The organism is Nostoc sp. C057 (assembly GCF_013393925.1).
In the GTDB taxonomy this organism is placed as follows: Bacteria; Cyanobacteriota; Cyanobacteriia; order Cyanobacteriales; family Nostocaceae; genus Nostoc; species Nostoc muscorum_A.
Genome location: NZ_CP040281.1, coordinates 2,093,365 through 2,208,707 on the forward strand (window position 1 = coordinate 2,093,365; position 115,343 = coordinate 2,208,707).

A 115,343-nucleotide genomic window follows, 5' to 3' on the forward strand; every position below is an offset into this window, starting at 1 on the left:
GTATTAGTACTATCCCAGGTTAAAAATTTAAAGTGTTCTATCAGAAGGCATATCATGAATGCGCCAATAGATAGTTTTTGGTATTGATCGCTCCGTAAGTATCAGACAAATTAGTATTATATATAAGCTAAAAACTAAAGTATTATGCCTTATTTAAAACCACAGATTTTACTAATTATTCTACCTATGATATTACTAGGCATTGCCTTTTGGACTGGTAGTGATTTGTTAACAAAAAAATTATTAGGATTCTCCTATAGGACGCTGGATAAGTTGCAAGCTGATACACTACCACAGGTGGAGCTAACACTTAATTTTACAGTGGTTGATATGAAAGTAGAGAAAGAGCAAAAATTTACTCAAGTGAAGATTAAAACAGCAAATTCTTTACTAAAAAGGTTAGAAATTGAAATTCCTAACTCCAATTTTCCAGAAGTAGCGATCGCACAAAAGTTTGGACTATATCCTCAACAACAAGAATTGAAGCTTAATAAACAAATACAAGTAAAAATTCCTGTGATTTTAAAAGTAATCAAAGCTGAAATTGAAAAAAAGCAAGGACTTAGCTTTATTGAGGTTAGAACCGCTAACAATACTCTACGGAAGTTGGATTTTGTGCTACCAGTCACTGAGATTAATATGGTAGAAGCAATGACTGCTAAGTTACTAAATTTGTCTCCTGAAGAAGTCAGAAAGCTAATACGGTATCAAGTTCAAAATCAATATTGGTTAAAACCTAAAATAAAGAAAGCCGCTAAAACTGAAATAATTTAAAATACCAATAACGAATAAATTAGTAGAGACATATTAGTCAATACAGTTCAGATAAGACAAAAACGCTTGTAGAGACGGCGATTTATCGCGTCTCTTTGAACCGTATTGACATATAGTATTAGGGGCGCAAAGTGCAATTTCGCATTTCTACTAAGTAGATAGACATAATTAAATATAAAATAAACTCTTAGTTTGTAGTAAGCGATTTATCGCTCAGAGCAAGGATTATCAGGACTAAAGTCCTTACTACAAACTTTAAATTTATTTATGCCTAGATACTTAAAGTTGATTCCGGGCTTTGAGTTGCAGATATCGCTCAACTACCTGATCGGCAATTTGATTTGCTGGTGCATCTAGTACTAATACACCTTTTTGTTTCAATTGAGCAAATGCGACTTGTCTTTGCATTAATAAATCGAGTGCGACTGCACGGGCATAAGCTTCTGTAACATTATCTGTAAAAGTGTGTGCCAAATGGTCAACTTGTGGATCTCGCAAAGTAACGCAAAATGGCAGATAGCGAGGCGCTAATTTGGAGAGTGCAGCCAGGAGTTCTGTAGAGGCTGTGACATCAACTAAATCCGTAATTACGACTACAAGCGCCCTCCGGGTTTGTCGCTGTAAAACGTTTGTTACCGCCCCCAAATAATCAGATTCAAATAAGACTGGTTGAATTGGAGTGAGGCGATCGATTAGCTGATTCAAATGATGTTGACCGCGTTCTGGGGGAATCCATGTGTGCATCTGGCGGTCAAATACACCAACACCCACGCGATCGCCTCGATGTAATCCTGCCAATGCTAAGGATAAGGTTGCATTCAAACCCCAGTCAAATCGCTGCAAATTCTGCACCTTTGCGGTCATTAACCGTCCGCGATCGAGCAAGATTATTAAAGTTTGTTCTTGTTCTGGTTCTAGAACTCTCACCAATGGCGTTGCATTGCCATAAGCACCAACTCGACGGGCGGTAGCTTTCCAATCAATAAAGCGCAAATCGTCACCAGTGCGATAATTCCGTAGTTCGGCAAATTCTGTACCAATACCAGTTTTACGAGATTGGCGCATTGATCCTGATGATTGCAATGTTAAACGAATTGTGAGCGATCGCAATCCCACTAAATCAGGATAAACTTTCACTGGCAGACTGTGGGAAATTTGCCAATCATCCCAAGCTAATCCCCAAATTCCCAATTGTCGAACTTGAATATTTCCCCAAGGAAACTCGCCGCGCTGTTTTGGGTTGACGGTATATGTCAATTCCTGAGTGGTATTACTGGGAATAATAGCTCGGTGTGTGGGCGCTGATACACCAAATCCTGTTGGGTAGTAATCGCAGATTTCAATCAAGGCGTTGGTATTTGGCGATGTTACTTTTAGGATTACCGGATTATCCCGCCCAATGGATAATCGTGAGGGTAATTCGCGGGTAATTTGCACGCGAGAACGCCGCACCTGCAAGCCATCTGCAACCATCAATCCAAGAATTATGGCATCAAATAGCACAATGATGGCGATCGCTGCTTTAATGTTGAAAAAAAGGCATAGGATCGGGGCGATCGCTATACCTAAAACTAACAACATATAAACTCGTTTGGAAGGAAGCATTGTAAAAATTAGGAGAATGACGATTAGTTTAACCTACGTCATCATGTGCAAAGCGATTAAAGAGGAAATCTAAGGCATAATTGCGTAGTTGGTAGTATTGTGGATCTTCCATGATGCGGGCGCGATCGCGGGGACGAGAAAAAGGAATTTCCATAACTTCGCCAATTTTCGCGTGTGGGCCATTGGTCATCATTACCAATTTATCTGCTAAAAATAGTGCTTCGTCGATGTCGTGGGTAATCATCAGCACTGTACAACGGTTATCGCCCCAAATTTTCAGCAATTCTTCTTGTAATTCTTCTTTGGTAATTGCATCCAGCGCCCCAAAAGGTTCATCTAAAATTAAAACTTTCGGACGAATCGCCAAAGCACGGGCGATAGAAACCCGTTGTCTCATCCCACCGGACATTTGCATTGGTTTCTTTTCCATTGCATCAGCCAGTCCCACCATTGCTAAGTGATCGCGCACGATCGCTCTTTTTTCGGCTTGTGGTTTGTTGGGATAAACGGCGTTAACAGCTAAATAGATGTTTTCAAAAGCAGTTCGCCAAGGTAACAGGGCATAGTTTTGGAAGACAACCATCCTGTCTGGGCCTGGTTTGGTAATGGGTTCTCCTTCGAGTAAGACTTGCCCGGAGGTGGGAAAGTTAAAACCGGATACCATATTTAACAGTGTCGATTTGCCACAGCCAGAGTGACCGATGACGCAAATAAACTCGCCCTGTTCAACGTTGAGATTAACGCCGTCTAGTACGGTGAAGGGGCCTGTCTTTGTGGGATAGACTTTGGTAACGTCTTTAATTTCTAGGAAAGGTCTGCGGCTGGTGGTTGCAGCTGCGAATGGTTTTCCTAGTGTGCTTGTAGCTGTAAAGTTACGATTTTGCATGGTATTTGGTATTTGGGGATTAAAAAGCTAAATGTAGGCGATGCGAAAATGAATATTCTGACCTAGAAGGGGAGAGGCTTTGAATATCCCCCTTCCCTTGTAGGGAAGGGGGTAGGGGGTTAGGTCTTTTGCTGATTTTTTCAGATGATATAAAAAGTCAGATCATTAACGGAGATAAAAGGTGGATTCATCCAGTTCAGATACTCATTAACGGAGATAAAAGGTGGATTCATCCAGTTCAAATACTCGTTAACGGAGATAAAAGGTGGATTCATCCAGTTCAAATACTCGTTAACGGAGATAAAAGGTGGATTCATCCAGCTCAGATACTCGTTAACGGAGATAAAAGGTGGATTCATCCAGTTCAAATACTCGTTAACGGAGATAAAAGGTGGATTCATCCAGTTCAAATACTCGTTAACGGAGATAAAAGGTGGATTCATCCAGTTCAAATACTCGTTAACGGAGATAAAAGGTGGATTCATCCAGTTCAAATACTCGTTAACGGAGATAAAAGGTTCGCGTGTGATGTGCTACTTCTCCCACTCCCTCTTTCTCTCACGACTTTTTTATGACGCGAGTCTCCTTCTCGGTGCATCAAGAACAACTTCCGCGACTGAAAAATCACGTTTAATTTTCAAGTTGTTGAGATAAGCGATCGGATCATCGGCGTTAAAGGGAGTACCATCGAACAGTTGAATCGGTTGGCGAATATAGCTAATATCCAAACCTAATTCTCGTGCGGCGGTGCTGAAAACACGCACTCGACACACCCGTTCAACAACTTCTACCCAATTTCTGGGGAAAGGAGTATCACCCCAACGCGCCAATTGACTCATAATCCAAATTTGTTCGGTGCGACTAGGACGGTTGATGGCAGAATCGGAATAGAACTGGAGATGGGCATAGTCTCGCAATGGATGGTCTAAGTCACAGGTGAGACTATCTGGATCTTCGAGTTGAATGTATTCTAAATCAGTGCTGACATAATCTCGCCCTGCTAAAATTTGCCGAATTTCTTGGGTATTTTCGGGATTTGCACAATAATGGCAAGCTTCTAACAATGCTTTAGTCAAGGCGATATGCGTATTTGGATAATTTTCTGCCCAATCTTCCCGCACACCAAGAACTTTACCGGGGTGTCCCAGCCAAACTTCTAAATCGGTAGCGATGGTAAAGCCAACATTTTCCACAGCAGCGCGGTAGTTCCAAGGTTCGCCTACGCAGTAACCATCAATGCTTCCAGCTTTGAGGTCGGCTACCATCTGCGCTGGGGGAATGGTCTTCATATCCACATCGCTATCGGGGTCAATTCCACCAGCCGCTAGCCAGTAACGCAGCAACAAGTTGTGCATCGATGCGGCGTGTACTACTCCCATTGTGTGCCGTTGGTCACGGGTGCGAAGCAGGTATCTTTTGAAGTCTGATAAGGTTTGTACACCTTGGTCGAGAAAGCGTTTTGCCAAGGTGATGGCGTTACCGTTGCGAGTCATGGTAAGGGCGGTGACAACGGGCAGAGGTTGGTTATTATGTCCTCCCAAAGTTAACCACATCGGCATCCCTGAAGGCATTTGAGCCGCATCTAAGTAACCACCACTTATGCCATCTTCTATACCCCGCCAGCTACTTTCCCGCACGAGGTTAACTTCATCTAAACCATGTTTGAGAAAGAAGCCTTTTTCTTTAGCAACTGCTAAAGGGGCGCAAGCTGTCAGAGGTAAAAAGCCAATTTCTAGGTTAACTTTTTCTAATCCATGACGGGCAACGTCGGCAGTTTTCCGCGCCCGAATTTTTTTGATCCGTTTCTGCTGATTGAGGAAGTAAATCATCTCACTCCGCAAGCTGTAGTAGCTGGGATGTTCTACTACTTCCATCCGCTTGCGGGGTCTGGGAATATCCACTTCTAAAATGTCACCAATTTTAGATTCGGGGCCGTTGGTTAACATCACAATTCTGTCAGATAACAGCACGGCTTCATCGACATCATGTGTCACCATCACGGCGGTAACTTCATTTTCTTCGCAAATTTGCATCAGTTGTTCTTGCAAATTGCCGCGTGTGAGTGCATCCAACGCACCAAAGGGTTCATCAAGTAGCAATAATTTGGGACGAATCGCTAAGGCGCGGGCGATCGCAACTCGCTGTTTTTGTCCACCTGATAACATTCCCGGCTGTTTATCAGCATGGGGACGCAAACCCACCATATTTATATGTTTTTCGATAATGGCGTTGCGTTCGGCTGCGGGTGAACCTTTCATTACTGAGTCCACAGCGAGGGCAATATTTTCTCTTACCGTCCGCCAAGGTAATAGCGAATAATTTTGGAATACCACCATCCTGTCTGGGCCGGGTTTGGTGATTCTTTGTCCTTCGAGAGTGACAAGACCTTCAGTAGGCAAATCCAAACCCGCAATCATATTTAATAGAGTGGATTTGCCGCAACCGGAGTGACCAATCAAAGAAACGAATTCTCCTTTTTTAATTTGGAGGTCGATTCCTTTGAGGGCGATATATTTGCCACCACCAGTTAATTCAAAAACTTTTTCAATTTGATCGACAGCTACGAACATCTCATTTGTCCTTTGTTATTTGTCGTTTGTCCTTGGTAAGTGGTCATTAGGTTGTGTTTTCAAACTTCTCTTTAAGCACCTTAGTCTTTGAAGATCCCCCCAACCCCCCTTAAAAAGGGGGGCTTTTAGAATTTATTTCCCCCCCTTTTTAAGGGGGGTTAGGCAGGGTGGATTAATTGTGCGGAGAGAAAATTTGTAATCCCCGTAACCTCGTCAGCCTGCTAACAGGGGAACTGGATTTATGAACGCAAGAATGAGGGTTTTAATTTTTCTCTCTAGACAATTAATCCACCCTGCTTTTTAAGGGGGGTTAGGGGGGATCTCCGAGTTTGAAAACAGTCCCTAGTCCTTAGTTTTTTACAAATGACCAATGACTATTTTTGCTCTGCTGGTAAAATCTTGTTTTGCAGCCAACCCATCGCTTTATCTAGAAGCAATCCAACAACACCGATGTAAACTAGAGCTAAAATTACTTCGCTGACGTTGTTATTTTGATAGGCGTCCCAGATAAAGAAGCCGATGCCGACAATACCGGACATGACGATTTCGGCGGCGATAATCGCTAACCAAGCTAAACCGATCGCAATTCTCAATCCGGTAAAGATGTAGGGTAATGCCGCAGGAATCAAAATGTTAGTGAAATATTCTTTGCGGCTAAGTTGGAGAACTTTGGCGACGTTGTTGTAATCTTGGGGAATTTGGGCAACGCCGACAGCAGTGTTAATTAAGATGGGCCAAATGGCGGTAATGAAAATTACGAATAATGCTGCTGGTTCGTTTTGTCGTAAAGCTGCTAAAGAAATTGGAACCCAAGCTAGAGGTGGTACAGTCCGCAGTAGTTGAAAGATGGGGTCTAAAGCTTTGGACATGGTTTTATTAACCCCAATCAAAACGCCCAAGCCAATACCAACGATCGCAGCTAGGGTATAACTGATCGCAACCCGTTGCAAACTGGCGAGAATCTGCCAAAATAAACCTTTATCAAGTCCACCCCGGTCATAAAATGGCCAGAAAATGAGAATCCAAGTATCTTGAACAACTTGTATTGGCCCTGGTAATGTAGCGCCCGGAGTCCAAGAGAAGAGTTGCCAAATAGTCAGGAAAATTGCGATCGCGATCGCAGGTGGTATCAGGTCAGGAAATTGCTTTTTCAAGCTGGATATAAAGCCATTACTCAATCTAGGGCTTGCAGGGCGTTTTTGGGCTATTGTCATGATGTTGTATTCTCCGCAAATTTTATTTGTTATTTGTTCTAGACGCGATTCATCGCGTCTCTACAAGTGATGAATTGTGCCTCTAAATACTGACTTTTTTGATTTTCAAATTCTTCAAATATTCTTCTGGCTTTTCGGGGTCAAATTTGATGCCATCAAAAAACTCTTCTACACCACGGGATGTATTTGTGGGAATATCAGCAGCAGCAATCCCAGCTTCTTTGGCAGCTTCTTTCCAAATATCTTCGCGGTTGACTTTGTTGATAAGTTCTCTAGCCTTAGCAGCATTATTGTCTACGTAATCTTTTGGCAAGAATCCCCAACGCACGTTTTCAACTATGAACCATAAATCATGACTCTTGTATGGATAAGAAACATTTCCTTTTCCATCTTTCCAGTAATAAGCAGCCATTGATTTATCATCAATTTTGCGACCATCACCCATGTCATACTTCCCTTGGTATGGATCTGCCAGTATTTCTGGTGAAGGAAGATTGAAATAATTTCGTCCAGCCAAAATCTGAGCCGCTTCTTTGCGGTTATCAAAATTATCTAGCCATTGTTGGGCTTCCATAATTCCTTTTAAAATTGCTTTGGTAGCCTTGGGATTTTTATCAACCCAATCGCCTCTCATGGCAAGATATTCTTCAGGATGATTCTTCCAAATTTCTGCGGTTAATGCTGCTAAATAGCCGATTTTGTCTTGGACAAGGCGATAAGGCCAGGGATCGCCTGTACTAAAGGCATCCATTGTTCCTGTTTTCATGTTGGCAACAGTTTGCGCCGCAGGTACTGTGAGCAACTTGACATCTGCATCTGGATCTAAGCCGCCTGCTGCTAACCAGTAGCGAATCCACAAATCTTGGTTGACGTGGGGAAAGGTGAATGCAGCCGTGAAGGGTGTTGAAGATTTTGATTCCTTAAGCAAAGACTTAGCGCCAGCGAGTTGTAAACTAATACCTTTGCCTTGGTGCTTGTTTGCGATCGCAATTCCATTCCCATGTGTAATTAATTGACATAAGACATACATGGGAATTTTTTTATTTCCCTTGGTAATTAAACCTTCTGTAATTAAATGTGGCATTGGCATCTGCCATTGACCGCCATCTATACCACCACCAGCAGAACCAATTTCTACGTTGTCTCTGGCTGCACCCCAAGAAGCTTGTTTGGAAAGACCAACATCAGTCATGCCATACTTTGCAAAAAATCCTTTTTCTTTAGCAATAATTAAAGGGGCTGCTTCTACAATGGGTATATATCCTAGCTTGACTGTAGTAGTCTCTGGTGCTTGCTCGGAACTAATATTAGCAACCGACTGAGCAGTCGGTTGTGCTTTAGTGCTTCCACCAGTTAAGTTTTCGGGGGGATTACCCAAACAGCCTTTAAGGAATACAGCACTCGCAGATGCTCCGGCTGCGAAAATGAATTTGCGGCGAGAAATTTGATTAAAAAATTCTGTCATAATATCTCCTTTGAAGGTAAATTTTATTTTTTATAGCTATGACAATTTAGGCAAGAAACACGATATCTTTCTTGCACTGTCTAATGATTAATCAAGCTATATTGACAATGTAAACGCAGCCATTTCATCAATGACACGGCTACTTATATAAAAACTCGGCTAATTTATTGGCTCTGGTCTAGTGTGACGCAGAGACATCATTCACCTTGTTGAAATCAGTTTACAGCCTTTGAAGCCAAATTAGTTCACTCCGTATCTCGAATTATTAAACAAATATTAGATTGGATGTATAAGGAAAAATTTATCTATTTTCCTTAACTATAGTAATAATTTCTAATATATAAACTCTTGTTTATGGAGACTATTATATTTACACTATGATTTACTCTTTTTGCTTATTTTATAACTTCCTTTTAGCCGTAATTGGTCATATATAAACTCTTATTTATGGAGACTATTATGTTATCCCTATCATTTAGGGGCACACTGCGGTGATAGTGAGATGGTAAAGCTGGGAAAGCTGTAGACCGAAGTAAACATCCAAAATAGGTGTATTTCTTATCCAGCGATCGCAACTATCTGCCCTCTGCCTTTCTAGATAAACCTCGTCTTTTTAAGCAGCAGCCGTAGTTCTGCGTCACGAAGTTTCGTGTCCTTATTGTTATTTGCCCACATATCAGAAAAGAAATCTTGCATCAGCGCAATGATGCCACGGTACTTGACGATGCTGGTAACATAGAACTTATCCAACTTCATGATTCCATCAGTATGTATCTGCTCGATGTTGTCGAGTAATATAGACCGCAGTTCATAAGGTTTTAAGCCTTCTTTTATGTCATATTTTTCCATAATCCTGCGTTTATCGTTCTCCGAACACAAATCATACGGCGATCGAATCAGATGACCAAGATTTCGCAGGACTTCTCTGGTGATAAGCCTCTCAAGGTGCTTGGTAAATTGCCTCATGGTGTGATCGCTGTTCAAGAAGCATCCGGTAAAAAGTACGAAGTTAAAGAAGCTATTCACGGCAAACTGCACCCGATGTCTAGGGAGCGATTAGAGAAGTATGTTTCCAAGAGAATTGGGACTAGTGAAGCACACAGAGGTTGTGACAGCATAGCCAAACTCGCAGCCGCTCCTAACACCTGCTCATCGCTCACTTCCAAATATCTCTGCAACTGCTCCAAATTCCGATGCCCCGAAATTTCCTGAATTACTCTCAACGGTATGCCAGCGTTACTCATCTGGGTTAGCCCCGTCCTTCTAAAGCTGTGGGTAGACACGCCAATTATCCCAGCTTGTTTACAAGCTCCTCTTAAAATCCTAGAAGCTGAGTCTTCGCTGATGTGTCCATCACTGCGACCGGGGAACAGGTAAACATCCCCAGCCAGGGGGTAATATTCAACCAGTAACCGCCGTAAGTATTCAATCACTGGGATTGACCTAGTAGCTAGTTTCCCCTTGGCGGTTGATTTTCTGATAATCAACCGGGGGTCTGATATTGCCCTTGGGTGTGTAGATATCTTAAATCAACAAGGTATAGCATTCACGGATTCTACAGGCGCTAAACAGGCATACACCAAACAAAGCGCGATCGCGTTTCGATACCTATTAGAAAATATTTTGTATAATTTATCACCGACTCTTACCTTTCTATACATTTGAATTAAGATTGCGTTTATGTACATAAAGACTCAGGTTTATACTAAGCTAACGTACACCTAATTTAGATGTTTGGCTATGTAAGTAGCTGGCACCTCGCTAAAGTGTTTCCAGACCGTATTGTTGCTTACCGTACCCTGCTGAAATCATTAACATCATCATGACGCACATCTTACTGGTTGAAGATGAAGTCAAACTGGCGCGATTTGTCGAATTAGAATTAAATTATGAAGGCTATCAAGTCAGTATTGCCTACGATGGATTAACTGCACTCACCGCAGCGCGTGAGTTACATCTAGATTTAGTAATTGTAGACTGGGTGTTGCCTGGCTTATCGGGGTTAGAGATTTGCCACCACCTGCGAAATATTAGTGATAAATTGCCAATAATATTATTAACCGTCAAAGATGAAGTAAGCGATCGCATTGTAGGCTTAGACGCTGGTGCTGATGATTACCTCGTTAAGCCCTTCAGTGTTGATGAATTATTGGCCAGAGTTGGCACTCACCTGCGAAGAAATTGGCAAGTAGACACCGCAGATGTTTTAGAATTTGAAGACTTGAGTTTAAATCGTCGCACGCGCCAAGTGTACCGAGATCAAAGGTTAATTGAGTTAACTGCTAAGGAATTTGATCTACTGGAATATTTACTGGCCCATCCACGACAGCTAATTACCTGCGATCGCATTTTACAAGAAGTCTGGGCTTACGACTTCATGAGCGATGCCAACATCATCGAACTTCATATACGCTACCTGCGTCTGAAACTTGAAGCCAATAACGAAAAGTGTCTCATTCAAACTGTGAATGGTGTCGGCTACACATTGCATGATTGAATTTGAGATGGGAAAGAGGACTTGGGGACAAGGAGAATTGGGGACAAGGGGAAAGACTTGTTGTAAGTTCTAAACTTTTGTCACCTTGTCCCCTTGTCCCCTTGTCCTCCTGCTCCCTGCTCCCTCATCCCCTATCCAGTGTGAAATAACGATAAAACCTCAAAGTTTTCTGTTCTAGGAAGATTTGAGGTTTTTGGCAATCTGAGCAATAACTCATCCAACTCAGGGTTAATTATATTAGGATGCACAAAGCTGTCATCATCTAAAAATCTAAAACTGCATGACTTATCTAGAAACAGCAGCGCAATTTTACCGCGAAGTTGCCGAAACCCCGCAAGTTGGACTTTGTTGTGTGCAAAGTACACCCCTGCAACTACCAGGGTTGAAAATTCCTTTGGCTATGCAGGAAATGAACTATGGTTGTGGCACTACCGTTCACTCCACCGAACTAGGAAATCAGCCTACTGTGCTTTATGTCGGCGTTGGTGGCGGCTTAGAAGCGTTGCAATTCGCTTATTTTTCCCGCTATGCAGGTGCTGTAATTGCCGTTGAACCGGTTGGGGCTATGCGGGAAGCAGCCGTACGCAATCTGGAAATTGCTGCTCAAGAAAATCCGTGGTTTGACACGAGTTTCGTAGAAATCCGCGAAGGTGATGCTTTTAACTTACCCGTTGCTGATGCTAGCGTCGATATTGTGGCGCAGAATTGCCTTTTCAACATCTTTGAACCAGAAGATTTAAACCGTGCTTTAAAAGAAGCCTATCGGGTATTAAAACCAGGCGGACGTTTGCAGATGAGCGATCCAATTGCCACTAGCCAAATTCCAGCACATCTTCAACAAGATGAACGACTCAGAGCCATGTGTTTATCAGGCGCACTTACATATCAAGAGTATACTGAACGGATTACAAATGCTGGCTTTGGTCAAGTTGAAATTCGTGCCCGTCGTCCTTATCGTCTACTAGATTCCCAGACTTATAATTTAGACGAACACCTAGTTTTAGAAAGCCTGGATTCTGTCTCCTTTAAAGTTGAGATTCCAGAAGATGGTGCTTGTATTTTCACGGGGAAAACAGCAATTTATGCTGGCTCGGAACCCTTCTTCGATGACTCAGCAGGACACTTACTCCAGCGAGGTATTCCCGCAGCAGTGTGTGATAAAACTGCCGCTAAACTTGCGGCTATCAAGCCAGCAGAAATAATTGTTACCAACTCAACCTGGCACTATAGCGGTGGTGGTTGCTGTTAATTTCTTAAGACAGAATTCAGAATTATTCTGTACGACTGGGGTATGAATGTATAATTAGAATATTTTAAAAATTGCATTCTTAATTCTGGATTCTGGATTCTGACTTCTTATTTATAAACCCCAAAATGTTGTTAATTAGTTTATTTATCGCTACGCTTTTTTTAGCATATTCGAATGGTGCCAATGACAACTTTAAAGGGGTAGCAACGTTGTTTGGTAGCCGCACTAGTAGCTATCAAACAGCAATTTTATGGGCAACTTTTACAACTTTAGGTGGTGCAGCAACTGCAACTTTTTTGGCAAGTACATTAATTAAAAACTTCTCTGGTAAAGGATTAGTGCCTGATGCGATCGCTAATTCACCAGAGTTTCATCTCGCAGTTGCGATCGCAACTGGTCTAACTGTACTGATAGCCACCCTTATGGGGTTTCCCATTTCCACAACTCACAGTTTAATCGGTGCGCTGGTTGGCGCTGGATTAGTTGCGATCGGACTCAAAGTCAATTTTGCCGTTTTGGGAACTTCCTTTGTTTTGCCTTTATTTCTCAGTCCGATCATTGCCATTCCTTTCGGAGCAGCAATTTACAGCTTATCTGGCTATATAAATTCCAAATGGAACCTACCAGTCAATCAAAAAATGATTGATACTTGCCATTTTCTCAGCGCCGGAGTTGTGAGTTTTGCTAGAGGATTAAATGATACTCCCAAAATTTCCTCACTCATTCTAGTTATTGAGTATTTTTCGGTGCAGGGAGGAATGATCACGATTGCGATCGCAATGGCACTTGGCGGTTTACTCAACTCCCAAAAAGTTGCTGTCACCATGAGTGAAAAGATTACCTCATTGAATCCTCCTCAAGGCTTATCAGCAAATATAGTAACTGGAATTCTAGTGATTGCAGCTAGTCTGTTTGGACTTCCTGTTTCCACCACTCATGTTTCAGTTGGATCTATTTTTGGAGTCGGTTTGATTGGCAAAAAAGCCAATATGCGTGTATTTTATCAGATACTATTATCGTGGATTTTAACTTTACCTATTGCTGCAATTATTAGTGGAATAATTTACAGATTATTACAAGGTTAGAAAAATTGAATAATTTTTTTTCATATTTAAGGAATAGTACCTAATGCAAACTCAATCCAAAATTACATCATTTAAAAATAAACTAAATTCACCTTTGACAAAAAAGGGGATCTCTGTTTTACAAATTAATCTAGGTAAGCGTTGTAACCTTGCCTGTACACACTGTCATGTCGAAGCTGGGCCAAAACGTACAGAAGAACTTTCTCCTGAAATTTGCAAACAATTGATTTCGCTAATCCATAAATTTCCCGAAATTAAAATTGTGGATTTGACTGGTGGCGCACCAGAAATGAATTATGGATTTAAGCCATTAGTAGAAGCAGCAAGAGCAACCAGCAAGCAGGTGATTGTCCGGTCTAATTTGACTATTTATTTTGAAGATGGATTTTCTGATTTACCAGAATATTTTGCTCAACACCAAATAAGAGTTGTGGCTTCCCTACCATGCTATTTAGTAGATAATGTTGATAAAATGCGTGGTTCTGGCGTTTTTGATAGTTCTGTCAAAGCTTTGCAGTGGCTTAACCAACTCGGCTATGGTAAAGATGAAAATTTAATTTTGGACTTGGTATTTAATCCCCAGTTACCCACTACTGAAAAATTTTCCTTAGCTCCCGAACAGACTAACCTAGAACAAGATTACAAAATGTTCTTACAAGAACATTTTAATATTGTATTTAACAACCTCTTCACCATTACCAACCTACCAGTTGGTAGAACCAAAATACATTTAGAACGGAGAAAACTACACAGTAGCTATTTGCAGTTTTTAGAGTCAAATTTTAATCCTGGCACAGTTGAACATTTGATGTGCCGCGATCAACTTTCAATTGACTATCTAGGAAATGTATATGATTGTGACTTTAACCAGATGATGAATTTGCCTGCAAAAACTGGTAATTCTGAACCACTAACAGTTAGCCAATTGCTAGAAGCTGGCAGTCTAAACCTGATTAGTGAGATCCAAACTGCTGCTTATTGCTATGGTTGTACTGCTGGGTGTGGTTCTAGTTGTGGTGGTGCTTTGCTCTAAGGCTGCTAAAAAAAGTCTGTTACCAAAATTGTTACCAGTGCGTTGTTGTTGGGCTGTTACTTTATGATGAGATTTAGTTAAGCTCCTTACACCACACTAAAAACCGTGAAACATTATGTTTCGCGGTTTTTTTTCCTTTTCTGTACAGTGACAAATTAAATGGCAATACACTTCAGATAAGACCAAAACACTTGTAGATACGGCGATTTATCGCGTCTCAAAAACCCAAAATTTTTGCCAGTAGCCCCTTAACCCAAGCGTATTGAATTAAATGGCGTTGAAACAAATTTGTGTCATCAAATAAATTCTTATTCACTTTAGACTGACAAAAATTAGTGTTAATACAGCTTGTAACTTCCCTGTGCCGTTTCTAAGCTTAATACTAGAGAGTTCAAGCTTCACACCACACCCTCGATGACATTAATTTGTCACTGTACATTATCCTTTAAGGCTTTGGTATAGCCAAGCCAAACTCCGATCCAAAAATTTGGATTTTATTAAATCAACTTTCCTTACCACTCCCATCGACCGATGTCAGGTGCCGAACCAGAGTAAGGAAGTCCTACATTAGTTCCTCTATCCACCATAAGACTGCGTGACGAAGCCGCCTTGTAGTAAGAGTTCCAACGGTCGCCTGTACCTGTAAATCTGGGATCGCCCTGAATGTTTGTCGCATTAACCGCGAATTGGCTCTGCCAAGTTGGTTTTGCTGGGTTCGTATTCCTGCGGAGATTATTAGTGAAAGCAATGTTTTTACCTCCTTGCACATCGTCTCCTTGAGAGTTCAAGAACACATTATTTTTGATCGATATCTTGTCTGCTGAGTCTAGCTGTAGGCTATTCCCCAAGGTATCGAACACGTTGTTGTGAATCTTGATGTTGGTAGCTAAATCGGGAATGAAGACGGCAGTACTGTTCCCGAAACCAAATTGAACTTTACGAGCGACATTTGCGAAAATATTATTGTGGATGTTGATGTTGTGATTTTCTATACTTCCGCCCCATGCTTTCCCTCCCCAGATCGCAATACCGAAGCCCTTATCCTGAAAGTAGGAGTCGGATATCTCAACTCCACTCAAGGCAACCTCGATTGACTCCTTAACACTCTGTCCGTCAATATCTTTTATTCTTACGTTTCGCATCTTGAGATTGCTTGGGTGCGTAGCTGTCGGCTGATAATCATTCATTACTGCATGATTAACCATCGATAACCACGTATTACAGGTAACGTTGTAGATTTCGTTTCCATAACTCAAATTCCAAAGTTCAATGGAAGCATCCTCGCTCCACTGGGAATCAACTTCCGGAACCTGGATATCGCAATCGTGAATCTTCACGTTACGCAGATGACCTACATGCATGAACTTGATACCGTATCCTTTATTTTCTCGGATAGTAATGTTGTAGATGTCAGCGCCATCAAGTCCCCCAAGTCTCAAGTTACCGGTAGATCCTCCCGATACTCCATCTGCTGCGGAGTTAATAAACGTGCAATCATATATCGTTGTGTTCTTCATCCACTTTCTCTCTGGAAGCGGGACGAACCACCACATATTGCCACGGGTAAAAACTGCACCGCTGTGCTGGAAATCTTTGAAGGTGACATTATGCATAGTCACGTTATTACGATTTTCCACCCAGACACCGGCTTTGATGGTCTTGTCGTTCCCGTCTATGGTGAAGCCGCTTAAGGTCTGATTGCCGTCTGTCGCCTCAACCATCTCAGAAGGAGGCCCGTACCTAGGGCTTGAGCCGGAGTAGCTAGGCGAGACAAGCTGAATAATGCTTCCATAATGCAAAAGGCTCCAGTCGCTGCTACCTGTGTTTATTCCTGGAGCAGGAATCGCACCGTTGCTAGTGATAGTCACGCTTGATTCACCTGCTCCCTCGATATTTACTCCTGGCGGAAGTACCGTCGCTTCCGTTTCCCTATAGACACCTGCATTCAGGTAAATCGTGTAGTTTTGATTCGGTTGAACTCGTTTTGCTGCATACGCCAACGTCCTCAATGGCTTGCCTAGCGATCCATCGCCTCCGGTGTCGCTTCCCGTGGGAGACACGTAGACGTACAAGCTCGTGGTAGATTGGGTAGCCGCGACTTTTGCGCCTCCCCCGTACCTCGTACCGTAAAGCTTACGATCGCTGTTTTGTACAGATTCTGCCTCTAAAGTGGAACCATCGGACTTATTACTGCTATTAAACGAATGAATAACGGTAGGTGTAATGTTAGCGATCGCAGGAGTTTTTTGGGTAGTTACTAACTGGGTTGTGACTACAGCTACCAAAACAATAGTAGTTAAAGCTGCGTAGAAAAGAAGGGAGCGTAGAGTCTTTATCATTACTCAAAGGAGGGAAAGGCGATGGACGCAAGGGAGCGGAGAAATGAGGAAAGAATGACAGGAAAAAGAATAGAAGGCTTTCTAGCGTGAGAAGTACTGCGGCGGCGAACTCTTCCTCGTAAGGAAGAAGTAAGACTACTTGGAAATTTTTATCCAGTACCTATCGATAGATAAACTGTAAAAAACCTACCATTCTATGTTTCACCTGAGTATTAAGATTTATTCGTGTGAATTTACGTCCTCTACCCTAAAGTCCACACTCTTATGGCTATACAGCAAAATAGTTCCGTTAGCGGTAGCGGGGCGTTTAGCTCGTGCTGAGTGAAGAGTTAGGAGTTACGAATTCTCCCCCTGCTCCCCTGCCTTCCTTAACAGATAAATTAAATTTGCTTAACTGAACCATATTGGGCTATACAGCAGTTTTCCTTCAGACATAACTTTGTGTCTACCCTCTTGCGCTAAAGTTGCATAAGAATGTGCATCTAAAGCCAGGAGGAAAGAATAGTGAAAGCAGTCTTGATGACAGCAGCTGGCAGTCCTGAAGTTCTACAAGTACAGGAAGTGCCAAACCCTGCGGTTCCCGTAGGGAATACTGAACTTTTAGTGCGTTTGGTGGCGGCTGGCATTAACCCCATTGACACTAAACTTCGTAGCCGAGGCACTTTCTACCCCGATCGCACGCCGACAATTTTAGGATGTGATGGTGCCGGTGTAGTTGAAGCTGTGGGTGCTGGGGTTCAGCGTTTTTGCCCAGGCGATGAAGTATACTTTTGCTACGGCGGTTTGGGCGCACACCAAGGTAATTATGCTGAATATACCGTTGTGGATGAGCGATTTGTGGCACGTAAACCTGCCTCTATCTCCTTTGCCGAAGCAGCCGCAGCGCCTTTAGTATTAATCACCGCCTGGGAAGCTTTATACGAACGGGGACGATTGTCACCTGGGGAACGGGTTTTCATTCATGCGGGTGCTGGTGGTGTCGGTCATGTAGCAATTCAATTGGCGAAACTCAAAGGTGCTACTGTTTCTACCACAGTGGGTTCTGAGGAAAAGGCTAATTTCGTCAAAGAACTTGGTGCAGACCATGTAATTTTTTACAAACAAACCGACTTTGTGCAAGCGGTATTAGATTGGACTGGCGGCGAAGGCGTAGACTTGGCTTTTGATACCGTAGGCGGCGAAACCTTTCACAAAACCTTTCCCGCAGTGCGAGTATATGGTGATATTGTGACGATTCTCGAACCAGATGCCAATACTGTTTGGAAAACTGCGAGATTACGCAATCTCCGCATTGGTTTAGAATTAATGCTGACACCAGCGTTGCTAGGATTGGAAGACAGCCTCCAGCACCATGCAGAAATTCTCGAACAATGTGCCACCTGGATCGATGAAGGCAAGTTAAAAATTCATGTTACTCACAAGTTTCCTTTAAAAGAAGCAGCTAAGGCGCACCAACTAATTGAAAGCGGTTCTGTGACGGGTAAAATTGTTCTACTAATTAGCGACGAATGATCGAACAATTTGCATAATTTATTTTTTAAACATAGATGCACCCAGAGGTTAAACGCAAAGATAACCAGAAAGCTCTATCTGCGTACCTCTGCGCTTTCCTTTGCGTTCCTTTGCGTTTTACTTCTCCTCCTCCCCCTACCTACTTCAGCAGCACAAACGCAACCAGAACGCACACCCTTAACTCTAGAATTATTACAAGAACGTCTCCGCACACCCACACTCCGCGAAGGCAATTTGACCGTAGATTTGCAGAAGATGGTGATTGATTTGCGTCCCGAAAACGCTAGCTTTCGTGATGCTTTTTACCAACTATTGCGAAAAGAGCTAGGTACAAAACCTCTGGGTTTAGACCTCAGCTATGCCCTGATTTTAGGAGATTTTGTGGGTAGCGATTTGGGTTTAAGAACCTCCTTGTACGCCCAAGCTATTGCTCCGATTTTCACAGCTACTGAAAAAGAAGAACTAGCACGTTTGCGCTTTATTTGTCTAGAATCGCTAGCGAACTCCAAAGATTGTCGATCGCTTTTGGGAACAGAGCCAACCCCATCCAGTGAAATTGCCGTCTTTCGTGGTGTCTTGAAACTCGTGCAAACTCGCTTCAATGGCGAAATGAAGTTCTCTCATACATTCTTTCTTCAGTCTGTGGATGCCCAAGGTGCAACTTTTCTCCAATCCACGAATTGGGCTGAAACCCGGTTTGGTCGTCCCGTCAGCTTTAGTGGTACTAAATTTAAGCAACCAAGCAATTTTCAGGGCAGTATTTTTTTTGAAAAAGCTAATTTTAAACAAACTCAATTTCAAGAATTCGCTGATTTTCAGGGGAGTATATTTGAAAAGATTGCTAACTTCAACCAGGCAAGTTTTAAGCAATTGGCTAAATTCAGTAGTGTGAAATGGCAAGAAAATGCTGATTTTTCTGATGTCCGCTTTGCCAATCAAGCCCAGTTTACTAAAGCAAATTTTAATCAGTTTCTCTTTTTAACAGATGCGACTTTTGAGCAAGCTCTCATATTTCGAGAAGTGGAGTTTAATCAATCAGTTAATTTACAAGGTGCAAGTATTCTCAATCAAGCAGATTTTAGCGATGCCAGGTTTTCTCCAGAAGCTTGTCTAAGCGTACCTGGTTTAACTTTTAACTCTAACCAAGCAAAAATTTTAGGTAATCCTGGTCAAATTGGGAAGATGTTCTGCATTCCTACATTGCAAGGTAATCAAAATATCTTGCGGAATTTGGGGCAAAATTTCCGTCAGCAACAACAAGTTGCCGATGCTAATGAACTGGAATACACAAAACAACAGCTGCGATTAGTAGAAATGAGTCGCCGTTTGACAGCTACAAATATTAATAGTGCAAGTGTTGCCAGTTTGATTAAACTGGGTTTTTCCGCAACTCAAGCCGCAGCGATCGCCCAGCGTCGTCTGATCAAATCTTTTCGCAATAGTACTGAGTTATTGACTTTAGCAGACATCGGTTTAGAAAAATATACACAACTGAGCGATCGCTTAATTGTTGGCGAATCCCTGTCTATTGGTGGGTGGTTACTGCAAGCTTGGAGTTGGTTGGGATTGAGTGTACTGCTGTTGTTGAGTGGCTATGGGACAAATTTTTGGTTAGTGTTTGGCGTGGGAGGAGTTGCGATCGCATATTTTGGCTTACTATTTTGGCTAGTGGATCGCTATCGCCGCCTGCATCCCGTACCAATTATTCCCACATCTTACGAAACCATTGCGATATTAGTCAGTTTTAGCGTTTTAGAATTCTTGAGCTTACTAGCCATCTTTCGCAATGCTCAACAACCTTGGCTGACATTGGGGTGTCTTTTCATAATTATTGTCCCCGTACCGCTAGCATTATTGATCCGACTTTACCAACAAGGTCGTTATCACGATTTAATGAACGTTTCTTACTTCACCGAAGATGGCACATTTCGCCAGTTACGATTGTTGATTGGGCGTTTACCAGTGATACCAAGGAATCAGACATTTCGTGAACGATATATGCCTCTACTGAGCGATCGCCGTTGGAACTGGCTCAACTACTATGATTTTAGTCTCAACAACTTAGTGAAATTAGGATTTAACGACATTCGCCTGCGAGACGAACACTTACCAGGCATCATCTCTGCACTAGCTTGGTATGAATGGAGTTTAGGTGTAATTTACATTACTCTTGTTTTGTGGACTCTTTCTCGTACAATTCCGGGATTGAATTTGCTAATTTATCTGAAGTAGCTTACCACGCGATTAGCGGTAATGAATTTATTAAGCGGGACACTTCTTAACTCATCAAAAATATGGGTCTGAAACCCCGTACTTCACGCAATGTTTTAAAGTAATGAGTAAGGAGTAATGAGTAATGAGTGGATAAAAACTGGGTATTTACTCATTACTCATTACTTATTACTTATTGGAGAGCGATTTTTTTCGGGGGAGATGGCACAGGGAATACGATAAGATGACCCAATGAGGGATTCTGAGCAACTTGTCATCTACCAGCTTCATATTTTTATCCTGGGCATTAGTCCAATGATTTGGCGTAGGATAAAAATCCGCAGTGACAGTACAATCGCCGATTTGCACTACATCATCCAGATAGTAATGGGATGGACAGATTCCCACTTACATCGTTTCATAATCCACGGTAAGCATTACGGAATTGCTCAAATTGGGGGAATATGGTTTTCTGACGACCCTAAAGTTGTCAAATTATCAGATTTTGACTGGCGAAGTAGAGAGCGTTTTTTATACGAATATGACTTCGGTGATAACTGGCAGCATCAAATTCGGGTTGAAGCAATTCTCGCTCCAGAATCAAATTGCTTTTATCCAGTCTGCATTAGTGGTAAACGTGCTTGTCCTCCAGAAGACTGTGGTGGCCCGTGGGAGTTTATGGCACAAAAACAGGAATACTCAGTAATACACATAGCAAATCGCTTCAGTGAAATTGTGGAAGAAGGTGATATACCTGGCAATATTGAAGAAATATACGAACTACGTCAATGGTTAATGGTTAACCATTTTGACCACCAAAAAGTCAACCAACGGTTACAGCAATATGCGGCTGGTGATAAAGAAATGTTATTTGAGCAGAGGATAGTGTGAAAGTCAAAATCCAAATAGTTGTGGAGTCAGATAATGGAGAAACCCAAGTTGTCCAAGAAATTATGCAGATTTCGCGTGGTGCTTTACAACCAGAAAACTTGGGACTAAAACTAGCAGAAGCCAAAACATTACTACAAAGTCTCCAACGCAGCCTAGCCGAACAACAGATAGCAGAGTACTCTCTTCAACAGGAATCATGTTTGCACTGTAGTAAGAAACTATTGCATAAAGACAAGCGCACAATTGTATACCGCACGTTGTTTGGCAAGTTGCATCTCCAATGCCCTCGACTATTTCACTGTCCCTGCCAGGAGCAACCAACCCGCAGCTTTAACCCAGTAGCCAAATTACTACCAGAACGTACTTCCAGAGAACTATTGTATCTGGAGTCTAAGTATGGGTCTTTGATGTCTTACGGACTGTCTGTGAAACTATTACAGGAAGTATTACCAATAGAAGGTGAAATAAACACTACAGCGATACGGAATAACTTACACAGAATTGGTCAACGCTTAGAAGACGAGTTGGGGGAAGAAAAAAGAGGATACATTGAAGGCTGTCCCAGAGATTGGGAGGAATTGCCCCGACCTGATTTACCGTTGGTACTGGGAATGGATGGTGGATATGTTCGTTCCTACGACAAAAAATCGCTTTCCAAAGGTAATTTTGAAGTTATCGTTGGTAAGAGTATAAAAGCAGACGGTACATCCAAGCGATTTGGGGGAGTTTATTCTTACGATACCAAACCCCAACGTCGCATCTTTGAGGTATTGATGTCTCAAGGAATGCAGATGAATCAACAAGTAACTTTCCTCTCAGACGGTGATGAGAAGATACGCGAACTACAGCTTTATCTCAATCCCAACGCAGAATATCTCCTGGATTGGTTTCATATCACCATGAGGCTGACAGTAATGAGTCAGACTGCAAAAGGACTTAGCAAAAAAGATACCGAACTAGATACAGACATACCAAAAGAGTTGGAACGAATTAAGTGGTATCTGTGGCATGGAAACCTGTTCAAAGCATTGCAATTGATAAAAGACCTTGTGGATGACCTAGAAATCGTCATTTTTGATGGTAATAGCCGAATAGAGCTAAAAAAACTGTTTAAAATGGTGTGGGAGTTTGAGAGCTATATTTCAAACAATGGGGCTTATATCCCAAACTATGGAGAACGTTGGCGAAATGGCGAAGCCATAGCCACTGGATTTGTGGAATCAACAGTTAATCAAGTCATTAGCAAGCGGTTTGTCAAGAAACAGCAGATGCGCTGGACTCCTAAAGGTGTTCATCTTCTGCTCCAGGTGAGAATGTTGGTTCTCAATGAAGAGTTAGAGAGCAAATTCCAGCAATGGTATCCTGGTTTTAGAGTAGATAGCCAGCCGACTCAAGAAGTATCTCAAGTCGCTTAAATTATCAGTATAAAGAGTCATTTAAATTACCTTGAAGTGACGATTTACCGTAAAATACTGGTCTGTTTTTTATGTCTATGTGCTTACCAACTTTGGAGCGTAAGTTGGTAAAATTAGCTCATACACCCCAAGGTTTTCAGGGGGTTGAGTTATGACAGCACAAACCGTCCAATCATCGAAAGTTGGTAAAACTGAAAAACCAGAGCGTCAATCGCCTAACTTTTGCAAATACTCCGAGGTCAGGACTAGGGAACATTTGTTACCAGAAGAAGTTGAGTTGATGCGGTCAGCTATCAAAAAATCCAAAGGTCGCCACGCTCACCGAGACTCAACCCTAATTTTGCTTTGCTACCGTCACGGATTGCGAGTGGCAGAGGTGGCATCTTTGCGGTGGGAGCAGATAGATTGGAATGGTGGCACAATTTACGTGAAGCGAGTCAAAAAAGGAACACCCTCGGTTCAACCACTTTCAGGTTTGGAGATTCGCTCTCTCCGTCATCTGCAACGAGATTATCCTGCTAGTCCCTATATTTTCCAGTCTTCTCGACTTAGCCCGTTGGCACATGATACGATCGCAGGCATTGTTGAACGAGCTGGTGAATTAGCTGGTTTACCTTTCCCTATTCATGCTCATATGCTACGGCATGGAACTGGTTATTATTTGGCGAATCGAGGCATTGATACCCGAACCATTCAAAGTTATTTGGGGCATAAAAATATTCAGCACACTGTTCGTTACACCGAACTTGCATCTACCAAGTTTCATGGACTTTGGGATGATTAATGTTTAAACCCCTTGCTTAATTCTTGCCCATCTCCCCCGAAAAAAATCGCTCTCCTTATTACTCATTACTCCAAAATCACCGTGCGTTCACGCCGGGGAGTATGTCAACACTGATGCTAGTCTTGGCAAGCGGAACCAAAATCTAGAACCACCTTCAAGACGAGGTAAATAACCAATCATACCTCCCCAGCGTTCAAGTGTGATTCTACAAAAATAAAGACCTAAACCAACTCTCCCTGATTTACCTTTGCCTTGAGAGAACTTTTGAAATAAATTCTTTTCCATTTCTGGCGGTACACCCAAACCACAATCATCTATAGTAACTAAAACATATTGCCCATCCAGTTGTAGACCAATAGTCACAATAGAATCTGGTTTACTATATCTATAAGCATTTTCTACTAGATTAGAAATCACTCTATCTAAACGAGATTTATCTGCCATAACTTTCCAGTCTGCTGTCATATCAATATTGGTAGCAAGCTGTAATTGTATATTATTAAGGGCAAAGTTCAGTTTTGAAAATTCAATTACCTCTTGTATAGAACTTAAGATATTAGGTGCTTCTTCAATATCGATATGAGAATTTTCTGTTAATGCTGCTTCAGTAGAAAAAGCGTCTAAAATATCTTTAATCAGCATCTCTTGTTTGAGACATTGCTTTATACCAGTTTCTAAATATTCTTTTCCTTTAGGCGTTAGGTTTTCAAATTCTAGTAGTGCAAAACAGCAGTTTATAGCGCTCAATTCCACTGCTATATCATGGACAAGACAATGAACTAGAACATCTTTTTTTTGATTATCTTTAAGTAATTGCTGATAAATCAATTTATATTCTCTAGCTTTTTGGAGAATATACTGCTGTTCTTGATAAGAGTCTTCCAACGCCTCAATCAATAAAAATTTCTTATTATCCACCCAAATGGCATAAGCTTTAAATTGATATTCTTGTCCAGTTGCATCTATTTCAGTCCATAAACCTGAACTGAGTTTTTTAGTATTATTGTTAGTCCAAAATTTTTCGGCATCAACTAAAAAATTATTTAAAAAAGAAAACTCTTCATGTGGTATTGATATATTCATTCCTGATGCTAAATTTTTACAAGAAAATTGATTTAACCAATCAGGTATATTACCAATAATTTTAAATAAACCTGCATCAATTTTCTCTAACACCAGAATGTTCAAAGCCGTGAGTATATCATTCGCGATCGATGTATTCATGAGTTCAACCTGATACAATCAATTAATTTTGACTTTAGGTTAGTAATTTAACTTTTTATTTAATTTTTCGTATAATAATCTGAAATCATTTGCTTTTTGCTGAATAGGAAAGAGGTAATCTCTATCACAGCTACTATCTAACAGCAATACCCAATCTGCTTCCTTTGTCGGTAATATATGAACATCTACACAACTGCCATACTCTGTTTGGATGAATGGTAGAAATATGGAAGTATCATCTAATGGTAGTAACCCTTCTAGAAAAACAACTTGCTCTTTTGCATTTTTGCCTTTACGGAGGTTAGTAATTCCATAAGCTGCCAATTTCCCACCCCAAGTCAAGAGGCTACCATCTTTATTAACCAACAGATAGCCAAGAGAAGACTCTGATGTTAGCAAATTTAGAATATAGGCAATTACAAAAACAGGGACATCCAACATTTAGCAATCCAATATTTTTTTAGTGAGAGTTTGAAAAGCTTCTTCTACACCAATACCATGTTTGGCACTTGTTTTAATCACAGTCCAACCCTTTTGTATAACATCATCTATCTCAGCAGATTCAATTTCCCATTCATCCGTTATATCCAACTTGTTTATGACTAAAATGAATGGAACTTGACCAATGGCATCTTCTATTTTTATTTGTAAGTCCAAAGCTTTTTGTAAAGTATTATACCTAGTACCATCTACAACTAATAAATAACCAGCAGAACCTCGCAAATAAGACATTTGTAATTCTTGAAACTCATCTTCTCCATAGATATCCCAAAGGATAAGGTTGATTTTTTTATCTTGAATCTCTATAGCTTTTTTATCAATTTTTACACCCACAGTAGTATGATATTTTTCAGAAAAAATACTGTGGACAAACATTGCTACTAAACTAGTTTTACCTGTAGCAAATGCACCTATCATACAAATTTTCTTCTGGATAACCATAAATTGATATAATTTTATTTAGAGGTATTATTTATTAATACTTTGAAAGATACTCTCCGATTAAATTCTTTAGATTCTGGCGTTAATTCTGGCTGGGAAGTTAGGCTAGAACTTACAGTTAGTGCTTGAAATTGGTTTGTCTTGATTTCTTGGGATATTAAATAAGATAGAATTTTATTAGCGCGGGCTTGACTGAGTGGTCTATTTCTTCGTTCTGTTCCAGCACTATTAGTATGTCCAATTATTTGAATCTGCACATTTTTACCTAAATACTTGGCAATATCCAAACATTTGCGGATTGATAAAAACAAATTAGGCAATTTGTCAATTTCACCAGGCATCAACTCAGTTGTTCCTTCTGTAAAAAAAATTATTTCTTTTTCTATCTTTATTTTAGATAACTCTAACTCGCTAAGTTCTATTTCTACGAGTTTTTGGTCTTGAAATTGGGTGATGCCAGGAATAAATGCCCATAATTTCCGTGCTTCTAAAATCCATTTACGGGGTGCATAACCAGTTACATTAAGAATACCGTTGTTATCAACCCTTAATGATACAGTCTGGGGAGGATGCAACAATTTTTCAACTCTTTTAGCAGTAAATTCTGGCTCCAAAGATAGATAAGGTTGCCACTGGCTAATTACTATTTGGGGATTAAGATTTGTTTGTTGGATTAGTGTATTGGGATCTACTGCTAAAGGATCGCGCATTCCCGAAATAAAATATTTGCCAAAAGCTTGCTTGGTGTTAATCACAACAATTCCTGGCAGAGAGTTGAGTTTTTGGAGATATGCTTGCCAACGAAGTTGTTCTCTTATCGCAAAAAAGCCCCAAGTCCCACAAGCGATCGCGATCGCGCCCAAGAAAGCCCAGGCATAGGTATAATTTTTTTTAGCCGCAGATTTATACTGAACTACCAGACAAGCTTCTAAATAAGGCAGGCTGGCCTGAAATACTTCTGTTTCCCCTGTAAAATTTTTAATTTCTCTACCTAGCTTTAGGTGAATTTTTTCTATCGCTTCTTGCAAAACTAACCTTAATTCTTGAGGAGGATTCCCTCGAATCATCGCTGCTACTAGAGCTTGCGGCCCCTCTTCAATCCAAATTATGACTTCTCCAAAGCGTAAACTTTTTAACCCATCTACTTTTTGTACCTTAAAGGAATCTTTGACAAAATCCTGGATAGCTGTCAACATCGCAGCTACTAAATCTGGATCTTGAACTGTTATCTGCGTTGTTACTAAATGTTGCAGCAATAACCCTGATTTTTTATGAATCAAAAAGATTTGTTCAACTCGATAAACTAGCGTCCGTAACAGCACAATTTCCGCAAATGATTTTCCTGTGCGTTGTGCTTCTAGCCTCCATTTAAAGCTCTGTGGAGACAAGCTATGTTCCAGAGTTTGATTCATCGATTGCATCATTTCCTCAAGAGCCGTGGAAATCGCCTTGCGAGTAGCTGGCCCAATAACTGGAAATAATGCATCTGAAAGCACATTGTGGTCTTGTTTAACAGAAACTTCAATGGCATTTTCCACAGTTGATACCATTACTTCCCCAAGTTGTTTATCTTGCTTTGAGCGCAAGATAACAGCTTCTGGAAGCATCTTGCTAATATCTTCTGGTAGAATTTGAGGGTTTTCTAATCGCTCATAAAGTGTTTTAAGTTTAGTCGGCTCAATATCCAGAAGCAAACTACGGAGTATAGTTAGTTCATCATTAAGTTCGAAGGTTTGGTTGTTGCTGTCCAAACCTTCAGAGGATGCTTTCGGTATTGGATTTTTTGAATAGTCATTCATTACCAAAATTCCCCAATTCACAATTTATCATCAAGTAGCATTCTGTTGTAAACAGAAGAGATGTACCGATAGGTAAAAATCTTTTAACCTTAGAGTAGAGGATATGTTGAAAGTATTCTTGTCTTAAAACTTTTAAATTCTTTTAAGTTCCCCTTTTTAATAGGGGTAGGGAGAATATAAAAGTGCCAAAATTCATAGTGAAAAAATTTTCAAACAACTCCTTAGATCAAGACTTATTTTCTGCATTCAGCCGGATAGCTAACTCTGTAAACATAGCAGCAAGATTTGAACGATCCGTTTTCTCTCTGCGAAGTTCTTGAGCTTCCCGTTCTAGTAAAGCTACTATTTCCTGAGATTTTTGTTGTATCTCATCTTGTAAGCTTTTAGATTGGTTGAGAATCTGTTCGCGCAACTCTCGTTGGCTATTAGTTGATTGTTCATCAAATTGAGTAATCTTTTTTTCTAAAGATATAATTATGTTTTTACTTTCTTCAGCAACTGCTTTTACCTGAGAGTCACGCTCGGTCTGCTCATTTTTTAGGCGCTGCGTTAAAGAATCAACTTCTTGTTTAATATAAATTTCTAAAGCATCTAGACGTTTTCTTGTTTCATCTCGCACGTTGCCCAATTCCTTAATTAGACGTTCTTCTAGACGGGTAAATCTTCTTTCCGTATCCCTTATTTGATTGCCAAAAAGAATTTCTCTAACTTTATCTAAGTTTCTACCTTCACTCATACTGTTATTACTAAATTGCAACTCATTTATGTTTGCATTCGAATTCTGTTTTTCTATATTTGATGAATTATTATTGATGTATTCTTCAGGTGAGTTCATATTTTTAATTCCTTGGGAAACTAAATTTTGGTTTGATGTTAATTTTGATACTATATCCACAGCAGAGGTACTAATAAGTATAAATTATATTTATACGTAAAAAATTACATCTACTTGAATATATAGGAAAACATCCAATCTTTAGCCAAAGTAATGATGAATTTCGCAAGCTACTTATGGAGAAGCCGATTTTTCATTCTTATCTGCAAAACCTCGCTTCCATTCCTCTTCCTGCTCTGACTACGGTGTACACACAAGTTAAATTATCTCTCTTAATCTCCCTGATGTATCGGCTACAGTGTACACCAGTCAAAAAACTCGATTTTCCATTGTTCTTTCGTTCGCATTGCTTCAGCTTGCATAAGTAAGCGGGCGTAAATAATTGTCGTTGGGATCAGGCAACAGGCAATAGATATAAGGATATTAGCCTAGTTCATTTTTCTTTACATAGTTTTATTTTATTGTGCTAAAGTACTTAGATGTTAATAGTATATTTTTGCACTTAAACAACATTGCACTAAGTGTAGAAAACTTCAATATCAATACTTATTGAGAGCAAAAGAAAGGTATCTAAATTGCAATTAAGATTAATAATTAACGAATTCAATCTCCATATTTTCAAAATAAAAGTGCAAATTTAAACGAGAAAATTCAATTTAAATTTATAAGTCTGAAATTAGATATATGAAAAAATTGAGAAATTATTGTCCCAAAATTCATTTGATAATTTGATTAAGGAAATATTGCAATACTACTCGGTTAAGAATATTTTAAAGTTGTAAAGTATACTATAAACCCCGCTTCTATTCCTCTCCCCGAAAGGTCGAGAGGCTTTGAATTCAGCCTTTTTGCGTCGGGTAGAGGGTCAAGAGTTAGGTCTTTGATGACTTTGACTGTTTCGTTTCACATAATACTTTTCAAACATCCTCTCAGCGTTCGATTGAGCTATCACTCTAAATTCTCCTGCAATTTTTTTTATAGTCCCTCAGCAAAAGTCATAGTAACAATTGCCACTATGACTTCTGCTGTCTTTGATTTATGTGCTGATTAAAATCCCAACTAAACTTTTGCTTCCAAAGATTTGAGTAACTCGGTATTCACTCCTGACTCACGAGTCAAGGCAATTTTGCCAGTGCGGGCGATTTCTCTTAAACCAAACTTTTGTAACACCTGCACGATCGCTACCATTTTACCTGGATCTCCCACAACTTCTAAGGTAAGAGAATCTTCTGCTACATCCACGACTCGCGCCCGGAAAATCTGAGACAGTTCAATCACTTCTGAGCGATTGCTGCTACTAGCATTCACTTTCACAAGCATCAATTCTCGCTCGACGCAAGGAGTTTCGGTAATATCCTGTACCTTCAGGACATTGACTAACTTGTATAGTTGCTTGGTGAGTTGCTCGATCACGCGATCGTCACCAGGTACAACCATTGTAATTCGGGAGACTCCTCCCTGTTCAGCAGGGCCAACAGCAAGGCTTTCAATATTAAAACCACGACGGGCGAATAAACCAGAAATGCGGGAAAGAACACCCGCCTCATCTTCTACGAGAACTGAAAGGGTATGTTTCATCTTCGCCAACAGAGGCTAGAACAGGATTTGAGGAACGCAGAAACTAGTACCGCTTTGCAGAATTCACTCATTCAAAAGTCAAAATTCATTGAGTTACAAACTCTTGACATTTTGTCAAATGTATGTTGATTTCTGTTGTGGCGTACTACTGCACTAATTATCAGTGCGACCTTTTATTGTAAACTCAATAGCTGCACTCATTGCATTCTCTAGAAATAAAAAATTGGACAGAAATTATTCTGCAAGGAGGAATTTTATGGAATGGATATCTTTTCATTGGTAGATGCGGGATTTTCGTAAAGCTTTTATACTCCACTCAATAAGCCTCTAATTAGGAGAAAATTTTTATGAGTTGGTTACAAAGACTATTTGGAATGGAAAAACCTCAAAATGCAGAAGTAAATCCTACTCCGCAGTCAATAGCACAAACTCCTAGTAGTACTGCTGCTCCTACTGCTACTCAATCCATACCCCCAGAACGTCTGGGATTAAGTGGCGAATATGACCAAAGTGGGTTGGCAAAGCGGGTAGCTTTGGCATTTGATGAAGATCCCCAACTTGATGATGTTAATACCCTTTGGGTTGCTCAAACGGGTAGCACTGTAGTATTGAAAGGCAAAGTTCCCAGTCAAGAAATTCTTAATAAAATGATTTCTGTAGCTCGCTCTGTGCATGGAACTACAGATGTTGACACTAACCAAGCCACGATTGGCTAGTACCGTAAGGCGTAATGCGTAATTCGTAATTCGTAATTCGTAATTACCTATTTGCAAGGGTTTTGGACATTTGAAATAGGTGACTTATTTACGCCGTGCGATGTTGGGTGTTAATTAATTCCCAATTGAATGGTCGCAAAGGTATTGGGTGGCGCGATCGCTCCCATTGCATAACAAAAGCCCCATATCTATCTCTTCAAAGAGTCGCCGACAACGCTAGCGCTGATGAACGCGCGGTATAAACAAAGGCCCTCTTAGACAGTTTCCGGCAAAGCTGGGAAAGTGTAAGGGGGTTGGCGGTCGCTAACCCATCTCTCAATCCAATCTACAATAGCTTGGTTGACTTGCTCAGGACATTCATCATGGGGACAATGGCCCACATCTGCTAAATTCAGCACTTCCAATTTTTGGTTGTATTGGGCAAATCGGTTAGCAAGGGCTGGGGGAACAAACCGATCCTTTTGTCCCCAAATTAACAACATCGGAATTGTTAAGGTTGGTAATACTGTTTTCACACTAGGACTAAAGTTAATTCCGATCGCAGCTTTGAACAAAGCACTAAAAGCCCTCGCTGAACCTCTGTCTTGGGGAGGCCCAGCTAAAATTTCTATGAGTTCATCGGTAATCGCCTCTGGGTTAGCGTAGGCAAGACTTGCCCAGCGACGCAGCACCCCTGGACGGCGCACGAAGTTAAACACAGGTTTAAGAACTAATGGCGAAGCGACCACATTTTTAATTGCTCTGACAAGCGGCCGCAATACGGGAGGAATTGCTTCTTGTTCTAGGGAAGGGTCGGGTAAACTCATCATCACTATACCCAGCACCATGTCGGGATGAGCGGCGGCGGCGGCCATGGAAATCAGTGAACCGTTGGAATTGCCTACTAAAATCGCCGGTTGACGGATAAAAGTTTTCCAAAAATCGTAAACCTGCTCAACCCACAAGTCAATGCTGTAATTAGCTGCGGCTTTTTCAGAAGCGCCAAAACCCAGCATATCAATGGCGTAAACTGTGTGATGTTCAGCCAACACTTCTAAATTATGTCGCCAATGACCAATGGAAGCGCCAAAGCCATGTAACAGAATCAGAGGTTGTGTTTTGTGGTTATTTTGGCTAGGGCGAATGTAAGTATAGCGGGTTTGCCAGCCCCGCCAAACCCAATCTCTTTGATTACCAACCCGTTCTTGCCAGTGCAGTGTAGTGGTCACGGTCTTCTTTAATTCATCAGCATGAAGATACTATTATTACCTGTTTCCCGATAATTAGCGGCGATACTCGTCGCCGCAATCGCCGATTAGCTGATACAAATCTCGTGACTGTCGAGATACGGCACTGATGCGATCGCGATCGTCAGCATCTAAACTAAAACTAAATACTTTGGCGTTATCTTCTATATGTTCAGATACGCCAAGTCTGGCACCAACTATCACACCACCCACAGTTGGCTGATCTAAAATGTAACGCACTGCCACGTTAGAGATGCTTACTTTATGCTTATTAGCAATTTCCTTCAAAATAGCTAGCAATTCTTGAAATAATTGCCAACCCCCCCAAGCATCAATCATATTTTTATATTTTTTCAAACTAGCAGTGGACAGATCAGATCCTCGCGGTTCCGGTTTACCCAAATAGTTTTCTGATAACAAGCTGCCGCACAGTGTACCGTAAGTAAAAAGCTTGATGTCATGCTGCTGACAAAATTCCACCATATTAACTTCGGGACGGCGGTCAATAAGGGAAAATTGCACTTGATTAGAAACAATTTTGATGCCTGCTTCAGTAATCAGCTTCAAATTTTCCGTGTCAAAATTAGTTAAGCCTAGATGCTTAATTTTACCCTCAGTCTGGAGTTCCGCCATATATTTCAGGGCATCTAGATAATTTTTATCCTGATATTCCCACCAGTGGAATTGCATCAAATCTAACGATTCTACATTCATCCTTCTCAGGGAAATATCAATGTTTTCCTCAACCAGTTTCTTTGTCATTTTACCTGGACGAGGCACCCATTTTGTAAAGGCTTGCACCTTAGATAAAGCGTCTTTGCCACGAGTATCAATTAGTTGACAGCGAAACTCACCAATAAAGTCCTCAGCAGGGCCATAATGATCTGCTAAATCCCAAGTGGTAAAGCCTGCATCTAAATATTTGAACATAGTCTCAATGGCAGCTTGGGGATTGATCTGTCCGTGTGCGCCGGAGACTTGCCACATACCATTTAATATGCGACAGATGTTTAAATCGGGAGTGAATTGGAGACGGCTCGCTGTGGGTAAGTTCATTTTCAATTTTTGGAGTTAGGAGTTGGAAGTGAGCAGATTTAATAATTAGTGAGTTGAAAAGCGGTTTTTTACAGCCTTTTAACTTTTCTACTTTATTATGAATGATTTACGACGACTAGAGTTAAAACTCCTAACTCTTGTAAAGACACAGATTTTTCGCGTCTCTCCTAACTCCTAACTTTCTAACGCCAGTCTTTTTCAGCTTGTTCGAGAACGTAAGCAGAAACATCTGTAATTTGCTGTTCAGTAAGGCGCTCTTTGTAGGCTGACATATTATTTTTACCATTGGTAACTATAGATGTAACTGCCTCTATTGAATCCATACCATACTTTTTCAGCGCTTGCTTTTTGAGATTTTTACCCCGCCTAATTATGTTGCTGCCGTTAATATGACAACCAGCACAATGAAGACTAAATATTTGTTCACCGTTAACTATGTCTGCTGCCATTGCAGGCATAGTAAAAGCGCTGAACAACAAGAGAAATGTTACTAATACTAATGTGAGTAGTTTTTTCAATCAACGTCTCCTGATTTTGAATACTGGTTGTGTCAGAATCAATTATTACAAAGATTCAAAGTCAGTTGTAAATCCTGCAAAATTTGCACAATCTTCTTGAAAGGCTTCTGCATCGCTAACATCCTCAATTTTATAAGACATGATGCGTGTACCATCTGGCATTTTTTTGGAACCAATTAATTCCCCTTGATACTTCTGGGCGATCGCTTTGAATTCAGTACCATAGAGCTTCCAGGCATCACTTGAACAAGTAATATTTACTCGCCACATATTTCACTATCAATTACTACCAACAAGCATTAATCATCTCACAAATTGGCACTATGTTACAGTTCAACCAATACTGCGTAGGTTTTTTCTAAAATTGAAGAAGAATTCAGAAGTCAGAATTCAGGAGTCAGAATCAAGACGCTCATGGACTCGCTTTAAGCGAAGCCATGCCGAAGGCTTTACGCTGCGCTATCAGTCGGGGATTCAGACCCGCAACTGAATTGTTGCATCACCAAATTTTCAATTTGGTGGAGGTCTTAAACCCGGTTATTCATCCGCCAGTCATACAAAATTCATTCTGAATTCTGACTCCTGACTCCTGAATTCTGTTCGATAAAAATTTGGAGATTGGTTTGAGTAACGAAACCCAATCTTTTGTATGGTTTGTAGGGCTTCAGTTCGTGCAAATATTCTTAACCGAGCAGTATTGACAGTTCACCTCTTTGGAACTGTAATTTTCTATCTAAAGGAAGTACCAAGCCCGATCTGGCTACGCCATAATGTGGATGTAAGAACATTTCTAGAAAGTTTTATCCCAATTAGTTAAATTCTAAGAGTTGAAAATGCCTAACAACAATATCAAAGAAAAAATTCAATCAGACTTGCAACAAGCTAAAGAAACTGGACAATTAAGAACCGATCGGATTCGAGAAATTGTTAAATCCGCAGTTTCTCAAGTAGGCTCTGAGTTTAAACAAGGTTCTACTGAACTTCGTAGCCTGGTTAGAGATGCTGTTTCTGCTGTCATTGAAAACTTCCAAGAAAAAGGTAGCGAACTTAAAGATGAAGTGACAGCTTCTATTGAAGGAGCGCTAGAAGGAATTAACACTCAAAGACACGAATCTATTGCTAAAACTCAGACAGATATCAAGCGGCTCCAAGCTCAACTAGATGGTGAAGAAGAACAACTCCAGCAAGAGGTTGATGTAATCTTGGCAGAAATTGAAGAGACGGGTAAAGAAAGACCAGCTAGTACCAAAACTGCAATTGATTCTGCTGTCAATGCCATTAAAGATAGTGAAGAAGTCGGGTTATTAAAGAAACGTTACGCGCAATTGCAAGCACAGCTAGCTATTGTCAGAGCTAATATGGCTGCACGCTATGGCGGACGTTCTATGGAGGTTCAAGATTATCTAGATGAGGCTAAACACTGGTACGATAAAGCTCGTCCCCAAGCAGAATCTGTAGCTATACAGGTAGAACAGAAGCGATCGCAGCTAGAAGACAAACTAGGTGAAGCTGGTACATCTCTGGCCAGAAAAGAGCGCCAAATCAAACAAACCTTAAGGGAGTTACTTCTAACAGCAGCTGACTTATTCAAAGATAAGGAACCTGCTAATAAAGAGCGCGAGACTATTCATAAATAGGCTACTATACGCGGTAGGGGCAATTCATTTAACCGCAAATCGGCAAATGAATTCCCCCTAAAAAATGTTTCTTTTCACTATTAATTAGAGTCAGCTTCAGTAGCTTGATACGCTTGTAGGAGCCTAGCATGATCGAGAGTAAATCCTACTTGCATAGCTATCTGGGTAAACAAATCAATCTCAGGCTGTTGCCAATCACGGGGCCCAGAACACTGATGTGCAATTAACAAGCCAAATAACTGCTCATCTTTGATAATGGGTGCAACCAAATTTGCTTTCACGGCGAAAGATTCGAGCAGTTTGATGTGACAATCAGCCAAACCTGACTCATGAATGTTGTTGATTGCGACAACACGACCAGACTGGTACTTTTCTATATAGCCTTGAGTAAAACAGGAATCGTGGATTTTAGACCGCAAAACTTTGGGATAACCTGGAACCACTGATTCGGCAATGATAATTCCGAACCAATTAGCATAAAAGCTATAAACTAGTACTCGGTCAGTACTCAAAGCCTTCCGAACCTCTTCCACAGTAGTTTTCAGGACATCCTCTTCTTTGAGTGATTGGCGAATTCTGCGGGTAATATCCACCAATAATTGACTTCGCATAGCTTCAGCTTCGATTCGTTGCAGGAGTCTTGCATGGTCGAGAGCAAATCCTACTTGCATAGCTATCTGAGCAAATAAATCGATCTCAGATTGTTTCCAGTCACGGGGTCTGGAGCATTGATGTGCAATTAATAAGCCAAATAACTGCTCATCCTTGAGAATGGGAGCTACCAAATTTGCTTTCACACCAAAGGATTCGAGCAGTTTAATGTGACAATCAGCTAAACCGACTTCGTAAATGTTATTTATTGCCAGAACGCGACCAGACTGATACTCTTTTACATAGCCTTGACCAAAACATGGATCTTCGATTTCAGCCCGCAAAATTTTTGGATAGGTGAGAACAACTGATTCGGCAATTACAGTTCCAGACCAATTAGCATTAAAGCTATAAACCATCACTCGATCTGTACTAAGTACTTTGCGAACCTCTTCGACAGTGGTTTTTAGGACATCTTCTTCGCTGAGCGATTGACGAATGCTGCCGATAGTATCCACCAGCAACTGACTTTGCACACCCTCAGCCTCGATGCGTTGCAACAGTCTTGCATGGTCGAGAGCAAATCCTACTTGCATTGCTATCTGAGCAAATAAATCAATTTCAGGCTGTTGCCAATCACGCGGTCTGGAGCATTGATGAGCAATTAATAAGCCAAATAGCTGTTCATCTTTGAGAATGGGTGCAACCAAATTTGCTTTCACACTAAAAGATTCGAGCAGGCTAATGTGACAATCAGCCAAACCAGCTTGGTAAATGTTGTTTGTGATTGCAACGCGACCAGACTGATATTTTTCTACATAACCCTGACCGAAACATGGGTCTTGGATTTCAGACCGCAAAACTTTTGGATAACCTGGAATCACTGATTCGGCAATCACAGTTCCAGACCAATTAGCGTTAAAGCTATAAACCATTACTCGATCTGTACTAAGTAGTTTGCGAACCTCTTCTACAGTGGTTTTCAGGACATCCTCTTCGTTGAGCGATTCGCGAATACTGCGGGTAATTTCTATAAATATCTGAGCTTTATCTGCTTTGGTGTCTACCTGTTCTAAAAGCTTGGCGTAGTCAAGGGCAAATTCTACTTGCATAGCTATCTGAGCGAATAAATCAATCTCAGATTGCTGCCAAAAGCGAACTCTAGAACACTGATGTGCAACCAATAAACCGAATAGCTGTTTGCCTTTAAAAATAGGTGCTACTAAATTAGATTTGACAGCAAATTGCTTGAGCAATTCAACATCACCATCACTGAGATCGGCTTGATAGATATTATCAATAGCACGGGTGGAACCATTCCGGTATTTTTCTATATACCCTACCTCGAAGCCAGGATCGGAGACTGTAACCCCTAGTATTTTTGGTAAACCAGGTGCTACTGATTCGACGATAAAGGTGCCATTACAGTTGGAATTGAAGCAAAAGATGGCTACACGGTCAATGCTTAAAGCTTTACGAATTTCTTCTGAGGTAGTTTTGAGAACATCTTCTTCATTGAATGATTCTCGAACCCAACGGGTAATTTTAGTTAATAGTTGAGAATAATCAGCTTCGGCTTCTTTCTCTTGTACCAAAACTGAAAGCAGTTCTGTGAATAAGCTGATGTTTCTCTCTAACATCACTAATTCATCTTCGTTAGCGATGAAAGTTTGAGTAAACTCACTGTCTGGACGTAGCCTATTTTTGATATCATTAGAGGTTGCAGCAATGTTGCTAACTCGACTGATAGCTCGATTAGTCACAAAAACAGCGATCGCACCTGCTAAGATTGCCGTTACTCCCATACCAGTTAACAAGAGTGACAGTTGTCTCTGTAGAGCTTCAGTTTCTGTTGAACTTTTCGCTCTCTCCTGTCTGACTTGCGGTATTTGTCTGGTACTTAAATTAATCCCATAGAAGTAAGTAGCTATCCCAATTGCAAACACAGGAAGTACGCTGATGCTTAGTGCCCAAACTATTGCTTTAGTCTTTAAACTCCATTTTTGTGGCCACAGCTTTTGTTGACGATTTCGCCTTCCTTGGTTTTGAGAAAAAGACTGACTCATAAATGAAACCTGGATTGTTGCAATTGAGAATCAAGTAAATGACCTCACCACCAAATTCTATACAAAACTTATTAAACAAGGACTGGCTTTCAGGAGTACTTTAAGGCACTCACCTTCTACGTCATTCCCTCTAACCTCTCTACTTCTAACATTTTTCTAACAAACGCTTGACTCACATCTTGGGTAAAGCTTTGGCTCATCGGAACTAAAATAAATCAAAAACGGTAACTTTTCTTTCATAACGGCGTAGATGCGATGCCTACGGCGGGCTACGCCTACGCAAAGTCCTATTTCACTTATAACAATTTAAGCAGGCTGTACAGCTTGGGAAAGTTGTACGGTTTTACTATGTAAATCATTTTGATTATTAAGTAATCCTGCTCAGTAAGCGGTATCTAACAACACAAAAGTAATTTGAGAAAAATTAATAATCATCCTTTTGCTGAAACTGGCTCAATAACCAAGCCCCAACTTGAGATTGATTTATTTCACGGCTACAGCGTAAAGCTTCCTCTAAAATAGCGATCGCTAGCCCAGGTAATACCTGTGATTCTTGAATACGTTTACTACCCTGCTCTGCCATAGCATAAGCAATGATTTGGGACTTTTGGACATCTACTACCCAATATTCAGTAACGCCCAACTCTTCATAAAGTGATCGCTTTGTACCTAAGTCATCCAGCAAAGATGTTTTAGCAATCTCAATCACCAAATCCGGTGCAGGATAGCGATCGAGATTGACAATTCCTGTACCTGCTGGGATAGTTTGGGCGTGTTCTCTGAGATAATACGCGACATCGGGCTGAGAGTCTTGAACACCAGTTTTACGAAAAGTGGTTGTGTCTAAACCTGTTGCCAGTATTCCTTTAAGTGCTGCAAATAGAGTCACTGCAAAAATAATTACAACATGATCTTTACCATGATCAAAACTAACTGGTGCCATCTCTAGCCTCATGTGCCCCTTATAGTAGTAACTTTTTGCCTTCTCTTTGAGCAAGTTAGCAACTATCTGCTCATAATCCTGCCAAGAAGTGTAAATCCATGTATCTGTCGGTAGCTGAGTCTGTAACTCACTCATTGCTTAACCCTCCTGCCAAAACGAAAACTTTTATTTCTTGGCAAAGTCCACAGCACTTGCAATCTCATGTAAATCATGAGCGATAATCATGTGTCCAGAAGTTAAAGTGCTGCAATTTCTGTTTCTGGAGCAAATATATCTAGATCATAATCAGTAGATTTAAGCTATTCGATTTAGGTATAAATTGGAATTGTCTTATCTCCCAGAAACTTAAATTTGATTGCCAAAGCCTCCTTATTATCAACCCACAAGTGCTGAATTATCAACTTAAAGGTGATGATTCCAAGTAAGTAGGTAGGCGCAATTAAAAGTAACTGGCGCTCGCGTAGCGTCTACGACAGGATAAGGCTACTATTTGTCCTTTGTCATTGGCCATTAGTAAAAGGTTCAAGCCTCTTTACATTTCGTAATATACTTGGGTTTTTTCGTGCCAATTTACTGACAACGGAAAGAGGAAGAACATCAGTTACATCTTTCTCAACTCAAATTTTCAATTTTGGAACTAGCTCATTAACTTTATTGATTAAGATGCAAGTATAAAATGGCAATTTGAGCGTTAGTTCATTGAGTTGACTTTATAAATTTTCAATTTTTAGTGATTAGGATACTAACATTGAGCCTCGAAACTCGGAACTTCGACCTTTTTGCTCGAACGTTGAGCCTTTGAACTCGGAACTTCGACCTTTTTGCTCGAACGTTGAGCCTTTAAACTCGGAACTTCGACCTTTTTGCTCGAACGTTGAGCCTTTAAACTCGGAACTTCGACCTTTTTGCTCGAACGTTGAGCCTTTGAACTCGAAGCTTCGACCTTTTTGCTCAAACGTTGAGCCTCGGAACTCGAAGCTTCGACCTTTTTGCTCGAATGTTCAAACTTTAAGCTTTAAACCTGCACTGCCTCTTTGATTATCGTAACAATGACTGATTAGGCGTTAACTCGCTCTCAAAACGGCTGTAAACAACTTGGGTTGGATACCAAGAAGAAAACCAGTACAAATCTTGAATAACTTTGTCAGAATTACTCGCGTCTGCAAACTCAAAGTGAACCAGCCCTAAATTATTCAATCCAACTACTTCTCGCCCTTCCTGAAACCAACGAGATTTCCAAAACATCAGGGGTTGTAACCATTTCCATTTAGCATTTTCTGCTCGTTTCCAGGGAGCTATCAAAGATAATATATCTGCTGTGCAGGTAGAAGTCTGAACAGTGTTTCGAGGTATCCATTCCAGCACACAATGCCAGTCAGAGTTCGTTAGCATCTGGCGATTATGGTGTAATTGTTTCGCAGAAACTTCTACCATATTGGGTGGGTTACTCCACCCAATCCAATGTCGCACCTTTTCGGGTAGTAGCCAATCTTTCAATCGTGTATGAATCAGCCGCGTCAAAATCTCTTCATTCTTCAACGCACTAGCGGTTAACTGCACCAATACAGATTGCAATTTGGAATGGGTGTGTGCATAAGACAAGTGAGCAACAGAACTGTAGTGAATATCTCCAGATAGAATAATGACTTGTTGACGTTCTTCAAACAAAGTAGTTAGGAATTTCGCCAGTGCTTCAGTATTAATGTTCCAGGCATCTCCAACATCGGTTGAAAAAACTTTCTCTTGTTGTAACTGCCAATGATGAATCCAATCAATCACTTGTAATCCAAATACATTTGTGGGCGCAATCACAAATGTATTTTGAATCTGAGTTTGTTCAGCTACTTGTTGTAAAGGTAAAACTAATTGTTGCTCAAAGGCTTTTGGACACAATAGCATCGGTGGTGCAATTGGTTTTTGATCGGCTGGATAACCCCGCCAAGTCCGTGTATCCAGCACAATTACTTCATGGCAATCGCTCCTGACTATGTAATGCCAAGTGAGTGCTTCAGGATCTCGATCCAGAATGAATACGGAACCGTCTCGGACTAAAATCGGTAAACCTGTGCGGGGATCGTTGGCTGGCATACCGACATAACGAGCGATCGCATCATCAGCCTTTGCATCCTTCCCAAGAGATGCTGACCAAGCTTGTGCAGCCGCCAACAACTTTTCACCGGATTGACCTTCTGTAAATTGCCCTGGTGTATTGCCCCATCCTTGAAATACCGTGTAGGCTAACAAGGCATTTTGGACTATTCTTCGCCCCAAGGGACGACCCAGCACCCGCAAACACCAAGCTTGATTTAAGTTCCAGTCATCACTGACATCATGGTCATCAAAGATGGTGTAAGTGGGAATATTAGCAAGGGCGCGACGCACTTTCCAGAGGGTATAAATGAATTGGCGCAAATGCCAGACTGCTTGATTCCAGTCTTTGATAGCATGGCGATCGCGCGTTACTTGGTGTCCTTGAGGAAATGTGGTCGGCCAGCACACTGGCGACCAAGCTAGTAAATAAGTAGCGTAATATTCACCCAGGCTGAAAAGATGACTGTTAACTTTCTCCGATTTATTATGTAATCCTGCGGTCAACCCAGCTTCAGTTGTCGCAACATCAGCCCGCTCTCCAGGGGGTAGCTGCTGGGGAGTGCAGTAAACTCCATTTACCGGCAGTTGTTCTTCCCAACCCAAAAGGGCATCACCAAGAGTACTGGCAACCCACAACGACGGGTCTGCTACATCATCTCCGTAAATCTGATCTCCAGTCATAAATAGCTGGTGAGGGCGATTTTGGGGTTGATTTGCTGAAGCCTCAATTAAACTGTCAAGAATCGGTAGTGCATCAAACCCATGACCATGAGGTTTACGGCAGGAAGCATGGGCAAGTTGCAAATCTTGAAGACGGTTTGGCGGCAGAACAAAAGTTGGTTTTTGATGAGCAAAGTAGCTGATGCTGACTGTAGGAGAAGAGTTTGAGCATAATGCTTGTTGCATTTGCCAGGTTTGGTCAGCAGCAGTAAGCTGGAGATCGTAAGCATAGAGGCGATCGCTAGTTAGGCGATATCCAACTGGGGATCGAGCCGTTATTGCAACTACATGAAGATACTTACCCAGAGCAAAGCTAGAGCGTTCTCCCTCCAATAAGCAATTTCCTAGTGCTTCACCATTATTTATTGTTTCATAAACCTTGAGTTCTACCTGACAAGACTGTTTTAGAGCCACCCATACCGTTACTGACTCTGGTTCAGTATGTTTTAGGATTGGCCCCGCCAAAATTAGCGGCAGTTGTTGTAAAAACTCGTCCCCAGCTTGGTACTTCATTGCAAACAGTTGACAAATGGTGGTGTTTTAGATGATGTTGCTTTATTTATATGATCCAATCACCAAATGGGGACGAGTGTTTCGCCAGTCCTCAATCTGACATATCCATGATGAGCGATTGCTAAACTGTAAAATATGCTTATCAACTTCAAAACCATCTGACTTGAAAACAGACAGTATATTTTATCGCATCTTTCAAAGCATACCCAGCACCTTCTTTGAACTCATTAACCAATCGCCGTCACTAGCCAGTGTTTACCAATTTTCATCAGTCGAAGTCAAACAACTGGCATTTAGAATTGATGGCGTATTTTTACCTGATACTCCAGAATTACCGATTTATTTTGCTGAGGTACAATTTCAACTCGATAGAAAAATTTATTCCCGTTTATTCGCCGAAATCTTTAATTATCTTGACAAAACTGAATTAACTAACAATTGGCGGGGTGTTGTCATCTTCCCCAATCGCAGCGTTGATACTGGAGATACAGAGAGATATGCAGAATTACTGAACTCACAACGAGTGACTTGCGTTTACTTGAACGAGTTAAGCTCAATTCCCACATCATCAATCGGGATTGAGACAGTCAAACTAATCATCGAACCAGAATCAACTGCGACAACGAAAGCTATAGAGATTGTCAACAGCGCCCGAAAAGAAATTCTCAATGCCGCCCAACAGAGGGAAATTATACAATTGATAGAAACGATATTAATTTACAAATTGCCGCGCTTGAGCCGGGAGGAGATGGGAAAAATGTTCGGATTAAGTGAGTTAAAACAAACTAAATTTTACCAAGAAGTTTTTGAAGAGGGTAAAGAAGAGGGTAAAGAAGAAGGCAAGTTAGAAGGCAAGTTAGAAGGAAAGCTAGAAGGGAAACTAGAAGGCAAGCTAGAAACAATACCTCAGCTATGGGCGTTAGGATTGAGTATTGAACAGATAGCCCAAGCGTTAGGTTTGGATGAAGAAGTTGTTAGGCAAGCTGTACAACCGAAATCTTGAAGAAGAATTCAGAAGTCAGAATTCAGGAGTCAGAATGCAAGACGCTCTCTACGAGATGCTATGCCGCAGCCTTTACACTGCGCTATCAGTCGCGGATTCAGACCCGCGACTTTCTTGTTGACCACCAAATCCTAGATTTGGAGGGGGTTTTAAACTTAATTTAATTAATTCTGGGCGATACCTTCTTGACGCGCTGCTTGTTGTACAGCAGCAGCAACAGCATTGACGACTCGCTCATCAAAGACTGAAGGAATAATATGTTCGCGATCCAAATCTGAGGGCTTGACTAAAGAAGCGATCGCATTTGCGGCTTCTAAATACATTGTGGTGGTAATTGTCTTTGCTCGACAATCTAAAGCACCACGGAATACCCCAGGAAAAGCTAGGACGTTATTGATTTGATTGGGGTAATCACTGCGACCGGTGGCGATAACAGCAACATCTTTACTAATTAATTCTGGCTGAATCTCTGGAATGGGATTTGCCATTGCAAACACAATTGGATCTTTCGCCATTGAATGCACCATTTCTGGTGTCAAAACTCCTGGTGCGCTGACTCCAATAAATACATCTGCCCCTTGCATCGCACCCGCTAAGGTACCTTGAGCTTTCACGGCAAATTCGAGTTTTTCTTCTGTCAAATCGGCACGACTGGTAGAGATAATCCCCTTAGAATCGCACATCCAGATTTTTTCTGCCCCAGCTTTACGGAGTAACCGCGCGATCGCTACTCCAGCCGCCCCAGCACCGTTAATCACGATGCGGATTTCTGCCATTGCCTTATTTACCAGTTTTAGAGAGTTAAATAACGCTGCTAAGGTGACAATGGCCGTACCGTGCTGATCGTCATGAAAAACGGGGATATCTAACTCATCGCGCAATCTCTTTTCAATTTCAAAGCAGCGAGGTGCAGCGATATCTTCTAAATTCACACCCCCAAAAACTGGCGCGATATTCTTAACTGTCTGGATAATCTCTTCTGTATCTTGGGTGGCGAGACAAATGGGAAAAGCATCTAGCCCCGCAAATTCCTTGAATAGCATTGCTTTGCCTTCCATGACTGGCAGAGCAGCAGCTGGGCCAAGATTCCCTAATCCCAAAACGGCACTACCATCGGTAACAATAGCAACAGTGTTTTGTTTGATGGTTAACTTGTAAACTTCTTCTGGATCTTGAGCGATCGCTGTACAAATTCGACCGACTCCGGGCGTGTAAGCCATTGCTAGATCGGATACACTCTTCAAGGGAATTCTGCTAGTAATGCTGATTTTGCCACCGCGATGCAAATTAAAGGTGCGATCGTAGACACTGAGTAACTTGATATCTGGCAATGCTTTCACTGCTTGCACAATGGTTTCAGCGTGTTCGGTACTAGCAGCATCAACGGTAATATCGCGGGTGGACTCTTTGCGGGTTTGCTCGATTAAATCAATTTGACCGAGATTACCGCCAGTGGTTGCGATCGCCTGGGTTACTGACGCTAACATCCCTACACGATTGGGAATCTGCAAGCGTAGTGTCAAACTAAAACTAGAATTAGGAGTTAGGGTTGCCATGTTGATTTTGGATTTTAAGTTTTAGATTTTATATTGAATTGAGACGAAAACTAAAATCTGAGATTTGTAGTCAGTACAAACATCATGAATGTAAACTCTTGGGATCAGCTTCAGTAGTTAGTTTCTTGACTGTTTGCGATTTTGATAATTATTTTTATTGATACCAATGCATTTACTAATATGAATGAGTCACAATTTAGTAATTGTACCCAAATACACTAGATATTTTTTAATATTTTATCTATACAAATATTTGTATTATTTAATACATGGTTTCAGCATTTCTAAGCTAAACACTCAACAAACTCCACGTGTTCTTGTGAATTTAACCCTTGTTGCAGCACTGCTAAAACTTTCGTCATATCCCCTGTAATTAACGATGTAACAGCTAACCACAAGCCTGGAAATATCCTACTTTTAATTACACCATCTGCATCTGCTACAAGTGGCAAATATTCACCATTTTGCAAACAGAACCAGTCGAGTTTATTCTCTAAAGTCTGCCAGACGATATATTCTTGCACTCCATTGCGACGGTAGGCGCGTTTTTTGTCGTACAAATCAATAGATGCACTACTCGCTGCCACTTCTGCTACTAATTCCGGTGCGCCTTCTATATAATCATCCTTACTGATATATGCCTGTCCTCTGGCTGGTTTATCTATCAACAGCAAAACATCAGGCTGTGGTTCATTGTCTAAATCTAAGCGCACGGTAGCATTATCGCCTAGTTCTACGCCTGGGGTGGAAACTTTGTAATTCCCTAACCAGATAATTAAGTTTCCATGAGGTAAACCATGACTTCTAAAACGCAGTGGTGATGCCACGTAGACGACTCCTTCGATTAATTCTGCTTTTTTATTAGGCATTGCTGTATAACGACGCTCGAATTCGTAGCGGGTTAAGCGATCGCCACTTTCTAAGGGAGGGATGGAAGCGCTATTATTTAAGCCATGTTCTACAGAAGCCGCCATTACCTGATTCCTCATTCACAGGAGTTGTAGCTTGAATCTAACATAGTGAAGCCTCATGTTTTCGAGAAGCCGCCAAGAGTACGTCTACGCAGACAAGAAGTTTCTTAATGTAACTGTCTATACTAGAATTGGATAATTCTAGGGAATATATCCTGTCCAAACTTGTTTGGCAGGGTTAGGCAGTGGGTTTTTCTAATGAAAAAATTTCTGAGATACCTGGGTTTAGGTTTGCTATCTACCTTTTTGACTTCTACTCCCGGATTGGCAGCTGAACGCATTAGCTTTTTTTATCCTCCCTTCGGCGAATTCTCGTTGTCGGTGGACTCGCTAGAAACTTTTGCGAAAGTTGGGAAAATCGATCAAGATTTTTCATTTTATGCTAGCCGTGCTACTCCTCAACAACTCGCTCAACTGCGGGATCTGCTCCAGCAAAGGTTCAATATCACTCCTACTTTAGTATCTCAAGTCACTTACTCACCCATCGGCGAGGAAGTAGTGCAACAACTAGGAAAATTACTCCTCACTGAGTCTCGACAGAATGGCTTCTATGCCATACGCGCCTCTTTGATTTTGGCTGCTGCCGATCGCGAGGGTTTAACAGTGGTGAATTTGCTGCGGAAATTTCCTAGCAATACTGTGCGGGTGAATTTCACAGAGGGGTTAAGGATAGTTGATGACTTGTCACAATTGCTCAAGAAAAAGGATGAAGTTGTAGCTTCTCTTCAAAAAGAAGCGATCGCTCAAGCAGCCAATTCAACCGTTGACTTCTCAAAACAACCAGATTTGCGATCGCCAGGAAAATTCCGTTGGCAGAAAAAAAGCCTGGAGTTAAATGACATTTCTCGCTCACGCCGTCTACCGATAGATATCTATTTACCTACAACTCAAAACTCAGAACCCACAGATCAGAATTCTCCGTCTCCTCCCTTTCCCCTGATTGTCATTTCTCATGGTCTTGCTTCAGACCGCTCTACCTTTGTCTACCTGGCAGAACATCTAGCATCTTATGGTTTTGCTGTTGCTGTACTAGAACACCCTGGTAGTAATGCCAAACGTTTTCAGCAATACTTTGCGGGTTTAGCAAGTCCACCAGAACCAGAGGAATTTATCAATCGACCTTTGGATATAAAGTATCTCCTCGATGAACTCCAGCGTCTAGAAAAATCTGATCCCACTCTCCACAGAAAACTAAATTTTCAGCAAGTTGGGGCGATTGGCCAGTCTTTTGGTGGTTATACCGTTTTGACTCTAGCAGGAGCAACGATTAACTTTGAGCAACTGCGCCAAGAATGTAATCCCAATTATTCATCCTTTAATTTGTCGCTGTTGTTGCAGTGTGAAGCAACTAAGTTACCCCAAAAAAATTATGAACTCAAAGACGATCGCATCAAAGCAATCATGGCGATTAATCCGATTGATAGCTTAGTTTTGGGTGAGAGCGGAATCAGTCAAATTAAAATGCCTGTAATGTTCGTAGCAGGTAGTCAAGATATTTTCGCCCCACCTGTATTTGAGCAAATTCGCCCCTTCACCTGGCTTTCTGATCCCAATAAGTACCTGGTTTTGATTGAAAACGCCACCCACTTTTCAGCGATCGCAGAACCGACTCCTGAAAATGATATCTTACCTGTGCCACCTGCCTTACTGGGCCCCGATCGTGATGCTGTTTATTCCTATCTCAATGCCCTCAGCGTCGCTTTTATGGAAACCCATCTCCTCAACCGCCCTGAATACCGTTCCTATTTGCAGCCATCTTATGCCACATTTATCAGCAAAGAGCCGCTTAATCTCAGTATTTTACAGTCTTTATCAGTAGCTCAATTTAATCAAATCTGGAGTGCGTCAATTCCCCAGTCAGGCAAACTATCAAATCCTCAACCTACCCCACGTTAGTTATGACTGGGAGCATCGTGAAAAGAGCAGGGGAGAAAAGAGGATTACGTAAATATACGTGGGTGCGGTGGAAGGCAGAATATTAGAACTTACAGCAAGATCCCCACCTTCTGCCAGAAGTTGGGGATCTTATTATTCAGGAATGATTTAAATTAGCAACACGACAAGTCTCAAAGATTACTTTGACAAACTCAAAGGTAAAGCCAAATAAATTACTATTTACACTAAAGTTTTAGCAGATAAAACGCTGTTGTAATTTCCATTAAAAATGATGTATTAACCCTCTTATATTTTTTAAAAAAATACAACCTCAGAAGCCTTTGTTTTCAATAAATCAGTAAATATGCTGATGGAAATCTGCGCGTTAATCAGTAACTCTAACTATTGCAAGCATAAACTCAAATTCTATATGTCTTTTTTGTTCCTAACAGATGAATTAGATATAAGAATTGCCTAAAAAAAGCCTATTTGTCAGGAAAGTGAGATATTTCTACTGAGGGATTTATAAAAACTTATTTAATAAAATATTTTATATATATATGCTTGTCGTTAAGAAGAATTAAGAAATCCTTATTAAAGAATATTGCAATACCTTGATTTAATTGCTAACGTGTGTATGACAACGATGCTGATGAACGCTCTGATCTAGGAGAAATAAAATCTATGAGCTATAGCCATTCAGCCAAGTGTGTTAGGCTTTGACGGGTTAACAACGAGAAATTTCTGCCTCGTATAGACAATTATGAGGGATTGCAGATTAACCAAGAAATATCTTGTTGCCAAAGGCTTAATTTCAGTTTGATTTCAATTGCAATAGATTATTTGTCTTACTTGATGCCGACAAGCAAATGAAGAAAGGGAAAGGGGGAAAGGTTAAAGGGTAAAGGGGAAAGGAATGAAATTTCCCCTTTCCCTTTACCCCTTCCCCACAAATGCCAAGAAGTCTCTTGTGGGGAAAAGTTCTTTATGCTTTCCCCCTTACCCTTTCCCCTTTTCCCCTTTTTGGTAACTCTTGATTGTGTATATCGGCAATAACGAAGAGGTTGGTAAGACTTAGATTTTGGAGGATAAAACCAATGGAGATTCAAGGTAAAGTTGCCCTGATTACAGGGGCTTCACGTGGGATTGGACGAGCGATCGCTCTTGAGCTAGCGCAAGTTGGCATTAAGCGACTGATATTGGTAGCACGGGATCGCCAAAAGTTAGTTGAGGTAGCTAACGAAATCGAGGCGATGGGAACCGAAACTGCGATCGTGGCATTAGATTTGACGCAGACAATTGAAGTAAATATCGCTGTTGCCCAACTGTGGCGCAATTTCGGACAGATTCACATGCTGGTTAATTGTGCGGGTGTCGCATACCAAAGCTCGTTTTTGCAATCTAAGATGCCTCAAGTTCAAGAAGAAATTTCTGTGAACTTGTTAGGGATGTACAACCTCACGAGTCTGATTGCTCGACGTATGGTCAGCCAAAGGCAAGGGACAATCGTCAATGTATCGAGTCTGATGGGGAAGGTGGCTGCACCAACAATGGCGACTTACTCAGCTACCAAGTTTGCCATCTTAGGATTTACCCAAGCCTTGCGCCAAGAACTAGCTGAACACAATATCCGAGTGATTGCATTACTGCCTACCCTCACAGACACAGACATGGTGCGCGACTTAAAATTATTTCGCTGGGTGATCCCCATGACTCCCCAGGAAGTGGCCAAAGCACTCGTCACCGGAATGCAAAATGATTCACCAGAAATTTTAGTCGGATGGCAAAGTCATTTAGCTATATTGTGTCAACGCCTTGCACCTTGGTTGCTAGAGCTAATTTTACGAATCGCAACTCCGCCAGCGCCAAGAAAACAACAGCCTGCTGAAAGACTCAACAAGCTGATCCCGAAACTGAATTTTTTGACGAGAATCCATCGTTTCGGTGATTTGTTCTTGTCAAGAACATGATTTCTCGCGTGTCTGCACATAAGTCCTAAATTTTTTAGTGCATCGCTTATCCTACTGGGGTCAATTGCCTTTAGCTGAAAGGTAAAAACGGAAATACCCGATCGTATAAAACAGATTGACTGCAATTAGCAGTCCTTTACCCCAGTAGGTTCGTGTGGAAGGAAATAGATAAATAGTTGCCCCTAGAACTAAGAGGATTTCTACCAAAGCTGCAATCGCGCCATAATGATTTGAGTCCCAATAAGAAACAGGGCTAATAAAACGATAATTACTGAAGGGAAAGAAATGTCGGTGAGCGTCGTTGTTATGGACTGGGAAATCTAAAAGAGAATGTAGCACCATACTGGCAAAGCCAACTTCAATCAACTGCCAACTACAGATATGGGCAATCAATATTCCAAGCAGCGCTAGTGGAATTGAATGAAACGTACTGACAATAGCTTGCCAAAAAGGTTGATAATAGACTTCTGACCAAATCTGGCGTGTCGGCAGATGGTAAACAAACTTCATTAAAAAGTAGAACACAAAGATGGGAATATCTGGTAAGACTGCGCCGATGATAATTGCCGGACTTGCCTGAGTTCGCAATTGTTGATTGAAAATCAGCAAGTTGAGAATAGCGTGACTTGGAGTATTCATTGTATATACGCTGAGTTAAGTATTATTAAATACAAACGCAAGTTTTCTAGATATAACTCATATTGGAGCAACCAGAAATGCTTTCCTTCCCTACTACTCTCAGCAGTTTGCCCGAAATCATTGATGGCTTGCCGAATATTTCTGGTTGGGAAACAGAGGTTCTCTCTGTAGTTAACCACGATCAACCAGTATTTTTACCAACAACAAATATCCGCTTAGAAGACGTAAATGCTGTGTTTGCGATCGCCTTACACATGCACCAGCCAACTATACCTGCTGGAAATGGCGGTACACTGATCAGCAATCTGCAATATATGTTTGAACATCCCAACGAGGGGGATAACCATAATGCAGATCCTTTTGCATATTGTTACAGCCGTATGGGAGACTTGATCCCCGAACTTGTAAGTCAAGGTTGCAATCCCCGTGTGATGTTGGATTACTCAGGTAATCTTTTGTGGGGATTGCGGCAAATGGGACGCGGTGATGTTCTCGATAACCTCAAACGGATCACTTGCGATCGCAACTATCAACCTTATGTAGAATGGCTGGGTACGATGTGGGGTCATGCAGTTATTCCTTCCACACCCATAGCAGATATTAAATTACATATCGTTGCATGGCAACATCACTTTGCAGCAATTTTTGGCTGGGAAGCACTAGCACGAGTCAAAGGATTTTCGCCCCCAGAAATGCACCTCCCCAATCACCCTGATGCTCTGTTTGAATTCGTGAAAGCGCTGAAAGAATGTGGATATCGCTGGCTACTCGTTCAAGAACATTCTGTAGAAACTCTTACTGGTCAATCTCTGACTCATAAACATTTACCACATCGTCTGATTGCCCGCAATTCTCAAGGCGAAACTATTAGCATCACAGCCTTAATTAAAACTCAAGGTTCGGATACTAAATTAGTTGCACAAATGCAGCCTTATTATGAAGCTAAAACTTTATCCAAACAACAAATTGGTAGTGTTTTTGTGCCACCAATAGTTAGCCAAATTGGAGATGGTGAAAATGGCGGTGTGATGATGAATGAATTTCCTAGTGCTTTTAAACAAGCTTGGTGGGATATGGTCAATAATGGGGGAGGAAAATCAGGTGTTGTTGGAATGTGTGGTACAGAATATTTAGAATTTATCGAAGCTGCTGGATGCAAACCTGAAGACTATCCAACTTGTCAACCAGTGGGACAACATCAGATTTGGGAGAGAGTTTCACCAGATAATTGCCAACCCAAAGCTGTAGAAAATGCGATTCAAGAATTAAAGCAAATAAACTCTAATTTTCATCTGGATGGAGCCTCATGGACAAATCATATCAGTTGGGTCAAAGGATATGAAAATGTATTGTCTCCTATGTATCAATTGAGTAGTTCATTCCATCAAAAGTTTGATCAATTACAGCAACTTAATTCAGCAGAACCTGTTACCAGACAATCTCACTATCGTAACCTTCTACTACACAACCTTTTGCTGCAAACCAGTTGTTTTCGTTATTGGGGACAAGGTGCTTGGACTGATCACGCACGGGAAATTTACCAACGTGGCGAAAACTTATTGCAGATGAATTGAAGAAGAACTTAGCAGTCTGAATCAAGACCTTTCTGCGAGACGTTACGTGCAGCGTCTCGTAGAGAAAGATGCCAAGAATTCGTAGAGTGTGTGTAAGTCTTACTGAATTCTGACTCCTGAATTCTGAATTCTGTTTCGATAAAAGTCAGGTGAATTGAGATTTAGTTCAAGTAAGTGGGAAATCTAAGTGTAGGTTGCTGGGTGCTGATATCCGAATTGGATGAGCTACCTGGGATTAAAACTTACAATGAGGTAGTTGTGTTTCGAGTTGTTGTTGGCCATAGCGACGATCCTGATTCTCAAAATGCGATCGCTGAAGTTATTCAAGAATGTAGCCGTTCTCTTGCCGATTCCCTTCCTCAAGCTGGAATTTTATTCACTGCTATAGACTTTGACCATGTGTTAATTTTACAGCGCATCCAAGACGCTTTCCCCGGAATTGAATTGATTGGTGGAACGACAAATGGAGAAATCTCTTCAATTCTGGAGTTTCAACAAGATTCTCTGACCTTAATGCTGTTTGCTAGCGATGAAGTGGAAATTCACTCAGGTATTGGCCGAGGAGCATCCAAAAATCCAGCCCTTGCAGCCCAAGAAGCGATCGCCCAAGCTAAGGCAAAGAGTGCATCTGTACCACAATTGTGCCTTACTTTCCCGGATAGTCTAACCAGCAATGGGGTTTTAATTTTAGAAGCTTTAAAACAAAGCCTCGGAGAGCATATTCCCATCATTGGGGGAATGACTGCCGATGACTATACCTTTGACAAAACCTACCAATTCTTCCAGGGTGAGGTATTGAGTGATTCAATTCCAGTGCTACTATTCTCTGGAAAACTACTATTTTCTCACGGAGTTGCCTGTGGTTGGACTCCCATTAGTCAACGTAGCCGTGTAACTAAAGTGGATGGAAACGTAGTCTATGAAATTGATGGACAGCGTGCCTTAGATTTCTATCAGCATTATCTTGGTGAAGAAAGATTTGCATCCAATTATGCCATCTATGCTCTAGCAGTTTTTGAGGATCAAAATCATTTCTATTTACGCGCACCCAATGGCTACGATCAACAGTCTGGTAGCGTGAAGTTTTTTTTAGATATTCCTGAACAGGCCGTTGTACAAATCACTGACGCAACTCGTGACAATATTTTGTTAGCCTCTGAGACATCTTTGAAAAATGCTCTTGCCGATTATCCTGGTTTAGAACCAACAGCAGCGTTGCTGATTTCCTGTGCAGCCCGTCGGCGAATTCTGGGAACTCTGACCAGAGAGGAGTATCAGCTTGTCAAAACTCATTTACCATACGCATTGCCTTGTTGTGGTTTCTATGCTTATGGTGAAATTGCTCCTATAGCGAGTGGAGGCCAAACGCAAGTTCATAACAAAACCTTTGTCACACTGTTAATAGGAACAAAATGAGTTGTGTATGGATAACCAAGACAATTCCATACAGATGCAAGAGTTAGAAAAGACAAACCGTATCTTGCGGAAAAAGCTGGAACGCTGCGAATCTGAACGCCGCCAGCTAGAAACTGACATTTGCACAAAGGAATTTTTACTCAAGAAAGTCATTTGTGAGTTAGAAGATTCGCGCACAGATTTGCAGCACAGAGGCCAAGAGTTAGAAAATACGTTAGATAGTTTGCATCAAATGCAAGCTCAAATGATTCAAAGCGAAAAGATGTCTGCCCTGGGTCAAATGGTGGCAGGGATTGCTCATGAAATCAACAATCCCGTTAGCTTTATTTACGGAAATCTCAGCTACATTAGCCAATATATTCATGACTTACTGCGACTTGTCCAGCTTTATCACCGTTATTTCCCCAACCCACCTACTGAAATTCAAACCGAACGCAAAACCATCGATTTAGAGTTTCTAGAAAAAGACGCGATTATGGTATTGCATTCAATGAATATCGGGACAGAGCGGATTCGAGAGATTGTGCTGTCACTACGTAACTTCTCACGCTTAGATGAAAGTGAGTTCAAAGCCGTAGATGTTCATGAAGGCATCGACAATACTTTGATGATTTTGCAACACCGCCTTAAAGCCACTGACAAAAGCCCAGTCATTCAGATCATCAAAGACTACGGTAATTTATCTCATGTAGAATGCTGCGCCGGACAGATCAACCAGGTATTTATGAACATTCTAGTAAATGCGCTCGATGCTCTCGAAGAATTCAATGCTAAACGAACTTATCGAGAAATCCGCGATAATCCCAGTGCCATTACGATTCGTACCTCTGTCGTTGATTCGCAATGGGTAAAAATTGCGATCGCTGACAATGGCTCTGGGATTCCCGAATCGATTCAAAAAAAGATTTTCAACCCCTTCTTTACAACAAAACCTGTCGGTAAGGGCACAGGAATGGGAATGGCTATCAGCTATCAAATTATCACCGAAAAACATGGCGGCAAGTTAGAATTTTTTTCTACACTTGGAAAAGGAACGGAGTTTGTAGTTCAAATTCCTATCCAGCAACAAGTTTAGTCATTTGTCATTGGTTATTGGTGATTGGTAATAATGACTTCGGTTTCTCTACGGCTTTTTATGAAAATGATAGTGAGGCATTAGCGAGTTTACGAGCATTGCAAATGCGGGAATGTGGATCAAATAAGGGGGGTTTTCGTAGCCGTAGGATGAGTTAAAATTGATGATTTTGAATCAATCAAAGTAAAGGTAATAAAATTTCAAATTTTGTACCTATACCAATCTGTGAATGGAAATTTAATTTACCACCATGCCTCACAGTTATGATTCGATAACTTACTGCTAAACTAGTATTTTTACTATTCTTTGTTTCCAGAGAAAAAGACTCCATAATTTGCTGTTGCAATTCTTGAGACATTCCAGGGCCATTGTCAGCAATGCGAATTAATACCCAACGAGAATCTGGTGCATTTGGATTGCTTGCTTCTTGCGAAATTACTTCTGTAGTAATCTCAATTCGAGGTTTTTGAACAGTATTTTTATCTTCTAAATGCAACTGTTGCCTAACCGCTTCATTGAGTAAAATATCTACGACTTCACTGAAAATATTCATCAAAACCTGGTTTAGCTGCCCTATAAAGCAATAAACAGGGGGTAGCTGACCGTAGTATTTGACTATTTCAATTTCTCCTTGAAGACGGCTATTAATTAATAAAATAATAGTATCTATACTAGCGTGTAAATCTACTGGCTTTGGATAAAGTTCATCGATATGACAAAAGTTTTGTAAACTAGTAACAAGTTTTTTTAATCTTTCCGCGCCAGTACGGATACTCGCAAGCGATCGCGACAAATCTTGTTCTAAAAAATCAAATTCAATATCTTCTTTAATTTGATTAATTGCGTGCGAAACTGATGGTAACTCTTGATCGTAAGCAGCTATTAGCTTGAGTAAATCTTGACTGTAGGTGGAAACATAAGTTATATTCCCCCAAATAAAACCCACTGGGTCTAAAATTTCGTGCGCTACGCCGTCTACCAAACGTCCCAGATTTGCCATTTTATCATTTTGAATCATTTGAGCTTGGCTGCGTTCATAGCGCACCAGATTGTCGATTCCTCTAATTTGCCAAGAAATAATATTCAATTCTTGGACATCTAACAATCTATAAGCACCAGATTCTGTGTGTACTACAATTGGTTCTGCTAATAATTCTGGCGATCGCTTTAAGCTAAGTTGCATCGCTGTTAAAATCGATGTTGTATCAGCAAGCAGCAACATCGGTATCCGCGCATAGCTGTAGAGAACGGCTAATGGTTGCTGAACCAACAACTCTTGTCCATAAGGACGGATCAAAAATTCCAGCAGCCGCCGCCGCGAAATCATCCCAATGAACTTTCCCTGTTCTACCAAAACTACTCCTGGTAGCAGGGGATATTTTTCTAAAAAATTAGCCACTTCCATACCAGTGTGATTGATTTCCACCGGGAAGTTGTACATTGGTAGTTCTTGGAGGGTTGAATCTAAACCCAGATCGCGATCGCTACCAAGAGACAAAAATGGCAGTGAGATTTGGCAACTAAATTCTTCTGACACTAGACACCCTGATTTTTACAAAGATTGGGTAAACAATAAGTTAATATTTTACATTCTGCCACCCTCGAAATCAGGTTTTGGTTTAGGTATCTAATAAGACTAGTGGTATATCAGGGTGAAGATTGTTCTCAGGTGACTAGTAGTTCGCCAAGTGAACTTGGCGGGGTAAAGGGTAAAGGGGAAGGGGGAAAGGTTTCAAATCCCTTACCCCTTACCCCTTACCCTTTCCCCAGGCATCACGCAGCATTTTTGGGTTGGCAGACTACTAGAAGTAATTGGCGTGCGATTTATTAATGAAAGCAATTTAGAGAAAAACTGCCTCCTGCCTCCTTCAAAATCTTGGTGGTGAATATGTGGTGAATATTTAGAGAGCGATGTCTACGACGGGCTACGCCTACGCAAGCTAAACTAAAAATAATCTTTACGAAGAGTGCAAAGGTAGCGTTATGACCTCTGTAACCAATCCACCCAACGCCCTCACTCCTTTCCCCTTCCCGGATCATACTCAACTTCCTGAGTCCGATGGTACGTTTGTGAAAAATTGGCAAGAGCATCCCCAAAGCATCCTACTAACTGACTCTATTACACCTATCCTTAAACAATTAAATCCTGAAGGTGAATACTGTATAGGGCAAGACTTAGGCATTTACTGGCGTTTAACCGATCCCCCGGAAAAAGGCGCAGAAGCACCAGATTGGTTTTATGTACCGAATGTACCATTTTTGCTCAATGGGCAAACGCGACGTTCTTATGTGTTGTGGCGAGAGTTTATTGCCCCGTTGATTGTTTTAGAATTTGTCTCTGGGGACGTTAGTGAAGAACGGGATCAAACTCCTTTGAAGGGTAAATTTTGGATTTATGAGCAAGTCATTCGTCCTCCCTTCTACGGCATTTATGAAGCGAGTAAAGCCAACCTAGAAGTTTATCATCTGATTGAAGGACAGTATCAGATTTTACCAGTAAATGAACGAGGACATTATCCCATTGTTGCTTTGGGTGTTGAATTGGGTTTATGGCTAGGAGTTTATCAGAATGTGGAATTACCCTGGCTGCGTTGGTGGGATTTACAAGGTAATTTGTTGTTGAATGGCGATGAAAGAGCCGAACAAGAATCCCAAAGAGCGGAACAGGAACGCCAAAGAGCCGATCGCCTAGCTGCCCAATTGCGATCGCTCGGCATTGAACCAGAAGCCTGATATTTTACTAAGAATTACGAATTAAAAAGGGCTGGTGTAAAAGAGTCATCTGTGGCTTAATTTGTTTAGACACAAATTTTACTGCTACCAGGGTAATCACGATGACAAATAAACCTCCTTCCGAACCGGAGTCATCCCAAAGAACTGCCCTTGGCTTTGATGAATTTATAGCCATTCTGGTTGCCTTCACCACTATCGGAGCGATTCTTTTTTGGTCATTGTCCCGCAGAGATTCTAGCTGGAACTTCAACGGGCTGCTGTCGGCTTCTTCCACTCCTTCGCCTAGTGTTCAACCAAATCAAGTATTGCCCTCCCTTAATCCCAAGGTAGAACCAAATGTAGTCCCTAAGACAGTTTTGCCCTATTCTCCACCGGAGGCTGTTGTTGAACCCAAGACATCTTCATTGCCAACTAACAGCGCCCCTTCCCGTGCAGTGTTACCATCTGCTCAGGTAATTCCGACTCAACCCCCACAACTACAAACACCTTTACCCTCTTCAGCAGTACTTGAGTCATCAATTAAATCATCAGCGCTGCCTTTAGTAACTCCAGCAAAGCAAAAATCTATTATTCCGCCGCCAATTGCATTTAACGATGTGCCCAATAATTTCTGGGGTCGGCGTTTTATAGATGTTCTTTCTTCTCGTAGTATTCTCAAAGGGTTTCCTGATTATTCTTTTAGACCAAATCAGCCTGTAAACCGCGCCGAATTTGCTGCGATTGTGCAAAAAGCCTTTGACCAAGAACTGTCTAAGACTGCGATCGCATTTGAAGATGTACCAACAAAATTCTGGGCAACTCCAGCAATTGACCAAGCCATCAATGCCGGATTTCTCAAAGGTTATCCGAAAAAAACCTTCAAGCCACAACAAAATATTTCACGAGTGCAAGTTTTGGTTGCCCTTGTTAGCGGGTTGAATTTGAAAGCGCCCACTTCGCCAAATCAGATTTTAAGTGTCTATAAAGATGCTAAAGATATTCCACCTTATGCTATTAGCAAAATAGCTGCTGCTACAACCAATGGTCTGGTAGTTAACTATCCAAACCCACAAATTCTTGCTCCCAACAAAGTAGCTAGTCGGGCTGAAGTGGCGGCGATGATTCATCAAGCTTTAGTAAAACGGGGCAAGTTGGAGGCAATTTCATCTCCAAGTATAGTGCGATTGCCCAGTGCATCTCCAGAAACTTCGCGCACTCCCAAGGTTAAATTGTCGCCAGGAGGCTCGTCTCAACGATAATTCGTAATTCGTAATTAAACTAAGAGTCACAGTCAGCTACCTCTAGGGATAGTAGCGTTATGGGTCAGGTCTAAATTCTCATCTATAACGTAATCACGAATTGCGAATTGTTAATAAACTTGGCAGGGAATTTTAAGAGAAGTCTGAACGCCGACTTCCGGCATTCAGACTTCGGTGATTTGGAATTAGAGCGTATTCTTATACAGGGGTACGTCTCATAGAGAAGCGATAATTAGATATCAAGCTTCTGGAATTTTACCAACCACTTGTGATTTTAGAGTGGTGATTTCACTAGTTAACTCTTTCCTAGTTGAGGCTTTGAGTAAATAGCGGTAAACAAACCAGGCAGAGTAACCAATCCCTATCAACTCAAAAGTAGGCGCTACTAAAGGGATATCATTCAAAGCATCTAATATTGCCAAGAGTACTTTAACACCAACAATTGATCCTACAATTAAACCAACTGTTACTAGGGGTTGCTTATATTCATTAAAGAAGCCTCCCACATATTCTGGCAATGTTGCTAAAAATGTAGAAACTTGCTCCCCGTATTTTAGCCACTCATCTTGAGACTGTGCGGGAGGCTGGAGTTTTGTGATGGTTCCCGTTTGGGTGTTGATCTCTGCCACTGTAGTCTCTTTGGATGCGGTTTCAGTAAATTCTTGTTCTGGCATTTTCACTCCCATTAATTTGACAGTTGAGTTTTTCTAATCTGGATAATTGCAACCAAAAGGCTGTTGGTTAGGTAATGCACAAGTGCATCAGTACAATTGATTAAAGGGCACAAAAGGGTTTTAGTGTCCTTTAACTATAATTGCCCCGTAATATCTACTGCATCAACTACAAGGTAGACAGTCAGTAGGAGGATAGAATTCAGAATGGAGTAGGATGTATTATAATCGTCCTTCTGAGTTCTTTTCTAAATCAACTGGAATCCTCTGGTTGTGATTATCCCATTCCGTGTCATTTGTTCATAATCGTACTAAATCTAAGTACAAATCAGGCAAAATCAGCCCACCTCTCATTTATATAAGCCTAAAAGCCGATTTTAGCCAATATTAAAGCTATCTTAAGCCGGGTTCGTCAATTAACGCATTCGTATTGATATTAATACGTAATAAAAGTTTTTGTGTATTCACATCGACTAGACTTTCAACCTATTTTATGATAAGCGTGCTGGTAATTGGGGATAAGGCAGAAATAACCTAATGCCCCATGCCCCATAATCAAACCTTTTGTTTTTTTCCTGATTGTATTAATTTTATAAGGAAGCAGTAAGGTAGACTAATGGCTTACCTGATGGCAATAACTAATTGCTATCAGCTGTATATTGAGGAAAGTATTGTGGTAAGGAGAAGACGGTCTCAGACAGGTCTTTAGTTTGGGAAATTATTTGTTACTGTTGAAAAAAGTGAATTCGGTTCACTGTCAGTAAGTGTACTTAGCAACATTGCTATCAAAATAACTCATAGGATATGAGGTTATGCGAATTATCTACTAAGCAATGATTTGCTGTTGCTATAAAAGAAGATAATGTAAATGTTAATAACCAATTAAACTGTTTGTACAAGCTAAACTGATTTGGTAATTTTTGCGGGAAGGCAAGGAGGTTTGAGAAATGCCAACTCAAAAGCCAACCCTTATCGATAGCAGTTCAGAAATCAAAAAAGTGTCAGCCGAAGAGCCATCGACAGACGAACTACCGACTATAGAATTTCCCTCACGAGGGAAACTCAAAGCCAGTTCTTGGCGCATCCATCAAAAAATTGGCTATGGGTACTTTGTAGCTATCGGAATTGGTTTTTTTGGAGCGCTAACTGGGTTAGTGATTGCCAACTACTACCGGGGTAGGGAAGTAAGGCAATTCAATCAAGCTTATGAACAAGGACAACTACTGAGTAATTATAGAGATGCAGTAGTAGGGGCGCAATTACATAGCTCTAATCTAGTTGCTGTATTAGAAAATTCACAGCAACTACAAACCAAAAAAGCTGATTTTTTGAAGAATGTTGAAAAAGCCCAGCAATTAGAGTCAAAAATTTCTGGATTTATTGACAGTAAACCTAAAAGACTAGCGGCAACAAGTTCGACTTTACAGACGCTATTGCTAGATTACAAGAATAATTTAAAAGCTTACGTTGACCAAATCGAGGTCGTCTTACAGAAAATTGACTCCCAACCAGCGCAGCCTCAGCAAATATCTGCTGCCCGATCGCAGTTATTGACAATAATGCGTGGTGAAACAGCCATGCGCCTAGATCAGCTTTCTGAAAGCTTGGCTAACATCCTACAAACTGCTGAGAATCAAGAGCAAGAAAGGCAAAAAGCCGTTGAGCAGGCAAAAGTAGTTGAGCGATTTATCGTAATTATCAGTATGCTCGTTTCGGTGGCGATCGCAGCTATTGTAGCTTGGCGTACCAGTCGAGCGATCGCTGAACCAGTTATCACTGTCACCCAAGTAGCTGAACAAGTGGCGCGGAAACATAATTTTGATTTGCGAGCGCCTGTCACTACTGAAGATGAAATTGGATTACTTGCCAAATCTCTAAATCGCCTGATTGAGCGAGTATCTGAGCGAACCAAAGAACTACAACAAGCTAAAGAGTTAGCCGAAGCTGCTAGCAAGGCAAAAAGCGTATTTTTAGCCAATGTCAGCCACGAATTACGCACACCATTAAATGCTGTCATTGGGTTGAGCCAACTTCTAGAAGACGACGCTACCGATCTTGGTTTATCAGCAGACTTTATCACCGACTTAGAAACAATTAACGCTGCTGGTAAGCATCTACTGCACTTGATTAACGAAATCCTCGACTTGTCAAAAATTGAAGCGGGGAAAATGACTCTCTATCCAGAAACATTTGAGATTGCGACGCTAATTAATAACGTCGTCCTCACAGTCAAACCAGCTATAGAAAAAAATGCCAATGTTTTAGAAGTGCATTTTGATGAGCAACTTGGAACTATGTACGCCGATCAAACTAGGATGCGGCAGGTGTTGTTAAATTTACTAAGCAACGCCAGTAAGTTCACTACAAATGGCAAGGTGACGCTGACAGTCAATAGAGAAAAGGAGGAATTACGGCTGGATGCTCCTTTAGGCATGATTACTTTTACCGTTACCGACACAGGTATAGGTATGTCTAACCGTCAACAGCAGCAGTTATTTCAACCTTTTACCCAAGGAGATACTTCGACTACGAAAAAGTATGGAGGTACAGGACTGGGCTTGGCAATTAGCCGCCACTTTTGTCAGATGATGGGTGGTGAGATTATTGTCAAAAGCCAGCCGGGACTTGGTTCTACTTTTACTATTCGTCTGCCAATGACTGTACAGGATTGAAGGGATTGGGAATTGGGAATTGGGAACTTGTAAGCTAATGAGCATTTAAGTTGCATAACACCAGGGCTGAAGCCCTTACTACAAGCGAATCAGTCTGGAAAAATGAATGACGATTAGCTTACTGAGCGTAGTCGTACCACTTCGTGGAAGCAAGCTACGCGTAGCGTCTCGCAGAGAAGTATTGGGAATTGGGGTAAAACAGTTTTGTTAGCGCTAGCGGGGCGTTTAGCCCGTTCTGAGTAAAGAAGTGAGATTTTTCACTCAGAACTAAAATGTAAATTTAAGTAATAATACTCACCTTGCCTGTATCCAAGTCGTAACGACCGCCCACAATTTTCAATTTACCTGACTGCACCTGCTCACTTAAAAGCTTTGATTTTTGCAACCGTTCAATTTGATATTGCACATTTGCTACCACAGCATTTTCAACCGCGTCACCTGGCTGATCCTTGACCTTTTTTAGGGCTGGCTCAATTGCCTTCACAAACGTACTAATATCACCGGGTAACGATTCCTTTTGTACAGCTGCGGTTACAGCCCCACAACGTTCATGGCCCATCACCATCAGCAGTGGAGAACCTAATAAGACAACCGCATATTCAATACTACCGATCGCTTCATGTGTGGCAATATTTCCGGCAATCCGAACATCAAAGATATCCCCAATGCCCTGATCGAAAACAATTTCTGCCGGTACTCGTGAATCAGCACAACTAAGAATAGTTGCAAATGGATGTTGAGCTTGAGCAACTTCGTGCAACCGCAGCTCAGATTGATCGGGGTATTGGGGGTGATGTTTAATAAATCGCTGATTTCCCTCTATCAGCTTTTGTAATGCTTCATCAGGACTGAGGGATTCAGGGGAATCTGGGGGAATTTCGGCAGCTTTAGCCTGTTTAACCTGCCAGAGTAAATCGCTGGCAGTTAGCATCATTCCAAAGGCTCCGGTCATTCCCAACTTCAAAAAGTCACGACGTTCCATGAAATGCTTCATTGAATTTATAACTCTCTTAAATCGACGCGATACATCTGACAGAGCGAATTTCCATCACATCGGAAACGTAGCAAGTACCTCCGAACTTATTAAGGAGTGGTCTGAGATTTTCGACAACACGCTTGAGTTCTTCTGGCATACAAAATGCGAGGATGTAAACATTATCAAGCATGGTCATGTCTAAATCTTCTGTCGTTCCTCGTAATCCTTTACCAACTACATTGCGGATTACGGCATGGCTATGTACACCCGACTTGTCTAAACTCTCTAAAATTTTGGCAAGCTCAAAGGAGTTGGCGATAATTTCTATCTTTTTAACTACGTGCATATTATTACCTCCAAAATAGGTTAATTCCGTAGAGATATAGCGGAATTCCCACAATAATATTGAACGGAAATGTGACTGCTAAAGCGGTAGAAACATACAGGCTGGGATTTGCTTCGGGAACAGTCATCCGCATCGCCGCCGGGACAGCAATGTAAGAAGCACTGGCACACAATACAGCGAATAACAGCGAATTTCCCGGAGGCATACCGATGAATTTGGCAATCACTAACCCAACGCCTGCATTGAGTATAGGAATTAGTATCGCAAATAAAATCAGGAAAACTCCGGTTTTTTGCAAGTCTTTAATTCTTCTGGCAGCAACCAGTCCCATATCCAGTAAAAAGAAGGTGAGAATGCCATAAAACAACCCTTGAGCAAAGGGTTCTAATACGTGCCAACCACGTTCTCCTGTCAACACACCGATTAAGAGGCTACCAACTAGTAGAAAAACTGAACTATTAAGAAATGCTTCTTTCAAAACTTCCGACCAAGCAAACTCTCGCTTTTCATCGGCGGTGAATATACTCACCAAGATCAGACCAACAATGATCGCCGGAGATTCCATCAGGGCCAGAGCTGCTACCATATAGCCATCATACTGAATACCAAGCTCAGTAAGAAAAGCGCCGGCTGTAATGAAAGTGACGGCACTGATAGAACCGTAGGTTGCTGCGATCGCAGCAGCATCGTAAGTATCCAGTTTCCACTTTAATATAAAAAAGGTGTAAATTGGAACGATACAAGCCATCATCATTGCTGCTGTGAGTGTTAGAATCACTTCCTGATTAAGTCCGCTTTTGATTAGTTCTACCCCTCCTTTAAAACCAATGGCAAACAACAAATACAACGAAAGGAGTTTGGGCACTGGTGGGGGAATTTCTAGATCAGACTTGACAAAAACCGCAGTCATGCCTAAAAAGAAAAACAGGATTGGCGGATTCAAAATGTTGGATGCAATTAAGCTAAAATCCATATCCACCCCTCTTTATACTGGTTAAACCTGCAATTAAAGAAATTTTTCATGTTGAAAAATTTAACAGTTGAATCATCATTTATCGTGTATTGCTACCCAATGTCAATATAATTCGTAATTGATAATTCGTAATTCGTAGTTGTAATCAGTACTTGCTCTGAACGCAGAAGCTGATTGTTGACCACTGAAATCTTTGATTCAGTGTTGGTTCTGTATCCATTTAATTACGAATTACGAATTAGTAATTATTTGGTCAATTGGGTACTTAAGGAGTGAATAGTCCTATTGGTGACAATACTCTCGGTTAGGTATTACAGTGTTTTTCAAGTAAATAAACCACGGGCTACGGAACATTGCCGTGTCTCTACGAAAATCTTTAGGGGCAATTCATGAATTGCCCCTACTGTTGACAACAGAACAACTTGTTCACCATGTTTTGATGTTTAATTCCCCGTCGCTGATTTTACGACACAACGCACAGGAATAACTAGTGACTAACTTTTCTCCATAGAAAAGTTAACGTATTATCCTGGCAATTCATCAATTGCCCCTACAATGTTTTGGTCTATGCTTTGCGGATTTTTGGCGTAAATCCGATAAAGATGATGGCACACAATCTTTGTTGACCAAGTTTCGTTAAGATATTGTAACCTGGGCAATAGCAACTCTCTATTGATGTGATGCCAGGCGTAGGCGTAGCCCGCCCTTAGACATCGCTTTTTCACATCCATGACAACAACCATCGACTTTCTCAGTCACCTTAACCCTAGTCAACGTCAAGCTGTCGAACATTACTGCGGCCCGTTGCTAGTTGTTGCTGGCGCAGGTTCCGGCAAAACACGAGCGCTGACTTATCGCATTGCGAATCTGATTCTGAAACACCGCGTTGATCCAGAGAATATTTTAGCGGTTACTTTTACCAATAAAGCCGCGCGGGAGATGAAAGACCGGGTTCAACGGCTGTTTGCGGAACAACTGGCGATGAAACAACACGGTCAGCGATTGGATTTGTTGACAGAATATCAACAAACACAATTGCGATCGCAAGTTTACAAAAGCACTATCAAAGATTTATGGTGTGGCACTTTCCACAGTCTATTTTCTCGGATTCTCCGCTTTGATATTGAAAAATACGTAGATGAAAAAGGACGCAAGTGGAATCGTAATTTCTCGATCTTTGATGAATCAGATGTAATCAGTCTGATCAAAGAAATCGTTAATAAAGAGCTAAATTTAGACGATAAGAAGTTTGATGCCCGTTCTGTTCGCTACGCTATTAGTAACGCGAAAAACCAAGGTTTATCACCCCAAGAATTTGAGCAAGATCAACCTAATTATCGCGGACGAGTAATTGCCCAAGTATACAATTTATATCAAGATAAGTTAGCACAAAACAACGCTCTCGACTTTGACGATCTTATTCTTGTACCTACTAGATTATTTCAACAAAACGAGCAGGTATTGGGTTACTGGCATCGCAAGTTTCGTCATATCCTCGTAGATGAATATCAGGATACTAACCGCACTCAGTATCAACTCATTAATTTATTAGTTACTAATGGCGAAACCAAAAAGAGCGAATGGCAATGGCAAAATCGCTCAGTTTTCGTTGTCGGGGATGCAGACCAATCAATTTACAGCTTTCGGATGGCAGATTTCACCATCTTGCTGGGATTTCAGGAAGATTTTGGTGATGGTTTAGTAGATGATGACACCCAAACGATGGTTAAGTTGGAAGAAAACTATCGTTCTTGTGAAAACATTCTGCAAGCGGCGAATGAACTGATTGAAAATAACACCCAACGGATTGATAAAGTTCTGAAAGCGACGCGGGGACAGGGTGAGCAAATTACTTGTCATAAAGCCGATGAAGAACTTGCAGAAGCCACATTTGTAATTAATCAAATTCGTACTTTAGAAAACCAAAATCCAGAGTTGAACTGGGGTAGTTTTGCTATACTTTATCGGACAAATGCCCAATCTCGTCCTTTTGAACAATTGTTAGTAGAAAAACAAATTCCTTACACGGTTGTAGGAGGAATTAAGTTTTATGACCGCAAAGAAATTAAAGATGTCATCGCTTATTTGAGAGCGATAAATAACCCTGCTGATAGAGTCAGTTTATTACGAGTTATTAACACTCCCCGGCGGGGAATTGGTAAAGCAACCATTGATGCTTTAGATAACGCTTCTCAGGAATTGGGGATAACCTTGTGGGAAATTCTTAGTGATGAAACATCAGTTAATACATTAGCTGGAAGGTCTGCAAAAGCGGTAAATAGCTTTGCTAAAATGATTCAACGTTGGCAAGAACAAATCGCAACAGTTTCCGTTCCTGAGCTTGTAAATATAGTACTAGAAGACTCTGGTTATATCCAAGATTTGCAAAGCAAAGATACAGATGAAAATGAAGAACGGGTAAGAAATGTTCAGGAACTTTACAATGCTGCAATCGAATTTCAAGAAGAAGAAGAAAACGAAGATGTTTCCTTACAAAACTTTCTTAGCGACAAAGCCGTAAATCCTGATGATAAATTAAAAGAAGGACAGACAGCCGTTTCTTTGATGACTTTGCACGCTTCCAAAGGTTTGGAATTTCCCGTAGTATTTTTGGTGGGATTAGAACAAGGGTTATTTCCCGGCTACCGTTCGCTAGGCGATCCCGCATCTTTGGAAGAGGAACGCCGCCTGTGTTATGTGGGCATTACTCGCGCCCAAGAGCGGTTATTTTTGTCACACGCGCGGGAACGTCGTTTGTATGGTTCTCGTGAACCTGCGATGCGATCGCAATTCCTCGACGAATTACCAGAAGAATTGTTATCTACCAAACGTGCAAGCCGTCAAAGTTATACCAAAAGTGCCTCTACTTCTAGTGAAAAACAAGACGCAACCCAGAATTGGCAAGTAGGAGATAGAGTATTACACAAAACCTTTGGTCTTGGTGAAATCACTCACGTCTTCGGAACAGGTAATAAAATGTCTGTAGCAATTAAATTTGCCAGCTTAGGACAAAAAATTGTTGACCCAAGAGTAGCACAGTTGCAAAAAATTTGAAAACAAAGCCACAAGCCATAGAACCCCGATTTTTTAAATGAGTCAGGGTTCTTGTTTTTTATATTTCAATTTCTTCAAAGTGTTCAACAGAGGGAAATGGCTCATAAAAATGATGCAGAAGTCTTTTCCACTCTTGATACTCAGCAGAAGTTCTAAATCCGACAGTATGAGATTCTAAAGTTTGCCATTTTACAAGTAATAAATATTTTCTTTCGACTTCTATACATCTATGCAATTCATGGGATAAATATCCATCCATTGAGGAAATAATTTTAGAAGCTTCTTTGAAAGCAGCTTCAAAATCAGATTCTAAACCAGGTTTGACAAGAAGCATAACTGCCTCAAGAATCATATAGTCTTTGGTGAGAATTAAGCTAATGTTAACGCGATGTGTAACTTAATATTCTGACCTCTCTTTTTTTAGGCTATCCATTACCCGTGGTTAGTTGTTTTGTTGCTAAACCGCCAAGTCATGACTATTGCAGCGATCGCTAAACCAATAGCTAGTCCCCACCAAAGACCAATAGCTCCATACCCCGATGAGATTCCAAAAGTATAACCAGTCAATAAACCAACGCACCAATAAGCAAAAATACCAATCAACATAGGAATTCGAGTGTCTTTTAGTCCGCGTAATGCTGCTCCCGCAGTAACTTGCACACCGTCAACTATTTGAAAAATCGCTGCCACTCCCAGCAATTTCACTGCAAGGGCAACTACATCTGCATTGTTTGGATCGTTAATGTCAATATAAAGAGAAATAATTGACTTTGGTACTAACCAAAATGTAATGCCTACTACACCCATAGATAGACCTGCAATAGCAATACCTACATATCCAGCCAAACGAGTAGCAAGCAGTTTATTCTGTCCAACTAACTGCCCAACACGTACTGTTGTCGCTAGAGAAATGCCTACTGCCATCTGGAATGATATCGAAATTGTTTGTAAAGCAATTTGATGGGCAGCAAGAGCGTTTGTTCCTAATTGTCCTATTATGAAAGTAACAACGGTGAACAGTCCCCCTTCGACAGCAATCAGCCCCCCAATGGGCAATCCAACCTGAAAAATCTCACCAATGATCCGGCGATGCTCTAGGGAAAAAGCTTTTTTAGATAAAGGTCGAAAAATACCGTAAACTGCAAAGCGAGGCTGATTACATATATAAACTATCAAAGCAACAAACATACTCCAAAGTGAGAATGTGCTTGCCCAACCGATACCAGCTAAACCCAGTGCAGGGAATCCCAGTTTGCCAAACATCAGCACATAGTTAGCTGTGAAGTTGAGCAGAGTACCCAAAACCACAGTTACCATCACTAATTTTGGTTGAAATAGAGCAGCAAGAAAGCTTTTAAGTACTGCAAAGCCTAAAGCAGGAATAAAACCCAGTGCGATCGCTCTTAAATAAATCTCTGCTAGTGCTACTGTGTTAGCATCCTGTCCTAATAGAAGTAGTAAAGCACCTCCATTGTAAATCAGTAATGTAGTTGGTATTCCTAGTACCAGAGATATCCCTAGTCCAAGCCGGACAATTGCGCCAACTTTTTCTCTATTTCCAGTCCCGTATGCTTGGGCAGCTAACGGACTGACAGCAGAAAGAATACCACTAACGATCAATAGACAAAAACTAAAGATAACAACTCCCAAACCTCCAGATGCAATAGTCTGACTTCCCAACCAGCCCATCATTACCGTATCCACAAAACCAGTTGCAGATTGAGCCAATTGTGCTGCTGCCAAAGGTACGGCTAACACAAGACATTTTTTAACTTCAGAAAACATATACTTATAACCCGATGTTAAGAACAAAGGGTTTTTTCCAAATCTAAACCCATATTTAGAAGATGCTTGCTGCTCCTGTGAACTTCAATATATCTTAATGGAGTAAGAGGATTCGCGTTACAGTCTTACGGAGGAAAGACTAACGGGAGATGAATTACAACTAGGTAAAAACACGTCTGCCCTGGCGAATGGAATAGAGCCTCTGGCATGTTGACGCGTAGCTTTCTTCTTTACAGGAGTACGCGGCTATACAAACAAAACCCACCTCCGTGGGTTTCAAATTCTTCGAGTCCACGTAGGTGGACAACTCTTAGAGACGCACTCGCGTTCGTTTGTGTAGCCGCGATTTCTAATCGCTTGGTATATTTGCTTTTTCTAAAAGTATTTTATATAGCATCTGATGCTTGGTACGATTCTAAAGTATTGTTGAGTGCAGAAGTAAGTTCTTGCTGAGTCATCTAACTAAACTGATTTTAATTGAATAATACCTTTATCAAATACGCGATTATTAGTAGCGATCGCACTTATTTCTATTCTATCTTTATATACTTCATAAGAGGCAAAACTTAAATCACTGGTAGAATACCCTGTCCACTCAGAACGCCCTACAGGACGATTACCAGCACCTGCACCACAAATTAAATAAGTTGTCCCATCAATAGCACGAGTGCGTTCATAATTATGTTCGTGACCATTGATGTAAAGTTGAACGCCGTATTTTTTAAATAGGGGAGTAAAAATTTTAATAAAATCTGGATTATTCCCATACTGACCCGATGAATAAATTGGATGATGACCAAATACCACTTTCCAAGGAGCATTACTAAGACTTAATTCTTTTTCTAACCAAGGTAACTGGTTTTTCCAATCAGCATTACTGTTAGTATCTAAAGCAAAAAATTGCACAGTTCCCCGGCGAAATGTATAGTAACGTCCCTTCATATTAAAGCCAGCATACTTGACTTGTGGATCGCCATTGGCGGTACGAATATCGTGATTACCTAAACAAGCGTGAAATTTCACGCCTTGTTTCAGCAAAGGTTGATAAGGACGCTCAAAAACTGCACTAATTTTTTCAATTTCGCCGTTATTGTAAATATTGTCTCCAGCTAAAACAACTAAATCATAAGGATTTTGTTTGTGATAGGCATTCATTGCCCCAGCCACAGCATACTGTCCTCTAGCACCAGTCCCCGTATCAGCCACAGATACAAAACGTAATAACAAGTCTTTTTTGACTGGGTTGGCGGCTATAGCTGTAGTTGAATCGTTAATATCAGCACTTTGATGATTTTGATTAGTTAACATCCAGGCTAAAAATCCCGTACTAATGGCGCTGAAGCTACTTAAAAATAAAAATTGACGGCGTTTTAAGTTCATAATTCACCAAATTTGATAAATAGTCAGTTTAGCGGAAACAATGAGCAATGAAGTGATACATTAAGGCAAAAGAAGGCAGCACCAGTAATAATGTACGTTGTTTGTCTTTGATTCGCTGCTTTTGGTGAAAGTTCCATGTCACAAGACAATCAGTCAAAACCCACGGATGAGCAGGTAAATCAACCTCCCCAAAAACCTTACCAGAGAGTTCAGCCATTTTGGAAGGCTAAAATTATCCAAGTTCTCCGAGGGACGATTGGGGTTTTAGAAACAACGGTGGACAAACTGGAGACAGCACCCCCACCGGGTACTGAGGAAACACCCAGCTTTTTACAACAGCTTCAGTTGCGATGGGGTGGATTGTTAAGGACAATCCGCTTGTTTTTGCCATCAAATTTGTCAACAAAGTTATCAGATACAGCTTTGACGGGAATTGTTGCTGGAATTGCTGTAATTCTTGTTTGGACAACTATGACTGTCTTTACTGGTAAACCTACTGAAATAGCAACAGTTCCCCCAGTTGAAGAGGTTCCTGCACCGACACCAACGATAACTACCCCACCGGAGTCAGTTGTACCAGAACCGCAGCCGCCACAGCCACCAGAGGAAATTACGCCGCCAAAACCGGAACCTGAACCAATTCCCACCCCAACGCCAACACCGACACCAGCTATAGAATTAACACCAGAACAAGCTTTGATTGCGGCTATTGAAAATCAGGTAGCCGAAATTAGCGATCGCATTGCCTCTGGTCTGATAAAGTCAATTCAAGCTAATTTCCGCACGAGTAACTTGACTGTCAAAATTAGTGATGATTGGTACACTCTCAAAGAATCTCAGCAGGACAAACTAGCTGCGGAGATATTACAACGTTCTCAAGAACTTGATTTTACCCATCTAGAAATTATTGACTCCCAAGATAAGCTGATAGCGCGTAACCCAGTTGTCGGTACTGAAATGGTGATTTTTAAACGGCAAACAACAAGCTAAAATAATTCGTAATTCGTAATTTTGACGTTTAGCTTCAACTATTTATGTTAGATAACCTTTCGCTATTGCTCAAAGCTTGTAAAAATTTAAATATCAGCTATGAAATTATTCATCCGACTGAAAACTTAGTAAAAGTAAAACTGAATAATAAACAACATTTTTTTTGTAATTATAGTACTCCAATAATAAATCAAGCAGTAGCACAAATCATTAAAGACAAAGAATATACTTACCATATTTTAAAGAACAAAGTTAAACTTCCTCGGACAGTAGGTTTTCTTTCCCCCTTTTGTGACCTGCAATATAAGATTTACTTAAAATTTCCAAGTTTTGAAGATATTATATTAGAAATAAAAAAAACCTTTGAAACGCCTGTAATTGTTAAACGTAATTCTGGCTCAAGTGGACATAACGTTTTTTTATGTCAGAATACAGATGAAGTTGAAGCTGCTTTAAAAGAGATTTTTAATATCAATAATAAAAAGTATGATTACGTTGCGATCGCTCAGGAATTTATTCACATAAAATCTGAGTATAGAGCCGTTTTTTTAAATAAAGAGTTAGTTCTACTCTATGAGAAAGATATAACTAATGCAAAATTTGCAGGCAACCTCAGCCCTCTTCACTGGGATGGCGCAAAAGCAAAATATATCAATGATCCACAAGTATTGTCAGAGATTGCTAATTTTGCTAAACCAATTTTTGAAGAATTAGACATTGATTATGGTGGTTTAGATATAGTCTTAGATCGAGATAAACAATATTGGTTAATTGAAATCAATTCTCACCCAAATTATACTATTTTCACTAGAGACAATGGAGAAGAGCCTGTGTTGAGAATTTTTGAAAAAATGCTCCTTAGTCTAGCCTCAAAATAAAAAGTTCAATCCTTCAGTTGGTTAATTCATAACTCTGCATTCATCGCAGATTTATAAGCTTTAACTCTTAACTTCTAACCCTTTCAATGTGTACAACAATTTTGGACAAAAAATTCCTCTTTAAGCTCTTTACTCTGTGTTCTCTGCGCCTCTGTGGTTATAAAAGTTACTTTTAAACGGCAGAGTGCAGAGAGAAAAAAAGAGATTTTACCAGTCACCTTGAAAGGGCTACTCCTAACTCAGCACTCTCATTGCTTGAGTTGGTATCCATACAGTAAAAATTGAGCCAATACTGATGGTTGATTCTACTTCAATTCGACCCCGATGAAGTTCTACAAGTTGTTTAGTTAAAGCTAATCCAAGTCCAGTGCCTTCATAGCGGCGGCGATAGGGTGTATCGAGTTGCTGAAATTTCTCGAAGAGTAATGGTAACTGTTCTTCGCGTATACCAATCCCGGTATCTTCCACTTGAAAAATAGCGGTATCATCCTCCACCCAAAGGCGCAAGGTAACGTTACCACTTTCAGGGGTAAATTTAATGGCATTAGTTAACAGATTCGAGAGAATTTGTGCTACTCGTTCGGCATCGGCGGTAAAGCGATCGCGCCTGGGATCGATTTGCAAATCAAGGTTGAGATTGATTTGTTCGCTTGTTGCTTTTTTTCGTAGTGACTCCACAGCATTTTCCGCAACATTCACCAAAGAAAATTCCGAAATATTTAAAGCTGTCTTACCAGCCTCGATTTGCGATAAATCGAGAATGTCATTAATCATTTCTAATAAATGTTCTCCACTATCGTGGATTGTTTGCAGATAATCGCGTTGTCGTTGACTCAATTCACCCAAAGGCCAGCGCAGCAAGGTAGACGACATCCCAATCACATAAGTTAAAGGCGTGAGTAATTCATGACTGATAGTAGCGAGAAATTCACTTCTGAGGCGGCTAGCAGCTTCGGCGGCGAGAAGAGCATCACGTAGCCCGATTGTGCGTTCAATAACTCGTTGTTCGAGAGTTTGTTTTTCTTGGGTGAGGGTTTGCATTAACTCAGCTTGGTAAATGGCGATCGCTAATTGTTCGGCGATCGCAATCAGCAAGTTTTTTTCACTATCAATCCACTGGCGTGGTTCATTGCACTGATGAGCAATCAGCAGCCCCCACAGCTTGTCCTCAAGTATAATCGGTGCTGCCAACTTAGCCCGCACTTGGCTTTCCCTTAAAAAATTCAACAAACACTCTTCTAGAGCATAAGTTTTTTCGACATCATCCACAGCTAAGGTAAAGCCTTGGCGATACTTCTCCCAACATTGAGAGGTTCGCATAAAGCAATTTTTTTCTGTGTAATTCAACACGCAGGTAATCGCATCTGTAGCACGGGCTTCATAGACAATGTAACCCCCATGCTGTTGGTAATCTTTTACTAAGGATTGATTATTTACTGAGATAGAAGTTGAGCGTTTCCCGTTATCCTCATTTGTAGAAGACTGGTATTGTTGAGTCTTGACTTTGGAACCTTCAAATTTATAGATTACTAATCGGTCTAATTCTAGAAACTCACGTACCTGTGTAATTGCCGTTGCCATAATGACAGGCAAATCCAAGCTTTTGCGGATCTGCGTTGTTACCTGATTCAATAACCGTTCTTGGGAAACCTGTTTTTTTAAGGCATCTTCCACTGGCTGACAGATATAAACTGCCGGCGCAGTTGGGCTTGGAGGTGCTATTATTTCTTGGTTTGGCTGAGTTAGAAAATATTCTAATAGCAACAGCGAGAACTTACTTTGGAGGGTAGCATCATTGGGCCCAATAATTTGGCGATAGCGTTCGAGATTTTGGTGAGTATAGGAATCGCACTCAAACAAGTCTCTCAATTCGTGGAGAAAAGAAGCGATCGCCTCTAAATTAAATGTCAACCGAGCATTGAGTGCCGAATCAATTCCCTGCTCCTCTGCTCCCCCTACTCCCCTGCTCCCCTGCTCCCCTTGCTCAAAATTTCCTAACAAAAGCACACTAAACTGCTCAGAAACCACCAATGTAAACCTTCGCCTTTGCCACTCCACAGGTATGCAAATCCGCGCCAAAACAGCTTCTGTCAGTACCAGAGTGGCACCTTCCACTGTTTGAGCCATCTGCTCCAACAATTCCCCAAGCTGATTAAATACAACAATAGGCAAGGTTCGAGAAAAGCTCAAATCAGGAGAACTAAGCATTTTTAATCATTACTGGTAAGAGGGGGCTAAATGCAGGGAAAAAGTTTGTTTTGATTGTGTAATAACCAATAGTTTAAGACGGTAATACAGCATTATGCATCGTATAAGTAGCACATCGGGTGGATGGAATCAGTCAGAGGGTTTAATTTTTTTAGAACAAACTCCAGCGCCTTTCGTGTTGATTACGGCTGCTGATACCGACATTCAAACTTTGGCAGTTGCGGTTACAAAATTACCTTCACAATTTCCTGCCTTAAGAGTCGCCAATCTATTGCAATTGCAGCAACAGTTAAGCATAGATACTTATGGAGAGCAAGTTTTGGAGCTTGCCCAGGTAATTATTTTGCGCCTGTTAGGAGGACGTTCTTACTGGAGTTATGGCTTAGAAGTAGTGCAAGAAATTGTGCAACGTAATGGTAGAACCCTCATTGTAATGCCAGGGGACGACGCTTTTGATCCCGACTTAATTTCTCAGTCTACCGTGCCTTTAGGTGTTGCTAACCAGGTATGGCAGTATTTTAGTGAAGGCGGAGTAGAAAATTTTGTTAATGCTCTGCAATTTATCTCTGATACTTGCCTGTTAACTGCATACAATCCTCCACTACCCCGGCCGATTCCGCGCGTGGGATTGTATGAATGGGGAGCAGGGGGCAGGGGGAGCAGGGGGCAGGGGAGCAGGGGGCAGGGGAGAGTTAGAACTCCGTTCATCCACCTTTGAACCGGATGAATCCACCTCAGAACTCCGTTCATCCACCTTTGAACCTCAAATCTCGCAATCCCCAATGCCCAAAGTCGGCATCCTCTTCTACCGCGCTCATTATCTAGCTGGAAACACCAAGGTAATTGATGCTTTATGCGAAGCTTTGGTACAGAAAAATTTACAACCAGTGCCAGTGTTTGTTTCCTCATTGCGTGAACCCGATGTGCAAGCGGAGTTGAGTGAATTTTTTCAACCCAAAGAAGCCGAATCAATCGCTGTGCTGCTAAATACCACCAGTTTTTCTCTAGCACGTTTGGAAAGCGAAACACCCCAAACCGAACTGTGGGAAAAATTAGATGTACCTGTGTTGCAAGTAATCCTTAGTGGCGGATCAATTGAACAGTGGGAGTCACAGTTTCAAGGGCTTTCTCCCCGCGATATTGGGATGAATGTGGCACTACCAGAAGTAGATGGGCGGATTATTACGCGTGCTGTGTCTTTTAAAGCCGTGCAAACTCGTAATCCCCATTTAGAGACAGATGTGGTAATTTATGAACCAGTCAGCGATCGCATCGAGTTCGTTGCTCAACTAGCAGCAAACTGGGCGCGGCTGCGTTCCAAACCACCCCAAGAACGGCGAATTGCCCTAATTTTGGCAAACTACCCCAACCGCAATGGCCGCCTCGCCAATGGTGTGGGACTCGACACCCCAGCTAGTTGTGTAGAAATCCTGCAAGCTCTACATCTGGCTGGGTATGAAGTAGAAAATCCACCTGCTGAAGGAGATGAGTTGATTCAACGGCTGACAGATGGCGTAACAAATGACCCGGAAGGTCGAGAATCGCTTCCGGTACACCAAAGTGTCTCTTGGGAAGACTATCAACAATATTTCGCTTCTTTGCCGCCAGCAGTTCAGCAAGGTATTAGTGAACGGTGGGGAAATTTAGAGCAGGGAAGCAATCAAGAATTATTCCCCCCTGCCCCCCTGCCCCCTGCCCCCCTGCCTCTTTCCCCGTTCCCGGAATTCAACTCGGCAACATCTTCGTGGGAATTCAGCCAGCAAGGGGTTATGATAATGACCCCAGTTTGAATTATCATGCACCGGATTTAGAACCAACCCATGATTATTTAGCTTTCTACTATTGGGTTAGAGAATGTTTTGGTGCTGATGCTGTAGTTCATGTAGGGAAACACGGAAATCTAGAATGGCTACCCGGTAAAAGCGTGGCTTTATCTAATAATTGTTATCCAGAAGTGGCTTTCGGCGCACTTCCCCACCTGTACCCGTTTATTGTCAACGATCCTGGTGAAGGTTCCCAAGCGAAACGTCGCGCTCAAGCGGTGATTATAGATCACCTAACGCCGCCGATGACTCGTGCGGAACTCTACGGTTCTTTGCAACAGTTAGAAAATTTAATTGATGAGTATTATGAAGCCGACAGTTTAGATCCTTCGCGTTTACCAGTAATTCGCGATCGCATCCACGAACTGGTAATCAAAGAAAATCTCCATCTAGATTTAGGAATCCAAAATGAAACAGAAATTTTTAAGTCTGAATCCTTAATTTTGAATTCCATCGGTGGTTATCTGTGTGAATTGAAAGAAGCCCAAATCCGCGACGGGTTGCATATTTTTGGGCAATGTCCCCAAGGAAGGCAGCTACGAGATTTAATAGTAGCGATCGCTCGCATCCCCAATCGCCATTCTTCAGGTATTACCCGCGCGATCGCTCAAGATTGGGGTTTAGACTTCGACCCCCTCACAGCCGATTTGTCAATGCCTAGCGGTGAATACTCAATAGTCAATGGCACAGAATGCCGTACCCTCGGTGATATCGTCGAAGTCCTAGAAGAACACGCCGCCCTTTTAGTAGAACAACTCATAAATCAGGATTCAGAATTCAGAATTCAGAATTCAGAATTTAGAAATCAGGAATCTTGTGGAGACGCGATTCATCGCGTCTGTGCTGGGGGGGGAGACGCAATGAATCGCGTCTCTACCTGGATATGCGATCGCCTGCTACCAGCTTTACAACAAACCGATCAAGAAATCACCCACTTATTACACGGACTAGATGGCGGTTACGTCCCCAGCGCTCCATCTGGCGCACCCACGCGCGGCCGCCCAGAAGTTCTACCAACAGGGAGAAACTTTTATTCTGTAGATATTCGCGCCATTCCTACAGAGACAGCTTGGGATATTGGTAGAAAAGCTGCTGAAACCCTTGTGGAATATTACACTCAAGAGCATGGCGAATATCCCAAAACACTAGGTTTGTCATTGTGGGGAACAGCCACCATGAGAACAGGCGGTGATGATATTGCCGAAGCCTTAGCTTTACTCGGAGTTCAACCAGTATGGGATGGTGCAGCGCGGCGAGTAGTGGATTTTGAAATTTTGCCTCTAGCAATTTTGGGACGGCCCCGTGTAGATGTAACTTTGCGAATTTCGGGATTCTTCCGGGATGCTTTTCCCAACTTAATTGACTTATTCGATCAAGCAGTATCAGCAGTAGCAGATTTGGATGAACCGCCAGAACAAAATCCCCTAGCGGATGCAGTTCGCCAAGAGACTGAATTGTGGACAAGCCAAGGATTAACTTTAGAAGAAGCCGTGGTGCGATCGCGCTATCGCATCTTTGGTTCTCGCCCAGGTGCTTACGGCGCAGGACTCCAAGGTTTAATCGAATCGCAAAACTGGACAGACGATGAAGATTTAGCCCGTGCCTATATTAACTGGAGTTCTTACGCCTATTCTTCGGGAAATTTGGCAGGGGAGCAGGGGGAAGGGAGCAGGGAGCAGGGAGCAGGGGGAGATAAGGAGAATAAACAATTCCCAATGCCCAATACCGAAGCCTTCAAACAACGCTTATCCCAAATGCAAGTTGTCCTACACAATCAAGATAACCGCGAACACGACCTACTCGATTCTGATGATTATTACCAATTTCAGGGTGGCTTAACCGCAGCCGTGCGTTCTCTACAGGGAAAAAACCCCCAAACATATTTTGGTGATAATTCCATACCTGCCCAACCACGAGTCCGCCAACTTAAAGAAGAAATTTCACGGGTGTATCGTTCTCGCGTAGTTAATCCTAAGTGGATTGCAGGAGTTATGCGCCACGGTTACAAAGGTGCTTTTGAAATGGCGGCGACAGTAGATTTTTTATTCGCCTACGACGCTACAGCTAAATGTGTAGAAGATTATATGTATCAAGGCATAGTAGAGGCTTACTTGCTCGATCCAGTTGTGTCAGAATTTATTCAGGAAAAGAACCCCTATGCTCTGCGTGATATTGCTGAAAAATTATTAGAAGCACACAAGCGCAATTTATGGGAGGATGTAAATATAGGAACATTAGAAGCTTTGAGGAACCTAGTACATCAAGCTGAAGCAGTTATCGAAGAAAAATCAATGGTGTAGGAAACAAATATGGAAAATCTTGCGTATTTGCACCTAGCTTTCGCCTACGAAGACAGCACACCCAGTGAATTGGTATCCCTCAGTTCTTTGTTTAACAAAGCAGCTGCACCAGACTGGAAAAGGCTTTCTGGTAGGGCTTGGAAGTATATGTTGCCCCTTGCTCTGTCCTTGTCTATTCTTGGCGCTGTCAGCAGCGTTATAGCACTGGAAAAAGGCGATCAAGGCCCCTCTGTTAGAAATCTCCAACAAAAGTTGAGAACAGCAGGTTTTTACCAAGCTTCTGTTACCCAAGTATATGACGTATCCACACAAGAGGCTGTGCGCCGCTTCCAAAAAGCCGCCGGTTTACCAGTGGATGGCATTGTTGGAGCAAGCACACTGCAAAAGTTAGAAAACTGGCAAGCTAAAAAGCCCAGTAGTACGACAACACAAGCTAAAAAAGCCACTGTTGTCAGTACACAAGCTAAAAAGCCCGGCACTACTAGTTCGGTTCGTTCAGCCACCAACCAACGCCGTAATCCTAACTACCTTGCTAAGGGTGATGAAGGTGAAGATGTCAGAGCCTTGCAAGAACGCTTAAGAATCGCAGGCTTTTATTATGGGAACGCCACAGGAATATTTGGCCCAATTACCGAAGAATCTGTAAAGCGGTTCCAAGATTCTTATAAATTAAGCGTTGATGGAATTGCTGGGCCCGCAACATTGCGTAAATTGCCAGGAATTGGCATTGGCGATGGAGAAGAGGCTCCCAAGAAGGTTGTCAATCGAGATAAACTCCGTGTAGGCGATCGCGGTGAGTCAGTTAGAATTATCCAAGAACAATTGATCCAGGCAGGATATTTAGAGGGAGAGCCAAATGGCTACTATGGCCCCTATACTGCCGATGCTGTACGCCGATTCCAGGCAGCTAATTTCTTGACAGCAAGTGGCGTTGCTGGCCCAACTACACGAGCTAAGTTATATAGCTCAGTTAATACTGCTAAAAAAAGCGAATTTAATACCCTGGAAATCCAAACGCGACTACGGGAACGGGGTTTTTATAAAGGCAAGCTGAACGGTGTAATGGCAGATGACACCAAAAAAGCGATTAAACAAGCCCAAGAATTCTACGGCATCAGCCTCAAGGATCTTAAGAGCGGACGCTTTTAACATCCGCTTTGGTCTTGTTAGTATCAGTTCCCAACTCGTTGCTAGCCTCTAGTAACAGCAAATTACGAACTGCTCAAAATTCCACTTATTTGGTTAATTTGAGTAGTTTCGTCTGATTATTCACCCAAGTGCTAAAGCGGCATCAGCGCCCGTTGGCACTTGGGACACACTGCATGGATTGTCATTTGACAATCAAGCAGGTGGAAACCTTCTTTTTGAGCGGTTTTCGATCCAATTTTTAAAATTGAATCATTTTTAAACTCAATAGTTGAGTTGCATCTAACACAAATCAAGTGATGGTGATGATGAGGATAAGGCTGGTTGATCTCATAATGCTTATGTCCTTCACCCAGTTCTAATTCCCGTAAAATTCCCATCCTCGCCATCAACTTCAAAGTCCGATAAATAGTTGACAGACTGATCCCTTCACCATCAGTTTCTAGCCGATGATAAAGATCCTCCGCACTTAAATGTTCACCTTGCGGAAGTTCTTGAAAAATGTGTAAAATTGTTTCGCGCTGGGGAGTTAATCGCCAGCCTCGCCCGTTCAGTTCTGCCTTGAGTGAAGTAGTTGTGTAGACAGTCATACTAATATTTCTCAACAAAGCTTGTTAGTTGAGAATATAACAAATCTTGGGAGCAATTTGCAACAATCATTGCCTATTGAGAATTTATACTAAATATTTAAGAACAATTCATTAAATCTTGATCAAAATTCAAATAATAAGCTGTATTGCATTTAATTTGTATACAGTTAATAGTTAGGATACTTGTAACGATTGCATCCCTTAACTTTAAATTTTAGATGAGTGAATTTTGAATCGTTGAATTGATCCCCACCTTCAAGATATCTGAGCAAAGCTCTGGGGGAACTCTTATACAATTAAATGCAAATTACTTGCTATAAGCCTCTAAAAGGCTTTCAATCTGGTATAAAATCAGTCCTTTATCCCTAGTCATTTGTCAAGTGTAGTTTTCTAATGACAAATGACCCTGCGGGTGAGCCAGTTGCTCATGGGGGAAACCCCCTTGGCGCTAGCCTCTCCCAAAGGGAGAAGACCGCACTGGCTCACTAATGAAAAATGACTCTCGATCATTGACTAACTAAGAGATTCCAAATAATCGCGGATCAGGTTGCGACGCTTAGGTTGGCGTAGCTTTTGTAAAGCCTTGGATTCTATTTGTCGAACTCGTTCGCGGGATAAGTCGAGAGCGCGGCCAATTTCTGCTAAAGAATAAGGATGACCATCTGCCAAACCGAACCGCATCAAAATTACATCGCGTTCCCGGCTAGTTAAATCTGAGAGAAGATGATGCAAGTCTCTTTGTAAAGATTCTCGCATTAACATTTCTTCTGGGGTTACACAGTCAGTTTCTAGTAATTCGCCTAACTCAGTGTCTTTATCCTTGCCTACTTTGGTTTCCAAAGAAACAGAGCGAGGAACCCGTAACAAAACTTCTCGGACTTGGGTCGGTGTCATCTCTAACTCAGTTGCTAAATCTTCTAGAGTTGGGGTGCGACCTTTTTCTTGAGCAATTTTGCGTTGAGCCTTTTTGATTTTGTTTAACTTTTCGGTAATATGAACCGGTAGGCGAATGGTGCGACTAGAAGTTGCGATCGCCCGTGTAATACCCTGACGAATCCACCAGTAAGCATAAGTACTGAAGCGATAACCCTTAGTGGGGTCAAATTTTTCTACAGCCCGCTCCAAACCTAGTGTGCCTTCTTGGACTAAATCCAACAATTCCAAACCACGATTTTGATACTTCTTAGCAACAGACACAACTAGGCGAAGATTAGCCTTAATCATGTGTTCTTTTGCTTGGAGTCCTTGGGACTGAACTTGCTCCAACTCTTCTACAGTCAACTTGGCAATTTCTGCCCAGCGACGTTTACCATTTGCCAAAGTTGGCCTAAGATCGGATAAAACTATATCAGCAGTAGCAGCCCATCTTTCCAAAGATGGGCGATGTCCTAGTTCCGAGGTTAGACGTTCTTGAACTTCAACTAACCTCAAATAGGGCGTAATCACTTCATCCCCTTCCTTGGCGGCCTTAGCAAGTACTATCCGCATCCGCAAGTAGCGTTGGACTTTTTGAGCTTCTGAAACCTCTTCATCGCGCCCCAACAAGCGAACCCGACCAATTTCTTGAAGATATAGACGTACTAGGTCTGTACTCCGACGGTTACTGCTAGCAGCAAAGTTAGCATTGTCAACAGAAGCGATCTCTAGCTCCTGTAGGTCATCTACCGATAACTCACTGTCATCAACCGTGAGATCCGAGTCCAAAGCCTGGCGGGACTTTTTGGTGTTGTAGGGGGCGTCTGCATAAAAAGATGTTGCTGGCATAAGATCGTCTCAATGGCTCCAGGTAACAATAGATTTCGGTCAGCTTAGATTACGGTCAGCTATTCAACTGTTGCTATTGTTCCCGCGATTAACGATGAACTAACATAGTTGAAGGTTCCATTACAATTTTTTTAGAAATTAACTGTAATGGTTTTATTGGATACAGTATTACTGGACTTAATCGGCTGCTAAATTTTTGATTTAACCAATAGCTATTTAAATCGGCAGCTAGGCTTTCAATATTTCAACTACTTAGTTAACATTTCAACCTTGGTGGGTTGTGATAGTAACTTTTGTAACACAGTATAAACATCCTTCAGTGAATGTCATCTTTATAATTGGCATAGTCACATTTACATGGCTACAAAAGTAATATCCTGACGATTTAGCAATTTTTTCTCAGGATTATTTAGGTATAAGTAGAACTAATAGAGATCAGGGAAGTGATTAGTATTAACGGCAAAAATTCTATCGATACGGAGATAGAAAACGTAGGAAAGTTATTAAATACTCTCTCCGTGTTCCTGCGTCGTCTTGTATGTCAGTCTTGACGTGCAATTTAAACTTGACAGACTACTAACTAGTAGTCCATCAAGCTAAGGAAGTCCTGGTATGTAGTAAGCACTTCAGTGCTTAATATAAGGACTAAAGTCCTTACTACGAACTTATTTAGCCAGTAAGTTGATTTGACAGACTACTAGCTAGTAGTTGTACTCTGGCTTGATATCTCGTAGCATCAGTTCATCAAGCGCTTGTCGGGGTGTGATTTCTCCCTGAAGTAACCGATAAACTTGCTCAGTAATTGGAACTGGAATGTTTTGTTGCTTGGCTCGTTGCATCAAAACCTGGCAAGTGTTCACTCCTTCGGCTGTTCCTTGTAAATTTGCAAGAGTTTCTTTAAGTGTCTTACCACCAGCTAGCTGGTAGCCGACTTGGTAATTGCGGCTTAAGGGACTATTGCAGGTTGCTAACAAGTCTCCAAGACCCGATAATCCATAAAATGTTTCCGTCTTTGCACCCCAGTCGTTACCGATGCGAACCATTTCTGTAAGTCCACGGGTGACTAAAGCAGCTTTGGCATTGGTTCCTAGATGTAAACCATCGCACACACCAGCTGCGATCGCAATCACATTTTTTAGCGTTCCCCCCAGTTCCACCCCCAAGGGGTCGGGATTGGTATATACCCGGAAACGATGAGAAGAAAATACTAACTGCACTACTTCCGCAGCCCTGGGAATATTACTGGCTACCACTGTTGCTGCTGGTAACTCTAGTTGAATTTCTTTAGATAAATTTGGCCCAGACAAAACAACCACTGCATGGTTAGGGAATACTGTTTGCCAAATTTGCGACGGCGTGCAAGTGGTTTGGGGATCTAAGCCTTTGGTTGCCGTCACAAAAATCGTCTCTGGAGAAAGGGGGAAAGACTTGACTTGGGAAGCAACATCTCTCACACCAATCATTGAGATAGCGGATAGGATTATTTGGGCATCTTCTAACACTGCTTGGAGAGTTTGGGAACCTTGACGCGACCACACGCGTACCTGATGACCATTCGCTGCGGCGAGATTTGCCAGAGATGCACCCCAAGCACCTGCACCAAGAATTGCTACAGATTTTGAATTAGTCATTAATCACCATTCTCCCCATCACCCAATCACCCTATTCTCTTAGCAATCTAAAATCTAAAATCTAAAATTAGCTCCGGGGATAACGTTCCATTAATTCCCTGACTTGTTCTGCATGATATGAGCTTCTTGTCAATGGAGAAGAAACAATTTGTAAAAATCCGATTTCTTCGCCGAATGTTTTCCAAGCAGCGAATTGTTCTGGATTGATAAATTCATTTACTTGTAAATGTTTTTGACTGGGTTGGAGATATTGCCCAATTGTCAAAATGTCGCAATCTACGGTTCGTAAGTCTTGCATGACTTGACGAATTTCGGCATCTGTTTCACCGAGTCCAACCATGATCCCGGATTTGGTGTATGTGCTAGGAGAAAGTTGGCGAGTTCGCTGTAATAATTCTAATGTGCGATCGTAGTTTCCTTGGGGACGCACCCGGCGATACAGGCGTGGAACAGTTTCGGTATTGTGGTTCAATACCTCTGGCGCTGCTTGTAGAATCAACTCTAAAGCATTCCAATTACCGCACAAGTCAGGAATTAACACCTCAATTGTGGTGTTAGGTGAAACAGAGTTAACCGCATCAATACACGCCACGAACTGAGATGCGCCACCATCAAACAAGTCATCTCGATTTACAGAAGTGATTACTACATGATTAAGGTTCATGCGCCGAACAGCTTCCGCTAGCCGTGCAGGTTCCGTGGGATCTAGTGGTTTCGGTTTTTTCTCAAAATCAATATCGCAGTAGGGACAAGCGCGTGTACAAGCCGGGCCCATAATCAAAAACGTAGCAGTACCGGCATTGAAGCATTCGCCAATATTCGGACAGGATGCTTCCTCACAAACTGTATTGAGGGATAAATCCCGCAAAATGTCTTTAACGTTACCGATGCGCTCACGCTGAGGTGCTTTTACCCGCAACCAGTCTGGTTTTACAGTCACAATCCGCTTTTACCACTAGAGTTATACAAATTTAATCGTAGCAAGCAAAGCCTTGGGTGAAGCGATCATATATATAGATGTAATTCTGTCATTTGGCACGGGTTGTGATATTCTTAATTTACAATGCCATTTTTATAGCGGGATGTGGCGCAGCTTGGTAGCGCACTTCGTTCGGGACGAAGGGGCCGCTGGTTCGAATCCAGTCATCCCGATTTTTTTTTGTAGAGCGACAAATTATTTGTCCGTGGCGACACATTATTTGTCAAAACGCTAAAACGACAAATTATTTGTCAATCTCTTTCCAGAGATGATTTGCCTAATTGAAGTCGCCTTGATCTCACTATACACAGTAGTGTCGGAATTATCCCGAACGAAGTGCGCCTTTCAACCCTCCTAATTGAAACAAATATCTCACCTACCTAGTAACAACAAAAATTTGCTTTCAACCCACCCCTAGCCGGAATGGTGGTTGAAACTGCCTTCGATCGCTCCTTAGAAGTGCGGAATTTGTAACTTTCAACCCACCCCTAGCCGGAATGGTGGTTGAAACGTCCTTGGGCTTCTGTTTTGGGAATGGCAAAACCGTGCAACTTTCAACCCACCCCTAGCCGGAATGGTGGTTGAAACTCTCAATCGCGCAGAGTTTAGCAAGCATTACGGCTTTCAACCCACCCCTAGCCGGAATGGTGGTTGAAACCCCTGCCGTCTAGACCCCTTGCAAATAAAGCTTTTCAGATACAAATTTGGCATATCCCTTAAAAAGCTTCTTTCGTCTCGCATCAAAAAACTAAATCAATTGACACACTAGTCTCTGAAATTAAGACATCACAAGGGTTTTAAAGTTTTGGCGGGACTCCAGGGATTTTGCCCCCGCTTTGACACGCCAAAAAAATATTTTGGAAGGTTCCCCCGATGAAGGGGGTGATTCAGTAGCCACCACTGTAGTAATCCACACCGTTATGAATAACGGCTACGGCTAAAAGCCTTACTCCTTATTGCTGGGAGCGCACCTATCCTATCTATAGAATTCAGAATTCTACAGATGGCAGCATCAGAAGCGGGCAGCTACCAGGGTCAGAAAGCATGACAGTCTGACAACCGCCAAACTAACCCAGATTTATCACAGCACATTGGCTCAAAAGAGCATGAACTGCGGCGCTGTTATAAAAATATTATATTGTCAAGGTTCGGATTAGTGAATAAAACTCAAGCAGCTTGACGTTCTTGGTAAGCAAAGACGGCTACATCTCGCGCTTTTTCTTGTGGGCTACCTCTGATTGGCTGCGTACCAATTTCAATAGCAATTCCAGCTTTTACAGCTTGGGATTGAATATTCTCAATCAATCGACCGTAACTCCAGCGATGAACGCTCATACGATATTCTTTTGCGTATTTTTTTTGAATTTCCTTATTACCAGGGCATTTCTTCTCTGCTCTGGATTGGATTTCACTGCTGATTTGCTCACGCATATCACGGAGTTTTGGGATAACTATACTGCCTGCTTGATAGGTTTTGGCGATCGCAATAATTGCATCTGCTAATAATCTATCTATATATTGCCCTAACTCTGATTCACCAAAGGAGTTTGGCGCATTCTGTTTCTGAGCTTTGTGTCGTTCGTGAGATAGGCGTTGCTGTTGTTGTCGCTGACGATTGAGAAGATTGTAGTTTTCACCAAGTAGTTGTTTGACGCTGCGATAAGCTAGAACTTCATTTTTAACAACATCTACCACCGCTACTGTGACTGGCTTTTTTAGACCAAAACTAACGCCAACTAGGATTGAGGGTTGACCTTGATAATTAGGCTTGCTGGGGCGAGGGAAAGGGTTATTAATTCGATCTAGCGTGGATTGCTGACGAGTGATAAAAGCTTGCTGTTTATCTTTGAGGTTAGCTTTCTGTTTTACCTTCGTTAAAGTTTTGGTAATTGTGGTGACTTTCTCTTCAACTACCTGTTGAGTTCCTTCAGTAGTCCACATCCGAGTATCTAAAGAGCAGTAAAGATGCAGATGATTTCCTTTCCAGACTTTAGCTTTTTCCTCACCTGGAAACCAAGCAAGCCTCGCTGAACGCAGAGTGAACAAACTGCTTGAATGTTGGTTTTTACTATTGCGTTTAATTTCTTGATCCTCTAAAAAGCGTTGAAAGTACTGCACATGACGCTTATCACAGTAAATCTCAAAGGCCAGTTTTCCCAAGCCATTGAATCGAACAAAGAGACGACCTTTGCCATTTTTTAACCATGTCATATCTTCGTTAGATTCGTAAGCCACAGGAAAGGGGACATCAGCAATTTTTCTTAAAAGTGCTGCTTGCCAAGCTTTTGCCTCTTTTTCATTTTGAGCTACATTAGCTGTAGCAATTTCTAAAGTTTCTAACCACTCTTCTCCTGTCAAATCTCTACCTTTAGGTATGCGACTTTGAAGTTGGTCTTTTAATCGCTCAATCTCTATTTCCTTTTTGCGTCTATTTCTAGTAAATTCTTCTGGGTCTTCGTCGAGTTCACTGATTTTACACTTATTTTTGAGCAGATATGCGAGAGCGCAACGAGTAAGAGGGTCTTCTGTTTCTCCGTAAGTGTTTAAGAGAATTTGGAAAAGTGAAGATTTTTTGGACTTTGTAGATTTTTTAGTCTTTTTGCCCTTTTTCTGCTTGCTATTCTGCTCGGACTGAGGGGTAAATTTGGTAAGAATTTCGGTGGCTTTAGTACGAATTACGTTTAAGCTACATTGACTTTCTTGTTCGAGTTCTAGATCGCTTTTGAGCATTTTCAGCCAACGCTCTTTCCCCTCTATTTGGTACTTTCTGCGTTTTTGTAACGCAAACCAGGATTTATATACATAATCCACTAAAGCGATCGCAGAAGTGTAAAAGCGTCCAGGTTGATCAGCAAAACGCTCTTGAGTTTTGAGGGAGTTAACAAGTGTTTTGAGTAATTCAGTAGGTATTTTGCCTTCTTCTAGCCAGGTTTCAAATTCTGGGTGCTTTCCTACCTGTAGCAACAATTCATTGATAAGTGGTGTATTTTTTTCAGCCATAAGTTCCCACAGTTGACGGAGAGTGTCTTCTTCCGCAACCAAGCGACATTGAATTGTAATAACGCTCATGGTGTCCTCAGCTTTGTAGATTCGGTAACGCTGACAGGATTGTTAATTGTTTTTTTACTTCTAATATTATAGCGCAATGCCGCAATAGCGCAATTCCGCAAATGTTTTTTTACTGAGAGGCTGTGCAAAAATGAAAGCCGCAAGCTTTGGCTTCAAATTAGGATGGCAGAAGAAACTAGAGAAGTTCGGGGTAGACTCCCTAAAGACTTAAAAATCGCCTTTGAAATTGCCTGTGCGCGTTTGGAATTGACCCAGACTGCGGCTTTGGAGGAGGCGATTAGAGATTGGTTGAAAAAGAAAGAGTCCTCTGAAAAACAGCACTAGGAGGATTGAGGGATGCATTTGCTATCGGTTTAGTTTGCTGGCAGAATACTCACACTATTGAGGGAAGTTAACGATTCTGGCGGTTATTGCTCAATAATTATTTATGATTTCGGGATGAAGCTTATACTCTTTGGTATTGCCGTTATGATATTCTCCAACAAAATCCTTAAAGGATTCAAAACTAAAACTTTTGCCTATTGCCTTTCTAATTAGAGTCAGCAAATTATTTCCCGCATCTGAAAAAAGCGGGAACGCTCTCCAAGAACAGTAAAAATTGCACTGAGAACGACTATTGAATGGGGTAAGCTAAACCATCTGCATCAAAAATTTTTGACTATAAAGGAAACGATCTGACTCTTCAAAACCTCTGGTAATTGGGTCAGCCCATTTTTGATATTCTTCTTTGGTGAGTTTTAGTACTTCAGCACGACCACAGCAACGCTTGGTAATTTATCGGTATTCCACCCTTGCTTTAAAACTTCTATCCTTTTGGCGTAGCCAGCTACCAAAGTAACTGCTTGTACAAAATCAGTGCTTCGTAGCTTTCGCAACAGTTTTATCGCTGATTATCGCTCAGGTATTATTTGCATCTTGAATAACAAGGGTAATATTTTTTGTTTGTGCGTAGACATAACTAGGTGTTAAGTTATAAAACTAACTAGTAAAATAGCAAGCAATGAGCAATGAACCTAATACCTGCCGTAAGTATGTTGAACCAAAACTAAGAGATGCGGGGTGGGAACAGGAACCACACGATTATACTGAGCAGTATTACTTTACTGATGGCAAGATTCGTCCCAAAAACAAGCGTCAGCCGCGTGGTAAAAGTAAATTTGTAGATTATTTGCTGTTATACAACGGAGAATTTCCCTTAGCGGTAGTAGAGGCGAAAAGGAAGCGCAAAACTCCTGATGAAGGACTGGAACAGGCAATAGACTATGCCAATCTTCTAGGGGTGAAGTTTGCTTACTCGACTAACGGACAAGGAATTGTAGAGTTTGATTTCATCACGGGTAAGCAGTCTGATGTGATGGAATCGTTTCCCAGTCCTGATGAACTTTGGCGACGATTAACTGGGGAAGCGAAGGAGCAAATTAGAGGCGACATAGCAGAAAAACTCTTAACTCCGTTTTATCCAATTCCAGATAAACCACTGCGCTACTATCAACGAAATGCTATTAATGCTGCACTAGCGGCAATTTTCAAAGGTCAAAAGCGCCTACTGCTAACAATGGCAACGGGAACAGGTAAAACTACTGTTGCTTTCCAAATAGCTTGGAAACTGTCAAGTTTGGAGTGGAATATTTCTGGAGAATCTCGTTCCCCTAGAATTCTGTTTTTGGCAGATCGGAATGTGCTAGTAGATGACCCGATGAATAAGGATTTTTCTGCCTTTAATGAGGAGAAAATTTACAAAATTCAGGGGGAAGCGAAAAAAGGACGTGACCTCTACTTTGCTATTTATCAAGCAATTGGTGATACACAATATAGCTTTGGACTCTACAGAGAATACAGTCCTAATTATTTTGACTTGATTATTGTTGATGAGTGTCACCGAGGTAGCGCCAGGGATGAAAGTAAGTGGCGACAAATTTTAGAACATTTTGATCCTGGGTATCAGTTGGGATTGACAGCGACACCGCTACGGGATGATAACGTTGATACCTATCGCTACTTTGGCAATCCCCTTTACACATATTCCCTCAAACAAGGGATTAATGATGGTTTCTTAGCTCCCTATCGTGTTTATCGGATTACTACCCGTTCCGATCGCCAAGGATGGCGACCTAACGCTGGAGAGATTGACCGCTATGGAAGAACAATTCCCAATGAAGTTTATCTCACTCCAGACTTTGAGCGGAAGTTAGTTAGAGAAGCCCGGACAAAGGCGATCGCACAACACATCACTGATTTTTTGAGAAGTGGCGATCGCTATGCCAAAACTATTGTCTTTTGCGTAGATGAGCAACACGTTAAGGCAATGATTAAGGAATTACGCAATCTCAACAGCGATATCACCAGAACAAATCCTGACTATATAACTCGCATTACCTCTGATGCTGGTGATGTTGGTAAGGGGCATCTCTACAAATTTAAAGATGTCTTGGATGAAACTCACATTATTGCTGTTACAGCTAAGTTGCTAACAACAGGGGTAGATATTCCCACCTGTAAAAATGTTGTGCTTGCCCGTGTTATTCGTTCAATGACAGACTTTAAGCAGATTATTGGGCGGGGAACCCGTGTACGAGAAGAACGGGGTAAACGGTCGTTTAATATACTCGACTACACCAATAGCACGGTGTTGTTTGAAGATAGAGATTTTGATGGAGAACCCGCCCTTATTAATGAATCAGAGATAGATGATCAGGGGGAAATACTCTCTGAACATGAAGAGGAATTAGATTCAGAAGAGTTAGAAGAGGAAGCAGACGACTTAGAAGACGATGAAAGGTCTGGATTTCCGGGACTTCCAGATGATGAAGACATACTACCTCGGAAATATTACGCTGACGGGGGAAGCGAAGAGATTGTTGAAGAAAGAATTTATGATTTAAACCCAGATAATCAACTGCGCTTGTCTCGATTAATTGACTACACCAGAGAACAAGTTCGCATCCTGTATCGTTCCACTATAGAAATACAGCAACGCTGGGCAGATCCAGAACAGCGTTCAGAAATTATTGAGTTGTTGGCGGATAGGGATATTGATTTTGATGAGTTAAAACAAGTTACTAATCTTCCCGAAGCTGACCCTTTTGATTTACTATTTCATATTGCCTTTGATGCTCCGGTGCTGACTTGCAAGCAACGGGCTGAAAGGTTGCGACGACGCAAGGCTGACTTTTTTGAGCAGTATGAGGAAGATGCCAGGGCAATTTTAGAGATACTTTTAGACAAGTATGCAGAAAAAGGAGTTGAGGAGTTTAATGTTCCAACTACATTTAAGGCTAACCGCGAGTTTCATAGATATGGTAATGTAGCTGAAATTGTTCAAAGATTTGGGGGTGTTCAGGAGTTGATGGACGCGGTAAATCAGTTACAAAGTTTATTGTATTCGGCGTAAATATTGATTTATATGAAAATAAAATATTATGAATATTCAAACCAGATTTGGAGCTTTAGAATATTTGTATGATTGTTTTGAGAAGCTTAAAGTTAGTAATACAAAGAAAAAAAATATTGACAATTCAATGTCTTTGATTACATCTGAAATGGAAGAAATGAAATCTCAAGCATTGAAAGATGGAATTAATTTACAAAAATATAGTTTAACTGGACAAGATTTTGAACAATATCGTATTCAAGATGATTTGATCTGTAAGTTATGGCAAGATTATTTAAATATAAAAGAAAAACAATATAAACAAAATTTTTCTTCAGACATAATAAATTGTATCTATGAATTAGAAAAAAAATATTTTACAAATCTTGAATGGTTATTGCCTACTTCAAGCTTAGTGATTGTAAATAAACAATTCAAATGTAGTTTTGGTGATCCCTATATAATTGAAGATTTTTTTAAATCCAATAGCCTAAATAGTCAAACTATTGATGATTTATTTATTAATAAATTAATGACTGTTGACAGAATCAATACAACATTAAAATCTTGGGCAGATAATGGAAATATACAACACAGATATCCTATTCTTAAACAAGCATTAGAAGCCCATAACGAAAGCAATTTTTTCTTAAGTGTTTCAACTTTAATTCCTCAAGTAGAAGGTTTGATCAGAGATATACAGCACTTCCGTCTGTTATAAGGTACACTAGATTAAAATATAAATATTTTTAAATGAAGTCATACTCTGTCGATTTTCGAGAAAAAATAGTTGCGGCACATCTTCAGAAAAACATCTCAATCAGAAAAGTAGCTAATATATTTTCCGTCTCAAAGAGTTTAGTCCAAAAGCTTGTAAAACAACAAAAAGTTGAAGGAAACTTACAATGCAAGCCACGAGGAAAGCCACAATTTAGTCATCTAACAAATGCTGACATAGAGTTGAGAGAATTAGTTGAATCACATCCTGATGCAACATTGATAGAGTTGTGTGAATTATTCGCAGATAAGACTGGTAATTGGGTAGGTCGTAGTGCAATGTGTCGGGCGTTACAGAAATTAGGATTAAATCGGAAAAAAAAACAAAGCGGAGTACCCAAGCAGGCACGGAGAAAGTCCTGAATTTAAGATTAGATTTTTGGGAAAAGGTCAAACATATAGAGCCAGAAAATTTAGTATTTTTGGACGAAACTGGCGTTTTACTTGGTTTAACAAGGACTCATGCCCGTTCACAAATGGGAACAAGAGCTTACTCTCTTAACCCCTTCTATCGGGGATCAAAAGTTACAGTAATTGGAGCAATTAGTATTAAAAAAGTAGTTGCATTAATGACAATGAATAATTCAATGGATGGCGAAGCTTTTGAATTATTTATTGAGAAGTTTCTAGTGCCAGAGTTATGGTCAGGAGCAGTGGTAGTTATGGATAATTTATCCGCACATAAAATCGATTCAATTGTGCCAATGATTGAAGCTGTCGGCGCTTCAGTTATTTGTTTATCCCCATATTCTCCCGATTTTAATCCAATTGAATTATGGTGGTCACAACTTAAATCTTTTTTACGCAGTTTTGCTCCAACTACAACAGAAATGGTTGATAAACTAATATCAGTTGCACTCGACTTAATAAATCCTCAACATTTAAGAAACTGGTTTGCTAATTGCTGCTACTGTACCTCATAACAGCCGGAAATGCTGTAATAGCAAAAGATCATAAAATGAAGAAAATTTCTGATCGTGACGGTTTATTAAATACTGATATTAATAGAGCAATTACATCATTAGAAGAAATTTGGAGACAAAAAGACATTAACGATATAAATAATGTTTTAAGGCAAAGTCCTGTATCAAAAATGCTAGAAAATTTATACGAAGATGAGCGAGAAATACTTAATAATGATGGATTATATCGTAAAGGTATTTGTCATGGAGGAATAACTACTTTTGGGACGGCTAAGAATTCTTTAAGGTTAATACTGATTCTTGATAGACTAATTGTTCTATTTTAGAGTTTAATAAAAACCAATTGAATTATACAATTTATTTATGATTAGAGAAATTGAAAATCAACTTTATCCTAATTGGATTTTCCCAACTTCAACTTTTGAATGTAAAACAGTTTTGAAACTTGTTAATGATTTTTATGAAGAAAAAATACCATCAGAGGAAAGATTTATTAATACATTAATGACAACATCGAAAATAGAAAGATTTTTATATAACTGGAACAGAAAAGAAAATAGTAATTTAAAAAAAAGAATCCCTATATTAAACGAAGCTATTAAAGCCCATTTAAAAGAAAAATACTACTTGAGTGTATCTGCATTAATACCACAAATAGAAGGATTATTAAAAGATGCAGCAAAGGAAGTTGGTATTGAAGGAGTTATCTGTTGGCAAGACCTAGATGAACGATGCCTTGAAAATGCTGTCAATGCCATAATGGGAAAATGGAAGGAAGAAATGTGGATTAAACATGAGTTAGTAGATTTACTTAATGAAAATTTTTCCAAGGTAATTGCTTATTTATATAAAGAATATAATTCAGAATACGACCGGATAAATGTACTTAATCGTCATGGAATATGCCACGGTTTACAAACAAATTTTGGTACTGCTACAAATTCTCTACGTTTAATTCTAATAATTGATCGAATCATCTTCTTTATGGTAGATGAAAAATAATTATAATGAAAAGAAAAAGCACATCTAACAAACCCGTCACAACAGCCCAAAAACTAGGCAGCGTGATTAAGTCAGCGCGTGACATTATGCGGACGGATAAAGGATTGAATGGAGAATTAGACCGTCTTCCGCAGTTGACTTGGATTATGTTCTTGAAACTTTTGGATGATTCCGAGAAACTGCATGAGGTGGAAGCAGAATTAGAAGGAATTTCCTATAAATCAACCATTCAACCGCCTTATCGCTGGCGAGATTGGGCTGCTAATGAAAATTTTACGGGCGATCGCCTGAAAAGTTTCATCAACAATGATGAGGCAATTTTACCAGATGGCAGTAAAGGTGCAGGGTTACTCGCCTATTTGCGGAATCTCAAAAGCAAAACCGGACGCGATCGCGCTGATGTAATCGCCAAGGTGTTCAAAGATGTCACTAACCGCATGATTAGCGGGACTTTGCTGTGGGATGTGCTGAATAAGGTAAATGATATTCACTTTGATAAATCAGAAGAAGTGAATCTCCTCAGCACCCTTTATGAGTCGATGCTAAAAGAAATGCGAGACGCGGCGGGAGATTCGGGAGAGTTTTACACCCCCCGTCCGGTAGTGCGGTTTATCGTGCAGGTGATGGAACCGAAGCTGGGAGAAACCATTTTTGACCCTGCTTGCGGAACAGGTGGTTTTTTGGTGGAGGCGTATGAATTCCTGAAAAAGAATTGTAGCGCCCAAGATTGGCAAATATTACAAAAAAGCATTATTGGCGGTGAGGCAAAATCCTTGCCTTTGATGTTAGCGCACATGAGTTTGCTGTTACATGGGTTTGAATATCCCGATATTGATGACGGTAATAGTCTGCGGTTTACTATTGCTGAAATGGGTGAAAAGGATTGGGTAGACGTGATTCTCACAAATCCGCCGTTTGGGGGTGAGGAGGAAGACAGAATTAAAAATAACTTTCCCCCAGATAGACAAACCAAGGAAACGGCGTTGTTATTCCTTCAGTTGATTATGCGTCGTCTCAGACAAAGACCCAAACCAGGACGCGCCGCAGTAGTATTTCCCAATGGGGTGCTATTTGGGGATAATACTTGCGCCAAACTCAAGGAAGATTTACTCAAGGATTTTAATCTGCATACCATTGTCCGTTTACCTAATGGGGTGTTTGCGCCTATACTGGCATTCCTACAAATTTGTTATTTTTTGACCGTTCTGGACAAACGAATGAGATTTGGTACTATGAGTTACCTTTGCCAGAAGGACGGAAAACTTATACCAAAACTAAGCCGATACAGGATGAAGATTTTTCCGTATGTGTAGCATGGTGGAAGAATCGAGAAGAGAATGCACAGGCTTATAAATATAACTTTAGGGAAGCTTATAATCAGGCGATAAAAGATGCAACGCCTCATTGGTATGCTGGTAAGAAAGCAGAGGAAACGGCTAATCAACTTGCAAAGGCAGTCAAGGAATTAGCTGAGAAAATCCAAGGCTTGCAGAATTCAATTTTGGATTTTTCACCGTCTAATACCAATTTAATATGAAGCTGCATATAATAGAGGAAACAAACTCGATAAATTAAAAGAACCATGAGCCGCCCTTTTAAGATTGAAATCGCAGAGAGCGAAGAAGAACTTAAAAAACGTTTACAAACAGCGAATTTAGGAACCCAGAAAGAAAAGCTTATTATGCTGTGGTGGATAAAAAGCGGGCAGGTTAAAGAGCAGCAAGATATTGGAAAACGCTTGGCAAGAGATACTTCAACGGTCACGAGATGGTTGCAGAAGTACAAAACTGATGGGATATCAGGCTTATTAGAAATCAAAAAAGCACCAGGAGCAAAACGGAAAATCGATGATGCTGCGATCGCAGCACTTGAGGAGGAGTTAAAAACAGGAAAAGGCTTTAGTAGCTATGGTGCAATAGTTGAGTGGTTAAAAGAAGAACATGGACAAGATATAGAGTATGCAACGGTTTATGCGTGGGTTCGATATCGATTGGGGCAAAACTAAAAGTGCCTCGCCCTCAAAGCCATAAGCAGGACGAAAAGTTGGTATCTGAGTTTAAAAAAAACTCGGTATCATACTCAATTGTCTAGAAGAACATTTAGCACCCGGCAAGTGTGTTCGCTACCTGTGCCAGGATGAAACTAGGGTTGGACTCAAAACTCTTACAGGAAAAGTGATTACAGCTTTTGGAGTCAAGCCCACTGTTAAGGTGATATGGCGAGGGAAAACTTTTTGGATTTATGGTGCAATTGAACCATTAACTGGAGACCACTTTCTTTATGAATATCCAAAACTAGATGGCGAGTGTTTTCAACAGTTTTTGGACTGGCTATCTGTGCAATTAGGCTCGGATTATGCAATTTTACAGATTGACCAAGCACCGGCTCATACAAGTTCAAAACTCCGTTGGCCAGAAAATATTATTCCTTTGTTTCAACCACCTTCAGCCCCTGAACTCAATCCCATTGAAAGACTTTGGCAACTCCTCAAAAAACCACTCAAAAATCAACTTTTTTCTTCTTTACAAGCTTTACGCGAGCGCATCCAAGAAATATTCGACCAACTTACTTTTGAGCAGGTAATTTCTGTCTCTTCTTACAACTTTATCCTGGAAGCTTTATTCTATGCAGCTTCATATTAAATTGGTATAAAGATATTGATGGATTAGGAAAATATTATTATTGTCCTCTAAAACGTAATCGACTTGTTGATGATACAGCAGGTGAAGAAGATTATCAAAAAGTTGAATTGTTATCTTGGAATGAAGAGGAGTTGAAATCAGGTAAAATAGTTAAAATAAAAAAGTTTCCTCAAGCGAAAAAAGTGAAACTGTTCCGGGTAATTGTCTCCACCGACAAAACGGATTTTATCGCTATAAACGATTTATCTCAAGATTCTACGGACGTTGTACAAAAAGTGTGTAAGGTACGATGGAAGGTTGAGGAGTTTCATAGAGAATTAAAACAATTGACTGGTATTGAATCATGCCAATGTCGTAAGGGTCGTATTCAAAGAAATCATATTGCCTGCGCTATTTTAGTTTGGCTTAGGCTCAAAAATTTAGCTTATAAAACTGGTCAAACAATCTATCAAATTAAGCATGGATTGTTATCAAATTATTTAGTTCAGCAACTAAAACGTCCGAATGTTCCCATGTTTATTGCCTAGTTGTTTGGCGCACGGCGCGGCTACACCGCGCCATTGCTTGTGACAGTTGCGTAAGTCCTGTCCAGAACTACCACCGCTCTTACAGGTGAAGTAGACATAACCACTGCCATAAAAGATGCCTTCCCCACCTGAAAACCTGGCGGCACCGCTGTTATACCCTGCTGTTCTGACAGTATCAGATGTGGGATCAGGATTGCTAATCTGTACCCAGTTCACCGCCCTAGGCGTATTTTTTGGGAAACCCGTAGCTGTGTTGATTCCAGACGACCCCGTAATCCTTAAAGCGTATAGCGTGCCGCCAGCACTCAGGTTGTTGCTTTGGTTGGGAATGAAGCGGTAGAAAAGCCCATCACTCCGGTCTTCTGTCATATAGATATACCCTGTGTTGGGGTCTACAGCAGCAGCCTCGTGATTAAAACGCCCCATAGCGGTTAGTGGGACGGGGGTGACAAAAGTATTTGCACTACTGGGAACTTCAAACACATAACCATGCTTCTTGCCATTATTGCTTTCAAAAGTTTCCTCGCAGGTTAAGGGATTTGCAAGAAAATAAGATACCAATTAAACGGGGAAAATTGTGATATCCCATTTAGGTAGAGTTTCGGAAGGTTGCCAGAAGGTTTGGTAGTGTTCTAACTCTTGTGAGAGAACCTTGATTCCTTTTTCATAGGTTGCTTCAACACGGTGAACAATGGGTGCAATCCCTTTCCAAGTCATATTGGAAGCCCACTTGATGGCAACTTCAATCGAATCCAGAATTGCGCCATTCCAATAGTTCTCTAGGGCTGCCCAACACCTCTCTATGGGATTGTACTTGCTATGGTACGGAGGATAGTAAATCAGTCGGATTCTTAAATTAATTGCTTGAGACAGTTCAACCATACGTTTGATAAACTGTGTGCGGTTACTGCGAGTTGCTGCACCACCATCAAGGTCAATTACCCATTCATCATAATCTTGGTAATCGTGTTGATTCTCATACCACCAAGCAGTTAAACAATCGACAATAAAATCACTGGTTTCAGCCGACTGACCTAAGTAAATCGTAAGCTTTTCACTGTGTGTGTTGAGAATGCCAAAAGGAACTAAGACTGCCTCCCACTGTGTATCGTGGTCATCCGCAGCTTTTGCTTCCAGTGTCCGAGCTTTACCACCTCTGGAAAGATTGCCAATCTTCACCTTGGCTTTAGTATCGATAGAGACTCGCAACGATTTGGGATTCTCATCCGATGCCTGATTTTCCTGAAACACATTGTCGAAAATGGCATCTGTTTGCGGAATCTTTTTCAAGGGCTTTGTTTTTTGTGTTTTTTTAGGCGATACCCCAAGCTATTAAGAATCTTCCCCAGAGTTTGACGAGACGGCAATTGACTGTGGTCATAACCTATTTCACTGATTAATGCTTCTCGTACCGCTCTGGCACTGATACGAGCATATAGAAAGGTCGATTGAAATTTTGGAGCTTGGGCTTGAGCATCTACCAAAGAACAAATATCTGCTTCTAAATTGGGCAGAATCTCAACACTATTATGTCGTCCCCTTGCATGATAGTTATCCACACAGACTATCCCTGTCCGCCGTTCATGCAAGCCAAGTTGTACACAGGAGCGATTCCATCCTAAAACTGTTTCTGCAATGCGTGCTGAACTATCGAAGTAATCTTCAGTAACTTTTGCCATGAAGTCTCTTTTACAGCTGCCAGTTAGTTTCTTGGCTGCATCTTTGAAGGTAGATTTTATGGTGTCGGTAAGCATGAACCCTGTGATTCCAATTCTAGAAATTCAGAGCAAACGCGGGCAGATCCGCGCCTCCTATTCTTCTAGAATGACTGGTATTTTATTTTCTTGCAAGCCCCTAACCATGACCCTGAAGGCGTAGGGCCACCAGCACAGTTGCGAATAGTTCCAGCTAGGACACCCCGATGTTCTACCAGGTTGCGGGAAGAATTAACAACCAATTTAGTACAACCGCCCCTCCCATTTGTGTTGTACTTGCTGCCATTGGGAGCGCCCACACCATTGCCAGAAGTACCGAGTTCATGATTGCGAATTAGAATCGTATTGCCATTAGACCCGGCAAAAGCACCCATACCATCGTGACCACCCGGTACTAAGTAACCATCATTCATCGTTTGGCCTGTTTCGGATAGTCTGCGGTAAGTGAATCCTGATGGCAAATCTAATACTCCGTTGGGGTCGGTCACTAAATTGCCGTAGGGGCCCGCAGCGATCGCAGGTTTAGCATAAAATGCTTGCAAAGGAGATAGAAGGACAGCACCTGTAGCAGATGCTCCTGCCAGGGTAAAAAACTCACGTCTCGATAAATTCAATGTATACTCCCTGATGTTTTAGATGAGCGCTTAATTTGTTGCAAATAGCTAGCCTCAATTATCTAAGAAGAGTAAGTTTTTCAAATTAATAAGAGGTTAAAAAAAGATTATTCAAGGCATTGAAGTAAGACAAATTTCTAAACTTATCTCCTTAATGTTTTTTCTTCGGCAAGTGATTATTCGTATGTAATAAGTGATGTTCCGGTTCATCGTTACAATTATGTAAAATTAATACAAAAATGACAAAGCTACAAATTGGCTCTCCATCAGAAACAATAATATACGCTCAGAAATACTGGAACGCCACTGGGATTTTTCTAGAAATAGGAGCAAGTTATAAGTTTGAAGTACAAGGAGAACAGTTTTGGTATGATGCCAAGATTAGAAGTGATGCAGATGGGTATACAAAACCGTGGCTACGTTGGGCTAAGATGTTCCGCAGAAAACCAAACGAAAACTGGTTTTCCCTAATTGGTAATATTGGCCAGTCTGGTGAACAAGAGTTCTTAATTGGGAAGAAATTGGAGAAATATAAAGCTTCTTCAAGTGGGGAGTTGTTTTGTTATGCCAATGATGTTCCAATAATGTATTTTAACAATCGTGGAACATTAATTTTGACTATTACAAGATTGAGGTAATTGAAGAAGAATTCAGAATTCAGAATTCAGAAGTCAGAATTTAGGAGTGGAGCCGGAGACGCTGCGCTATCTGCTAGTCGTATAGAACTCATTCTGTTAGCGGATAGCTAAGGTTTAGCCCATTTTGACTCCTGACTCCTGAATTCTGTTCGATAAAAGTCGGGAAAAAAGTCGGGTTTACAGAATCTTATCCGAAAACTCCCGCAACATAACTGTAGAGTGATTTATAGTTGTCCCTAAAATCTGAACTCCCCTCGTCGTTACACAATGGACGCTGAAGCAGCATTAGCATGGTTAGATGCCACAATTCCCCCGCAGACTGGGGAACGGTTGAGCGATTTACAAAAAGTGATTCTTGTGCAAGTTTGGTTGGGTAGAAAATACTTGGATATCGCTCATTCTTACGGTTGTACCGAAGGACACGCCAAGGATGCTGGTTCTCAGTTATGGAAGCTGCTTTCTCAAGTATTGCGAGAAAAGATAACCAAAAGTAATTGTCGTGCTACTTTGGAACGGGTTCTGAGAAAAACGACTGCAATATCATCAAGTCTGATTGATTACTCGCGATCGCCACATCCCACCCCAAAATTAGAGGATACCAATTTTATTGGACGAGCAGAAGCGATCGCTCACCTGAATACTTTGGTAAATCAAGGATCGAAAGTGATTGTTATCCAAGGTGAGGGAGGCTTAGGCAAAACTACTCTAGCGCAGCAATATCTCCATCAAGAATTTGACTTGGTTTTGGAACTGCTGATGGCGAAGGAAACGCAAAATATCACCCCCGCCGAACGAGTAGTAGAAGAATGGCTCAAACAAGATTTTGAGCAAGAACCTGGGGTAGAATTTGGGGTTACATTGGGACGACTCAAGCGCCAACTCCACAATCGGCGAATTGGGGTGTTAATTGACAATCTCGAACCTGCATTAGATCAACAAGGTGGATTGATTGCTTCTCACCGCAACTATGTAGAACTATTGCGGGTGTTGGCTGATGCAAGGGTGCAATCTGTTACCTTGATTACTAGCCGCGATCGCCTTTGTGAACCTGGGTTGAATGTGAATCACTATCGGCTTCCTGGTTTAGATCAAAGTGCATGGCAAAAGTTTTTTAGCAACCGTGGGTTAACTATCAACTCACCAACCTTGCAAATCATGCATCGCACTTATGGCGGTAATGCTAAAGCAATGGGAATTCTCTGTGGTTCGATTCAGGAGGATTTTGGCGGTGACATGGTTCTTTATTGGCAAGAAAATCATGCCGATCCTTTAGCAGCAACGGACTTAAAAAATTTAGCGGTTAGTCAAATCAATCGTTTGCAAATCCTCGACCCTCAAGCTTATCGCCTGCTTTGCCGTTTGGGATGTTATCGTTACCAAGATATACCCACCATCCCATCACAAGGGTTATTTTGCTTATTGTGGGATGTCCCACCCGATCAACATCGCCAAATCATCGCCTCTTTGAGAAATCGGTCTTTGGTGGAGTGCGATAAAGGTGAATACTGGCTGCATCCGGTGATTCGTGCTGAAGCGATCGCACGTTTACGCCCCAACGATGAATGGGAAATTGCCAATCACAAAGCCGCAGAATTTTGGACAGCTAGTATTAAACAAATTGAAACCTTTAAAGATGCTTTACAAGCTCTGGAAGCATATTATCATTATATAGAAATTCATGAGTTTGAGTTAGCAGGTAAGGTAATTTTAAAAAGTAGAAATAATCAATGGCAGCAATTTTTGCCTCTTGGTAGTACGTTGTATCGGATGGGTTTAATTCAACCGATACTGGCGGCAATTAATCAAGTTGTTAACAATCTGGAAAATAACCAAAACCTCAGCGAACTCTATAATATACTGGGCGATCTATATTGGATAACAGGTAAAATTAGTCAAGCGATCGCTTGTCAAGAAAAGACTATTACTCTGGCAACCCAAGCACTCAAATCACTTATACCTCAGCCAGAAAATAAACATCCAGTTTACTATCTGAGGATGCTAGAGGTAGATTCTTTATTAAGTATTGGTCTTTACAAAATAGATTTATGGGAACTAGAGGCAGCCGCAAATTTATTTCAACAAGTAATTTACCTAGCCCAAAATACTGAGCATCATCGCTGGGCAGAGAAAGCATCAGTTTGTTTAGCTTTGGTGTATTCTTATTTAGGTTTGCGTGATGCCTCCTTTGCATTAGCAGATGTAGCTTATCAGAATATTACAAACGAAAAACTAGTAGAACAGACTGGGAGATTTGTCTATTTCATGCAAATTTTGGGTCAAACATACGTCAATTTAGGAGAGTTTTATCAAGCAAATCAAATATTACACCAAGCTTTAACTTTTGCGGAAGAAAGCCACTATATGCAGGTAAAAGCAAAGACACTCAATGGTTTAGCAGAAATAAATCGACAACAAGCAGATTTTGAATTAGCCCTGGATAATCATAGAGAAGCAATCGAACTGTTGGATAAAATAGGTGCTAAGTGCGATCTAGCTGAAGCTTATTATCAATTAGGTTTAACTTATCAAAAGATGGCAAAGCCTGATGAAAGTAAACTTAATTTTAATCAAGCAATTCAGTTATTTACTGAAATAAAAGCTCCGAAGCAAGTTGAAAAAATTTCAATTTCATAATTTGGTTCATTTATCTGCGTTAGCAGGCAGTGTAACAGTGGCAATATATAAAATATGAGTTGCTTATAGTTTCTGAATGAGGCAATAGGCAATAGGAAAGAAGGCTTTTGAGTTGTATTTTTCAAAAATCAAATATGAGTCCTATAGTAAATTAATAATCAGGCTCATGAAGATTTATTAGCTGCAAGCCCAAACAAAGACAAACTCATGCTTGTGTGACTTGCACTGAAGAATGTGTCCAGTACCCATATCTCCAAACGAATAAGGGATATTATCCTTAGAAGCCAGTTGAAAAACCTGACGCATAGGTTCCTGACAAATGGGGCAACCAAGACATTCCATTCCCTGTACCCATTCTGGATAACCCCCTAGTTTATCTCCTTCTACAGGTGTAATGCGATCGCAAAAATCATCCAGATCCTCAAAGCCCAGTAGCTCAATCACTTCATCTTCTAGCGTTTCATTTCCCAATTTATCCCAACCATAAACCAAGGCTACAAGGTCTTCCAACTGGGGATAATCTTCCACTTCTTGCCAAGCAATAATAGTTTTAGCAGAAAAATGAGATCAATAGAATTAGAGACGCAATTAATCGCGTCTGTACAAGAGTTAGGAGTTAGTATTTGATGGCTTCTGATTCATAACTCATAACTCAATATGCGTCCATACACCGCTATCTTAATCGTACCAACTGGCATTGGGGCTGCCATTGGGGGTTATGCAGGAGATGCTTTACCTGTTGCCAAAGTTATCGCACAGGTTTGCGATCGCCTAATTACTCACCCCAATGTCCTGAATGGTGCAAGTTTATACTGGAATCTTCCTAACGCTTTCTATGTTGAAGGTTATGGACTTGACAAATTCGCCTCTGGGTGCTGGGGTTTGCGTCCAGTCCGCAACAACAAAGTAGGTTTGCTTTTAGACCAAGCCATTGAGCCAGAGTTACGGCTACGACATATACAAGCAGCCGATGCAGTCAGAGCAACTCTGGGATTGACCTTAACAGATTATGTAATTACAGATGCACCATTAAATGTAGAATTACGGACTACAGCATCGGGAGCTAGTTGGGGAACAATTGGCAACCCGGATAGTTTATTACGGGCAGCTGAGATATTAATTAAAAAAGCGGGGGCAGAAGCGATCGCAGTTGTTGCCCGTTTCCCCGATGATATGGACTCAGAAGCAGTACAAAAATATCGCCACGGTGAAGGCGTTGATCCCCTAGCGGGTGCAGAAGCCGTAATTAGCCATTTGCTAGTGCGAACCTTTCAAATTCCTTGCGCCCATTCTCCCGCCCTTTTGAGCGAACCCCCACAACCTGATTTATCTCCCCGTTCCGCCGCCGAAGAATTAGGCTATACTTTTTTGCCGTGCGTCCTTGTAGGATTAAGTCGTGCCCCACAATTTATAATAGATAAAGGAGCGATTGCATCAGAAAAAGGAGATATTTGGGCAGATGAAGTGGATGCTGCGATCGCACCTGCAAATGCTTGTGGTAGCAGTGCCTTACTGAGTTTAAGCCAAAGACAATGCCAAATAATTACAGTAGAAGAAAATAAAACTCTAATCAAAGTTCCTCCTCAACCGTTGGGGATCAAAGTTATACAGGTAAACTCATATTTAGAAGCAGTAGGCGTATTAGTAGCACACAAAGCAGGCATTAACCCCTCCGCTCTCCGTCCCAAACTATCACCTTTGCAGCCAGTAATTAAAAGTTAGGAGTTAGGAGAGACGCGATTAATCGCGTCTGTACAAGAGTTAGAGTTCTATCTTCCCCCTGCCCGCTTCCCCCTTCCCCTTCCCCTAAAAACCTGTGATTGAACAACAAAAACAAGAGCCAGAAATTCCATATCTGACACGCATCCAAGTACTTGGGGCGATGGGAGCGACTGCAATCATTTTGTTGATAGTCGCCAAACTGTCGTTGCACTTTGGTAACTTTTCCCTATTTTCCTGGAAGTGGGACGAGAAAGATTTGCTTTTGGGTGTTGGATTGGGATTCGTCATCACCGCCTTAAGTGGCATAGCTTATCGCGTTTGGACTCCCTATCGAAAAAGTGCAGATTATTATCTAGAAGTGGTACTGAAGCCCTTAGCCTTACCAGACTTAATTTGGCTCGGTTTACTACCGGGGTTGAGTGAAGAATTGTTATTTCGAGGTGTAATGCTGTCAGCTTTAGGATTAGATCATCTGGCTGTCATTGTATCTAGTTTTTGCTTTGGCATCTTGCATTTTAGTGGTTCTCAACAATGGCCTTATGTGATTTGGGCAACAATTGTTGGGATGATATTGGCATATAGCGCCTTGCTTACGGGCAACCTATTAGTGCCGATTGTCGCTCACATGATTACCAATTGGATTTCTAGCTATTTCTGGAAAATGTGGCAATTGCGGCAATTAAAAAATAAATTTTGAGCTTGTAGGAATTAGTGCGTAGGCGTAGCCCCAATACTTTTTGGTTAAGGGGGAAAGGGGAAAGGGAAAGAGTACAAATGCAGGACTCACACATTAGATAGAGTTTCTACTTTCTGCCCCCTTGCCTCCTGCCCCCTTCAATCTGCGTTCACAAATTCCAAATATCCATTGCTGAGTTCTTTCACCGCCAAATCATAAAATTGCTTTCCGTGTTCTGGTGTTGCTAAACCAGGATTTGATCCCATACGTCCATCTGGATAACGCACTCGAAAGTCAGCCGCACTATAAATCCTGTGTCCGCTTGCAACTTCTGGTGAAAGGGGTGCTTGCTTAATCGCTTCTGGATAAACGTATTGGGTGAGGGCTACTTCACTTGGCGTTGCATGAGAACCTTCTTGATCCCCATATAACTCTTTAGCTAGTTTATATACAGAACCGCACATAAACCAGTTTGCCACTTGACACTGCACCTGGTGAGCATTGGCAATTTGCAAATCTTCTAAATGGGCATAAGTTTCAGAGAACGCCGCTTTAAGGGTGGCGATATTACCACCGTGTCCGTTGATAAAGTAGAACTTGCTAAAACCAGCTTTGGCTAAACAAGTTACATAATCTCGAACTACTTGAATTAAAGTGCTAGGACGCAGACTGATTGTGCCAGGAAAAGCAGTATGATGCAATGCCATGCCCACATTGATTGTAGGTCCAACGATCGCGCCAGTTGCATCACCCACACCAGCTGCGATCGCTTCTGCACAAATGGCATCAGTACCAATTAACCCCGTTGGCCCATGTTGTTCTGTAGAACCAATAGGGAAAATAATCCCCTTCGACTGCTGTAAATAAGCTTCGACTTCTTGCCAAGTACTCAAATGCAGTAACATTTTTAATGATTTTCCTCAATAAAATTGCGGTAAGACGAAACCCTTCTCTGCTGAATAGCATCTCAATACTTTTCGGGTTTTGGGGAAAAGGGGAAAGGGAAAGGGTTTGAATTTCCCTTTCCCCATTGCCCTTTAACCTTTCCCCAGACCAAAAGAGAGATTATTGGGTTTATCCGAAAAGTATTGATTAAACTCCCACTAACTTGATTATGAACTCCCAAGATTCCCAGTAGTGGCGATCGCTATGATAAATTTCAATAACAAGATCCCCGACTTCGCAAAAATTGTCGGGGATCAATGAATTTCATATTTTTAGATATCTGCTACCAACTTTCTGCCAAATATGGAGAAAATGAGGCTATCTATTTTTATGAGAAGAATTCAGAATTCAGAATTCAGAATTCAGGAGTCAGAATTCAGCATGAATTCTGTACGAGTGTGTGATAGCGCAGCGTTAGCGAGTCTGCGAGCATCTGAATATTGGTTAAAACCGGACTTACGTCCCGCTACGCTAACGCCCCTGGTGGGCGAAACTAAAATAAATATTTTTCGTAATCAAAACTCTATCCCCTTGTGGGTAGAGTATTCAGAATTCAGAATTCAGAATTCTGACTCCTGTTTTATAAATATTGTTTAGGGGATGGAGTCGCAACGAGTTTTGACAGATATGGATATAAGCAATTTACCAAATATGCTACTTTATCCTACGATTCTCATTGCGAACCCCACCTATAAGAAAAATCTAAATTTATGAGATGTTGTGAGATGTTGGTTTTGTAGATCATCAAGAAAAGAACGGGGATCAATCTTAAGTCTTGATTAATCAAAGTAATAATGTTTTTTCACGTCGCTTGTAATTTTCCAGGTGCAGGACATTCCAGCCGGAAAAATCACCAAATCGCCTTTACCCATTTGCACTGGTTGTCTACCATCAGGAGTAACAACCACATCGCCTTCCAAAAAGTAGCAAGTTTCTTGAGAATCATAAGTCCAAGGGAATTTTGAGACTTCCTTTATCCAAATATCCCATTTATAGACACCCAATTCATTGAGGCGTTCAAGTCTTATAGCTGATGCTCAATTTGAATTTCCATGTTGCGTTTTTCTAGTTATGTTCAGCAGTAGGATTGAATATCCTCTCCACACTGATCTACTAAATAACACAAAGCGCGAAAACGCAAGTAGACAAGTTCGTTATAAAGTGGATTGAGTTTGCACATTGGCGGAATGTGTCCTATTTTGCGACCAAAAAGCTTGATATCACGCTCGAATGGACACTGAGCAGGAATCAGTTTAGCAATAAATTTCGCTAATTTTCGATTTTGAATCTCAATTTCATCCAGCCATTGACGTAATGGTTGCAATAAATCTAATTTAGGTTTAGCTAATTCCTTTTTGCTATCTGCTTGATTATTTTGTCCTAAAGGTTGAATAAACGCAGGCAAAAAAATACGCTGATTCTTGATTTTAAGCATAGTAGTAGGCAAGGTTTTCCTTGTGTAGATGAACTATTTGCCGAATTGGAATATTACACATCTAATCTGTCGAGCCAATTTGCATTATGCTTGGAGATTATGCAGAAAAATAAGCACAACGCAAAGAATTTACATGCATCTTTGGAGGGAAATTGTCTAACTAATTGTTATTTAAGCCCACCAAATCGGGAAGAACTGTCCCGTTAAATACAAAATAACAAAGAAATTATAAAAATGGCATTTCTTTAACTTATGGATTGCTAATGTTCGAGATAGCAATTTTATATATTAAATATAAATGCCTGGTTCTGAAACGGCCTAGTATCTAGAGATGGAATTTGGCGTAGAAAAAAACAGTTTAGCTCTCACTCCATATAGGCTTCGGTAGGACTAGTCTTTAATATCTAGCGATTTTAGGCTATTAAATATCTAGTCATAAGTCTAGTATATTACACCAGACAACCTAGATATTATCTAATAAGTAGCAATAAATCCTTTGATAAGTTCAAGCTAATATACTTAGAAGTTATAGCATTTACAAGAATATTTGCAATAAATGTATCGAGTGTAACCGCTTACACTAGTACAACCCTAGCAACATATAAGGCTCATATTTGATTGATTTTTGAAAAAACTCATTACAATTCAAAAAGCTTTCTTTCCAGTTACCTCTTGCCTAAACTTATTTCTTAAAATATCTCAAGCCGTAACGTTCTTGATATTTGTTGATATACTCGATATTCTGTTGCTCTAATTTTGACAGCAATTTAGATGGAAACGCTTTTGGTGAATATATAGGTTTATACCAAGGTTGGTTGTCAAAGTAATCCTGTAATCCAGGAGTATCAAAACGGCGGCCGTGACTAGCAAAAATCGAATTTCGCATAATATCTAGTTCAAAACCGTCTTTACCATCCAAATCTGCATCATTTACAAGTCTTTGGGAAAGCCATAAATAAGTGTTGGCAGTTGTGGTACTTACTGGCGGTATTGATGTCGTTGGGGCGGGTGTAATTTGAGTAGGAACAGATGAGGGTTGAGTAGGAACAGATGGGGTAGTTGGTATAAATTTAGGAGTTTCTATCACTGGGCTGGTGATAGTTGACGGTGTTTCTGAAGGTAACACTGTTTTGTCTGCTGTAGATTGAGTAGGTTTTGTTAATACCTGGCTAATAATCACAGATGCACCGATTAGCCCACCTGCAATCAAACTGCCCATAAGGATATTATTCTGACTATTACCTTGAGGATTCGGCTGTGGTTTGACAGGTAATGTCTGAGGTGGTGGTGCAGAAACTATAGTCGGTTGAGTCAAGATGGGTTGCGTTGGTGGAATTGGATTTGCGATGTTCTGCAAAGTATCCAGCATTGCTCTAGCTGTGGGGTAGCGATCGCGCGGATGATATGCGATCGCTTTATCAATCGCTCCTGCTATGATTGGACTAACATGACTCGCATACTGTCGCCATACAATTTCACCCGTCTGGGAGTCCGTCTCTAGTTGTTGCGCCTGTTTACCAGTGAGTAAATAAATTATCGTCATTCCTAAACTGTATAAATCACTCGAATAAACTGGCCTACCTGCGGCTTGTTCGCTGGGCATATAGCCGGGTGTACCAATCACAATCGAACTGGTAGGATTGCCTTGAGAATTTACTACGGTTCCCATTGACTCCCGGATAGCGCCAAAATCAATCAGCACTGGTTTACCATCACGATGACGCACAATGATGTTATCCGGTTTAATATCGCGGTGAACGATGTGCTTAGAGTGAACATAATCCAGGACAGGTAATAAATTCATGAATAATTCCTGGACAGCGCCTTCACTAAATAGCCCCTGCTTTTGAACTCTTCCAGTTAGGGTATCGCCTTCAACCCACTCCTGAACTAAGTAAAATTGTCCGCCAGAGGAAAAATAGGCATACAATGCTGGAATTTGGTCATTTGCACCACCGAGTTCTTCGAGAATAGCTGCTTCCCGTTGAAACCTCTCTTGCACTAACTGGTAAATTTGGGGATTATTGTGAATTGGTCTTAGCTGTTTAACCACACAAAGGCGCTTTGAGGGCATATAGGTATCTTCTGCTAGATAGGTTTCACCAAACCCACCAGCGCCCAGTGTGCGGATAACTTGATAGCGATCGTTCAAAAGCTGTATTGTCATGGGAGATTATAAGCGATATTCATAAGATAGTTTTCCCAAAACAACCTTCATTTCAAATCTAGTAAACCTTCTTCTTTCAATTTAGGATTGAAGCGAACTTGCATTTGCAAACCACGCACTTCTAATAATTGCGTTGAAATTTCTGCTTCTACTCTCCGCGCCACATTTTTAATAATTTTCATTTGTGCTAATTCATCATTAGCTGGATTTTGATATTTTGCCTGTTCTTCAGATGTCATTATCAATTTGACATCAATGGGATGAGTCCATTTTTCCTTGTTATCCCCATTTCCCCAAGGTACACTGCCATTTTCAGCAATCCAAGCATTTTCAGTATTTTCTAAAATTGTGCGACTAGGGCGTTCAATAGTTTGAACTTTGACCCAATAGCATTGCTGTGGCTGACGGACTAAATGCTGCTTGAGGCTAAGATAAACATCACGAGAGTATCCTACAAATTGCAGCACTTTTTCTTGGTCAAAAATAGCATATACCCCGATTTTACCTTGAAATTGTTCAGGTAATTGACCGCTATCATCAATGTAAGGAATGTATTCCAGGGCTGCCAAAGAAGAAAGATTCGTTTCAAGAGCCATACATCAAATATTAAACTTACTATTTGTCTTCAGAATGGAAAATTGCTAATTAGGGAAAAATTATCTTTAAAATTACCCATTACCTAATTTTTGGTAAATTGCACAAAGGCGACTGGGTTTAAAAATTTTAGCACTAAACATGAAATTTGGTGGTACATTGATGATGGCATATTCATCAGATTCATGATACTTTTCAAACTCTGCTGGCATTCCTTTAGTTGTCGTTAAGCTATAAGGAACTGGTTGGAAAATTAATTCTGTAAATTTAATTTGCTCACACTGCAATTGTTGACGAATTTGATTTAAGAAAGCATCGCTTGTCAATAAGTTGAACAAAGTTTCTTGGGCTTGTGCTTCAAGAGTGAAACTGCCATCAAAGTTCTGGACTATTTTAAGAGACATTTTCTGTATAGGTAGTTCTTAACGACTCAGTGAAAAATCACCACTTTAAGTTCAGCCTATTGGATTGTGGGACTTCTGTCAGCCACTAGAGGAAGCTGGCATGATTAAGAATCATGAAGTTGAGCAGATTTTCAGGGATAGGTGATTTTCCCTTAGCACTGTGCTGACAAACTTCGGTAGGCAAAAAAGCAGTGAAAGCCCCGATTTACCATAGGGGCAATTCACGAATTGCCCTACAGGGTATAGCTTTGCACAAGCACTAACTAAGTGAATAAAAATCATTTTTTTAGTAAGAGGTAAAATAAAATACATAACAATGCCAGAATGCAAAACTACTCCAGGTAGGTTGGATTGAGAAACGAAACCCAACATTTTCAGAGCTTTGTTGGGACTTCCAAGAAATAAATTATCCAATCCTCTGGGATGGACATCTTGTCCGCCCATAGCCAAGGGCGGACAAGATGTCCACCCCACAATAAGTAGTTAAGTATTTTTTTATTTAGAAGTCCATTAACCGAGCAGTATTGGGGCTGCGCCTACGCACTTAGCGCACCACATTCTCGCACAACAAAAATGAGTGAATAATCGTGATATAAACCACAACTATCCACTCAAAGTTTAGTAAATCGGGGTTACTAAAAAACCCCAAGAAGATTATTCAAACTTGGGAAAGTTAAAACCAATTAACGTGATTCAGTTCCCTGATTAGGGCTACCTGCTATACCATCCTCTCCTGGTGCTTCTGGTGTAGCACTGGGTTTAGCATCACTCTTTTCAGCATCGCCAGTTTTGCGGATACTTTCGTCGATGGGGGTTTGGTAGCCACCAGAAGCAGTAGGCGTAGTTTCTTGATTATCAGATTTTTGTTTTTGTTGTTCAGCCATGATGACATTCCTTAATTATTTATTCTTGGGATTATCTTAAGAAAATTTGGGTTTTGAGTACATCTATCCAGAATCTAGTTATCGCTGATTGTCCCTCTATCGAAAGTATTGTTTAGTACTACTCATCTTTGATGACAAAAATCCATAACTATAGAATTTGCTAACCTTAGAATGCTTGCCGTCGTTAAAGGACAATTTAAAACAGATTTGATATCCGAGATGCTTTTAAAATTGCTTTATTGACACTTGACAGAGAATGGCAAATGATCTAAGTGAATAATATCGTGTGATGATTGTGATCCAAACTATCAAAGTGTAATTAATGAACCAGAGTAATCCACCGTTACCATCTGGATGTGTCCTTCGCAAGGCAACCTTGGCGGATAAGTGGTCGATTCGATTGCTGGTATTCTCAGCGAAACTCGACCCAACCCAATTAAACTGGCAGCAATTTTGGGTAATTGAATGCGGTGATAATCTCGTAGCTTGCGGACAGCTACGTAATTTTTCAGGGGTACAAGAACTTGGTAGTTTGATCGTTGCATCAGCTTGGAGAGGTCGCGGTTTGGGTACTTTGCTAACGCAGCATTTGATTAATACAGCAACGCAACCACTTTATCTTGAATGTTTAGGTGAACGATTGGCACAGTTTTACAGTCGGTTTAATTTTGTACCAATATCTTTTGAAGACTTGCCACAATTTCCCAGAACAACAGGTTTGTCTACGCTCAACGATAAATTTAGATTGTCGCAATTAGCTAAAAAGCTGCTCAAAGTTCCTGTGGTGTTTATGGAATATCGAGGCCATACTAATTCGTAATGACGCTGGCGGACTCGCTACCGCTACGCTAACGTAATTCGTAATTAAGATATAGAGAATAATGACTGATACAAGCTGTTTACAATCTTTTACTGTTTCCAATTATCTATTTTCAAATCGGAGGTTTAGCAAAGATTGTTAGTAATACTGGCCCTAATAAATAGTATCTCTTAGTGCGTATCGGCGCGTCATCGTTTTTAAGAGTGTTTATTATTCTTTTTCAGCAGTTCTGATTCCAGTTTACCTAATTGATGACACGCCCTAACGATTGATGAACATTGCGGTGTGATGCTGGAATTCAAGGATGCAAGCCCTGACAAATTTGCTCAATTGGTGTCAGATGCGCCGTAATGGACTGAATGGATGGCGTGAGAAAGTTGCGATCGCAATAAACCAATTTACTTTTCGAGTGTAGAAAATGCTCTTTCGTTTTACCGTGCGATGCTTGCTCCATCTTGCTGCACCTCAAGGATGGGTGATGCAATCGGCGCTCCCACTGATAGAGAAGGAAAGGCTTGAACTCAGGTTAATTATAACCTCACCAGTTCAATATTAATTTTCCTCTGCCTAGAGTGACAAAACAGGGTTAAGGAAGGGGAGAGCAGTGACGCTCAAAGCTTACCCCAATACCGCTATCGACTCTAACAGGCTTATGTTCAAAGCCACATTTATGCAAAAAACCTCAATTACTTTTTTTGTCCAAAGTCCAATTGCTAAAGTTGGCAAAGAAAGCTTGGAGTAATTTATCGTCTACTTTCGGCCAGCGAATGGCGGTATCTGCAAGTCCATTGAGGGTATTTTGGCAATCAAATTTTAAGCTAGATGTTGCATTGGACTCTGAAGATGTATTGTCTTCAGCCAGCGATATAGCTGAATACAAAGCGTTATCAGCAGAAATTTGGGTATTGCGAAGTAGTTCAGCTTGCCAATCCTCATAGGGAAGCTGTTGCAGTGGGTAGCCCAAAGAGCGGATGCAGTTAATAAATTGACTCCAAGGAGCAGAATCGGAATTAATTAGATGAAAGGCTTTGCCCAAAGATTCTGGCTGCTGTGACAGGTGGATTAAAGCTTTGGTGAGATAGTCTACAGGTGTAATTTCTACCGTGCTGTTCATCTCTGGCGCACTTTTTATTTGAATGCAGCTTTTGATGAATCTGTAAAACATATCATTTGAATTCCAAACGCCGGTTTGACTGTGCCATGTTATTCTACCAAGCCTGTAGATACTGCAAGGCAAACCGCGATCGCGTGCCATCATGACAATCTTTTCTGCCACCCATTTACTTTGGGTATAGCCTCCAACAAGTCCTTGACTGTGTTCCAGAGGATCATTTTCTTGAACAACGTCTAATTTGAAATACTCATCTGAGGCGAAAACGCTAACAGTAGAAATGAAATGCACAGGTTTGATTTTGATTTGACTAGCTAATCTCAAGACTTCCTCAGTTCCACCAACATTTGCTGCTTTCAACAAAGCGTATGGATAAACATGATTTACCAAAGCGCCATTATGGTAAATTAAGTCAATTTTCCTCGCCATGAAGTGAAACTGCTCATCACCAAGACCCAGAAGCGGTTGAAATAAATCTCCTAATACTGGAATAATCCGCGAGTTAAAAGATTCTTCCCAAAGTAAATAAGCTTTCAGGGTTTCTTGGAGGCGTTGTTTACCTGCGCTCAAGTTAGCAGCACGCACCAAACAATAAATATCTGCTTGAGTTTGTTGTAATAATTCCGCCAGCAAGAAAGCACCAATAAAGCCTGTTGCACCCGTGAGCAGAATAGCCTTTGGTTCACTTACAGGTTGATAAACTAGGTTAAAAGGCTTGATTGTCTCATCAAGGACGACTTCAGCCTGTAAGTTTAAGGGAGTAATTTCATTGGTACTGACAGTAGAATCAGTTTCACAAGTAGATTCAATGGTTTGAGCTAGTTCAGCGATAGTTGGGGCAGCAAATAAGTGGCGCAACGGTAAGTTAATCTGGAAAGTCTCATTTACCTGAGACATCACTCGAATTGTGGAGAGTGAATGACCTCCTAACTCAAAGAAATTATCTAAAACACCCACCTGTTCCAAATGCAGTACATTAGCCCAAATATCTGCCAAGACCTTCTCTACAGGGGTGCGTGGTGCCACAAAGCTCACTGCCAACTGGGTATTATGGGAATCAGGAATAGGTAAGGCTTTGCGGTCTACCTTGCCATTGGGAGTTAAAGGTAAAAACTCTAACCTGACAAAAGCAGAAGGCACCATGTACTGTGGTAATTTTTCTTTCAAGAAAATGCGTAAGTCATCGGTAGTTGGTGTTTGCTCCAACTGCGGCACAAAATAAACTACTAAGCGTTTCTCTCCTGGGATATCTTCTCTGGCTACTACCACATTTTCCCTAACTCCAGGATGCTGACTCAGTATTGCCTCAATTTCCCCTACCTCAATTCGGAAACCTCGGATTTTTATTTGATTGTCAATGCGTCCCAGGTATTCTATGTTTCCATCTGGTAAATAACGGGCTAAGTCACCAGTTTTGTAAAGTCGGGGACTGAGGACTGGGGACTGGGAATTGGGAAGAATTTCTGCTCCCTTGCTCCCCTGCTCCCCTGCTCCCCTGCTCCCCTGCTCCCCTGCTCCCCTGCTCCCAGCAAAGGGGTTAGGGATGAATTTTTCTTGTGTTAATTCTGGTCGGTTGAGATAACCGCGTGCTAATCCTGCACCACCGATGTGCAATTCTCCTGGCACACCCACAGGCACTAGTTGCAAATTTTCGTCTAAAATGTAGACTTGTGTATTGGCGATCGCCTTACCAATAGATATTTTCTCGTCATCTTCAGTGCATTTTGCAATCGTGGCACAGACAGTAGCTTCTGTTGGCCCGTAACCGTTGAAGAAGTTTCTGCCAGCAGACCATTGTCTGATTAGTTCAGCAGAACAAGCTTCTCCACCTACAATTATTGTTTGCAGTGCCGGAAGTTCCTCCATAGGCATAACTGCTAAAGCCGATGGTGGTAGCGTGATATTGGTAATGCAATTATTGCGTAATTGCTCAATTAATGGCTTCCCTGGCAATAGAGAGTCTTTTGTTCCCAGGTACAGCGTTGCACCTGACCCCAGAGCCAATACAACTTCCCAGATAGAAGCATCAAAACTGAAGGAGGCAAACTGGAGAACGCGACTATCAGAGTCTAAGCCAAAAGTTTGAATGTGAGCGTGAGTTAAGTTGCATAGTCCCCTATGCTCAACCATGACACCTTTAGGTCTACCTGTAGATCCTGAAGTGTAAATCACATAAGCTAGATGAGAAGCTTTGACTCCACTGCTGAGGTTATCTTGATTGTTTTGGGCAATTTCTTCCCAGGCTTCATCTAAGCAGACAAGTTTTGCTTGATGCTCAGGAAGTCTGTGAATAAGTCGTTGTTGAGTCAGCAGTACCGAAACTTGAGCATCTTCTAACATGAAGCGCAAGCGCTCTTGAGGATAGTCTGGATCAAGTGCTACATAAGCTCCACCAGCCTTGAAAATCCCCAATAGTCCTACCACTATATCTAAAGAACGTTCTACACAAATACCCACCAGCGCATCTGGTTTG

The 115,343-nt window shown here is 41.1% G+C and carries 93 protein-coding genes, 1 tRNA gene, 3 pseudogenes and 1 CRISPR repeat array (1 of these 98 running past the window's edge); of the genes and pseudogenes, 44 read left to right on the forward strand and 53 right to left on the reverse strand.

Features of this window, described 5'->3' with window-relative positions; translation table 11 throughout:
* The first annotated feature begins 144 nt into the window (after positions 1 to 144).
* Positions 145 to 774, forward strand: a complete 630-nt coding sequence (locus tag FD724_RS09450; protein WP_179072429.1) for a hypothetical protein — start codon at positions 145 to 147, stop codon at positions 772 to 774.
* Between the two features lie 279 nt (positions 775 to 1,053).
* On the opposite strand, the gene FD724_RS09455 is transcribed toward FD724_RS09450, so the two are convergent.
* The 8 genes from FD724_RS09455 to FD724_RS41695 all read right to left on the reverse strand — a co-directional run bounded on the left by FD724_RS09455 (position 1,054) and on the right by FD724_RS41695 (position 9,947).
* Positions 1,054 to 2,379 carry a DUF58 domain-containing protein gene (locus FD724_RS09455; RefSeq protein ID WP_179072430.1) on the reverse strand — a complete coding sequence of 442 codons (1,326 nt, stop codon included), beginning with the start codon at positions 2,377 to 2,379 and terminating at the stop codon, positions 1,054 to 1,056.
* A 28-nt stretch (positions 2,380 to 2,407) separates the two neighbouring features.
* Positions 2,408 to 3,265 carry a nitrate ABC transporter ATP-binding protein gene (locus FD724_RS09460; protein ID WP_179072431.1) on the reverse strand — a complete coding sequence of 286 codons (858 nt, stop codon included), beginning with the start codon at positions 3,263 to 3,265 and terminating at the stop codon, positions 2,408 to 2,410.
* A gap of 140 nt (positions 3,266 to 3,405) precedes the next feature.
* Positions 3,406 to 3,750: a hypothetical protein gene (locus FD724_RS09465; protein ID WP_179072432.1), complete on the reverse strand. Its 345-nt coding sequence runs from the start codon at positions 3,748 to 3,750 to the stop codon at positions 3,406 to 3,408.
* Between the two features lie 84 nt (positions 3,751 to 3,834).
* Positions 3,835 to 5,835: a nitrate ABC transporter ATP-binding protein gene (locus tag FD724_RS09470; protein WP_179072433.1), complete on the reverse strand. Its 2,001-nt coding sequence runs from the start codon at positions 5,833 to 5,835 to the stop codon at positions 3,835 to 3,837.
* 374 nt (positions 5,836 to 6,209) lie between these two features.
* The gene (ntrB, locus tag FD724_RS09475) at positions 6,210 to 7,049 is read right to left on the reverse strand and encodes a nitrate ABC transporter permease (protein ID WP_179072434.1); all 840 of its coding nucleotides are present in this window, start codon (positions 7,047 to 7,049) and stop codon (positions 6,210 to 6,212) included.
* 82 nt (positions 7,050 to 7,131) lie between these two features.
* Positions 7,132 to 8,514, reverse strand: coding sequence for a CmpA/NrtA family ABC transporter substrate-binding protein (locus FD724_RS09480; protein WP_179072435.1), 1,383 nt, complete (start codon positions 8,512 to 8,514; stop codon positions 7,132 to 7,134).
* 594 nt (positions 8,515 to 9,108) lie between these two features.
* Positions 9,109 to 9,480, reverse strand: coding sequence for a hypothetical protein (locus FD724_RS09485; RefSeq protein ID WP_256874508.1), 372 nt, complete (start codon positions 9,478 to 9,480; stop codon positions 9,109 to 9,111).
* A gap of 56 nt (positions 9,481 to 9,536) precedes the next feature.
* Entirely contained in the window at positions 9,537 to 9,947 is a 411-nt protein-coding gene (locus FD724_RS41695; RefSeq protein ID WP_306297084.1) for a tyrosine-type recombinase/integrase, read from the reverse strand.
* 389 nt (positions 9,948 to 10,336) lie between these two features.
* Here FD724_RS41695 and FD724_RS09495 point away from each other — a divergent pair, with 389 nt between their 5' ends.
* The 4 genes from FD724_RS09495 to arsS all read left to right on the forward strand — a co-directional run bounded on the left by FD724_RS09495 (position 10,337) and on the right by arsS (position 14,378).
* A complete protein-coding gene (locus FD724_RS09495; RefSeq protein ID WP_179072436.1) occupies positions 10,337 to 11,011 on the forward strand; it encodes a response regulator transcription factor in 675 nt (224 codons plus the stop codon).
* Between the two features lie 280 nt (positions 11,012 to 11,291).
* The gene (arsM, locus tag FD724_RS09500) at positions 11,292 to 12,260 is read left to right on the forward strand and encodes an arsenosugar biosynthesis arsenite methyltransferase ArsM (RefSeq protein ID WP_179072437.1); all 969 of its coding nucleotides are present in this window, start codon (positions 11,292 to 11,294) and stop codon (positions 12,258 to 12,260) included.
* 125 nt (positions 12,261 to 12,385) lie between these two features.
* Complete coding sequence (locus FD724_RS09505) at positions 12,386 to 13,345, forward strand: inorganic phosphate transporter (protein ID WP_114082688.1); 960 nt, start codon at positions 12,386 to 12,388, stop codon at positions 13,343 to 13,345.
* A gap of 43 nt (positions 13,346 to 13,388) precedes the next feature.
* Entirely contained in the window at positions 13,389 to 14,378 is a 990-nt protein-coding gene (arsS, locus tag FD724_RS09510) for an arsenosugar biosynthesis radical SAM (seleno)protein ArsS (RefSeq protein WP_179072438.1), read from the forward strand.
* Positions 14,379 to 14,890: 512 nt separating this feature from the next.
* Here the strand turns inward: arsS and FD724_RS09515 are convergent.
* On the reverse strand, positions 14,891 to 16,378 hold the full coding sequence (locus tag FD724_RS09515; protein WP_179072439.1) for a right-handed parallel beta-helix repeat-containing protein: 1,488 nt from the start codon (positions 16,376 to 16,378) through the stop codon (positions 14,891 to 14,893).
* 843 nt (positions 16,379 to 17,221) lie between these two features.
* Here FD724_RS09515 and FD724_RS09520 point away from each other — a divergent pair.
* The 5 genes from FD724_RS09520 (at position 17,222) to FD724_RS09540 (ending at position 23,530) form a co-directional block, all read left to right on the forward strand.
* Positions 17,222 to 18,229 carry a zinc-dependent alcohol dehydrogenase family protein gene (locus FD724_RS09520; RefSeq protein WP_179072440.1) on the forward strand — a complete coding sequence of 336 codons (1,008 nt, stop codon included), beginning with the start codon at positions 17,222 to 17,224 and terminating at the stop codon, positions 18,227 to 18,229.
* A gap of 9 nt (positions 18,230 to 18,238) precedes the next feature.
* A complete protein-coding gene (locus FD724_RS09525) occupies positions 18,239 to 20,461 on the forward strand; it encodes a pentapeptide repeat-containing protein (RefSeq protein WP_179072441.1) in 2,223 nt (740 codons plus the stop codon).
* A 231-nt stretch (positions 20,462 to 20,692) separates the two neighbouring features.
* The gene (locus FD724_RS09530; protein WP_179072442.1) at positions 20,693 to 21,331 is read left to right on the forward strand and encodes a plasmid pRiA4b ORF-3 family protein; all 639 of its coding nucleotides are present in this window, start codon (positions 20,693 to 20,695) and stop codon (positions 21,329 to 21,331) included.
* On the forward strand, positions 21,328 to 22,746 hold the full coding sequence (locus tag FD724_RS09535) for an ISKra4 family transposase (RefSeq protein ID WP_179072443.1): 1,419 nt from the start codon (positions 21,328 to 21,330) through the stop codon (positions 22,744 to 22,746). Before FD724_RS09530 ends, FD724_RS09535 begins: the two co-directional genes overlap by 4 nt.
* Before the next feature lie 151 nt (positions 22,747 to 22,897).
* On the forward strand, positions 22,898 to 23,530 hold the full coding sequence (locus FD724_RS09540; protein ID WP_179072444.1) for a tyrosine-type recombinase/integrase: 633 nt from the start codon (positions 22,898 to 22,900) through the stop codon (positions 23,528 to 23,530).
* An 87-nt stretch (positions 23,531 to 23,617) separates the two neighbouring features.
* Here FD724_RS09540 and FD724_RS09545 read toward each other — a convergent pair whose 3' ends face one another.
* The 6 genes from FD724_RS09545 to ilvN all read right to left on the reverse strand — a co-directional run bounded on the left by FD724_RS09545 (position 23,618) and on the right by ilvN (position 29,908).
* Complete coding sequence (locus tag FD724_RS09545) at positions 23,618 to 24,754, reverse strand: sensor histidine kinase KdpD (RefSeq protein WP_179072445.1); 1,137 nt, start codon at positions 24,752 to 24,754, stop codon at positions 23,618 to 23,620.
* A gap of 39 nt (positions 24,755 to 24,793) precedes the next feature.
* A complete protein-coding gene (locus tag FD724_RS09550) occupies positions 24,794 to 25,195 on the reverse strand; it encodes a hypothetical protein (protein WP_179072446.1) in 402 nt (133 codons plus the stop codon).
* Entirely contained in the window at positions 25,196 to 25,696 is a 501-nt protein-coding gene (locus tag FD724_RS09555) for a Rab family GTPase (protein ID WP_179072447.1), read from the reverse strand. It lies immediately after the preceding gene.
* 14 nt (positions 25,697 to 25,710) lie between these two features.
* On the reverse strand, positions 25,711 to 27,495 hold the full coding sequence (locus tag FD724_RS09560; RefSeq protein WP_179072448.1) for an OmpA family protein: 1,785 nt from the start codon (positions 27,493 to 27,495) through the stop codon (positions 25,711 to 25,713).
* A 226-nt stretch (positions 27,496 to 27,721) separates the two neighbouring features.
* Positions 27,722 to 28,330 carry a hypothetical protein gene (locus FD724_RS09565; protein WP_179072449.1) on the reverse strand — a complete coding sequence of 203 codons (609 nt, stop codon included), beginning with the start codon at positions 28,328 to 28,330 and terminating at the stop codon, positions 27,722 to 27,724.
* Positions 28,331 to 29,389: 1,059 nt separating this feature from the next.
* Positions 29,390 to 29,908: an acetolactate synthase small subunit gene (gene ilvN, locus FD724_RS09570; protein WP_114080075.1), complete on the reverse strand. Its 519-nt coding sequence runs from the start codon at positions 29,906 to 29,908 to the stop codon at positions 29,390 to 29,392.
* Between the two features lie 347 nt (positions 29,909 to 30,255).
* On the opposite strand from ilvN, the gene FD724_RS09575 reads away from it, so the two are divergent.
* The gene (locus tag FD724_RS09575) at positions 30,256 to 30,624 is read left to right on the forward strand and encodes a BON domain-containing protein (RefSeq protein ID WP_114080076.1); all 369 of its coding nucleotides are present in this window, start codon (positions 30,256 to 30,258) and stop codon (positions 30,622 to 30,624) included.
* A 254-nt stretch (positions 30,625 to 30,878) separates the two neighbouring features.
* On the opposite strand, the gene FD724_RS09580 is transcribed toward FD724_RS09575, so the two are convergent.
* The 4 genes from FD724_RS09580 to FD724_RS09595 all read right to left on the reverse strand — a co-directional run bounded on the left by FD724_RS09580 (position 30,879) and on the right by FD724_RS09595 (position 33,694).
* Entirely contained in the window at positions 30,879 to 31,832 is a 954-nt protein-coding gene (locus FD724_RS09580) for an alpha/beta fold hydrolase (RefSeq protein WP_179072450.1), read from the reverse strand.
* A 54-nt stretch (positions 31,833 to 31,886) separates the two neighbouring features.
* Positions 31,887 to 32,906 carry an aldo/keto reductase gene (locus FD724_RS09585; protein WP_179072451.1) on the reverse strand — a complete coding sequence of 340 codons (1,020 nt, stop codon included), beginning with the start codon at positions 32,904 to 32,906 and terminating at the stop codon, positions 31,887 to 31,889.
* A gap of 182 nt (positions 32,907 to 33,088) precedes the next feature.
* Complete coding sequence (gene petJ / locus FD724_RS09590) at positions 33,089 to 33,424, reverse strand: cytochrome c6 PetJ (protein WP_179072452.1); 336 nt, start codon at positions 33,422 to 33,424, stop codon at positions 33,089 to 33,091.
* A gap of 45 nt (positions 33,425 to 33,469) precedes the next feature.
* Positions 33,470 to 33,694, reverse strand: coding sequence for a hypothetical protein (locus FD724_RS09595; RefSeq protein WP_163930055.1), 225 nt, complete (start codon positions 33,692 to 33,694; stop codon positions 33,470 to 33,472).
* 563 nt (positions 33,695 to 34,257) lie between these two features.
* Here FD724_RS09595 and FD724_RS09600 point away from each other — a divergent pair.
* Positions 34,258 to 35,061: a histidine kinase gene (locus tag FD724_RS09600; protein WP_179072453.1), complete on the forward strand. Its 804-nt coding sequence runs from the start codon at positions 34,258 to 34,260 to the stop codon at positions 35,059 to 35,061.
* Between the two features lie 80 nt (positions 35,062 to 35,141).
* On the opposite strand, the gene FD724_RS09605 is transcribed toward FD724_RS09600, so the two are convergent.
* From FD724_RS09605 to FD724_RS09615, 3 genes are all read right to left on the reverse strand, one after another.
* Positions 35,142 to 37,718, reverse strand: a complete 2,577-nt coding sequence (locus FD724_RS09605; protein ID WP_179072454.1) for a GAF domain-containing protein — start codon at positions 37,716 to 37,718, stop codon at positions 35,142 to 35,144.
* A gap of 424 nt (positions 37,719 to 38,142) precedes the next feature.
* On the reverse strand, positions 38,143 to 38,796 hold the full coding sequence (locus FD724_RS09610; protein ID WP_179072455.1) for a Uma2 family endonuclease: 654 nt from the start codon (positions 38,794 to 38,796) through the stop codon (positions 38,143 to 38,145).
* 903 nt (positions 38,797 to 39,699) lie between these two features.
* The gene (locus tag FD724_RS09615) at positions 39,700 to 41,985 is read right to left on the reverse strand and encodes a PhoD-like phosphatase (protein WP_179072456.1); all 2,286 of its coding nucleotides are present in this window, start codon (positions 41,983 to 41,985) and stop codon (positions 39,700 to 39,702) included.
* A gap of 163 nt (positions 41,986 to 42,148) precedes the next feature.
* Here FD724_RS09615 and FD724_RS09620 point away from each other — a divergent pair, with 163 nt between their 5' ends.
* On the forward strand, positions 42,149 to 42,988 hold the full coding sequence (locus FD724_RS09620; protein WP_179072457.1) for an Rpn family recombination-promoting nuclease/putative transposase: 840 nt from the start codon (positions 42,149 to 42,151) through the stop codon (positions 42,986 to 42,988).
* Positions 42,989 to 43,152: 164 nt separating this feature from the next.
* On the opposite strand, the gene FD724_RS09625 is transcribed toward FD724_RS09620, so the two are convergent.
* Together FD724_RS09625 and FD724_RS09630 are read right to left on the reverse strand one after the other, a co-directional pair.
* Positions 43,153 to 44,544, reverse strand: coding sequence for a malic enzyme-like NAD(P)-binding protein (locus tag FD724_RS09625; RefSeq protein ID WP_179072458.1), 1,392 nt, complete (start codon positions 44,542 to 44,544; stop codon positions 43,153 to 43,155).
* A 284-nt stretch (positions 44,545 to 44,828) separates the two neighbouring features.
* Positions 44,829 to 45,518: a Uma2 family endonuclease gene (locus tag FD724_RS09630; RefSeq protein ID WP_179072459.1), complete on the reverse strand. Its 690-nt coding sequence runs from the start codon at positions 45,516 to 45,518 to the stop codon at positions 44,829 to 44,831.
* A 195-nt stretch (positions 45,519 to 45,713) separates the two neighbouring features.
* On the opposite strand from FD724_RS09630, the gene FD724_RS09635 reads away from it, so the two are divergent.
* The gene (locus FD724_RS09635) at positions 45,714 to 47,411 is read left to right on the forward strand and encodes an alpha/beta hydrolase (RefSeq protein ID WP_179072460.1); all 1,698 of its coding nucleotides are present in this window, start codon (positions 45,714 to 45,716) and stop codon (positions 47,409 to 47,411) included.
* 1,076 nt (positions 47,412 to 48,487) lie between these two features.
* Positions 48,488 to 49,360 carry an SDR family oxidoreductase gene (locus tag FD724_RS09640; RefSeq protein ID WP_179072461.1) on the forward strand — a complete coding sequence of 291 codons (873 nt, stop codon included), beginning with the start codon at positions 48,488 to 48,490 and terminating at the stop codon, positions 49,358 to 49,360.
* Between the two features lie 60 nt (positions 49,361 to 49,420).
* On the opposite strand, the gene FD724_RS09645 is transcribed toward FD724_RS09640, so the two are convergent.
* The gene (locus FD724_RS09645) at positions 49,421 to 49,999 is read right to left on the reverse strand and encodes a hypothetical protein (RefSeq protein ID WP_114080090.1); all 579 of its coding nucleotides are present in this window, start codon (positions 49,997 to 49,999) and stop codon (positions 49,421 to 49,423) included.
* A gap of 77 nt (positions 50,000 to 50,076) precedes the next feature.
* Between FD724_RS09645 and FD724_RS09650 the strand changes: the two genes are divergently transcribed.
* The 3 genes from FD724_RS09650 (at position 50,077) to FD724_RS09660 (ending at position 54,064) form a co-directional block, all read left to right on the forward strand.
* Positions 50,077 to 51,573, forward strand: a complete 1,497-nt coding sequence (locus FD724_RS09650) for a glycosyl hydrolase family 57 (RefSeq protein ID WP_179075458.1) — start codon at positions 50,077 to 50,079, stop codon at positions 51,571 to 51,573.
* A gap of 258 nt (positions 51,574 to 51,831) precedes the next feature.
* On the forward strand, positions 51,832 to 52,989 hold the full coding sequence (locus FD724_RS09655) for an FIST signal transduction protein (protein ID WP_179075459.1): 1,158 nt from the start codon (positions 51,832 to 51,834) through the stop codon (positions 52,987 to 52,989).
* A 7-nt stretch (positions 52,990 to 52,996) separates the two neighbouring features.
* On the forward strand, positions 52,997 to 54,064 hold the full coding sequence (locus FD724_RS09660) for a sensor histidine kinase (RefSeq protein WP_114080092.1): 1,068 nt from the start codon (positions 52,997 to 52,999) through the stop codon (positions 54,062 to 54,064).
* A 178-nt stretch (positions 54,065 to 54,242) separates the two neighbouring features.
* Here the strand turns inward: FD724_RS09660 and FD724_RS09665 are convergent, their stop codons facing one another.
* Positions 54,243 to 55,601 carry a sensor histidine kinase gene (locus tag FD724_RS09665; RefSeq protein ID WP_179072462.1) on the reverse strand — a complete coding sequence of 453 codons (1,359 nt, stop codon included), beginning with the start codon at positions 55,599 to 55,601 and terminating at the stop codon, positions 54,243 to 54,245.
* Positions 55,602 to 56,047: 446 nt separating this feature from the next.
* On the opposite strand from FD724_RS09665, the gene FD724_RS09670 reads away from it, so the two are divergent.
* On the forward strand, positions 56,048 to 56,797 hold the full coding sequence (locus tag FD724_RS09670) for a Uma2 family endonuclease (RefSeq protein ID WP_179072463.1): 750 nt from the start codon (positions 56,048 to 56,050) through the stop codon (positions 56,795 to 56,797).
* Positions 56,798 to 56,898: 101 nt separating this feature from the next.
* A complete protein-coding gene (locus tag FD724_RS09675; protein ID WP_179072464.1) occupies positions 56,899 to 58,035 on the forward strand; it encodes an S-layer homology domain-containing protein in 1,137 nt (378 codons plus the stop codon).
* Between the two features lie 239 nt (positions 58,036 to 58,274).
* On the opposite strand, the gene FD724_RS09680 is transcribed toward FD724_RS09675, so the two are convergent.
* A complete protein-coding gene (locus FD724_RS09680; RefSeq protein WP_179072465.1) occupies positions 58,275 to 58,709 on the reverse strand; it encodes a CAAD domain-containing protein in 435 nt (144 codons plus the stop codon).
* A 944-nt stretch (positions 58,710 to 59,653) separates the two neighbouring features.
* Here FD724_RS09680 and FD724_RS09685 point away from each other — a divergent pair.
* Entirely contained in the window at positions 59,654 to 61,378 is a 1,725-nt protein-coding gene (locus FD724_RS09685; RefSeq protein WP_179072466.1) for an ATP-binding protein, read from the forward strand.
* Positions 61,379 to 61,658: 280 nt separating this feature from the next.
* Here FD724_RS09685 and FD724_RS09690 read toward each other — a convergent pair whose 3' ends face one another.
* The 4 genes from FD724_RS09690 to FD724_RS09705 all read right to left on the reverse strand — a co-directional run bounded on the left by FD724_RS09690 (position 61,659) and on the right by FD724_RS09705 (position 64,416).
* Complete coding sequence (locus tag FD724_RS09690; RefSeq protein WP_179072467.1) at positions 61,659 to 62,360, reverse strand: carbonic anhydrase; 702 nt, start codon at positions 62,358 to 62,360, stop codon at positions 61,659 to 61,661.
* Between the two features lie 28 nt (positions 62,361 to 62,388).
* The gene (locus FD724_RS09695; RefSeq protein ID WP_114080098.1) at positions 62,389 to 62,700 is read right to left on the reverse strand and encodes a P-II family nitrogen regulator; all 312 of its coding nucleotides are present in this window, start codon (positions 62,698 to 62,700) and stop codon (positions 62,389 to 62,391) included.
* Between the two features lie 4 nt (positions 62,701 to 62,704).
* Complete coding sequence (locus FD724_RS09700) at positions 62,705 to 63,673, reverse strand: sodium-dependent bicarbonate transport family permease (RefSeq protein WP_179072468.1); 969 nt, start codon at positions 63,671 to 63,673, stop codon at positions 62,705 to 62,707.
* Positions 63,674 to 64,197: 524 nt separating this feature from the next.
* Entirely contained in the window at positions 64,198 to 64,416 is a 219-nt protein-coding gene (locus tag FD724_RS09705) for a hypothetical protein (protein ID WP_179072469.1), read from the reverse strand.
* Here FD724_RS09705 and pcrA point away from each other — a divergent pair.
* A complete protein-coding gene (gene pcrA, locus FD724_RS09710) occupies positions 64,403 to 66,727 on the forward strand; it encodes a DNA helicase PcrA (protein ID WP_179072470.1) in 2,325 nt (774 codons plus the stop codon). The genes FD724_RS09705 and pcrA overlap by 14 nt on opposite strands.
* A gap of 58 nt (positions 66,728 to 66,785) precedes the next feature.
* Here pcrA and FD724_RS09715 read toward each other — a convergent pair whose 3' ends face one another.
* The 3 genes from FD724_RS09715 to FD724_RS09725 form a co-directional block, all read right to left on the reverse strand.
* Positions 66,786 to 67,079, reverse strand: coding sequence for an antibiotic biosynthesis monooxygenase (locus FD724_RS09715; protein ID WP_179072471.1), 294 nt, complete (start codon positions 67,077 to 67,079; stop codon positions 66,786 to 66,788).
* Positions 67,080 to 67,159: 80 nt separating this feature from the next.
* Positions 67,160 to 68,512, reverse strand: coding sequence for an MATE family efflux transporter (locus FD724_RS09720; protein ID WP_179072472.1), 1,353 nt, complete (start codon positions 68,510 to 68,512; stop codon positions 67,160 to 67,162).
* A gap of 462 nt (positions 68,513 to 68,974) precedes the next feature.
* Positions 68,975 to 69,892: a metallophosphoesterase gene (locus tag FD724_RS09725; protein ID WP_179072473.1), complete on the reverse strand. Its 918-nt coding sequence runs from the start codon at positions 69,890 to 69,892 to the stop codon at positions 68,975 to 68,977.
* A gap of 135 nt (positions 69,893 to 70,027) precedes the next feature.
* Between FD724_RS09725 and FD724_RS09730 the strand changes: the two genes are divergently transcribed.
* Complete coding sequence (locus tag FD724_RS09730; protein WP_179072474.1) at positions 70,028 to 70,882, forward strand: hypothetical protein; 855 nt, start codon at positions 70,028 to 70,030, stop codon at positions 70,880 to 70,882.
* 44 nt (positions 70,883 to 70,926) lie between these two features.
* Positions 70,927 to 71,760: a RimK family alpha-L-glutamate ligase gene (locus tag FD724_RS09735; RefSeq protein ID WP_179072475.1), complete on the forward strand. Its 834-nt coding sequence runs from the start codon at positions 70,927 to 70,929 to the stop codon at positions 71,758 to 71,760.
* A gap of 234 nt (positions 71,761 to 71,994) precedes the next feature.
* Here FD724_RS09735 and FD724_RS09740 read toward each other — a convergent pair whose 3' ends face one another.
* Positions 71,995 to 73,968 carry a GAF domain-containing sensor histidine kinase gene (locus FD724_RS09740; protein ID WP_179072476.1) on the reverse strand — a complete coding sequence of 658 codons (1,974 nt, stop codon included), beginning with the start codon at positions 73,966 to 73,968 and terminating at the stop codon, positions 71,995 to 71,997.
* A 94-nt stretch (positions 73,969 to 74,062) separates the two neighbouring features.
* Between FD724_RS09740 and FD724_RS09745 the strand changes: the two are divergent.
* Both FD724_RS09745 and FD724_RS09750 read left to right on the forward strand, forming a co-directional pair.
* Positions 74,063 to 78,079 (forward strand): annotated as a pseudogene (locus tag FD724_RS09745) (cobaltochelatase subunit CobN); the annotation flags it as partial.
* 21 nt (positions 78,080 to 78,100) lie between these two features.
* On the forward strand, positions 78,101 to 79,240 hold the full coding sequence (locus FD724_RS09750; RefSeq protein ID WP_179072477.1) for a peptidoglycan-binding protein: 1,140 nt from the start codon (positions 78,101 to 78,103) through the stop codon (positions 79,238 to 79,240).
* A 131-nt stretch (positions 79,241 to 79,371) separates the two neighbouring features.
* Here the strand turns inward: FD724_RS09750 and FD724_RS09755 are convergent, their stop codons facing one another.
* From FD724_RS09755 to lipA, 4 genes are all read right to left on the reverse strand, one after another.
* On the reverse strand, positions 79,372 to 79,827 hold the full coding sequence (locus tag FD724_RS09755; RefSeq protein ID WP_114080112.1) for a Fur family transcriptional regulator: 456 nt from the start codon (positions 79,825 to 79,827) through the stop codon (positions 79,372 to 79,374).
* A 513-nt stretch (positions 79,828 to 80,340) separates the two neighbouring features.
* Complete coding sequence (gene sigC, locus FD724_RS09760; RefSeq protein WP_179072478.1) at positions 80,341 to 81,591, reverse strand: RNA polymerase sigma factor SigC; 1,251 nt, start codon at positions 81,589 to 81,591, stop codon at positions 80,341 to 80,343.
* A 701-nt stretch (positions 81,592 to 82,292) separates the two neighbouring features.
* The gene (locus tag FD724_RS09765) at positions 82,293 to 83,222 is read right to left on the reverse strand and encodes an NAD(P)H-dependent glycerol-3-phosphate dehydrogenase (protein WP_179072479.1); all 930 of its coding nucleotides are present in this window, start codon (positions 83,220 to 83,222) and stop codon (positions 82,293 to 82,295) included.
* Positions 83,223 to 83,289: 67 nt separating this feature from the next.
* Positions 83,290 to 84,162 (reverse strand): lipoyl synthase, encoded by an 873-nt coding sequence (gene lipA / locus FD724_RS09770; protein WP_179072480.1) that lies wholly within the window; start codon positions 84,160 to 84,162, stop codon positions 83,290 to 83,292.
* A gap of 138 nt (positions 84,163 to 84,300) precedes the next feature.
* Here lipA and FD724_RS09775 point away from each other — a divergent pair.
* A tRNA-Pro gene (locus tag FD724_RS09775) sits at positions 84,301 to 84,374 on the forward strand.
* Between the two features lie 227 nt (positions 84,375 to 84,601).
* Positions 84,602 to 84,859: direct repeats of the CRISPR family, unit length 37 nt; unit sequence CTTTCAACCCACCCCTAGCCGGAATGGTGGTTGAAAC.
* Positions 84,860 to 85,368: 509 nt separating this feature from the next.
* Here FD724_RS09775 and cas12k read toward each other — a convergent pair.
* A complete protein-coding gene (cas12k, locus tag FD724_RS09780) occupies positions 85,369 to 87,270 on the reverse strand; it encodes a type V CRISPR-associated protein Cas12k (RefSeq protein ID WP_179072481.1) in 1,902 nt (633 codons plus the stop codon).
* Positions 87,271 to 87,432: 162 nt separating this feature from the next.
* Here cas12k and FD724_RS09785 point away from each other — a divergent pair, with 162 nt between their 5' ends.
* The 12 genes and pseudogenes from FD724_RS09785 to FD724_RS09835 form a co-directional block, all read left to right on the forward strand.
* A complete protein-coding gene (locus FD724_RS09785) occupies positions 87,433 to 87,594 on the forward strand; it encodes a hypothetical protein (RefSeq protein ID WP_179072482.1) in 162 nt (53 codons plus the stop codon).
* Positions 87,595 to 88,270: 676 nt separating this feature from the next.
* Positions 88,271 to 90,661, forward strand: a complete 2,391-nt coding sequence (gene hsdR, locus FD724_RS09790; RefSeq protein WP_179072483.1) for an EcoAI/FtnUII family type I restriction enzme subunit R — start codon at positions 88,271 to 88,273, stop codon at positions 90,659 to 90,661.
* Positions 90,662 to 90,689: 28 nt separating this feature from the next.
* Positions 90,690 to 91,361: a hypothetical protein gene (locus FD724_RS09795; protein ID WP_179072484.1), complete on the forward strand. Its 672-nt coding sequence runs from the start codon at positions 90,690 to 90,692 to the stop codon at positions 91,359 to 91,361.
* A 32-nt stretch (positions 91,362 to 91,393) separates the two neighbouring features.
* Positions 91,394 to 91,780, forward strand: a complete 387-nt coding sequence (locus FD724_RS09800) for an IS630 transposase-related protein (RefSeq protein WP_179072485.1) — start codon at positions 91,394 to 91,396, stop codon at positions 91,778 to 91,780.
* On the forward strand, positions 91,699 to 92,340 hold the full coding sequence (locus tag FD724_RS09805; RefSeq protein WP_179072486.1) for an IS630 family transposase: 642 nt from the start codon (positions 91,699 to 91,701) through the stop codon (positions 92,338 to 92,340). The genes FD724_RS09800 and FD724_RS09805 overlap by 82 nt, the downstream gene beginning before the upstream one ends.
* Positions 92,341 to 92,375: 35 nt before the next feature.
* Complete coding sequence (locus tag FD724_RS09810) at positions 92,376 to 92,666, forward strand: hypothetical protein (protein ID WP_179072487.1); 291 nt, start codon at positions 92,376 to 92,378, stop codon at positions 92,664 to 92,666.
* Between the two features lie 37 nt (positions 92,667 to 92,703).
* Positions 92,704 to 93,342: a hypothetical protein gene (locus FD724_RS09815; RefSeq protein ID WP_179072488.1), complete on the forward strand. Its 639-nt coding sequence runs from the start codon at positions 92,704 to 92,706 to the stop codon at positions 93,340 to 93,342.
* Positions 93,343 to 93,347: 5 nt separating this feature from the next.
* Positions 93,348 to 94,655: a class I SAM-dependent DNA methyltransferase gene (locus FD724_RS09820; protein WP_256874509.1), complete on the forward strand. Its 1,308-nt coding sequence runs from the start codon at positions 93,348 to 93,350 to the stop codon at positions 94,653 to 94,655.
* The gene (locus FD724_RS40755; protein ID WP_372726507.1) at positions 94,586 to 94,879 is read left to right on the forward strand and encodes a hypothetical protein; all 294 of its coding nucleotides are present in this window, start codon (positions 94,586 to 94,588) and stop codon (positions 94,877 to 94,879) included. The genes FD724_RS09820 and FD724_RS40755 overlap by 70 nt, the downstream gene beginning before the upstream one ends.
* A gap of 45 nt (positions 94,880 to 94,924) precedes the next feature.
* Entirely contained in the window at positions 94,925 to 95,347 is a 423-nt protein-coding gene (locus FD724_RS09825) for a helix-turn-helix domain-containing protein (RefSeq protein WP_179072489.1), read from the forward strand.
* A gap of 121 nt (positions 95,348 to 95,468) precedes the next feature.
* On the forward strand, positions 95,469 to 95,984 hold the full coding sequence (locus FD724_RS09830) for an IS630 family transposase (RefSeq protein ID WP_256874586.1): 516 nt from the start codon (positions 95,469 to 95,471) through the stop codon (positions 95,982 to 95,984).
* A 14-nt stretch (positions 95,985 to 95,998) separates the two neighbouring features.
* Positions 95,999 to 96,511, forward strand: a pseudogene (locus tag FD724_RS09835) (transposase); the annotation flags it as partial.
* Here the strand turns inward: FD724_RS09835 and FD724_RS09840 are convergent.
* The 4 genes from FD724_RS09840 to FD724_RS09855 form a co-directional block, all read right to left on the reverse strand.
* Positions 96,476 to 96,994: an alkaline phosphatase PhoX gene (locus FD724_RS09840; RefSeq protein ID WP_256874510.1), complete on the reverse strand. Its 519-nt coding sequence runs from the start codon at positions 96,992 to 96,994 to the stop codon at positions 96,476 to 96,478. The pseudogene FD724_RS09835 and the gene FD724_RS09840 overlap by 36 nt on opposite strands.
* A gap of 78 nt (positions 96,995 to 97,072) precedes the next feature.
* Positions 97,073 to 97,801, reverse strand: a complete 729-nt coding sequence (locus tag FD724_RS09845; RefSeq protein WP_179071338.1) for a transposase — start codon at positions 97,799 to 97,801, stop codon at positions 97,073 to 97,075.
* A complete protein-coding gene (locus FD724_RS09850; protein ID WP_179071339.1) occupies positions 97,798 to 98,265 on the reverse strand; it encodes a hypothetical protein in 468 nt (155 codons plus the stop codon). The genes FD724_RS09845 and FD724_RS09850 overlap by 4 nt, the downstream gene beginning before the upstream one ends.
* Before the next feature lie 65 nt (positions 98,266 to 98,330).
* Positions 98,331 to 98,840: an alkaline phosphatase PhoX gene (locus tag FD724_RS09855; RefSeq protein ID WP_256874511.1), complete on the reverse strand. Its 510-nt coding sequence runs from the start codon at positions 98,838 to 98,840 to the stop codon at positions 98,331 to 98,333.
* 239 nt (positions 98,841 to 99,079) lie between these two features.
* On the opposite strand from FD724_RS09855, the gene FD724_RS09860 reads away from it, so the two are divergent.
* Both FD724_RS09860 and FD724_RS09865 read left to right on the forward strand, forming a co-directional pair.
* A complete protein-coding gene (locus FD724_RS09860; RefSeq protein ID WP_179072490.1) occupies positions 99,080 to 99,478 on the forward strand; it encodes a hypothetical protein in 399 nt (132 codons plus the stop codon).
* 267 nt (positions 99,479 to 99,745) lie between these two features.
* Positions 99,746 to 102,112 (forward strand): tetratricopeptide repeat protein, encoded by a 2,367-nt coding sequence (locus tag FD724_RS09865; RefSeq protein ID WP_179072491.1) that lies wholly within the window; start codon positions 99,746 to 99,748, stop codon positions 102,110 to 102,112.
* Positions 102,113 to 102,289: 177 nt separating this feature from the next.
* Here the strand turns inward: FD724_RS09865 and FD724_RS09870 are convergent, their stop codons facing one another.
* Positions 102,290 to 102,640, reverse strand: coding sequence for a hypothetical protein (locus FD724_RS09870; RefSeq protein WP_256874512.1), 351 nt, complete (start codon positions 102,638 to 102,640; stop codon positions 102,290 to 102,292).
* Positions 102,641 to 102,769: 129 nt separating this feature from the next.
* Between FD724_RS09870 and FD724_RS09875 the strand changes: the two genes are divergently transcribed.
* Complete coding sequence (locus FD724_RS09875; RefSeq protein WP_179072492.1) at positions 102,770 to 103,834, forward strand: DUF3326 domain-containing protein; 1,065 nt, start codon at positions 102,770 to 102,772, stop codon at positions 103,832 to 103,834.
* Between the two features lie 94 nt (positions 103,835 to 103,928).
* The gene (locus tag FD724_RS09880) at positions 103,929 to 104,531 is read left to right on the forward strand and encodes a CPBP family intramembrane glutamic endopeptidase (protein WP_114082700.1); all 603 of its coding nucleotides are present in this window, start codon (positions 103,929 to 103,931) and stop codon (positions 104,529 to 104,531) included.
* A 137-nt stretch (positions 104,532 to 104,668) separates the two neighbouring features.
* Here FD724_RS09880 and FD724_RS09885 read toward each other — a convergent pair whose 3' ends face one another.
* The 7 genes and pseudogenes from FD724_RS09885 to FD724_RS09915 all read right to left on the reverse strand — a co-directional run bounded on the left by FD724_RS09885 (position 104,669) and on the right by FD724_RS09915 (position 110,939).
* Positions 104,669 to 105,415 carry a creatininase family protein gene (locus tag FD724_RS09885; RefSeq protein WP_179072493.1) on the reverse strand — a complete coding sequence of 249 codons (747 nt, stop codon included), beginning with the start codon at positions 105,413 to 105,415 and terminating at the stop codon, positions 104,669 to 104,671.
* An 819-nt stretch (positions 105,416 to 106,234) separates the two neighbouring features.
* Positions 106,235 to 106,509: pseudogene (locus tag FD724_RS09890) on the reverse strand (cupin domain-containing protein).
* 21 nt (positions 106,510 to 106,530) lie between these two features.
* Positions 106,531 to 106,890 carry a Mo-dependent nitrogenase C-terminal domain-containing protein gene (locus tag FD724_RS09895; RefSeq protein ID WP_179072494.1) on the reverse strand — a complete coding sequence of 120 codons (360 nt, stop codon included), beginning with the start codon at positions 106,888 to 106,890 and terminating at the stop codon, positions 106,531 to 106,533.
* A 682-nt stretch (positions 106,891 to 107,572) separates the two neighbouring features.
* The gene (locus tag FD724_RS09900; protein WP_179072495.1) at positions 107,573 to 109,057 is read right to left on the reverse strand and encodes a YARHG domain-containing protein; all 1,485 of its coding nucleotides are present in this window, start codon (positions 109,055 to 109,057) and stop codon (positions 107,573 to 107,575) included.
* 47 nt (positions 109,058 to 109,104) lie between these two features.
* On the reverse strand, positions 109,105 to 109,653 hold the full coding sequence (locus tag FD724_RS09905; RefSeq protein WP_179072496.1) for a GIY-YIG nuclease family protein: 549 nt from the start codon (positions 109,651 to 109,653) through the stop codon (positions 109,105 to 109,107).
* A gap of 72 nt (positions 109,654 to 109,725) precedes the next feature.
* Complete coding sequence (locus FD724_RS09910) at positions 109,726 to 110,055, reverse strand: hypothetical protein (RefSeq protein ID WP_114082695.1); 330 nt, start codon at positions 110,053 to 110,055, stop codon at positions 109,726 to 109,728.
* Between the two features lie 683 nt (positions 110,056 to 110,738).
* On the reverse strand, positions 110,739 to 110,939 hold the full coding sequence (locus tag FD724_RS09915; protein WP_163930016.1) for a hypothetical protein: 201 nt from the start codon (positions 110,937 to 110,939) through the stop codon (positions 110,739 to 110,741).
* A 322-nt stretch (positions 110,940 to 111,261) separates the two neighbouring features.
* Between FD724_RS09915 and FD724_RS09920 the strand changes: the two genes are divergently transcribed.
* Positions 111,262 to 111,759, forward strand: a complete 498-nt coding sequence (locus FD724_RS09920) for a GNAT family N-acetyltransferase (RefSeq protein WP_179072497.1) — start codon at positions 111,262 to 111,264, stop codon at positions 111,757 to 111,759.
* A 682-nt stretch (positions 111,760 to 112,441) separates the two neighbouring features.
* On the opposite strand, the gene FD724_RS40310 is transcribed toward FD724_RS09920, so the two are convergent.
* On the reverse strand, positions 112,442 to 115,343 hold the 3' end of the coding sequence (locus tag FD724_RS40310; RefSeq protein WP_218651512.1) for a non-ribosomal peptide synthetase. The gene runs 11,534 nt beyond the window's last position; the window shows 2,902 of its 14,436 coding nt (coding positions 11,535–14,436); the start codon falls outside the window, past its right edge; its stop codon occupies positions 112,442 to 112,444.

Excerpts from the sequence above, each read along its gene's own strand:
- FD724_RS09670 (WP_179072463.1), top strand. The coding sequence starts at position 56,048 with ATGACCTCTGTAACCAATCCACCCAACGCCCTCACTCCTTTCCCCTTC.
- FD724_RS09905 (WP_179072496.1), bottom strand. The coding sequence starts at position 109,653 with ATGGCTCTTGAAACGAATCTTTCTTCTTTGGCAGCCCTGGAATACATT.
- FD724_RS09480 (WP_179072435.1), bottom strand. The coding sequence starts at position 8,514 with ATGACAGAATTTTTTAATCAAATTTCTCGCCGCAAATTCATTTTCGCA.
- FD724_RS09820 (WP_256874509.1), top strand. The coding sequence starts at position 93,348 with ATGAAAAGAAAAAGCACATCTAACAAACCCGTCACAACAGCCCAAAAA.
- FD724_RS09785 (WP_179072482.1), top strand. The coding sequence starts at position 87,433 with ATGGCAGAAGAAACTAGAGAAGTTCGGGGTAGACTCCCTAAAGACTTA.
- FD724_RS09640 (WP_179072461.1), top strand. The coding sequence starts at position 48,488 with ATGGAGATTCAAGGTAAAGTTGCCCTGATTACAGGGGCTTCACGTGGG.
- FD724_RS09610 (WP_179072455.1), bottom strand. The coding sequence starts at position 38,796 with ATGAGTGAGTTACAGACTCAGCTACCGACAGATACATGGATTTACACT.
- FD724_RS09645 (WP_114080090.1), bottom strand. The coding sequence starts at position 49,999 with ATGAATACTCCAAGTCACGCTATTCTCAACTTGCTGATTTTCAATCAA.
- FD724_RS09560 (WP_179072448.1), bottom strand. The coding sequence starts at position 27,495 with ATGAATGACTATTCAAAAAATCCAATACCGAAAGCATCCTCTGAAGGT.
- FD724_RS09740 (WP_179072476.1), bottom strand. The coding sequence starts at position 73,968 with ATGCTTAGTTCTCCTGATTTGAGCTTTTCTCGAACCTTGCCTATTGTT.
- FD724_RS09605 (WP_179072454.1), bottom strand. The coding sequence starts at position 37,718 with ATGAGTCAGTCTTTTTCTCAAAACCAAGGAAGGCGAAATCGTCAACAA.
- FD724_RS09455 (WP_179072430.1), bottom strand. The coding sequence starts at position 2,379 with ATGCTTCCTTCCAAACGAGTTTATATGTTGTTAGTTTTAGGTATAGCG.
- FD724_RS09625 (WP_179072458.1), bottom strand. The coding sequence starts at position 44,544 with ATGGCAACCCTAACTCCTAATTCTAGTTTTAGTTTGACACTACGCTTG.
- FD724_RS09725 (WP_179072473.1), bottom strand. The coding sequence starts at position 69,892 with ATGAACTTAAAACGCCGTCAATTTTTATTTTTAAGTAGCTTCAGCGCC.
- FD724_RS09460 (WP_179072431.1), bottom strand. The coding sequence starts at position 3,265 with ATGCAAAATCGTAACTTTACAGCTACAAGCACACTAGGAAAACCATTC.
- FD724_RS09900 (WP_179072495.1), bottom strand. The coding sequence starts at position 109,057 with ATGACAATACAGCTTTTGAACGATCGCTATCAAGTTATCCGCACACTG.
- FD724_RS09550 (WP_179072446.1), bottom strand. The coding sequence starts at position 25,195 with ATGTTGGATGTCCCTGTTTTTGTAATTGCCTATATTCTAAATTTGCTA.
- FD724_RS09850 (WP_179071339.1), bottom strand. The coding sequence starts at position 98,265 with ATGCTTACCGACACCATAAAATCTACCTTCAAAGATGCAGCCAAGAAA.
- FD724_RS09565 (WP_179072449.1), bottom strand. The coding sequence starts at position 28,330 with ATGAACTCACCTGAAGAATACATCAATAATAATTCATCAAATATAGAA.
- FD724_RS09465 (WP_179072432.1), bottom strand. The coding sequence starts at position 3,750 with ATGAATCCACCTTTTATCTCCGTTAACGAGTATTTGAACTGGATGAAT.
- FD724_RS09505 (WP_114082688.1), top strand. The coding sequence starts at position 12,386 with ATGTTGTTAATTAGTTTATTTATCGCTACGCTTTTTTTAGCATATTCG.
- FD724_RS09730 (WP_179072474.1), top strand. The coding sequence starts at position 70,028 with ATGTCACAAGACAATCAGTCAAAACCCACGGATGAGCAGGTAAATCAA.
- FD724_RS09800 (WP_179072485.1), top strand. The coding sequence starts at position 91,394 with ATGAAGTCATACTCTGTCGATTTTCGAGAAAAAATAGTTGCGGCACAT.
- FD724_RS09485 (WP_256874508.1), bottom strand. The coding sequence starts at position 9,480 with ATGAGGCAATTTACCAAGCACCTTGAGAGGCTTATCACCAGAGAAGTC.
- FD724_RS09615 (WP_179072456.1), bottom strand. The coding sequence starts at position 41,985 with ATGAAGTACCAAGCTGGGGACGAGTTTTTACAACAACTGCCGCTAATT.
- ntrB (WP_179072434.1), bottom strand. The coding sequence starts at position 7,049 with ATGACAATAGCCCAAAAACGCCCTGCAAGCCCTAGATTGAGTAATGGC.
- pcrA (WP_179072470.1), top strand. The coding sequence starts at position 64,403 with ATGACAACAACCATCGACTTTCTCAGTCACCTTAACCCTAGTCAACGT.
- FD724_RS09575 (WP_114080076.1), top strand. The coding sequence starts at position 30,256 with ATGAGTTGGTTACAAAGACTATTTGGAATGGAAAAACCTCAAAATGCA.
- FD724_RS09585 (WP_179072451.1), bottom strand. The coding sequence starts at position 32,906 with ATGAACTTACCCACAGCGAGCCGTCTCCAATTCACTCCCGATTTAAAC.
- FD724_RS09450 (WP_179072429.1), top strand. The coding sequence starts at position 145 with ATGCCTTATTTAAAACCACAGATTTTACTAATTATTCTACCTATGATA.
- FD724_RS09700 (WP_179072468.1), bottom strand. The coding sequence starts at position 63,673 with ATGGATTTTAGCTTAATTGCATCCAACATTTTGAATCCGCCAATCCTG.
- FD724_RS09695 (WP_114080098.1), bottom strand. The coding sequence starts at position 62,700 with ATGCACGTAGTTAAAAAGATAGAAATTATCGCCAACTCCTTTGAGCTT.
- FD724_RS09530 (WP_179072442.1), top strand. The coding sequence starts at position 20,693 with ATGAGGGATTCTGAGCAACTTGTCATCTACCAGCTTCATATTTTTATC.
- FD724_RS09660 (WP_114080092.1), top strand. The coding sequence starts at position 52,997 with ATGGATAACCAAGACAATTCCATACAGATGCAAGAGTTAGAAAAGACA.
- arsS (WP_179072438.1), top strand. The coding sequence starts at position 13,389 with ATGCAAACTCAATCCAAAATTACATCATTTAAAAATAAACTAAATTCA.
- FD724_RS09470 (WP_179072433.1), bottom strand. The coding sequence starts at position 5,835 with ATGTTCGTAGCTGTCGATCAAATTGAAAAAGTTTTTGAATTAACTGGT.
- FD724_RS09750 (WP_179072477.1), top strand. The coding sequence starts at position 78,101 with ATGGAAAATCTTGCGTATTTGCACCTAGCTTTCGCCTACGAAGACAGC.
- FD724_RS09755 (WP_114080112.1), bottom strand. The coding sequence starts at position 79,827 with ATGACTGTCTACACAACTACTTCACTCAAGGCAGAACTGAACGGGCGA.
- FD724_RS09875 (WP_179072492.1), top strand. The coding sequence starts at position 102,770 with ATGCGTCCATACACCGCTATCTTAATCGTACCAACTGGCATTGGGGCT.
- sigC (WP_179072478.1), bottom strand. The coding sequence starts at position 81,591 with ATGCCAGCAACATCTTTTTATGCAGACGCCCCCTACAACACCAAAAAG.
- FD724_RS09895 (WP_179072494.1), bottom strand. The coding sequence starts at position 106,890 with ATGCTTAAAATCAAGAATCAGCGTATTTTTTTGCCTGCGTTTATTCAA.
- FD724_RS09675 (WP_179072464.1), top strand. The coding sequence starts at position 56,899 with ATGACAAATAAACCTCCTTCCGAACCGGAGTCATCCCAAAGAACTGCC.
- FD724_RS09540 (WP_179072444.1), top strand. The coding sequence starts at position 22,898 with ATGACAGCACAAACCGTCCAATCATCGAAAGTTGGTAAAACTGAAAAA.
- FD724_RS09715 (WP_179072471.1), bottom strand. The coding sequence starts at position 67,079 with ATGATTCTTGAGGCAGTTATGCTTCTTGTCAAACCTGGTTTAGAATCT.
- FD724_RS09795 (WP_179072484.1), top strand. The coding sequence starts at position 90,690 with ATGAATATTCAAACCAGATTTGGAGCTTTAGAATATTTGTATGATTGT.
- FD724_RS09630 (WP_179072459.1), bottom strand. The coding sequence starts at position 45,518 with ATGGCGGCTTCTGTAGAACATGGCTTAAATAATAGCGCTTCCATCCCT.
- FD724_RS09495 (WP_179072436.1), top strand. The coding sequence starts at position 10,337 with ATGACGCACATCTTACTGGTTGAAGATGAAGTCAAACTGGCGCGATTT.
- FD724_RS09650 (WP_179075458.1), top strand. The coding sequence starts at position 50,077 with ATGCTTTCCTTCCCTACTACTCTCAGCAGTTTGCCCGAAATCATTGAT.
- arsM (WP_179072437.1), top strand. The coding sequence starts at position 11,292 with ATGACTTATCTAGAAACAGCAGCGCAATTTTACCGCGAAGTTGCCGAA.
- FD724_RS09720 (WP_179072472.1), bottom strand. The coding sequence starts at position 68,512 with ATGTTTTCTGAAGTTAAAAAATGTCTTGTGTTAGCCGTACCTTTGGCA.
- FD724_RS09685 (WP_179072466.1), top strand. The coding sequence starts at position 59,654 with ATGCCAACTCAAAAGCCAACCCTTATCGATAGCAGTTCAGAAATCAAA.
- FD724_RS09735 (WP_179072475.1), top strand. The coding sequence starts at position 70,927 with ATGTTAGATAACCTTTCGCTATTGCTCAAAGCTTGTAAAAATTTAAAT.
- FD724_RS09705 (WP_179072469.1), bottom strand. The coding sequence starts at position 64,416 with ATGGTTGTTGTCATGGATGTGAAAAAGCGATGTCTAAGGGCGGGCTAC.
- FD724_RS09865 (WP_179072491.1), top strand. The coding sequence starts at position 99,746 with ATGGACGCTGAAGCAGCATTAGCATGGTTAGATGCCACAATTCCCCCG.
- FD724_RS09765 (WP_179072479.1), bottom strand. The coding sequence starts at position 83,222 with ATGACTAATTCAAAATCTGTAGCAATTCTTGGTGCAGGTGCTTGGGGT.
- FD724_RS09635 (WP_179072460.1), top strand. The coding sequence starts at position 45,714 with ATGAAAAAATTTCTGAGATACCTGGGTTTAGGTTTGCTATCTACCTTT.
- FD724_RS09910 (WP_114082695.1), bottom strand. The coding sequence starts at position 110,055 with ATGTCTCTTAAAATAGTCCAGAACTTTGATGGCAGTTTCACTCTTGAA.
- FD724_RS09920 (WP_179072497.1), top strand. The coding sequence starts at position 111,262 with ATGAACCAGAGTAATCCACCGTTACCATCTGGATGTGTCCTTCGCAAG.
- cas12k (WP_179072481.1), bottom strand. The coding sequence starts at position 87,270 with ATGAGCGTTATTACAATTCAATGTCGCTTGGTTGCGGAAGAAGACACT.
- FD724_RS09915 (WP_163930016.1), bottom strand. The coding sequence starts at position 110,939 with ATGGCTGAACAACAAAAACAAAAATCTGATAATCAAGAAACTACGCCT.
- FD724_RS09825 (WP_179072489.1), top strand. The coding sequence starts at position 94,925 with ATGAGCCGCCCTTTTAAGATTGAAATCGCAGAGAGCGAAGAAGAACTT.
- FD724_RS09860 (WP_179072490.1), top strand. The coding sequence starts at position 99,080 with ATGACAAAGCTACAAATTGGCTCTCCATCAGAAACAATAATATACGCT.
- ilvN (WP_114080075.1), bottom strand. The coding sequence starts at position 29,908 with ATGAAACATACCCTTTCAGTTCTCGTAGAAGATGAGGCGGGTGTTCTT.
- FD724_RS09810 (WP_179072487.1), top strand. The coding sequence starts at position 92,376 with ATGAAGAAAATTTCTGATCGTGACGGTTTATTAAATACTGATATTAAT.
- FD724_RS09545 (WP_179072445.1), bottom strand. The coding sequence starts at position 24,754 with ATGAATACATCGATCGCGAATGATATACTCACGGCTTTGAACATTCTG.
- FD724_RS09680 (WP_179072465.1), bottom strand. The coding sequence starts at position 58,709 with ATGCCAGAACAAGAATTTACTGAAACCGCATCCAAAGAGACTACAGTG.
- FD724_RS09600 (WP_179072453.1), top strand. The coding sequence starts at position 34,258 with ATGCCTAACAACAATATCAAAGAAAAAATTCAATCAGACTTGCAACAA.
- FD724_RS09815 (WP_179072488.1), top strand. The coding sequence starts at position 92,704 with ATGATTAGAGAAATTGAAAATCAACTTTATCCTAATTGGATTTTCCCA.
- hsdR (WP_179072483.1), top strand. The coding sequence starts at position 88,271 with ATGAGCAATGAACCTAATACCTGCCGTAAGTATGTTGAACCAAAACTA.
- FD724_RS09595 (WP_163930055.1), bottom strand. The coding sequence starts at position 33,694 with ATGTGGCGAGTAAATATTACTTGTTCAAGTGATGCCTGGAAGCTCTAT.
- FD724_RS09690 (WP_179072467.1), bottom strand. The coding sequence starts at position 62,360 with ATGGAACGTCGTGACTTTTTGAAGTTGGGAATGACCGGAGCCTTTGGA.
- FD724_RS09885 (WP_179072493.1), bottom strand. The coding sequence starts at position 105,415 with ATGTTACTGCATTTGAGTACTTGGCAAGAAGTCGAAGCTTATTTACAG.
- FD724_RS09555 (WP_179072447.1), bottom strand. The coding sequence starts at position 25,696 with ATGGTTATCCAGAAGAAAATTTGTATGATAGGTGCATTTGCTACAGGT.